A 115,343-nucleotide genomic window follows, 5' to 3' on the forward strand; every position below is an offset into this window, starting at 1 on the left:
CGGTAGTAAGAAGTGAAGACCTGATTTAATCGTTGGGCCTGGGTCTGGAACTTCAGTAAGTTCAGCATCGATTTCCATGCCGCCTTCAGCGGCGTATTTTGCTGATACGCGAACGAGAGCAACATAAGCGATCAATAGCGCTACTGTCACGATCGGTGTTGCAGCATCGCCAAAGACATCTTTCGTCCAACCGACACCGTAGTAAACCGCGGCACTAATAACACATAGACCTAAAATGGTACCAGTGAAAGACAGTAGGCTTTGTACGATAGTTGGTGTGTGACGACGAGGTAGACCTGTCATGCCTGCTTTACATGCTTCTAGGTGAACAATGTAAATCAGAGCGATGTAAGAGATCAGAGCTGGCAGTAGCGCCGCCTTGATTACTTCTACGTACGAGATGCCCACATACTCAACCATCAAGAATGCAGCAGCGCCCATGATAGGTGGTGTTAATTGACCATTGGTTGAAGCTGCTACTTCTACTGCACCAGCTTTTGTACCTGGGAAACCAACACGCTTCATTAGCGGGATAGTAAAGGTACCCGTGGTTACCACGTTCGCAATAGATGAACCTGATACCAGACCAGATAAACCAGACGCTACAACGGCTGCTTTTGCTGGACCACCTTTCATATGACCAAGCAGAGAGAATGCAACCTTGATGAAGTAAGCACCAGCACCAGCACGTTCTAGCATTGCACCAAACAGTACAAACAAGAATACAAATGACGTTGATACACCAAGAGCTACACCGAATACACCTTCTGTTGTTAGCCACAGGTGCGACATTGCCTTGTTCAGGCTCGCACCTTTGTGGGCAATCACGTCTGGCATGTGAGGGCCGCCAAAGGTGTAAAGTAGGAATACTGCCGCCACAACCATAAGAGGTGGACCCAAAGCGCGTCGTGTTGCTTCAAGCAGTAAAACCATACCGAATACAGCCGCAACAATATCGAATGTTGTTGGTGCGCCCGAGCGTTCAGCGAGTTCAGTATAGAAAATATAGATATAAGAAGCTGAAAAGCTACCTACAAGCGCTAGTATCCAATCGACTGCGGGGATGCGATCCCTAGGCGAGTTCTTCATGGCTGGATAAGCGGTAAAGGCTAGGAAAATAGCAAACGTAAGATGAATTGCTCGAGCTTCAGTGTCGTTTAAAATTGCGAAGTTAAAAATGAACGGCAGCGGAGATGCATACCAAAGTTGGAACAGTGACCAACATAGAGGCACAAACCATAAAATACGGCCTTGGATACCACGAGGGCTACGCGCACCAGTATCTGATTGTGCCACCATTTCTTGCACATCTGGAGACGGTGTTGTTGTCTGCGTCATGTACTTTATCCTTATTATTGATGGTCTGCCTTTTCTTACGAACAACCAAACGTTATTTATTTCCTATCAATTGTAGTGAATGGAAAAGGAAATGCGTTCTTTGTTCGTCTTTGTCTTAGGCTTGATACGAAGGTAAGTCCTCCAAATTGGAGAAACTTAAAGGGTTGTTCTTTTCACTTAAGTTATTTTTATAAACGTGAAAAGCCAATAAGGAGGGCTAGCCTCCTTATTGGTGTAGTAGGCTTAAAGTAGAGTTACTTTAGAAGGCCCACTTCTTTGTAGTATTTTGCTGCGCCTGGGTGAAGAGGGATAGAAATACCCGCTTTAACCATGTCTTCTTTTTTCAGGTTAGCAAATGCTGGGTGTAGGCGTTTGAATGTAGCGAAGTTTTCAAATACTGCCTTAGCAACGTTGTATGCAACTTCTTCAGAAACGTCTGAAGTTGTTACCATAGTTGCTGCAACACCGAAGCTGTTTACGTCAGCGTCTGTACCACGGTACATGCCAGCAGGAACTGTGCTGTAAGCGTAGTATGGGTTTTCAGCTACAATCTTGTCGATCTGTGGACCTGTTGCTGAAACCAGTTTTGCATCACAAGACGTTGTTGCTTCTTTGATTGATCCGTTCGGGTGACCAACCATGTAGATGAATGCATCAATCTTGTTATCACAAAGTGCTTGTGAACGCTCAGAACCTTTAAGTTCAGAAGCAAGCTTGAAGCTGTCGTTAGTCCAGCCCATAGCGTCCATTACAACACCCATCGTTGCACGGTCACCAGAGCCTGGGTTCCCAATGTTTACACGCTTACCAGCTAGGTCAGACACATTGTTGATGCCAGCATCGGTACGAGCGATGATGTTGAACGGTTCTGTATGTAGAGAGAACATCGCGCGAAGTTTTTTGTATTCGCCCTGATCTTTGAATTTACTTGTACCGTTGTAGCCGTGGTATTGCCAGTCCGATTGAACAACACCGAAATCTAGTTCACCAGCACGGATGGTGTTAACGTTGTAGATTGAACCACCAGTAGACTCTACAGAACAACGAATGTTATGGTCTTTGCGGCCCTTGTTCACTAGCTTACAAATCGCACCACCAGTTGGGTAGTAAACACCCGTAACTGAACCAGTACCAATCGTGATGAACTCTTGAGCGTTAACAGCGCCAGCGCCCATTACAGCAGCTGCAATAGCACCAACTTTAATAAGTTTGGTAAATGCCATGAATTTCCCTTCCTTTATTCATTATTAACCCTGAAACAAGTGTAGTTGCTTCTGGAGTTTCCTATTTGGAAACGGCACCTTTTTCAATCCATGTGATGAAAAAGTGGCTGAATAATATCAAAAATTGGCAGAAAATTACTCAAATGTTAAAAGATATAGCTAAAAAATCTAACAAATGACGGTTAGATCTCGTGTTTAATTTGCTATTGAGTTTTTTAAAATCAATGGTTTAGTGGGTTTTAAGAGGGGAGGGGATAGATATCTTAGGATGTGATTTGGATCACGAAGCGAATAGATGTTCGTGATCCATTAGTAGCTGTGATAGTTATGAAACTATGACAATTATCCAGCGTATTCAAACAGTTCGCACACTGAATCAAACAGTTGCTTAGTGGTCACTGACAAGGTTGGAGTAATGAAGATAGTGTCATCACCTGCGACTACGCCCAGTATACCTTCCGACTTACCTAGTGAGTCTAATAAACGAGCAATCAGTTGCGCAGCACCAGGGCCTGTGTGTATCACCACCAATGCATTGTTGTGGTCAATATCTAGCACCAACTCTCGTAAAGAGCTAGAAACAGTCGGAACACCAAGCTCAGCAGGAAGACAGTAAACCATCTCCATTTTTGCGTTACGAGTTCGAACGGCACCAAACTTGGTTAACATACGCGAGACTTTAGACTGGTTGATGCTTTCAAAACCTTCGTGTTTTAGGGCATCCACAATTTCGCCTTGTGAGCCAAAACGTTCTTCTTTTAGTAAGGCTTTAAATGCACGAACTAAGTTGTCTTGCTTTTCTGTATTGCGCATATGTCATTCTTATTCATTAACAAAGATGTTTGCATATTCTCGCATACATATTCAATTTTAGCCAAAACATCCCTGTAATTTGTTAGTCATATCACTGTAAATGTTTAATAGAATAATGTGTTATTTGCGACGACTTATTTTGTTATTTCAGATGATTATCGCCATAATGCGAACTTGCTGTGTAGCACGGTTTTATTGACTTGCGCGAAGTCGCAAAGCTAGCGTTAATTGATTGTAATCACTTTGTGATTAATATAGTTTTTTAATCATAATTTAGCTTTTTAGCCTTAATTAGCTCAAGAACTACCCTACAAAGAATCTATAAGAGAAAGCTCTCAAGGAGAATAACAATGAAAGTAGCTGTTATTGGTGCCGCTGGTGGCATCGGTCAAGCCCTAGCCCTACTACTAAAGAACCGCCTACCTGCTGGTTCAGATCTTGCACTTTACGACATTGCACCGGTAACACCGGGTGTCGCTGCCGATCTTAGCCACATCCCAACGCCTGTTTCGATCAAAGGTTACGCGGGCGAAGATCCAACGCCAGCACTTGAAGGTGCGGATGTTGTACTTATTTCTGCGGGTGTTGCTCGTAAGCCTGGTATGGATCGTGCGGATCTTTTCAATGTGAACGCTGGCATTGTTAAGTCTCTTGCAGAGAAAATCGCAGTTACTTGTCCTACTGCTTGTGTTGGTATCATCACTAACCCAGTAAACACAACAGTGCCAATCGCTGCTGAAGTACTTAAGAAAGCTGGCGTTTACGACAAGCGTCGTCTATTCGGTATTACTACTCTTGATGTAATTCGTTCAGAAACGTTTGTTGCTGAGCTGAAAGATAAAGATCCAGGCGACATCCGTGTTCCTGTAATCGGTGGTCACTCTGGCGTAACTATCCTTCCTCTACTTTCTCAAGTTGAAGGCGTAGAGTTCACTGACGAAGAAATCGCAGCACTAACGACTCGTATCCAAAACGCGGGTACTGAAGTAGTAGAAGCTAAAGCTGGCGGCGGCAGTGCTACACTGTCTATGGGGCAAGCGGCTTGTCGTTTCGGTCTTGCACTAGTTAAAGCTCTTCAAGGCGAAGAGAACGTGATTGAGTGTGCATACGTTGAAGGTGAAGGCGAGCACGCACCATTCTTCGCTCAACCAGTTAAGCTAGGTAAAGAGGGCGCAGAAGCGATCCTTAGCTATGGTGAACTGAGCGACTTTGAGCGTAACGCTTTAGATAGCATGCTTGAAACGCTAAATGGCGATATTGAGATTGGTGTTGAATTCGCTAAATAAACGATAGATAACTGAACTCTGCTAAAAAGACAGTTAATGAAAGTCGATCATTGTGATCGGCTTTTTTGATCCTTGTATTCAACCCACTCGTATTCTTTTTGTTATTACGAAGAATTAGGGTATTGGATTATGACTAGAGTACAAAAGGGAATGAATGTTAACTATCTAGGTCGCTTGGGCAAGATATTGGTTATCGATGAGCAAGAGCAGTTCGCTTTGTTTGAGTCTTACAACAGTCATAAGCAATATGCGGTTCCGTTGGAAGAACTTGAAGAGATAGAAGTGCAATTACCTTTATCATTAGAATCGAGTCGATATTAAAACCCAGAGTAATATCTAGCAGGATCAAAAAAAGAGCCAACCGGCTCTTTTTTATTATATAGCTGTCTACTGACTACTTAGCTTCTATTTACTTGCTACGTTTTACTGCAAGGTGAGCTAGCGTAGTTAAAGCCTGCTTATATTCTGAATCAGGAAGAATAGAAAGCTCAGCTATCGCTTTATCAGCTTCTTCATAGGCTTTATTGGTCGTGTACTCTAACGAGCCTGTCTCTTTCATTACAGACATAATGTCGTCGAGACGTTCCATACCATTGGCTTTTTCGATCGCTTCACGAATCATGCTCGCTTGGTCTGGGGAGCCATTACGCATTGCGTAAAGCAACGGTAACGTCGGTTTACCTTCTGCTAGGTCATCACCAACATTTTTACCCATCTCTTTACCATCAGCGGTGTAATCCATCACATCATCAATAAGCTGGAATGCCGTTCCTAGGTATTTACCGTAGTTTTGCATCGCCGTTTCGATTTCAGGTGAAGACTCTGTAAGAATCGCGCCGATTTGGGTTGCGGCTTCAAACAAACGAGCGGTCTTTGAATAGATCACCTGCATGTAGCTTTCTTCTGTAGTGTCTGGGTTATTGCAGTTCATCAATTGTTGAACTTCACCCTCGGCAATCACGTTTACGGCTTCACTCATTAATTCAAGGATCCTTAAAGATCCTAGCGTCGTCATCATCTGGAATGAGCGAGTGTAAATAAAGTCCCCGACCAAAACGCTAGCGGCATTACCAAAAGCTGCATTGGCAGTCGCTTTACCACGTCTCATGTCCGATTCGTCGACGACATCATCATGAAGTAAAGTTGCTGTGTGAATAAACTCAATAAAGGCAGCAGAGGTGATATGAGCTTCACCTTGATAACCAAGAGCACGAGCAGATAAAAGAGCAAGCAAAGGGCGTAGGCGTTTGCCTCCACCGCTAACGATATAAAAACCAAGCTGGTTGATTAAACTTACGTCAGAATTAAGTTGGGCTTGAATTGTTTCATTCACTTTTGCCATATCATTGGCAGTAAGCGTTTGGATAGCTTTAAAATCCATTGTTCATCCGGCTGAAGTTAGACCCTGAAAGGCTTATACGTTGTATTTAATTGTTGAATAATACACGTAAAAAACGTTGATTAATACATCACTTAAGGGCATCATTGCCGCACTTTTCTTTGGCGAACATGTTTTCGCCAATATTTTAAAAATATGGCTTGTCATAGCGCCATGATTCCCGTAGAATCTGCGCCCTATTGATTAGTTTAGCGCACACCCGAGTTGTACAATTAACAACCATAGGCTGTGCGGAAAAAGCGGAGTAAAATATGTACGCTGTTTTCCAATCTGGTGGCAAACAACACCGAGTAAGCGAAGGTCAAACACTTCGTTTAGAGAAATTAGACGTTGAAACTGGTGCAACTGTTGAATTTGATAAAGTTCTTCTTGTTGCTAACGGCGAAGAAATCGCTGTTGGTGCACCTCTTGTAGAAGGTGGTAAGGTTACTGCGGAAGTAGTACAACACGGTCGTGGCGATAAAGTAAAAATCGTTAAGTTCCGTCGTCGTAAGCACTCACGTAAGCAAGCTGGTCACCGTCAGTGGTTCACAGAAGTGAAAATCACTGGCATTAACGCTTAAGTATTAGGAGAGTTTAACAATGGCACATAAAAAAGCTGGCGGTTCTACTAATAACGGCCGCGATTCAGAAAGCAAACGTCTTGGTGTTAAGCGTTTTGGTGGTGAATCTGTTCTTGCAGGTAACATCATCGTTCGTCAACGTGGTACTAAGTTCCACGCTGGCACAAACGTTGGCATCGGTAAAGACCATACTCTTTTCGCTCTTACTGAAGGTAAAGTGAAATTTGCAGTAAAAGGTCCTAAAAACCGCAAGTTTGTAAGCATCGAAGCTGAGTAATTTAATCTTTAACTAGATTATTTATATTAGCTTTCAAGCTGAATTCAAAAGCCCTGCCGATTCGGCAGGGTTTTTTATTTATAGCGAGAATAAAAAAGTAGACGCTCTGGCTTTAGTTTGAGAATCAGTTTGGTTTTTGATAAACAGTTTTGTTTTAAGAAGCCGTTTGTTTTTTAAGAAACAGAAAGCAAAGAACCTCTCCTTATTTGTTCCTTGGTTGCAGATCGATCTAGATCTTAGGTGATCGATCTAAACACGGATCTGCTAGAATTTATATCACTCCTTGATGAGTGGTAACGCAACGTAAGTGCGGAGTTAAAAAATGAAATTCGTTGATGAAGCATCAGTAAAAATAGAAGCCGGTGATGGCGGTAATGGTACAGTAAGCTTTTGGCGCGAAAAATTCGTCGCTAAAGGTGGTCCTGACGGCGGTGATGGCGGTGACGGCGGCGATGTTTACATCCAAGCGGATGAAAACTTAAATACGCTGATCGATTATCGTTTCCAACGTTTTTACAGCGCTGAACGTGGCGAGAATGGCCGCGGTGGTAACTGTACTGGTAAACGTGGTAAAGATATTACACTGAAAGTACCTGTAGGTACTCGTGCTGTGGATATCCACACCAACGAAATCGTTGCTGAAGTTGCTGAACACGGCAAGAAAATCATGGTTGGTAAAGGCGGTTGGCATGGTCTTGGTAACACGCGTTTTAAGTCGTCTGTTAACCGTGCTCCTCGTCAAAAGACAATGGGTACTAAAGGCGAAGTTCGCGAACTACGTTTAGAGCTTCTTCTATTGGCTGATGTTGGTATGCTTGGCTTACCAAATGCAGGTAAATCTACCTTTATTCGCTCAGTATCTGCTGCGAAACCAAAAGTCGCGGATTACCCATTTACTACATTGATCCCAAGCTTGGGTGTAGTGAGCGTGGTTCCTGAGAAGAGCTTCGTTGTTGCTGACATTCCTGGTCTAATCGAAGGCGCAGCTGATGGCGCAGGCCTCGGTATTCGTTTCTTGAAGCACCTTGAGCGTTGTCGTGTTCTTCTTCACATGATCGATATTTTGCCGATTGATGGTTCTGATCCTATTCAGAACGCATTGACGATCATTGACGAGCTAGAGCAATACAGCGAAAAAGTGGCGGAGAAACCTCGCTGGTTAGTATTCAACAAAGTTGATCTAATGCCTGAAGAAGAAGCGGACGAAAAGATTCAAGAAATTGTCGAAGCTTTAGGTTGGGAAGGCGAGTACTTCAAGATCTCTGCTGTAAACAAGATCGGTACGAAAGATCTTTGCTTCAAACTAGGCGAGTTCATGGAGAACCTACCTCGTGAAGTTGAAGCTATTGAAGAAGAAGAAAAAGTTAACTTTATGTGGGATGACTACCATAAAGATGCGATGGCCGGTAAGAATGTCGTTACTGAAGATGACGACGATTGGGATGACTGGGATGACGAAGAAGATGACGGTCATGTTATCTATGTTCGTGACTAATCCTCATCGTTTCTTATAAATACTTTGGTCGCTTCTTCTAAAGCACACTGATAGTTTTACTAAACCGCAATGAAAATTGCGGTTTTTTTGTATCTAAATCATTATGTCTTATCGAATTTTAATGCAGAATTTATTTCTGGATAATTAATACCAATCGTAGTAATTAACTGGTCACCCTAGCTTGTTAAAACGCTCGATAACTGCGTTAGAGATTTTGATTGTAGAATAACTACTTATCGAAAATCTCTGCCTTGTTCTCAAGCTTTTTTCCTGCGCTATTTCTGATCACTTACTTACTGTGATTGGTATAACGCCTATGGGAAGGAAATCATGGCATCAGAACAAAGAGCGATCTCAAGGTTAGTCGCTCAATCAGGACAAATGTTATTGGCACACGGCGCTGAGAGCACATTAGTCGGCGATATTATGCGCCGCATCGGTATTGCTTGTGGGGTGAATGAGGTTGAAGTTGCACTGTCAGCCAATGCGTTGGTCGTGACAACAGTAATGGATGATCACTGTATAACGACTACTCGAAGCTGTGCTGATCGTGGCATTAATATGCAGGTTATCACCGATATTCAACGTATTTGCATCATGATGGAGAAGGGAATTCTTGATTATGATTTGGCGAATAAAAAGATTCAAAACATCAGCCCCGAGCGCTACAACCGTTGGTTAGTGGTTGTGATGATAGGGTTATCGTGCGCCTCTTTTAGTCATCTAGCCGGTGGGGATTGGCAAGTCTTCATGATGACCTTTATCGCTTCAGCTTGCGGTATGATCGTCAGACAAGAGATTGGTCATCGCCATTTCAATCCGCTATTAAACTTTGCTATCACAGCATTCGTTACTACGACCATTTCAGCGCAAGCGGTTCTTTATAATATCGGTGGTCAACCCACTATCGTTATGGCTTCTTCTGTGCTGATGCTTGTACCCGGTTTCCCTCTGATTAACTCCGTCGCTGATATGCTCAAAGGTCACATCAATATGGGTTTGGCGCGCTTTACCATGGCCAGTTTATTAACTTTAGCGACGAGCTTGGGCATTGTCGCGGCGATGAGTCTATCGGATGTTTGGGGGTGGGCGAGCTAATGAGTATTTTTGAACTGTTTTTAGGTCTACTCAACGATATGTTTTTCGCAGCGATTCCTGCGGTTGGGTTTGCATTGGTATTTAACGTTCCGCAACGCGCTTTAATTTATTGTGCACTAGGTGGTTCTATCGGTCATGGTAGCCGTTATCTGATGATGCACTTTGGTATTCCAATCGAATGGGCAACATTCTTCGCCGCGACTGTTGTTGGCATGATAGGGGTTCATTGGTCGCATAAACTGTTAGCGCATCCAAAGGTGTTTACGGTTGCAGCCTTAATTCCTATGATTCCTGGTGTATTTGCCTTTAAGGCGATGATTGCCATGGTGGAGATTAACAGGGCCGGCTACACGCCAGAATTGCTGGCAATGTTGATGGAGAACTTTTTAAAATCGATGTTCATTATCGCAGGTCTTGCGGTTGGCTTAGCTGTGCCTGGGCTGTTATTCTATCGCCGTAGACCTATCGTCTAGCTTCAATTTTACTCTCAAGTAAGGACAGGACCTTCGATTTATGATCATCAGTATGATAGCGGCAATGGCAGACAATCGTGTAATCGGTAAAGACAATCAGATGCCTTGGCATTTACCTGCGGATTTTGCATGGTTTAAACGCTCGACGATGGGTAAACCTGTCGTGATGGGGCGTAAAACCTATGATTCGATTGGGCGTCCTCTACCAGGTCGATTGAACGTTGTGATTAGCCGTGATGAGAGCTTAGAGATCGAAGGGGTGACGACGGTTACTTCTATTGAAAATGCTCTGGAGCTCGTTAGTGATGTTGAAGAGGTGATGATTATCGGTGGCGGTTCAATCTATGAAAGCTGCCTCCCTAAAGCAGATAAGCTGTACCTGACTTATATCGATTTTGACGTTGATGGTGATACTCAATTCCCAGATTGGGGAGAAGGTTGGAAGCAGAGCTTTAGCGATACGTATCAAGCGGATGAGAAAAACAAACACAATATGGAGTTTGTGATTCTCGAGCGTTAAGCTCTGAAATTAAAAACGTTTGCGTTACTATGACAGTAACGCAAACTTCTCGTATCTCTAAAGCGCATCTTGAGTGAAAAACTTTTTATCTTCCCAGCGAAGAATCGTCAACTCTCCTCCCCAAACACATCCAGTATCTAAGCCAATCACATCTTTTCCGGAATAGCCTTCTAAGGCTGCCCAGTGTCCAAATAGCACGGTTTTATCAAGCGTAATACGTTGTAAAAGGTCAAACCAGGGTATCAAAGGTTCATCCGTAATTTCATTGGGCGGAAGTTTGCACGCCATGTCGAGTCGGCTATCTGGAGAGCAGAAGCGCATTCGAGTGAAGCTATTGATCGCATAGCGATAACGTTCTATACCTTGTAATTCGTTGCTCCAGAGGTCTGGTGTGTTGCTGTACATGTTCTCGATAAGCCATTGCCAACGGTCCGATTTAAGTAACGACGTTATCTCTCGATTCTCTGTGCGTGCTTGTTCCAAGTCCCATTGAGGTGAGATGCCCGCATGTGTCATAACAAACTCTGGGTGCTCTTGCATCAAGGGTTGTTGTCTTAACCATTCCAGCAATTGGTCACGGTCTTCAGCATCAAGAATAGGTTGAGTTTTATCTTTTGGTTTGGCTGAAAAGAGGCCTAAGGATACAGCAAGTAGATGCAAGTCATGGTTGCCTAATACAACCTTAGCTGCGTCACCAAGGTTGCGAATAAAGCGTAGTGTCTCCAATGACTTAGGACCTCGAGCGACTAAATCACCAGCGACCCATAAAGTATCTTTGTGTTTATCAAAACTGATAGTTTCAAGCAGCAACTGAAGTTCGTCGAAGCACCCTTGAATGTCTCCGACAATGTAATTCGACAAAATAATTTCCTGTAAGTAGTAGAGATGTGTACTAATTAAGAATGTTAGGGATGGCGAGCCTGAACGGGTCGACTTCAGTTATGAAATCGATGCCTTTGTGATCGGTCATCACATAGTGACCCTGCATGACACCCACAGGGGTCTCGATGACAGTACCGCTTGTGTAGGTGTATTCGTCGTTGGCTTCAATTACAGGTTGCTGCCCAACCACACCATCACCTTCAATAGTGAGCTGTTTGCCGTTGGAGTCAGTAATTAGCCAGCGACGTGACATAAGTTGTACCGTTGTTTTACTGAGGTTTTTGATGGTAATGATGTAAGCGAAGACGTAACGATTCTTCGTTGGCTCAGATTGTTCTTCTATGTACTTAGAGTGAACCTGGCATTTGATACAGGGCGTAGATATATCCATATTCGCACCTTTTATTGTTGATATACTTTAAAGTATTACATAAAAAAGGCTCCTAACCGAAGTGTAGGAGCCTTTTTTATTTATTTGTCAGCGTTGTGACTGTCGTACAACCAGTTTGCCATGTCGACAAACTGCTCGAGCGTTAAGTTCTCAGGGCGCATGCCAGGGTTGATACCTAGCTCTTCAAGCACTTCCTTATCGATCAAGCTCTTGTAGCAGTTACGAACTGTTTTACGACGCTGGTTAAAGCCTTCTCGACATACGCGATCAAGCCATTTCAGATCTTTTGCCGGGTAAGGTAGCACTTCGTATGGCTGTAGGCGTACAACTGCTGAATCTACTTTCGGTGGCGGAACGAAGGCCGTTGGTGGCACTTCTAGCACTGGCGTTACTTTACAGTAGTATTGAGCCATTACCGTAAGACGACCATAAGCTTTAGTACCTGGGCCGGCCGCTAATCGGTTAACCACTTCTTTTTGAAGCATGAAGTGCATGTCTTGCACGTCTTTATGGAACTCAAAAAGGTGGAACATCAATGGTGTCGAGATGTTGTATGGCAAGTTACCGAAAATACGTAGCTTGTTGTTTGGCTTAACAAGTTGTTCGAAATCGAACTTCATTGCATCGCCTTCATAGATCGTTAGCTTATCAGCCAGATCGGGATGGTTGCGCAGACGTTCTGCAAGGTCTCTATCTAATTCGATAACGGTAAATTTATCGACAAGTTTGCCAACAGGCTCTGTAATAGCACCAAGACCAGGGCCAATTTCTACCAAGTTTTGGCCTGGTAGTGGGTTAATACTCGATACGATGCCATCAATAATGTATGGATCGTTAAGGAAGTTTTGACCAAAACGTTTACGCGCTTTGTGCCCTAAGTGGACATCATTTCTCATTGCTTTTTCTCTACTAATTCAATGGCGTGCGTGAGCGCTGTTCTAAAGCTCCCTGTATCGGCTTGGCCTTTCCCTGCCAAGTCTAAGGCGGTACCGTGGTCGACTGATGTGCGAATAAACGGCAAGCCAAGCGTGATGTTCACTGAGCGACCAAACCCTTTGTATTTCAATACCGGGAGTACTTGGTCGTGATACATACCTAAAACAGCATCTGCATCTTGCAAATATTTTTCATTAAAGATGGTATCTGCTGGCAATGGGCCAACTAAATTGATGCCATCTTTTTGGCGAATTTTTTCTAGCGTCGGGGTGATGGTTTCAATTTCTTCACGCCCTAAGCAACCATCTTCACCAGCATGTGGATTCAAGCCACACACGTAGATAGTTGGTTTCTCAATAGCAAATTTTTCGACCAAATCTTTATTCAGAATAGCAATAATTTGTTCTAACCTGTCTTCGGTCACTGCTTGAGATACATAAGCTAGTGGGATGTGAGTTGTTACTAGCGCAACACGCAACCCTTCAGTTGCCAACATCATCACTACCAGTGGTGTATTGGACTTCTCTGCAAAAAACTCGGTATGGCCGCTAAAAGCAACACCAGCTCGGTTAATTACACCCTTATGAACAGGGCCGGTGACAATAGCATCAAATTCATTATTCATACAGCCAATTGCTGCGGTTTCTAAAGTATTTAATACGTAATGACCGTTAGCCTCGTTGAGTTGACCTGCAACTGCTGTTTCAGCGAGTGGGACGTGTTTCACTACCAACGTACCTGCGCGTTGAGGTTGCTTAGCTGCGTTTGCGTCATAATCTAGCAGATCGACGTCGATACCAAGGAGCTTAGCTCGCTCAGATAGCAGTGTTTTATCTGCACAAACCACGAGTTGATGAGGCCAGCTTTCTTGAGATAGAGCCAGAGTCAAATCTGGACCTATCCCTGCGGGTTCACCTGCGGTTATGACAATACGTTTAGTTGTTGTCATCTTGGTCGTCCTCAACCATTTCAACAAAGGCACTTGCTCTTACTTCTTGTAGCCAAGCGCCAGCTTCTTCGTTGAATTTACGGTTAAATAGAATTTGGTAAGCTTTGTTTTTCAAAGCTGAATCGGTACGGTCTACTTCGCGACGGTCTAGTACTTCAACAATGTGCCAACCGTGCACGGTTTTGAATGGCGCACTAATCTTACCTTCAGGTAACGTTTCTACTTGGTGTTTGAACTCTGGTACATACAAATCTGGTGTTTGGTAACCTAACTCACCATCCTGTACCGCAGAACCTGGATCTTGGCTGTATTGCTGTGCAAGGTCACCAAAGCTCGCTTCACCTGCGTTGACACGACGCGTGATCTCTTCAAGTTGTTCTTTTGCGCCATCATCACTCAAGATTACGGTTGGCTTAATCAGGATGTGACGAGCATTAACTTCTGTTACCGCTACGGTTTCCAGGCCTTTCACATCTTCAATTTTCAGAATGTGGAAGCCCACACCGCTGCGGAAGGGACCGATGATACTGCCTTTGTTTTGCATTTTGATTTGGTCTGCAAAAATGGTTGGCATCTCTTCTTTTCGCATCCAACCCCAATCACCACCTTGCAGTGCTTTAGGGCCTTTCGAGTAAGTATAAGCCATGGTGCTGAAATCTTTGCCTGAGTTCAGTTCTTCAACCAGTTCAGTAGCTTGAGCTTCTAGCTCTTCTTTCGTTTGGTTATCATTAAAGCGCAGTTGAATATGGCCAATTTTGTATTGAACGGTCGCGTTAGTCTCTTGCGCTAAGATATCCGCTAGGTTGTCGACTTCTGCAGGAAGAATATTGATACGACGACGAACTAAGGCGTTACGCGCTTCACTTGCTGCAATCTCTTTTCTTACTTGCTCACGAAATGCATTGTAGCTAAGGCCTTCTTCTGCAACCGATGTGGTAAGTTGTTCAACCGTTTGGTTGTTGTCTTTCGCGATACCTTCAATTGCTTGATCAAGTCTCGCGTCATCAATACGAACCCCAATACGTTCTGCCTCTTGAGTTTGAATCGTATCAATGATCAGTTTTTCGAGTACTTGCTCATTGAGTATGTCTTGCGATGGTAATGTTTGACCACTTTTCTTAGCGTTTGCACGCAGTGTCTTCATAGAAGCATCGATGTCGCTTTGCAAGATAACGCCTTCGTTAACGATAACTTTTACGCTGTCTAGTTCTACCGGTGCTGAGTAGCTTGTTGATAAAGTACAAGCCGCTGCGATGGCAATTAATGTGCGTTTCCACAATGTCATGTGTAATCCTTTAAATTTACTGATGTTTTATCAGTAAAGAAAATTAGTTGTTTAAGAAGAATGGGCGACCGTATTCTAAAGAGTTTTCAGAACTATCGAAGCCCGAAACGTTTGATCCAGATCCAGCAGATGTCCCGAAGCCTACAATACCAAAGTTGACACTAAAGTTGTTTTCGTAAACAGGATCAGCATTTATGTCTGAGTAGCCATTGCCAGTCCAGCTTCGGAGTTCGTTGCTATAGGTAACTCCTACATACCAGCAATCATCTTTATAGCGCAGGTTTGCTAACCACTCGATCGCGATGTTTTCATTTACATCATGATAGTACTGAGCGCTCGCGTACCATTTTGGAGTGAACTGGTAGCCAGTGACTAAACCTGCTTGTGAGATACCTTCACGTGTTATCTCATCTATATTAGTAATGGTCTCACCGACATTGTCTTCAATGTATTCTTTGGTGACGTAGCGATAGTTTGCTTGAATAAAACCGTTACTGTCTATTTTATATTCGATAGTACTATTCGCTAGTTGCATTTCTGCAGAGTCGATATCGTATTGAACGCCGCCATGGTAAAAAAGGTAGTCATCATAGTTGAAATCCATTTCAATAGCCCAAGATGAATAGTTGGTTTTTTTATCGGAGTCTTCGCTGCTCAGAGTTTGCTTGGTGTCTTTATCAAAATAGAAGATTTGACCAAAGGATATATTTAATCGCTCTTTATATTCATCATCAAAGAAACGAGAAGACGCACCATAGCTGAGTTGATTTGCAGCTGCTATAAAATCGACGCCGCTGTATTTTCTGCTTCTAAATAAGCCGTAATAATCTGTTTGTAAAAGAGTTGTATCGTAGCGACCAATATTAGTTTGATCTTTTTCAGGAACATAAAGATACTGCATTTGTGGCTCAAGAGTTTGTGTATACCCATTCATTAAAGTAGTGTCACGTTCAAGTACAAGCCCAGCATGACTTCTAAATTCTGGTATTACTCGGCTAACGCTTGCTTCTAAATCCTCATACTCTGATGTAGATGTATCCACATCACTGAGATCTTGGTTATAGTATGTTCCAAGCAGGCGAGCCTCAGTTGTCCATGTTCCCCAAGTTGTACTTAATGGTACTTTTAACCCTGGTTCTATGTGCAAGCGTGTTGCTGTCGGTTTTCCCTTTGCATCTGTATCAAATTGAGAGATATGACTAATCATATCAACTTCTACAGAGTCCCATATAATAGGAGCGTAATAGTTAAATGTTAGCTGTGGCATTAAGCGATAGGGTTGGTTACTTCCATCAGTGAGTACTTGGAAATCACGGACAAGTACCGAAGCATTCCAGTTTAGAGTTCGATACGTTACTTGTCCTGATTGTAGAAGCTGGCCATCTTCTCTATTACCTATATTTGAATCTACATCTGAGAAATAATCAACATCACTTACTTTTGAGTAGTCAATATCAAACTTCCATGCTTCTTGATAGATGCCTTCAAAGTTGAACTGCCCACCCCAACGACTGCCTTGTTCTGGATATTTATCATCACTTTCTAGGAACTCGAATTTTAAATTGCTTTCACCAAAATCACTTAAATGGCGGAACTCATTGTTTAGTTGTGTTCCACGCTCTGCCATATATTTAGTTGTGAAAAGTAGATCGTAGTTTGGTGCTATATTCCAATAGAAAGGCACTTCGGTTTCGAAACCGTCACTTGAACCATATGAAATCGTTGGGTACAAAAAGCCAGTTTTACGTTTATCTCCGACTGGAACGGTGAGATATGGCATGTAGAAAACAGGAACATCTAGAATCTCAAAACGTGGATTGTAGAATGTGGCTTGTTCTTCATCTTGGTCTAGCTCGATACTAGAAGCTTTTAGCCTCCATGACTTATCACCCAGAGGGCAAGAAGTGATAGATCCATCCTCCATGGTATAAACGGCTTTGCCAGTGCGAGATATATATTGGGCATCCCCTCTGCCGGGTTCACAAAGGAACTGGTATTGGGTGTTCTCTAATTCGATTTGATCTGTATTTAGATTGTTTATCGCTTTATCTGATACAGATTTAATTTGCCCATCACTAAAGTTTACGTTGCCTTCAGCTACAACGATGTTTTCTTGTTGGTGTAAGGTTACATTATCTGCAAGGATGGTCTTGTTCCCTTGAGTAACTCTTACGTCACCTGAATATATTGCTTTGTCACCATTGATGGCCTCTAAGCGATCTGATTCCACATGAGCGGGCAGTTGTGTCTCGTTTTCGGCAGCGGGCTCGATCAAGCATTGATCTATAGAGGGCATTTCCTGCACACTACTATCGGTGATTGTTTCAGCTTGAGTTGTCGACACGTATAATGCCGTACTTATAGACGCGGCTAACAAGGTGCGGGAAAAAGATTGCATGAAGTTGAACTATCCTGTGTCACTAGATGAAGGGTTGATCTAGTATCAATCCAATTAATAAAGCATTTTCCTTATGATAAAGGAAATATTAGCATTCAGCATCATCAGACAGCGTTACTCAGACAAAATTCATAGATAGAGAACACATAATGCAAATATTTGGCAAAATTTTGGGCGCTTTTTTTGGCTTTTTATTTGGAGGTCCGCTTGGTTTAGTTTTTGGCCTATTTTTGGGGCATCAATTTGATAAGGCTCGACGTTTAAACCAATCGGGGTTCAATAGTTCTGGTTTTGGTCGTGGACCAAGCCAAGCAGAAAGGCAGAACGAGTTCTTTAAAGCGGCTTTTGCGGTTATGGGACATGTTGCTAAAGCAAAAGGGCAGGTAACACCTGAAGAGATTCAGCTTGCTTCTACAATGATGGAGCGTATGAACCTGCATGGCGAGCAACGTAAAGCAGCGCAAGATGCGTTCCGTGATGGTAAAGAGAGTGACTTCCCGTTAAGTGATGTACTTGAGCGTGTGAAGATCTCATCGGGTGGCCGTTTTGATCTCCTTCAGTTCTTTTTAGAGCTACAAGTATCCGCAGCGTTTGCTGATGGAAGCTTGCACCCTAGTGAGCGCCAAGTTCTGCATAAGATAGCGCAAGGCCTTGGGTTTTCGGCAGAGCAACTAGAACGCCGCTTACAGATGCAAGAAGCAGCGTTCCGTTTTCAACAGCAAGGTGGAAGCTTTGGTGGTCATCAAGGTCACGGGCAATCATCAGGTTGGCAACAGGCTTCACAACAGAACCAACTTGGCGACGCATATAAGGTTCTTGGTGTGAGTGAAAGTGCTGATGGTAAAGAGGTGAAGAAAGCCTACCGTAAACTGATGAATGAACATCACCCAGATAAATTGATGGCGAAGGGTTTACCGCCAGAGATGATGAATGTCGCGAAAGAAAAATCGCAAGAAATTCAGAATGCGTATGACCTGATAAAGAAGGTCAAAGGTTTTAAGTAATCGAACACTAAACCGAATCATGACATTTACTGACTCGGTTTTTTATTAAAGGGAATTATATGACGGTAACGTATCAGGATGTTCTAGAGTTTTGGTTTGATGAATTGACGCCTAAAGATTGGTTTACTGGCGGCGCCGAGATTGATGCTTTGATAGCGTCTCGTTTTTCTGAACTGCACAAAGCCGCCATTCAAGGTGAGTTATTTGAATGGCGTCAGATAGCAGAGGGTCGCTTGGCTGAGATTATCGTGCTTGACCAGTTTTCTCGGAATCTTGGTAGAAATAGTCCAGATGCGTTTACTGCAGATCCTATGGCGTTGGTTCTAGCTCAAGAAGCGGTAGCGGGTGGCTTTGATCACCAACTCAATCAACAGCAAAAAAGCTTTCTCTACATGCCTTACATGCACAGTGAGTCTTTGATGATGCATGAGCAGGCTGTGATGCTTTTTTCCCAGACAGGGTTAGAAAATAACCTGGATTTTGAGTTTAAGCATAAGGTGATCATTGAGCGTTTTGGTCGTTACCCACACCGTAATGAAGTACTAGGTCGAACTTCGACTCCTGAGGAAATTGAGTTCTTACAACAACCAGACTCAAGCTTTTAATTGTGGATATACGGTCAAAGAATTGAGAAGAGGCTAGTGGTTAATAAAACTTCTAGCCTCTTTTTTTGTTTAGCTTTAGTGATTAACTCTCGCATTAGAACTAGTTTGCTTGGTTAAGTGACCAATCATAGTCATAGCTGATTTTTTTTGTATTCGTTACAGGTTGAGTTCGATATTGGTCTAAGTGTTGAATGAGTTGTTTTTCTGTACCAAAATCCACAGCAAACCATTCGTAAATCGATGACAGTTGAAGCTGGTTGTTGTTACCCAATACACCTTTATCACTATTGATATACTCAGCAGCAGCGAGTTCTAGCAGCGTTTCTGTATTATCAGAAGTAAATGCTTGAGGTTGTAAGTTAGGACAACCTAGACTTGCACAATTCACCGCGTAATGCGTGCGAGGGTCTTGCCAAATCGGTCTTAAAATTCGATGTTCGATATCATTGAGTGTCAGTGTCTTTCCATTAATTGCAACTACATCATCTCCCCAAGGTCCAAAACTGAATAGTCCGCCGAGCTTAGTGATAGATTTAATTGGGTATGCATTAAGAATCAAATCGACAGTCACGGCGTTATATAAGTTAACCCAATAGGCATACTGCTCTGCTTTTGAGTAGTCGAGTGGGTTAACCTGTTCTAACTGCTTAATGTATTGCTTCAGTTTTGACTTGTCAGTCGCGGTCACTGCCTGATAACGAATTAACGTATTTTGTCCTCGTTTGACTAAGTAGTTGTCGAGGAATAGCTGCCAATCTTGATGAGATACCTGTTCTAGATTGGTTTCGTTGCTTTGATTCCAGTATGGCCAAAGATCGGATTTAGGTGCAGACCAAGCTAACGTTGAGAAAAGTAGGCTGACAATAAAAAGTAGTTGTTTCATGGCATTCTCCTGATGACTGACTACTAAGACCTTATGGCTTACCATTTTCTTTCACAGCTCTTCAGTTAAATAACGCGCTTAATCACATAAAGAAGTTAAGTCTAATAAATATATTCAGCTAAATAAAAAAGGTTGGCACTAGGCCAACCTTTGGATTCATTCAAAAACGTCTCATTATTTTAGGAAGCTAGGAATCTTAGCTTCAAACTCTGAGATCTTATCGGCGTGTTGAAGTGTAAGGCCGATATTATCTAAACCATTCAGTAAGCAGTGACGACGGAACTCATCAATTTCAAACGAGTACTCTTTACCGTTCGCGCTGACTTTCGTTGCTTCTAGATCAACAGTGATTTCTGCACCTTCATTCGCTTCAACGAATTGGAATAACTCATCCACTTCTTGCTCAGTCAATCGAACTGGCACCATTTGGTTGTTGATCGAGTTGCCGTAGAAAATGTCGGCAAAGCTTGGTGCGATCATTACTTGGATACCGTAATCGGCAAGCGCCCAAGGTGCGTGTTCACGAGATGAACCACAACCGAAGTTTTCACGAGCTAGAAGAATTGAAGCGCCTTGGTAGCGAGCTTCGTTCATTACAAACTCAGGGTTTGGTTGTTGGCCTGCATCGTCTAGGAAGCGCCAATCGTGGAACAAGTGCTTACCAAAACCGATGCGGTTTACTTTCTGTAGAAACTGCTTCGGAATGATCGCATCAGTATCGATGTTGGCCGTATCTAGAGGAACGACTAATCCGGTGTGTTGTTGAAAACCTGACATGTTAAATCCTCTAATTAAAGTTCACGAATATCGACAAAGTGACCAGCGATAGCGGCTGCGGCTGCCATTGCTGGGCTAACTAGGTGCGTACGACCATCACGGCCTTGGCGACCTTCAAAGTTACGGTTTGATGTAGAAGCACAGCGCTCTTGTGGACCAAGGCGGTCGTTGTTCATTGCAAGACACATAGAACAACCTGGCAAACGCCATTCGAAGCCGGCTTCTTTAAAGATTACATCTAAGCCTTCAGCTTCTGCTTGTGCTTTTACTTGCTCAGAACCCGGAACGATTAATGCTTGAACATGCTTCGCTACTTGGCGGCCTTTCGCTACCGCAGCAGCTGCACGCATGTCTTCGATACGCGAGTTAGTGCAAGAACCTACGAAGACTTTATCGACGTTGTAATCCGATAGAGATTTACCCGCTTCAAGACCCATGTAAGCCAACGCTTTTTCTGCAGATGCCTTTTCAACAGGGTCTGCAAAGCTTTCTGGTGCAGGGATTGGTGTGTCTACCGAAATAACCTGCCCAGGGTTGGTTCCCCAAGTGACTTGTGGTTTGATGTCTGCCGCTTCTAGTGTGACAACCGCATCGAATTCAGCGTCAGCATCGGTTTTCAATGTGTCCCAGTGTTCGATTGCCGCTTCTAGGTCTTCGCCTTGTGGAGAGAACTTGCGGCCTTTGATGTACTCGTATGTCGTTGCATCAGGGGCAATTAGACCCGCTTTCGCACCTAGCTCGATTGCCATGTTACATACTGTCATACGACCTTCCATCGTAAGGTCGGTAATTGCCTCACCACAGAATTCAACCACGTAGCCAGTACCGCCAGCAGCCGTTGTTTTACCGATGATCGCTAGCACGATGTCTTTTGCCGTGATGCCCGGAGCAACCTTGCCTTTTACTTCGATCTTCATGGTTTTTGCGCGAGCTTGTTTTAGCGTTTGAGTAGCTAGAACGTGCTCAACTTCTGAAGTACCGATACCGAATGCTAGTGAACCAAATGCACCGTGTGTTGCCGTGTGTGAGTCACCACATACGATGGTCATGCCCGGCAGAGTAATACCTAGCTCAGGGCCCATTACGTGCACAATACCTTGGTATTTGTGGTTTAGGTCGTAAAGCGTGACACCAAACTCTTCACAGTTTTTCGATAGCGTTTCCATTTGGATACGAGCCATCTCGCCAGAAGCGTTGATGTCTTTGGTTTGTGTCGATACGTTGTGATCCATGGTCGCAAAAGTTTTGCCGACTTGGCGAACTTTACGACCTTTTTCACGCAGGCCATCAAAGGCTTGTGGCGACGTTACTTCGTGGACTAAGTGGCGATCGATATAAAGAATTGGCGTTTCGCCCTTCGCTGCAACCGCAACGTGAGCATCATAAACTTTTTCGTATAAGGTTTTTGCTTGCTGGTTTGTCGACATAGCTTTTCTTCCTTGGGAGCATCAGTCCCAGTGTTTGTTTCGAGCCAAGTCATACGGTTTAAGCAGACTTGGCTTGATATTATTCTTATGTACTTGCTTCTAATCTAAGCATCTAGCTTATGAAGCTAAGATGTACTCAGCGATCTTGTCACCCATTTCTGAGGTAGTCAGCGCTTGGTTTTTGCCTGCAAGGTCTGCTGTTAACTCGCCTGCAGAAAGTGCTTTAGATACCGCTGTTTCGATGTCTTGCGCTGCAGCTTCTTCGCCTAAGCTGTAACGAAGCATTAGTGCTGAAGAAAGGATTTGCGCGACTGGGTTCGCAATGTTCTTGCCTGCGATATCCGGAGCACTACCACCTGCTGGTTCGTATAAGCCGAAGTTGCTTTCGTTCAAGCTTGCAGAAGGAAGCATTCCCATAGAGCCAGTGATCATTGCACACTCATCAGAGATGATGTCACCGAAGATGTTCGAACATAGCATCACGTCAAACTGAGAAGGATCTTTGATTAGCTGCATGGTCGCGTTGTCGATGTACATGTGGCTCAGTTTCACATCTGGGTAGTCTTTCGCGACTTCTTCAACTACTTCACGCCATAGGATAGAGCTTTGTAGAACGTTCGCTTTATCGATTGAGTAAACGTTTTTGTTACGTAGACGAGCAGATTCAAACGCAATCTTTGCAATACGTTCGATTTCGTAACGGTGGTAAACCTCAGTATCAAACGCTTTTTCAGTTGCGCCTTCGCCTTCACGACCTTTAGGTTGGCCGAAGTAGATACCGCCGGTTAGTTCACGAACAACAACGATGTCGAATCCATTACCTGAAATATCAGCACGTAAAGGAGAGAAAGACTCTAAACCCTTGTGAATTTGTGCAGGACGTAGATTACAGAACAGTTGGAAGTGTTTACGAAGAGGAAGTAGGGCACCACGTTCAGGTTGGTCGTTTGGTGGAAGGTGTTCCCATTTAGGGCCGCCGACAGAACCAAAAAGTACCGCGTCAGATTCTTCACAGCCTGCAACTGTTGCTTCTGGAAGTGGACAGCCGTGGTTATCAATTGCGATACCACCAACATCATACTCTTCGCGAGAAAAGCTAATTGCGTGTTTCTTTTCAATCGCGTCTAGCACTTTGTGTGCTTGTTGCATTACTTCTGGGCCAATGCCATCACCAGGTAGTACGGCAATTTTGTATGATTTATCTGTCATGTTAATCCTTTAATTCTTGTTACTGAGCTGTTTGGCTCGTTTTAAATTTTGTCCCTAAAGCCAACAACATCGGCTCTAGGGCTCTGTTATTGGAGTATTAAACTGTCGCGAATTTTTGCTGCTTCATTTCAGCAATAGTGTCTGCGCGTTGAATGCTATTGATAACGTGTAGCAACGCTTGACCAGAAGCTTCAACGATATCGGTTGAAACGCCAGTACCGTGGTACTTACGGCCTTTATAGTTAGCAATGATGTCCGCTTGACCTAAGCCATCTTCGCCTTCACCTTTTGCAGTCAGGTCGAACTTGTCCAACGCGATTTCGTAGCCTGTTAAGCGGTAGATACATTGGTATAACGCATCAACAGGGCCGTTACCGACAGCGGCTTCGCACTTCTCTTCATCACCACATTGCAGTTTGATGCTGGTCGTAGACATAACACTACCAGATTGTACGCTTAGGTAGTTAAGTTTATAGAAGTCATCTTCATCACGTAGATTCGCGAAGTGCATTAATGCTTCTAAGTCGTAATCGAATACTTGACCTTTACGGTCAGCAAGCTTCAAGAAGTCTTCGTACAATGAATCTAGGTTGTACTCATTGTCTTTATAACCCATTGCGTCCATGTGGCTCTTAACAGCAGCACGGCCACTACGGCTTGTTAGGTTCAATGCCTTGTTTTTCAAGCCAATAGACTCAGGAGTCATGATCTCGTAAGTGTTCTTATTCTTTAGCATGCCATCTTGGTGAATACCTGAAGAGTGGCTAAATGCGTTCGCACCGACGATAGCTTTGTTGTCTTGGATTGGCATGTGGCAAAGTTGGCTCACCAACTTACTGGTACGATGAATCTCTTGATGATTCAAACCAGTATGAACACCTAGTAACTCTTGGCGAGTTTTGATGATCATTGCGATTTCTTCTAAAGAACAGTTACCAGCGCGCTCACCGATACCGTTAATAGTACCTTCAACTTGACGAGCACCGGCTTGTACTGCAGCAATTGAGTTTGCAACCGACATGCCCAAGTCATCGTGACAGTGAACAGAGATGATGGCTTGGTCGATGTTTGGTACGCGATCGAATAGCGTTTTGATAATGCCACCAAACTCATTCGGTACTGTATAGCCCACCGTGTCTGGAATATTGATGGTTTTAGCGCCTGCGTTAATCGCGGCTTCAACCATACGACATAGGTTGTCGATAGGGGTACGACCGGCATCTTCACAAGAAAACTCAACATCATCGGTGTAGTTACGCGCGTGTTTGACGGCTTTTACTGCCATCTCTACTACATCGTCGTAGCTGCGGCGTAATTTGTCTTGTACGTGAACTGTTGATGTTGAGATGAAGGTATGAATACGGAACTGGTCAGCAACTTTAAGCGCTTCTGCTGCGGCGTCGATATCTTTCGCTACGGCACGAGAAAGTGCACAAATACGACTGTCTTTGATGTGCTTAGCGATGGTTTGTACTGATTCAAAATCACCCGGAGAAGAGATAGGGAAGCCAGCTTCGATAACATCTACACCCAGTCTCTCAAGAGCATAAGCGATCTGTAACTTCTCTTTTACCGTAAGGCTTGCAGCTAATGCTTGCTCGCCGTCACGTAAGGTAGTATCAAAAATTATTACTTGATCGTTCATGGGTGCTTCCTTATATCGATAATGAATCGATTGCTATCCAAATTATTATTAAGAATGATGTTCTTTTAAAAGTGCCAGTTACAAAAAAACCCGCTCAGTGCGGGTTTTAATATTTGTGTAGTTCTTGACCCACAACTTACCCGCGCGATTGGTTCACGATAAGGAGAAGCTTCAGCAGTCGAGAAGAAGAAAAAATCATTACACAAATATCCGTAAATAAACTGTTAACACCATATTTACCGCAATTTATTCTGAGCGTCAAACAAGAAAATCCAATATCAGCGTGCATTGACGACGTTTTGTTTTGGTTTGTGCTGTTTATTGTATTTTTATTGGCAAAATCATCTGATTGGTGGTTTTGTGTTGGGAGGTTAGTTTATCGTTTGGCTTATGTGTAGGTTAAAACTTTGTAGTAAATCTTTTTGATGGAACGATTCACCAAAAAAATCACAAGCGTGACCAAATTAATTAATCGCTTGATTAAATAGTGAGTAATTAATCTTCTACTGTTACGCCTGTTTATCTCTATAATTAATCAGATGATTAATTATAGAGATGGATTTTTGCCATGACGGCACGAAAAGCGGGGCGACCTCAAAAGAACTTAGATGTTCGACAGTTATTGATTGAGCATGCTCGTGATCTGTTTGTCGTTCAGCCATACGACAAGGTCTCGACACGCCTGATTGCTGAGCGTGCGGGTGTGAATATTGCGATGATCCGTTATTACTTTGGCAGTAAGGCAGGTCTGTTTGAAGCGATGCTGCGTGAAACGCTACGACCGATGCAATTGCAAATGCAAAGGTTGGTTGAAGAAAGCAGTCATGAGAACTTTCTTGATTTAATGCGGACTTACTACAAAGAGATGGTCAAGGTGCCGAAGTTTCCTCGCTTGATAGCTCAAGTGATGAATATGCCTCCCTCTGAAGTGCAAAGAGAGTTGCTCGAAAAGGTTTTCCTCGATGTGGCCAAGCCAGCCCAAGATGTCATTTTTGAAAAGTTGGTGGCACAAGGTGTCTTAAGAAAAGAGATGGATCCCAAGCTCTGTCGCGTGTCGTATATAAGCTTGATGGTATTTCCATTCATTGCACCGCCCCCTCTATTAGTAATCCATGGTATTGAGATTAATGAAGAATTTCTTAACCGTTTAATCGAACACAACATTCAATTGATGACAGAAGGCTTTATAAACACGCCTAGCCCTTCTTCAGTGCAGGACCAAAGATAATGAAAATAAATAAAAAACTACTCTTCTTTCCGGCACTTGCGGTTGGTGTCATTGGCCTTGTGGTTGCGATTAACTTGAAGCCGGATCTTCCAACCAAGCCCGCGGGTGATAGAGCTCGCTTAGTTGATACAGTAAGCCTAGAGCAACAACTGATAGCACCGTTAGCGGTTGGTTTTGGCAAAGTGGTGCCGAAAGTCGAATGGAAAGCGATTGCCGAGGTGACTGGACAGATCGTTTATCGTCACCCGGATCTTGAGAAAGGTCAGGTGATCCCTGCGGGAACGGTCGTGCTCAAGGTTGATCCATTGGATTACGAATTGAAACTGATACAAGCAGAGGCGGATCTAAAATCAAGCCAAACCTCATTAGCGAAATTGAATCAAGAAGAAGACAACCTGAATCAGACTCTTAAGATCGAAAAGAATCGCTTAGTGATCAGCAACAAAGAGCTACAACGTAAACAAGATCTGCGTAAGAAAGGGCTGACTTCTCAATCGGATGTCGACCTGCAACAGCAAAGTGCACTGTCTCAACAGAAGCTAGTGTTGGATATCGCGAACCAAATCGCTTTAATGCCTGATGAAAAACGTGTTGCGGAAGCGGTGATAAAGGTCAATGTGTCTAAAGTAAAAGAGGCGCAGCGCTCTCTCGATAAGACCACTATCATTTTGCCAAGAGCGATGCGAATTGCTCAGGTTGATATCGAACAAAACCAAGTGGTTAACCTTCAGCAAGAGATGTTTGTTGCTCACGGAATTAATGTCATGGAAGTGGAGGCGCAACTTTCTATTCACGATATGCAAACTTTAGCCTCGAGCTTTAATCAATTCCCTCGCGATGCTGCAGGGATCCCTAATCCTTATGAAGCGCCAATCAAAGCGACGATTCAACTTAACAGCGGCAACCTGAACCTGAGTTGGCCTGCGAAGGTGGCAAGAATCAGTGAGACGGTTGATGAAAACCAAGCGACAGCAGGGATTATTCTCGAGATCGCTCAAGACTATTCACAACTGCAGCCAAGCAATGCGACCCCGTTGGTCAACGGCATGTTTGTAAAAGCTGAGATTGAAGGTGTCGCGAATCTAAGTTGGGTGGTTCCAGAGCGAGCATTGCACGGTGACAAGGTTTACCTGATGGATGACAATCAGCGCTTGCAAGTGGTGAATGTTGAAGTGCTTTATCGCAGAGATAACCAAGTGGTTGTGAGTGGCGAGCTACAAACGGGAGATAAATTGGTTCTTAATGACGTCCTACCAGCTATCGAAGGCATGTTACTGAAAGAATCGAACTCTGAAGAGGTTAAGCTTGAATCTGATACTCAGGAGAGCGCGTCATGATCAAGTTCTTTTCTAGGCACCCAACAGCGGCAAACTTGTTGATGCTTGGGTTATTGATCATGGGTATCAGCTCATTATCAACCATCAAGCGTGAAACCTTCCCCGCTTATGATCCGCCTTATATTATGGCTGCCATCGTTTATCCCGGTGCATCACCACAAGAAGTGGAAGAAAGCTTGTGTGTACGAATGGAAGATGCCGTCGATGGCCTAGCTAACATTGAAGAGACTCAGTGTGAAGCTATCGAAGGTAGCGCACGTCTAATCCTGAAGTTGAATGAGAAAGCGGATATTGGCCGAATGCTGGTGGACGTACAAACTCAGATCAACTCGATCAATGATTTTCCGAGCGAGATTGAATCGCCAGTTGTTCAAGAACTGGATTGGAATGAACCGGTTGTTGATATCGCCATCACAGCAGAAACGTCGTGGCCGGAGCTTAAGGCCTACGCTGAAGACCTCAAACGTATCATGAAGCTTGATTATGATGTTTCACTGGTCGATGTTAGCGGCTTCTCTGATCACCAATATCGTGTGGAACTGGATACCCAAGCGATTCGCCAGCTGGGTTTGAGTGTCGGTGATATCGCAGACCAGATTGGTCGTCAGAATGTAAAGCTACCGAGTGGCAATGTTGAAACGCCAGACAAAAACTTCCTGATTCGTTTTGATGAGAGACGGGTCACGCCTGTTGAGCTTGAGAGTATTGTTGTTGGATCGGCACCAAACGGTTCTGTGATCCGTTTAAGAGATATCGCGAAGATCACCGATCGTTTTGAACTTGATGAACAGAAAGTCCTGTTCGATGGCAAGCCTTCTGCTTTGTTAAAGATCAGCAAAAACAAAGAAGACGATGCGCTTCGAATCAAAGACAACGTGACACGATTTGTTGAAGATCAGAGCGCGATTGCCCCTGATGGTGTGACGCTACAAATGACCAACGATCTCTCTTCTGTGCTGTGGGATCGCCTCACCATGATGGTACGTAACGGCTGGCAAGGTATTGTGCTGGTATTTGCCACCATGTGGCTGTTCTTCAGCTTACGCTATTCATTCTGGGTTGCGGCTGGTTTGCCTGTTGCCTTTCTTGGAGGCTTGTTCTTAATGGCGAACTTAGGTTTGTCGATTAACATTATGTCGCTGGTCGGACTGTTGATGGCGATTGGTATCATGATGGATGATGCCATCGTGATTGCCGAATCGATAGCGTCCCATTTAGATCGGGGGCAAAACGTTGATGATGCGGTGTACAACGGCGTTAAGAAAGTGCTTCCCGGGGTGTTATCTTCTTTTTTAACTACGGTGTGTATTTTCGGTAGCTTGTTGTTCCTCGATGGAGAGATGGGCGCGGTGCTTAAGGCTGTTCCTCAAGTATTGATATTAGTGCTCTCGTTGAGCTTGATTGAAGCCTTCCTGATTCTACCTAATCACTTGTCTCATTCATTACACAAAGAAAAGAATGACAAGCCAGCGCTGCGCTTCAAAGTGGTGTTGCTTGAAAAATTTGAGAACTTCCGCAATACAACTTTGATGAACATGGTCGAGAAGGTCGTGACGTTCCGCTATGCCTTTATGGGCGGAGTGCTGACACTGTTGTTACTTTCTATTGCCTTGATTGCGGGTGGCGCTGTTAAGTTCCAACCCTTCCCCGAATTGGATGGAGACATCGCTGAAGCGCGTATCATTCTTCCGCCGGGTGCGTCATTGTCTCAAACCGAGAGAGTCGTCGACAAAATTGTCGCTTCTGCTGAGCGTTTGAATGAGCAATGGAGCGAAGAGGCTGAGGACGGTAATAAATTGGTTGAGCATATCACCAGCCAATTCAATGCCAACGCAGACGCCAATGAATCAGGCCCACATTTAGCCACTGTGCGTTTAGACTTACGCGGAGCAGAGAGCCGTAATACGGTTATCGATGACTTCATTGATGCGTGGCGTGAAGATATTGGCGATTTGGCTGATCCTATCTCGCTGGTTTTTAAACAACCGACGATGGGGCCGGGTGGCCGTGCTATCGAGATCCGTGCCAAACATGATGATCTGGCTGAATTGAAGTCTGCTTCTCTGGAGATTCAGGAATACCTCAATCAGTTTGACGGGGTGCATGGTGTACTTGATGACATGCGCATGGGTAAAGAAGAGATCTTAGTCAAGCTGCGCCCTGGAGCCGAAACCTACAATGTGAATGGGCAGATGATTGCGTCTCAGTTACGTGCAGCCTTTTTTGGACAAACAGCAGACGAGATTCAAATCGGTGTTGAGAACATCTCGATTGAGGTGCGTCTTAATAAGGAACAAGCGGGCGACATACAGCAGCTGGCTAACTTCCCTATCATTACCGCAGATGGCAGTCAGATCCCGCTAGCAACATTGGCGACATTAGATTTCCAACGTAACTACGTGCGAATCCAGCGCATCGATGGCTTAAGAACCATCAGTATCTTTGGTGATATTGATAATAAGAAGGCGAGCTCGTCAGCAATTTTGGCTCAGTTCCAAAAAGATGAAGCAGCCAAACTTATTCAGAAGTACCCGGGCTTGCGCTTTGATTTCGAAGGGGAAGCCAAAGATGCAGCTAAGACTGGAGCCTCGATGGGCAAAGGCTTCTTGCTCGGCCTATTCGGCGTGTTTGCGATTCTTAGTTATCAATTCCGAAGCTACTTAGAGCCTGTGGTCGTGATGTTGGCGATTCCACTCGCCTTTATTGGGGTGGTTGTTGGTCACTGGATACTTGGGCACGCTTTGAGTATGCCAAGCATGATGGGCTTTGTGTCGCTGGCCGGAATCGTGGTCAATGATTCTATTTTGTTAGTGCAATACATTCGCCATCACGTCGATGAAGGCGATAGCGTACATGACTCAGTGGTGAAAGCGAGTCGCGAGCGTTTCCGAGCAGTATTTTTGACTTCAATGACCACAGCCGCAGGTTTGCTACCACTGCTAACAGAAACCAGCTTGCAGGCTCAGGTTATCCAACCGCTGGTGATATCAATTGTGTTTGGTATTTTTGCTTCGACCTTACTGGTGCTGTTTATGATTCCGGCGGCTTACGCAATACTGGCGGACTTTGGTTTGGTGAAAAAGCACGAGCCACTCGAATTATAGACGTTGTATTGACTCCTTTATAAAGGAGCGAAATCGATTTAAACCAAAGCGACCTAGTGTCGCTTTTTTATTGGTTGAGTCGTTGTCTATCTGGGTTAACTTGCTGGGTGCGATTCTTCGTGTACATCCTTGGCCTTTCGGATGGGACAGTGGCAACACAGTCTCTAGAACAAATTTCATTTTACTTCATTCAAAACGTCACTTAACTGTCATTTGTGAGGCATAACTTGAGCCTCAACTGAATAAGGATTGTTAAGGAGATCGTATGCGTACTATCGAACCTATTGTCCGCTGGGATGTGGCATTTTCTGTTTTCTGTTTGAAGAGTCGTTATAGCGGACAACATGCAACGCTGAGTAAAGCGATATCTCATACTGGAGATGGACACCTTTACATTTTGATTGCTCTGGTCGCGCTGTTGGTGGATAGCAATGCTGGCCGAGATTTTCTCTTGGTCGGATTAACGGCTTTTGCCATTGAGCTACCGATTTATTGGTTAGCCAAAAACACCCTAAAGCGCCGCAGACCCGCTGAATTCTCTTCACTACTTCACTCTCATATTGTGCCATCCGATAAATACAGCCTGCCTTCTGGGCATTCCGCTGCGGCTTTTGTTATGGCGACTCTAATCGGACATTTCTATCCGAGCTTGTACCTCTTTAGCCTGATTTGGGCAACTGCGATTGCAGGCTCTCGAATCCTGCTCGGTGTGCACTTTTTAACGGACGTACTGATTGGCGCAGCCTTGGGCATCGCTTGTACTAGCCTTGCTATCAGCTTCATCCCGTAATTATTTTGTTGGCAACCACTGCCGAGCTTAAGTGGAAAATTTAAAGGAACATGCATGAAAATTTTATATGGCGTACAAGGCACAGGAAATGGGCACATCGCTCGAGCGAGAGCAATGGCCGTCGCTTTTCGTCAGCAAAATATTGATGTCGACTTTCTGTTCTCAGGGCGAGACGAGAGCAAGTACTTCTCGATGGAAGCGTTTGGCAACTATCAGACCCGCAGCGGCTTAACTTTTTACAGCGAGCAGGGGCAGGTTAAATACGGCAAAACATTCATGAAGAACAACATCTGGCGATTTCTCCGTGAGATTAACCAGATCGATCTTATGCCTTATGACTTAGTGATTAATGATTTTGAGCCTGTCACTGCATGGGCGGCTAAGAGACAAGGTGTGCCATGCATTGGGATAAGCCATCAGAATGCGTTTCGTTATGATGTACCCAAAGAAGGGGGCAACTGGATAGAACATTCAGTGATTCAACATTTCGCCCCAACCGAGCACTCAATTGGCTTGCACTGGTATCACTTTGAACAGCCGATTTTGCCGCCTATCGTTCACACGCTGGTTGGTGAGCAACAAACCAAAACAGCACAAGACTTTACGTTGGTCTATTTGCCATTTGAGGATCTTGAGTCGATCTCAGAGCTGCTGATGAAGTTCATTTCTCACAACTTTGTCTGTTACCACCCGGATGTTATTGAGCACAGCCGAGTCGAAAATATTGAGTTCAAACCACTCAGTCATGCTGGCTTCCAATTCGACCTCAATCAGTGCTCTGGTGTGGTAGCGAATGGTGGCTTTGAATTGCCATCTGAAGCCCTAACTTTGGGGAAGAAATTGCTTCTCAAACCACTCGAAGGGCAGTTCGAACAACAGAGCAATGTGGCGACGCTAGAGGCTCTTGGGTTAGCTCAAACCATGACCTTTTTAGATGCGGCTATCTTGCGTGCTTGGCTCAGTGAAAAACAGGCTGAAGTGGTCACCTATCCAGACGTAGCAAGTGCACTCGTTGAGTGGGTATTAGCGGGGAATTGGTCTAATCAAGATGACTTAAGAAAGCAACTTTGGGACAAGGTAGACTTTCCAAGTTATGCATCGCTCACCTAACTCATAAGTGTTATTTCTGAATCGGCTGGTCAACTAATTCATCGGTTCAATAAATTGTAACAATTGTAACCAAAAGATAGAACAGCTAAATAAGTCGAAATCAAACTCATAAGTTAAGCTTTTTATATTTTTTTATAACTCTATAAATTACTGATTTTTAGATGTTATTTAATCATTAAGATAAAATAAAATTATTCTTTATCAATCTTGTTGGTAGCTCGAGATGTATTGGTTAATAGTAATGTCAATCCGAAAAACATCGGTCTGATAAATATAAGAATTAGTGGTTATCTATTCTCATACCATTACCAATTTAACGCTGTCGAACCGACAAGAGGCAACTTGAATGTTAGATAAAAAAGACGCAATGAGTGCTATTGCAAGCTACAGAATGGAAAGCACACTTCGTGGAGTCGACTTAAATCTTTTGACTGTATTTGATGCAGTTATGCAAGAGCAAAACATTACACGTGCAGCTCATAATCTGGGTATGTCTCAGCCTGCTGTAAGTAACGCTGTTGCTCGTCTAAAAGTGATGTTTAACGACGAACTATTCATGCGTCAAGGTCGTGGCATTCAACCGACTCAACGTGCTCGTCAGTTGTTTGGTCCAATCCGCCAAGCGCTACAATTAGTACGCAACGAACTACCAAGTTCTGTGTTCTCTCCAGAGTCGTCTTCTCGCCTGTTCAAACTTGCGATTTGCAGCCCTTGTGACATGCGTTTTGCTCCTAAGATTATGTCGACAATCAACGACCAAGCACCTAGCGTGAAACTGCACATGGATGCTGAATTCGATCGTCAACTTTCTGAGCGTATGCGCTACCAAGAAATCGACTTCGTTATTGATTACGCTCGTTTTGATGAGCAAGGCTTCTCAAGCACTGAAATCTTCCAAGACGAATTAGTTGTGGTTGCTTCTGCTTCTCACCCACGCATCAACGGTGAAGTTTCTGCGGCAGAGCTGCTTAACGAAAAGCACGCAAAACTGTCTCGCATCCATGGTCAACGTAGCTTCTCTGAGCAAGCTTACCGTGACCTAGATTGCACGCCTTTCTACGAAGGTACGAGTTTAAGCAACGTTCTTTACGTTGTAGGACAATCTGAACTAGTAACAATTGCTCCTCGTTGGATGGTTGAACATGCAGCAAACAAAGAGCAACTTCAGATTCTAGATTTCCCATTCGATAATGCGGCGATTTCTGGCTTCCTAAGCTGGCATGAATCAAGTGAAAAGGACAAAGGACACATTTGGTTACGAGATCAGTTAATGATGATCTGTGGCGAAGTAGTGGCACTTAACTAGACACTAATTCCTATGATTTATAAGCCCTAAGCTAGGAGACTGGCTTGGGGCTTTTTTATGCGCGCTATTTTAATGGGTAGAAAACTTAGCGTGAGACGTACTATTACTGATAACTTTGAGCTTCATCAGTTGCCTTTTCCATGATCAGAGGTACACTTGTGCGCTCAAAAAAGCTTACAGGTGTAAGCCAAAGGTAAAGAGATGGCCAATTTAGATTTTCATATCGTAAAAAGACTTCGTGACCAAATTGCCCAAGGTGGCAACCGTACAGCTTTGAAGCACAAAGTAGACAATGTATGGCAAGGCATTAGCTGGGAACAGTTTGGACAACAAATCGATACGCTTTCATTAGCACTGTTGGCTCAAGGACTGAGAGTTCAAGATAAGATCGGTATCTATTCGAACAATATGCCTCAATGGACTGTGGCAGATTTTGCATCTTTACAAGCTCGCCTTGTGACTGTGCCGATTTATCCAACGAACACAGCAGCACAGTCTTCTTACATCATCCAAAATGCAGATGTGAAGATCTTATTCGTTGGTGAGCAAGTTCAATTCGATGCGGCGGTTAGCCTGTTTGAAGAGTGCGAGCAGCTAGAAGTTGTTGTGGCTATGTCTGATGACATCGACCTGCAAGGACACAGCTTTGCCGTATCTTGGAATGACTTCATGGCACGTGGCGTTGAAGCACAACAAGCTGAGCTTGACGTGCGCCTTGCTGATGCAAGCATGGACGACTTACTGACTCTTATCTATACCTCTGGTACCACGGGACAACCAAAAGGTGTAATGCTTGATTACACCAATATTGGCTACCAGTTAGAAGGCCATGATGAGCGTCTTAGCCTAACCAAAGACGATGTCTCATTGTGCTTCCTACCGTTATCACACGTATTTGAGCGTGCTTGGACGTTCTACGTTCTCTATAAAGGCGCAACCAACTGCTACCTGCAAGACACGATGCAAGTGCGTGATGCGTTAAGCGATGTGAAACCTACCGTAATGTGTGCGGTTCCACGCTTCTATGAGAAGATCTTCTCTGCGATTCACGAGAAGGTATCGAAAGCGCCATTTATTCGTAAGGTGCTATTTACGTGGGCGGTGAACATGGGAGCAAAGCTTTCAGTTTGTCACCAAGAAGGTCGTACTCCATCGTTGATCCTGAAGAAGAGCCATGCGCTAGCCGATAAGCTTGTGCTATCTAAACTGCGAGCTCTGCTAGGCGGTAACATCAACTTCATGCCATGTGGTGGTGCGAAGCTTGATGAAACCATTGGTCGTTTCTTCCATGCTATCGGCATCAACGTAAAACTTGGCTACGGCATGACAGAAACCACAGCAACAGTATCTTGTTGGGATGACCGCTGCTTCAACCCTGATTCGATTGGTATGTCGATGCCGGGCGCAGAAGTGAAAATTGGTGCTAAGAACGAGATTCTTGTTCGAGGCCCAATGGTGATGCGTGGCTACTACAAGATGCCCGAAGAGACCGCTAAGACATTTGACGAGCACGGTTTCCTAAAGACTGGTGATGCGGGACATTTTGATGAAAATGGTAACCTGTTCATTACTGATCGTATTAAAGAATTGATGAAGACTTCTGGCGGTAAGTACATTGCACCGCAAGTGGTTGAAGGCGCGATTGGTAAAGATCACTTTATCGAACAGATTGCCGTTATCGCTGATACGCGCAAATTCGTTTCTGCTCTGATTGTTCCTTGTTATGACTCGCTTGAAGAGTATGCCAAAGAGCTTAATATTAAGTATCACGATCGTGTTGAGCTTGTTAAGCATCACCAAATCGTCGAGATGCTAGAAAAGCGTGTGAATAGCCTACAGCAAGAACTGGCTAAGTTTGAGCAAGTGAAGAAATTCAAACTGTTACCAAAAGCATTTTCGATGGATGATGGTGAACTGACACCAACTCAGAAATTGCGTCGTAAAGTTATCAACGATAAGTATCAAGACGAAATCGAAGAAATGTACAATGAAAAGCCTAAAGATAAGTAGTTTTCTGCTTAGATAAATTTTCAGTTGCTTAAAAATCCCCCTACGAATGTGATTGCATTTTTAGGGGGATTTTTTGTATCTAGCGATCCAGCACAATGTGCGAAAGCGCACACTGATTAAGCTGTTATTTATAGATAAATAGCGATTCATTTAAATATTAAGTGCTTTTTTTTGTTTGTTACCTAGTGTTAAAGGCTAAATTTGAGGGGTGGTTTGGGTTTTATTTAATGCTTTGAGCTAATAGTTGGTTTTTTACCACGATTGTCGGATAACAGGTGTTAGACCAGATGATAATAAAGCGTTAAAGTTGTTTCGTATTACTGTTTGTTGTTATCACGACAGACAGCCATAGCCGAAAAAGTGGAAGTATTTCGAATTAGGCTACGAATAAGCCCTAGACTATGAAAAACCAGCCCAACATGTTCACCAAATATGATTGGAAACTGGTGAGGAGAGCAATATGACAACAAAACCTGAAACAGCCATGTCATCCGGCGCTGAAATGTTATCCGGCGCTGAGATGGTGGTGCAGTCTCTAATTGAAGAGGGTGTAGAACAAATCTTTGGTTATCCAGGTGGTTCTGTACTTGATATCTACGATGCGCTGCATGCTAAAACTGCTGAAATTAAACACGTATTAGTACGACACGAACAAGCCGCTACCCACATGGCAGATGGCTATACTCGTTCTACCGGCAAACCGGGTGTAGTACTTGTGTGTTCTGGTCCAGGTGCGACCAATACCGTTACTGGTATTGCAACAGCTTACATGGACTCAATCCCAATGATTGTTATTTCTGGTAACGTACCAAATAACCTTATTGGTAATGACGCCTTCCAAGAGTGTGACATCGTTGGTGTATCACGCCCGATCGTTAAACACAGCTTCTTAGTTAAGAAAGCAGAAGATATCCCAGAAGTCGTTAAAAAAGCATTCTATATTTCAACGACAGGACGTCCCGGTCCTGTGGTTATTGATCTGCCGAAAGACATCTTAAACCCACAAATCAAGCTTCCTTATGAATACCCAGAAACGATCAAAATGCGTTCGTATAACCCAACGGTTACGGGTCATAAAGGTCAGATCAAAAAGGCGCTAAAAGCCCTTCTTGAAGCGAAGAAGCCGGTACTTTATGTCGGTGGTGGTGCGGTTATTTCTGAGGCAGATAAGCCGCTGTTAAAATTAGCAGAGGCACTGAATTTACCTGTGGTAAGCACCCTAATGGGGCTTGGCGCTTTCCCTGGCACTCATAAGAACTCTTTGGGTATGTTGGGCATGCATGGTTTGTATGAAGCCAATATGGCGATGCACAATGCGGATTTGATCTTTGGTATTGGTGTACGTTTCGATGATCGAACGACCAATAACCTAGATAAGTACTGCCCTGATGCGAAGATCATGCACATTGATATCGACCCATCTTCGATCTCTAAGAACGTAAAAGTGGATCTACCGATTGTAGGTTCTGCTGAAAAAGTTCTAGAGAGCATGGTGAACTTGCTCGTTGAGCAAGGCGGCACTAACGATGCAGAAGCGATTGAAAGCTGGTGGAGTGAAATCAAGCAGTGGCAAGAGCGTGACTGCCTCGCTTATGAGAAGTCGTCTGAGCGCATCAAACCACAACAAGTTATTGAAACACTTCATAAAGTAACTAATGGTGATGCTTACGTTGCTTCGGATGTCGGTCAACACCAAATGTTTGCAGCATTGTACTACCCGTTTAACAAGCCACGTCGTTGGATTAACTCTGGTGGTTTAGGCACAATGGGCTTTGGTCTGCCTGCTGGTATGGGCGTTAAGTTTGCTAAGCCAGATGAAGAGGTGGTTGTAGTAACTGGTGACGGCAGTATTCAAATGAATATCCAAGAGCTGTCGACTGCGCTGCAATACAATATCCCGGTTAAGATTATTAACCTTAACAACCGTTTCCTAGGCATGGTAAAACAGTGGCAAGACATTGTTTATCAAGGTCGTTACTCTAACTCATATATGGACTCTGTTCCTGATTTTGCTGCTATCGCAGAGGCTTATGGCCACGTTGGTATGCGTATTTCATCTCCGGATGAATTGGAATCAGGTTTGGAAAAAGCACTAGCGATGAAAGACCGTTTGGTATTTGTCGACATTAGTGTGGATGACACCGAGCACGTATACCCAATGCAGATCAAAGGCGAGGGTATGGATAACATGTGGCTAAGCAAAACGGAGAGAACATAATATGAGACACATTATTTCACTACTAATGGAAAACCAACCGGGTGCGCTTTCTCGTGTGGTTGGCTTGTTTTCTCAGCGTGGCTACAACATCGAGTCTTTGAACGTATCTCCAACCGACGATCCGACGCTGTCTCGTTTGAACGTAACGACTAACTCGAGCGAAATGCAGCTTGAGCAGATTCAGAAACAGCTGCATAAGCTAATCGACGTGCTTAAAGTACAAGAAGTGTCTGAACTTGAGCACATTGAACGTGAGCTGTTGATGGTAAAAGTACGTGCTAGCGGCTTTGCTCGTGCAGAAGTGAAGCGCACAGCAGATATCTTCCGTGGTCAGATTGTTGATGTAACGGCTTCTCAATATACGGTTCAAATGGCGGGAACTAGCGAGAAACTGGATGCCTTCATTCAGGCGTTGTCTGAAGTGACGGAAGTACTTGAAGTAGCTCGAAGTGGTGTTGTTGGCATCGCACGAGGTGAACGAGCGTTGAAAGCCTAGACGGTAAGTCTTTAAAAAATAACTTTAAAGCCGCTTTTTTAAGCGGCTTTTATTTTGTTAATTTTCTAGAGTGCTATAATCCTGCGCTGCACTTTCATTCATCTGAGTTAGCAATGCGAAATAAAAGATCAATAATTACATTGCTGATTATCTCTATCATATTGTCTTCTGCAGTATGTCTGTATTATTTGCAGCGTTACAAAGAAGTAAAACAGCAGAGCTTTGACTACTCGGCTAAACAAGCCGTACATCAGTTAGTATATGCCAAGCGGGATTATGATCTTCTCAAGACTCAGTTAGTCTCGGTAATGGAGCTACTCAGTCATAGCCAGAGCTTGGTTAACTTTGCTTCTTCTCCCTCTGACCAAACCAAACATCTACTTGAAGAGGTCTGGCAATCTGTTCTTGTAAACCAGAAGTGGTATACACAAATTCATCTGTTAGATATCACAGGCAAAGAACTGGTGCGGGTTAACTATTCCTCTGATACCGGTAGGGTGACGTTACCTCAACAACTGCAAGATAGATCAGATTCTAACTACTTCCAATACGCTCAAAAACTAGAAGCTGAACAGATTGGCGGTTGGGGCATTGAACTTGAAGCGGAACATGGTGAAGTCACCTTTCCTTATATGCCTGTAATCCGTGTCTTTACCCCTGTAGAAACTCCTGACAAAAGAGTGGGTTACCTTGTCATTAATCTCGATGTATGGGGTTTATCGTCACGTCTTAGCTTTTCACCTGATAACGATCTTAGAGCAGAAGTTCTTAATGAAGCGGGTTACTTCATCGCGAGTAACAACAGCGGCAAGTTGTTCGGAGACTCTATTCCAGAAAGAAAAGGCTATAACCTGCAAAATATCGCGCCTAAGACGTGGGATGCGATCTCCAATGATCAAGTGGGTTACGTTTTTGAAGATGGCAATTTGTTTGCGTTTAACACGGTTATGCTCGCGAACAGTCAAAAGGTTCATTTGCTGATTCAACTTAATCAGAAACAATTGATGGCTCGGGCAGAACCGAGCTTAAGTGACCTCTCTCAAGAAGAAGTGTTTGTGTTGCTAACGGTGCTGATATTCGCCTTTCCGTTTGCTTACCTTGTGACGCACTACCGACGCCGAAGTCTGGAGAGTAAATTGGCGCGCGCCGCATTGAATGGCATGTCGGCAGTGATGATCTCTGACAAGCAGCACCGCACAATGATGATCAACAACGAATTTGAGAACATGACTGGGTACTGTAAAAAACAAGTTATCGGTCAGAATGCATTGCAACTGTTGCTTGAGAATACTGACCAAGTGCTCTCAAGTTCGGCTATCTGGAGTCATTTAGAGCAAGAAGAAGTATGGGAAGGAGAGGTTCAGTGTAAGAACAAACTGCGTATTCCTTTTACTGCGATCATGCGAGTGCATGCGGTCAAAAACAACTCGGGCAAAGTCAGTTACTACATCACTTCGCTGGTTGATATTTCCGTAAGGAAGGAGCTTGAGGTGCGTTTGAGGATTTTAAGTGAACGTGACTCTTTGAGTAACCTTTGGAACCGACGAAAGTTCGAAGAGCAGTTGGCTTACTACTCTCGCTTAGTTGAGCGTTACCCGAACGAATCAACCACTTGCTTAGCCTTAGTCGACATCGATAACTTCAAGCGAATCAATGACGAGCTTGGCCACGACGAAGGTGACCGTGTGATTGCTGGTGTGGCTAAGCTACTACAAGATAGCCTTCGTAGTACCGACTTTGTTGCTCGTGTCGGAGGAGAAGAGTTTGCACTCTTGATGCCACACACCTCATTGCCAGAAGCAAAGCGCGTATTGGATCGCTTGCGAATTGAGATTGAGCTAGCAGCCGGAACTAAGGTAACGGTGAGTGTTGGCTTTACAGATTTAACCAGTAACAGCACTCGCTCATACAAATGTGCCGATGTCGGGCTTTATGAATCGAAATCCTCTGGTCGCAATACGGTCTCCATGTGTCCTAGCCATGCTGATGTTGCTTAGCGTTTTGTCTATTTAGCTTCTTTCTTCTGTCTGCTTCATCTCTTTAAACTGCTTTCCGATTGATTTTCCCTTCCCTTCTTTTTATTAGGAATCTCACTTTTGAGCGACCTATGTCACAAAATCTATACAGTTAGACTAAAGTCTAAAGCTGGTGAAAATTTGAGCTAAAATGAACAGTAAGTAAACTACTTTGCTTCAGATTACATCGTGTTAAACGATGTAATAAATAGAGTGTTTACCAGATGTAAAAGGATGACACCGTTAACTTAATTCAGCTGGTTAGCTAGCCTTATCAATAACTTGAAAGGCAGCAGTAGAATTAGGTTAGCTGGAGCAAGAGTTTGGGGATCATACGGTCTGGTTAAAAGAGGCGTGGTATGTTTGTCGATTTTTTAGTGAGGTTAACCATAGGCACATTAGCCATTCTTGGCTTTCAGCTTAGTGCATTGTATTTTTTACCTATGGTTGTGCTGCTCAATACTCACCACAAAGAGTTTTTTGGGTGGTAGTTCAGTCGTGGTACTGGAGACAAAAAAACGGAGCCGTTGGGCTCCGTTTTTATTTGGTTAGAATCTATCTTGGCATCATGCCGCTTCGATAACTTCTTCAATTCGTTTCATTGAACCTAGTAAGTGTTGATCAAGCAGTTCTGTTGCTTGTTCTACATTCTTAGAGAGTACTAGTTTCATGATCATTTCGTGTTCATCAATATTGAACAGATCATCAGATGCGCTTTCTGCAGACATAGCGAGGAAGCGGTAACGTTTCACTTGGTTAATTAGGTCATCAAAGAACTTAAACATGTTCTCTGAATCTGCACCTTCAAGTAATGCTACATGGAATTGCTGGTGGCGCTCTTCCCATTCAACACAATCAAACTCTTCAGATATGTACTGCACTCGCGACAGTTTGTGGTAAGACGTTAGTACATCCAGTTCCCAACTCTCATCACCCGCTGAAATCGCTTTTTTAAGCAGAACAGATGATACAACTCGAAGGCTTTCGTATAGGTCATTCAGTTCTTTCTTTGATACAGGAGATACCCAGCAGCCTTTTTGTGGCTCTAGCTTTACGTATTTGCTCCAAGATAACTGTACCAAGGCTTCGCGAATTGGAGATGCGCCTACGTTGTAGCGTGCTTTTAGATCAGCAACAACGAGCTTTTGACCTGGGGTTAACTCACCATTAAGAATATCTTGGCGAATCATCTTTGATACTTTGTCAGTGAGCGTAGGACTAGACATTACAAACCTCATGTATATTGATTTCTAGTCTGCTAATCCGTCTCTTAGAAAGAGCCAATTGGAAGTTAACAGTACGTAGTTCTATTGTGATTGATAATACAGCGTACTGAAAAGTTAGGCAAGATTTAGTTTCATAAAAAAAAGAGGGCCGAAGCCCTCTTTTATATTTTATGCGAATCGGTTCATTCTTATAGAACGTGAACAGATGCCGTGTTTGTAGTACCAGAAGCTACTAGAGCACCAGAAACCATAACTACGATGTCGCCTTTGTTACCTAGGCCAGATTGTAGAGCGATTTCTTTACCGTTGATGTAGAACGCGTCTGTGTTCTCGATAGAGTCAACAAGAACTGGCTTAACACCTTTAGTAAGAACTAGCTGTGCAGCTGTCTTTTCGTTAGTTGTTAGAGCAAGGATGTTTGCAGTTGGGAAGTACTTACGTACTGAACGTGCAGACTTACCGCCTTCAGTTGCAACAACGATTAGAGGAGCAGCTAGCTTCTCTGCTGTGTCTACAGCGCCTTTACATACTGCTTCTGTGATGCGTAGACGTGGGCTGTCTAGACGAGAACCTAGCTCAGCTTTAAGAGCTGAATCAGTGCGGTTCGCGATTTGAGCCATGATAGTTACAGCTTCAACTGGGTACTTACCTTTAGCAGTTTCGCCAGAAAGCATTACTGCATCAGTACCATCCATGATTGCGTTCGCAACGTCACCCGCTTCAGCACGAGTTGGACGTGGGTTGCTGATCATAGAGTCAAGCATTTGAGTTGCAGTGATAACCATCTTACGTGCACGGTTACACTTCTCGATCATCATTTTTTGAGCGAAGATTACTTCTTCTGCTGGGATTTCAACACCTAGGTCACCACGAGCAACCATGATGCCATCAGAAGCTTCAAGGATTGAATCGAAGTTATCTACACCTTCTTGGTTTTCAATCTTAGAAATGATGTGGATGTTTTCGCCACCGTTAGCGTTTAGAAGCTCACGGATTTCTTTAACGTCGTCTTCTTTACGGATGAAAGAAGCAGCTACGAAATCAACGCCTTGCTCACAACCAAACTTAAGGTCAGCTTTGTCTTTCTCAGAAAGAGCTGGAAGTTGAACAGAAACGCCAGGAAGGTTAACACCTTTGTTTTCACCTAGAGCACCGTTGTTAAGAACTTTACACTTAACTTCAGTTTCTGTTGTTGCGATAACTTCCATTTCGATTAGGCCGTCATCAACAAGAATAGTGTTACCTGCTGATAGGTCTTTAGCGAAGCCTAGGTAAGTTACTGCTACTACGTCTTTGTTACCAACAACTGTTGCGTCAGTTGTGAACGTGAACTCTTGACCAGCTACTAGATCTACGTCGTTACCATCTTCAAGTTTGATAGTACGGATTTCAGGACCTTTAGTATCTAGAAGGATAGCAAGTTGCTCACCTTTGTTTTCCATTACTTTACGGAAGTTCGCGATACGAGTGCCGTGTTCTGCGAAATCACCGTGAGAGAAGTTAAGACGCATAACGTTCATGCCAGCATCTACTAGTTCAGTTAGCTTCTCTACAGATTCAGTTTTAGGGCCAATCGTACATACGATTTTGGTCTTTTTCATGGAAGGTACTCTCCGGTAAGTATTGTTACAATTTGAAATTTATTTAAGTTCTGAAGATTGGTCCGCTACATCAACATTTTGTGCCTGTTGTGTAAAAGCGCGGGACTTCCAATATGTCCTTCAGAGTTGTAAGTCTTTCATCAATTTTAGTCATTTTATGACTAAAAGATTTTGATTCAACGCTGTATTTCTGTGACTTATACCAACATATCAGGTGAAGGTTGCAGAAAAATAACGGTCAGTTCTGTAATTTTTTTTCTTTTCGGGTGCGGATTCTACCACCTAATGACTTCAATATCACTGCTTAACAATTGTCTTAGGACAAGGTTTCATCGCTATTTATTAATTTTTTGGATCAAAATAAATGGACTAAATAGTTTCGTTGTAACTATAATATGTTTCATATCGAAACTTACTGGCCTTTTTTAAATGTCGAAACGAAACACTCAGCTCAGAAGACATGCAATTTCTAACCTAGTGAATGAAAAGGGGGAGGTTAGTGTTGATGAATTATCCGCTAAGTTTGAAACCTCAGAAGTCACTATTAGAAAGGACTTGGCGTCTTTGGAGAAAAACGGTCAGCTTTTGCGCCGTTATGGTGGTGCGATTTCATTACCGAAAGAGGTTGTGAGCGAAGAACTGGGTCAACAAGTTTCGACTCGAAAGATTTCACTAGCAAAAGCCGCTGCAGATTTGATTCGTGACCATAATCGTATTGTGATTGATAGTGGTAGCACGACTGGTGCCCTAATCCAGCAACTTAATACTAAGCGTGGTTTGGTTGTTATGACCAACTCATTGCATGTGGCTAATGCGCTTAATGAGCTTGAAAGTGAACCGACATTATTAATGACGGGTGGTACTTGGGATACACATTCGGATTCTTTCCAAGGCAAAGTTGCAGAGTCAGTACTGCGTGCTTACGATTTTGACCAACTGTTTATCGGGGCTGATGGTATCGACCTCGACAGAGGCACAACCACATTCAATGAGTTGGTTGGCCTGAGTAAAGTTATGGCTGAAGTGTCACGAGAAGTGATTGTGATGGTTGAGTCGGAAAAAGTGGGACGAAAGATCCCGAACTTAGAGCTGGCATGGGAACACATTGACATCTTAATTACCGATACAGACTTAGGCGAAGAATCCAAAGCAAGTATCGAATCACATGATGTACGCGTGATCCTGACTGATCCAGCGTAAAAACAAATTTAAATATTATGCATTTACCTTCCTATAATTGATCTTAATAAAGATATGGCCTTTGCTTGCTGCCAATAGGAATAAAACAAAATTGATGGAGTGAAACTATGTGTGGAATTGTTGGTGCAGTAGCACAACGTGATGTAGCTGAAATCTTAGTAGAAGGCCTTCGCCGTTTAGAATACCGAGGTTATGATTCAGCCGGTGTTGCTGTGGTTGATACTGAATCTAATCTAACTCGTGTACGCCGCCTTGGTAAAGTACAAGAGCTAGCAGACGCAGTAGAAGAACAACAAGTGATTGGCGGTACAGGTATCGCTCATACACGTTGGGCGACACACGGTGAGCCATCTGAAGCGAACGCACACCCACACATGTCTGGTGATATTGCGGTTGTACACAATGGTATCATCGAAAACCACGAAGCATTGCGTGCTCTTCTTCAAGAGCGTGGTTACGTATTTACTTCACAAACAGATACAGAAGTTATTGCTCACTTAGTTGAGTGGGAACTTCGCACCTCAGCTTCTTTGGTTGAAGCGCTACAGAAAACAGCAAAACAATTAGACGGTGCATACGGTACGGTAGCGGTTGATCGCAAAGATCCTAGCCGTATTGTTGTAGCTCGTTCTGGTAGCCCGATTGTTATCGGTTTTGGTGTCGGTGAGAACTTCCTTGCTTCTGACCAACTGGCGCTACTGAGCGTAACTCGTCGCTTCATGTACCTAGAAGAAGGTGATGTTGCTGAGGTAACTCGTCGTGATGTTACGGTATTTGACGTTGCGGGTGAGCGTGTTGAGCGTGAAATCGTTGAATCAAACGCTGAACACGACGCTGGTGACAAAGGTCAATACCGTCACTTCATGCAGAAAGAGATCTTTGAGCAACCAACAGCGCTAATCAACACAATGGAAGGCCGTATCTCTGAGACTTCGGTCATCACTAACGCGATTGGTGTTAAAGCGGAAGAGATCCTAAGCAAAGTTGAACATGTGCAGATCATCGCATGTGGTACATCTTACAACTCAGGTATGGCAGCGCGTTACTGGTTTGAATCTCTAGCTGGTGTAAGCTGTGATGTAGAGATCGCTTCTGAGTTCCGTTACCGTGACTTCGTTGTGCGCCCGAACAGCCTATTGGTAACTTTATCTCAATCTGGCGAAACGGCTGATACGCTTGCTGCACTTCGTCTTGCAAAAGAGAAGGGTTACATGTCAGCAATGACCATCTGTAACGTTGCAGGTTCTTCGCTAGTTCGTGAATCTGATTTTGCCTTCATGACTCGCGCAGGAACGGAGATCGGTGTTGCTTCGACTAAAGCCTTCACAACTCAACTAGCAGCGATGCTGATGATGGTAACTTCAATTGGTCGCCTGCAAGGTCGTATCAATGAAGAGAAAGAAGCGGAAATCGTTCAAGCACTTCACCAACTGCCTGCTGATATCGAGAAAGCATTAGCGTTTGATAAAGAGATCGAAGCGCTAGCACCTGATTTTGCTGATAAGCATCACACACTGTTCTTGGGTCGTGGTGAGTTCTACCCAATCGCGATGGAAGCGTCTCTTAAGTTGAAAGAGATCTCTTACATTCACGCAGAAGCATACGCTGCTGGTGAGCTTAAGCACGGTCCTTTGGCTCTTATCGATGCAGATATGCCTGTAGTCGTTATTGCACCAAGCAACGACTTGCTAGAGAAGCTGAAATCGAACGTTGAAGAAGTACGTGCTCGTGGCGGTCTACTTTACGTATTCGCTGACCAAGACGCTGGCTTTGAAAGTGATGAGAACATGAAGATCATCAAGATGCCTCACGTAAGTGAAGTAACAGCGCCTATCTACTACACAGTACCGATGCAGCTGCTGTCTTACCATGTCGCGCTAATCAAAGGTACCGACGTTGACCAACCTCGTAACCTTGCGAAAGCGGTAACGGTTGAGTAATCGGCAGCTTACCTAAATAGATAATAAGAAGCCCATCTTGTGATGGGCTTTTTTATGTCTGTTAGCTAACGAGCAACGTTACATCTAGCTATTAAGTATTAAGGGCTTGCTCTAGGTCAGCAAAGATATCGTCAATGTGTTCAATACCTACCGAGAGGCGAATCATCTCTGGTGATACACCGGCTTGTTTTTGTTCCGCTTCGCTCAATTGACGGTGTGTTGTAGAGGCAGGGTGACAAGCAAGAGATTTCGCATCGCCGATATTCACCAGGCGCTTGAAGATTTGTAGCGCATCATAGAAACGAACACCGGCTTCATAACCATCTTTCAAGCCAAAGGATAAAATGGCAGACGGCTTACCTTGCATGTATTTCTCAGCCAGGGGATAGAACTCAGACGTTGGTAAACCAGCGTAGCTTACCCAACTTACTTTCTCGTGTTGCTTGAGGTATTCCGCTACTTTCAAGGCATTCTCTGTGTGTCGCTCCATGCGTAGCGATAAAGTTTCTAGACCTTGCATTAGCATGAAGGCATTCATTGGTGACAACGCTGCACCCGTATTACGCAGTGGAACCGTTCGAGCACGACCAATAAACGCGGCTTCGCCAAAAGCCTCGGTATAAACCACACCGTGGTAAGAAGGTTCTGGCTGATTAAATACTGGGAAGCGATCTTTGTGCTCTGCCCATGGGAATTTGCCAGAGTCGACAATCACGCCACCCAGCGTTGTTCCGTGACCACCCACGTATTTGGTGAGTGAGTGCACCACGATATCTGCGCCAAAGTCGATAGGCTTACACAGCACCGGAGTTGCTACGGTGTTATCAACAATCACAGGTACACCTTTTGCGTGAGCAAGTTCTGCGACACGCTCTAAGTCGATAATATTACCCGCTGGGTTACCAATACTTTCACAGTAAACCGCCTTGGTTTTTTCATCAATCAGCGCCGCTAAGCTTTCTGGTTTGTCGTCTTTAGCAAAGCGAACTTCAATCCCTTGGTTTGGCAGCATGTGAGCAAATAGGGTGTACGTGCCGCCGTAAAGTTGAGGTGTCGAGACGATGTTGTCACCGATCTGTGCCAAGGTTTGAATCGCGTAGTTAATCGCGGCACTGCCCGCACTTACCACTAAACCTGCAATACCACCCTCTAAGGCTGCCATGCGCTTTTCTAACACGTCATTGGTCGGGTTCATTATGCGAGTGTAGATATTGCCTGGCACCGCAAGGTTAAAGAGGTCGGCACCGTGCTGTGCATCATCGAATTCATACGCGACGGTTTGATAGATAGGTGTTGCTACCGATTTGGTGGTTGGATCGGTTTCGTAGCCGAAGTGAATCGAGAGCGTTTCGTCTTTCATGTGTCTTCCCTGAACAATTGAGTGATTTGTGTACATTCATATTGCCGACTTTTCTATAAAAGAAAAGTAAGCTTAGTCACAGAGAAGCAATTGGAATTGTGTGCGGGACGATTCGTTATCGTTAGGAAGTGCAGAACATGATCTGTACTGTTTTAGAAAAGCAAAAAGCCAGAGCAGCATGAACTGTTCTGGCTTTTCTAATTTGGTGGCCCCTCCCAGATTTGAACTGGGGACCGAACGATTATGAGTCGTGCGCTCTAACCACTGAGCTAAGGGGCCGTAGGGCATAGATTATAGGGGAAGCATTCAGTGGTGTCTAGACACTATAAGGGGCAATTCCGCTTACATCTTAGCCACTTAAATCATACGGATAAAAAAAAGGTGAGCCAACGCTCACCTTTTCTTATTTATGCTTAAAAGCTAACCACACTTGAGTGTGTGATTACTCGTCTAGGAAGCTACGCAGAGTTTCTGAGCGGCTTGGGTGACGAAGTTTACGCAGTGCTTTTGCTTCGATCTGACGGATACGTTCACGAGTTACGTCGAACTGCTTACCAACTTCTTCAAGAGTGTGGTCAGTGTTCATGTCGATACCGAAACGCATACGCAGTACTTTAGCTTCACGAGGTGTTAGGCCAGCAAGAACGTCTTTCGTTGCACCGCGTAGGCTTGTAGCCGTTGCAGAGTCTAGAGGTAGTTCTAGCGTGGTATCCTCGATGAAATCACCTAGGTGCGAATCTTCGTCGTCACCGATTGGTGTTTCCATTGAGATTGGCTCTTTAGCGATTTTCAGTACTTTACGGATCTTGTCTTCAGGCATTTGCATGCGCTCAGCCAACTCTTCCGGAAGTGGTTCACGACCCATCTCTTGTAGCATTTGACGAGAGATACGGTTTAGTTTGTTGATCGTTTCGATCATGTGAACCGGAATACGGATAGTACGAGCTTGGTCGGCAATCGAACGAGTGATTGCTTGACGGATCCACCACGTAGCGTAAGTAGAGAATTTGTAACCACGACGGTATTCAAACTTATCTACGGCTTTCATCAGACCGATGTTACCTTCTTGGATTAGATCCAGGAATTGTAGACCACGGTTTGTGTACTTCTTAGCAATCGAGATTACTAGACGTAAGTTTGCTTCAACCATCTCTTTCTTCGCACGACGAGCTTTCGCTTCACCGATAGACATACGACGGCTGATATCTTTGATGCTTTGAACTGTAAGAGACGTTTCACGTTCGATTATATCCAGCTTTTGGATAGAGCGACGGATGTCGTGTTCGTTGCGTTTGATCTTTTCAGCGTATGGCTTGTCTGAAGCAAGAACTTCGTCCAACCATGCTTCGCTAGATTCATTGCCAGTAAATAGAGCAATGAACGATTTCTTCGGCATTTTGCCGTACTCAACGGTTTGACGCATGATTAGGCGTTCTTGAGTACGTACGCGATCCATTGAAGTGCGAAGTTCATTTACTAGGTAATCAAACTGTTTTGGCGTCAGACGGAACTCTTTGAATACGTCCTGCATCATTGTTGTTGCAAGCATTGCTTTCGGGCTTTCATGGCCGTATTCGTTGATCGCTAGCTGACGGTTCTGGTAGCTAGTACGAAGCGCTGTGAATTTTTCAAGAGCAAACTCAGGATCGATACCTGTATCTTCTTCTTCCTCTTCCTCGTCGTCTTCAGCGTCTTCTTTGTCTTCGTCTTCCAGATCAGTTTCAGCAAGTTCTGAACCGATGTGAGTCGCCGTTGGCGCAGCAGTGCCATCGTCGTCAGGGTCAACAAAACCATTGATTAGGTCTGTTAAGCGAATCTCTTCTGCTTGTACGCGGTCAAACTGTTCCAAGATGTATGGAATAGTGCCAGGGTACTCTGCAACCGATAGTTGAACAGTATTGATACCATCTTCAATGCGCTTCGCAATGTCGATTTCGCCTTCACGAGTCAGTAGTTCAACCGTACCCATTTCACGCATGTACATACGAACTGGGTCAGTAGTACGGCCAATCTCGCTTTCTACGCTTGAAAGCGCAGCAGCTGCAGCTTCGGCTGCATCTTCATCTATATTGGCATCGTCATCATTAAGCGCTAGATCATCAGCATCAGGTGCAGTTTCAACTACCTTGATACCCATGTCGTTAATCATTTGAATGATGTCTTCTACCTGTTCAGAATCCACGATTTCTGCAGGTAGGTGGTCGTTTACTTCGGCGTAGGTCAGATAGCCTTGTTCCTTGCCTTTAATAACAAGTAATTTAAGCTGTGACTGCGGATTTTGATCCATAGATGATATCCAACTTCAGGTCTGGTGAAGGACGTTGCATTCTCAAATGCAAACCAATTATGTTAACAAATTTATTAAATGCTGACTAATCAAACAGGGTTACGCTTTTAGATCTAGCATTAAAGCTAGTAGCTCCCTTTTTTCTTCGGCTGATAAACCGACGCTTCTTGCTTTGGCCTGCAGGTTTTCAATTTGTTTTTCAACGCACTGGGCAAGTATATTGTCCAATGAGTCTAAAAATATGTCTTCTTGATTGTCTTCGTCGAGGGGGATTTCCCAGCTCGCGAGACGAGACAGAAGTGCCTCATGTTTGTTCTCTCGCCAATGTTCTAATAATTGGCCTGTGCTGATATGGGGACTCACGCGGCAGATATCAAGTACTTCGACGAATAAACTTAGTCCAGGCAACTGTAAGCCTTTGACACTTGATAAATCCGGTACCATATCAGCATAGCTCGGATTTTGGATAAGCAAAGCGATAACTTCTCGCATTGGAGTGCGTTTCAGCTCTTTATGCGGCTGAGGTGTCGGGTTCTTAGTATGAACACGAGCTCGTCTCAGTTGGTTATCAAATCCAGTACGCTCATCCAATAATTTTTCGAGCAGTTCTTGGAAATAACTGTCTGGGATTTTATTAATCAAGGCGCTGGCGTGTGCTCGCAGTGCCGACTTCCCTTCGGTTGTTCCCAAGTTCAACTTGTGTATCTCAATAAGATTGTCGAACAAGTAAGTAGAAAGCGGTGTCGCATTCTGTACCAGTTGTTCGAAGGCTTCTTGGCCATTCTCTCTTATATAGCTGTCTGGGTCTTCGCCATCGGGTAAAAACAGAAACTTGAGCGTGTTACCTGTTTTCAGGTACTCAAGCGCATTTTCGAGTGCGCGCCACGCCGCTTCTTTACCTGCTCGGTCACCGTCATAACAACAAACCACTGTGCTGGTTTGGCGGAACAACATTTGAACGTGGTCACCGGTTGTCGAGGTGCCCAGTGATGCCACTGAGTAATCAACACCATATTGCGCGAGTGCTACGACATCCATGTAACCTTCAACCACAAGAATTTGCGGTGGTTCACGGTAGGCTTGTAACACCTCATAAAGGCCGTAAAGCTCTTTACCTTTATGGAAGATAGGCGTTTCTGGTGAGTTGAGATATTTTGGTGTGCCGTCTTCTAAAACACGACCACCAAAACCAATCACACGGCCACGACGATCGCGAATCGGGAACATGACACGTCCACGGAATCGGTCGTATCGGTTACCTTTATCGTTCTCGATTAACATGCCGCCAGTCACGAGCATGTCTTGGGCTTCTTTTTGTTGGCCAAAGTTCTTACGGACTAAGTCCCACTCATCGGCTACATAACCAATACCAAACTTCTGGACAATCTCGCCAGAAAGTCCACGATTCTTTAGGTAATCAATCGCAGGTTTGTTGGCTGATATTTTCAGTTGAGAGCGGTAAAAATTACTGATGCCGCCCATCAAATCGTAGAGGTTACGTTTTTGTTCGCTGTTGGCTCTTGGTGCCGTGGATATTTCACCACTGCGTTGCTCTCTAGGAACATCGAGGCCTAAGAAAGAGGCAAGCTCTTCAATAGCTTCAACAAAATCGAGGCGTTCGAACTCCATAATGAAGTCGATAGCATTACCGTGTACGCCACAACCAAAGCAGTGATAAAACTGTTTTTCTTGGCTTACGCTAAAAGAAGGGGTCTTTTCGTTGTGGAATGGGCAACAAGCACCATAGTTTTTGCCTTTTTTCTTAAGTTTCACGCGTGCGTCCACAATGTCGACAATGTCGAGACGCGCTAGGAGATCATCGATGAAACTACGCGGGATGTGTCCTGCCATAAAACCTTAGAAAAATGCACTAACTGAGAGTGTGGATAATAATAGTTTGAATAGGTTACAGATACAAACAAGCCGTGCGTTCCGAAGGATTGCACGGCTTGTTGCAATTTGATTTGGGATTAAGCGAGTTTAGAACGAACTAAACCACTAACTTTACCCATATCTGCACGCCCTTGAATTTGTGGTTTCAAGATAGCCATTACTTTACCCATGTCTTGCATGCCCGCTGGTTGAGTTTCGGCGATTGCGCTATCAAGTAGTGCAATAACTTCTTCATCAGTTAGCGGTTGAGGCATAAAGCCTTCAAGTACCGTAATTTCTGCTTTTTCCACGTCAGCAAGATCTTGACGATTTGCTGATTCATATTGAGCAACAGAATCGCGACGTTGCTTAACCATTTTAACTAATATAGCAATTATGTCGTCGTCGCTCAGAGTGATCCGTTCGTCAACTTCACGTTGCTTAATTGCTGAAAGAGCTAAGCGGATAGTGCCAAGGCGCGGTTTGTCCTTGGCTTTCATCGCTAATTTTTGCTCTTCTTTGAGTTGTTCAATAAGAGCCATAACTCAGTCCTTATGGATTAAGTTATTAGTACAGGCGAACGCGACGTGCGTTTTCGCGAGCTAGCTTCTTAGCGTGACGCTTTTGAGCTGCTGCTTTAGCGCGTTTGCGAACTGTAGTTGGCTTTTCGTAATGCTCGCGACGGCGAACTTCAGAAAGGATACCTGCTTTTTCACAAGAGCGCTTGAAACGACGTAGTGCAACGTCGAACGGTTCGTTTTCACGTACTTTAACTATTGGCATATGCCTTTCACCTCAGGGGTTATTCATTATCGCTGGCCACTCAGTACCAAATCAGAGAAGTTACCCATCGAGCTAACTCTCTATTCGCGTTTGGCCATTAACCAGCTTGATCAAAAATGGTGCGGAATTTTAATCCGATCACAGTGGCTTTGTAAAGCACTTTGTCGATTATAGTCTGTACAATATTTGTTTGAAGAGCTTAGGCAGGGTAATATTGCGCTAATTTCCCATTTTAGACGAAAGCGTGCCGAGAAAATTATGCGCATTATTGGTATTGAAACCTCTTGTGATGAAACAGGAATCGCGATTTATGATGATGAGCAAGGCCTGCTTTCTCATCAATTATATAGCCAAGTAAAGCTGCACGCCGATTACGGTGGCGTGGTGCCTGAGCTAGCTTCGCGTGACCACGTAAAAAAGACCATTCCATTGATTAAAGCGGCATTGGCTGAAGCTAATCTAACGTCAAAAGACATTGATGGTGTGGCTTACACGGCTGGTCCCGGTTTAGTCGGTGCTCTGTTGGTTGGTGCAACCATTGGTCGCAGTATCGCTTATGCGTGGGGTGTACCAGCTGTACCTGTTCACCACATGGAAGGTCACCTTCTTGCTCCTATGCTAGAAGATAACCCGCCTCCATTCCCATTTGTTGCTCTGCTGGTTTCTGGCGGACATACCATGATGGTAGAAGTGAAAGGCATCGGCGAGTATCGAATCCTTGGCGAATCGATTGATGATGCGGCCGGTGAAGCTTTTGATAAAACCGCGAAGTTGATGGGTTTAGATTACCCAGGTGGTCCATTGTTGTCTCGTTTAGCAGAAAAAGGCACTCCAGGTCGTTTTAAGTTCCCGCGTCCAATGACCGATCGTCCAGGGCTCGATATGAGCTTTTCTGGTCTAAAAACATTTGCTGCGAACACCATTCGTGCGAATGACAACGACGATCAGACACGTGCTGATATCGCTTACGCGTTCCAAGAAGCCGTTTGTGCGACCTTGGTAATAAAATGTAAGCGTGCCTTGGCGGAAACGGGCATGAAACGTATAGTGATTGCTGGTGGCGTAAGTGCCAACAAACAGCTACGTATTGAGCTTGAAGCGCTGGCGAAGAAAATCGGTGGTGAGGTGTACTACCCACGAACTGAGTTCTGTACTGATAACGGTGCGATGATTGCTTACGCGGGTATGCAACGCCTTAAAAATGGTGAAACGGCTGATTTGTCTGTTCATGCCACGCCGCGTTGGCCAATTGACCAGCTAGAGCCAATTGCTTAACTAGCCGCAATCGTTCAACGAGAAACCGTCGATCAACAAGAAACAGTCGATCAACAAAAGTTAAACGCAGAATAAACCAGTGTGTTTCGATAAACGGTCGCCTTGTGCGGCCGTTTTTATATCCTAGCTTACCGACTGTATGTCGATAAATAATTGCTGATAGAGATTAGGGAAGAAAATGAACAAGTTCACAGTAGACAATCAATCGATGGCGTACCTAGATGAAGGTCAAGGCCCTGTTGTTGTACTCGGCCACAGCTACCTTTGGGATAGTGCAATGTGGAAGCCGCAGATCGAAGCATTAAAAACTCAGTATCGCTGTATTGTTCCAGAGCTTTGGTCTCATGGTGAATCTCAAGCTGCACCAGCTTCGATGCGTAATTTGAAAGATTACGCTCAGCACGTTTTGGCTCTGCTTGATCATTTAGAAGTCGAAGAGTTTTCCGTTGTCGGCTTATCGGTTGGCGGTATGTGGGGTACTGAGTTAGCGGAACTTGCACCTGCACGTATTAAGTCTTTGGTTCTAATGGATACTTTTGTAGGCCTAGAGCCAGAAGTTGCCCACGCCAAATACTTCAGCATGTTAGATACCATCACTCAAACCAAGATGGTACCTCAACCGATTGTTGAAGCGGTGGTTCCACTGTTCTTCGCCAATGATGCTCAAACCAACACGCCAGCTTTAGTGGAAGGTTTTACCCAGCAGTTATCAGCTCTTGAGGGCGAGAACGCTGAAGAAGTGGCACGAATTGGCCGAATGGTGTTTGGACGTCGCGATATGATTGAATCGGTAGAGAACTTTGCTCTGCCTGTTTTGATTGCTGTAGGGCAAGAAGATAAGCCACGCCCAGTGCTTGAATCTTACCTAATGCACGACTGCATTACGGGCAGTGAGTTAGTGGTGATTCCAGGCGCTGGTCATATTAGCTCGCTTGAGCAACCAGAGTTTGTGAACACAATGCTGAAGACGTTTTTAGATAAACATCTGCTGTAAGTTTTTAAATACTAAATAGTATTGCTCGACTGAGATTTGTGTCGGTTTGAGTTTATCTCGGTTTAAAAATGGTTCGGCTTAGACATGACAGTTTAAGCCGATTTTTTTTGTCCGAGTTTTGGCTCGCTGCCATCGAGAAGGCGGCGAATATTCTGATGGTGACGCAACACAATCAAGCAACACAGCATGGCTACTGGCAGTGTGTATTGAGGTTTGACTAACCAAGCGTAGAAAGGCGCAAGTAAGACGGTGACCAGTGCCGCTAACGAAGAGTAGCGAAACAAGAATGCTACAACCAACCAAGTCGCCATGATCATGCCTGTTAAATCGAATCCAATTGGGGCGATGGCTCCAAGTGCGGTTGCGACGCCTTTACCACCTTTGAAGTGGAAGAATATTGGGTACATATGACCAAGACACGCGGCAATCGCCACAACCCCTAGCATGATGGGATCGATCTTGAGGTAGTAGCCAAACCAGACTGGGATAGTACCTTTCAGCATGTCACACAGGAGGACGGCAGCTGCTGCGCCTTTACCGCCAACGCGTAGCACATTGGTAGCACCAGGGTTATTGGAGCCCACCGTTCTTGGATCAGGAAGTCTTAAAACTCGGCATATCAAGACCGCACTAGAGATTGAACCTAGTAAATAGGCTGCAATGATCATGATAAGTGCCAATGGGGTCATGTCTTTCCTTAAACGGTTATAAGCCTAACGATGGGAAAATAATGCTCAATCCAAGAGTAATTGATATCATATCCGGAATTACGCAAATAATACGTTTTTTTCCCCCATATGGGTATCCGACCTCTAAAAGGACAAGTCATGGCACTGGATAAAGTTTTCATTGAACAGCTAGAAGTAATTACAACGATCGGTGTTTACGATTGGGAACAAGAGATTAAACAAAAACTTGTGCTTGATATTGAAATGGCTCATGACAATCGCCCTGCAGGTAAGAGTGATGATGTAGTTGACGCTTTGGACTACTCGACAGTGAGTACTGCCGTGCTTGACCACATTGCGAATGGCCGATTCCTATTGGTTGAACGTGTGGCAGAAGAAGTCGCTGAATTGATCATGACTCAATTCTCTGTGCCGTGGATTAAAATCCGCTTAGCGAAACCTGGCGCAGTGCCACAAGCAAAAGCCGTTGGCGTGATCATTGAACGAGGTCAAGCATGACAGTAGCCTATGTTGGTGTTGGCACGAACATAGATCGCGACAAGCATGCAAAGGTGGCATGGACAGAGCTTCAATCGTTAGGGACTAATCTTAAATGCTCTAAAATCTATCACTGTGAGCCCGTGGGTTTTAATAGCCATCCGTTTTATAACTTTGTGATAGAACTCGACACATCACTCTCATTGACTGAATTTTCACAGAAACTGCGTAAAATTGAGTTTAAATGGGGTCGTTCTCAAGACGCTCATAAGCTTCAAGATCGAAAGCTCGATCTTGATATTGTGCTGTTTGGAGAGGTGGTTTCTGAGAGCGATCCAGAATTACCACGCAGTGATATCTACAAATATCCTTTTGTAACACAACCGCTTTATGATCTTTGTCCTGCGAGAGTGATCCCGCAAGACGGAAGAACCGTCAGTGAAATATGGCAGAAGATGCAGCAATTAGACTCGCTCTCTGTCGTAGATATAAAACTATAATTTTTAAGGTAAGTAATGAGTTATTTTGAAGCATTTATATTGGCGTTGGTGCAAGGCTTTACTGAGTTTTTACCTATTTCCAGTTCTGCACACCTAATCCTTCCTTCTGCTGTTTTAGGTTGGGAAGATCAAGGCTTGGCCTTTGATGTTGCTGTCCACGTAGGTACTTTGGCTGCCGTCGTTATCTATTTCCGTAAAGAAGTGGTCTCTCTGTTGAGCGCATTCTTTGGATCTATCTTTAAGGGTGATCGCAGCAAAGAAGCGAAGCTAGCGTGGATGATTATTCTCGCAACGATTCCAGCGTGTATCTTTGGTTTGTTGATGAAAGATATTGTTGAGCTTTACTTGCGCAGTGCATGGGTGATCGCGACGACAACGATTATCTTTGGCCTATTGCTATGGTGGGTGGATAAGAACTCAAGCTTACGCGATGATGAATACCAAGCAGGTTGGAAAAAGGCGTTGTTTATCGGTCTTGCTCAAGCAATGGCGATAATCCCAGGCACATCTCGTTCTGGCGCAACCATTACCGCGGCACTTTATCTTGGTTTCACACGTGAAGCAGCGGCTCGATTCTCTTTCTTGATGTCTATCCCAATCATCACTCTGGCTGGTGGTTACTTAGGTCTTAAGTTGGTGACAAGCGGTGACCAAATCCATGTTGGCACTTTGCTAACGGGCGTTGCAGTGTCTTTCATCAGTGCTTACATCTGTATTCACTTCTTCTTGAAGCTTATTTCACGCATGGGCATGACACCGTTCGTTATCTATCGCCTGATTCTAGGTTGTGGTCTGTTTGCTTTCTTGATGATGCAATAAAAAGTGCTTATTTAGCACCCTACAGGTTGAAACGAAAAACCCGCTTAATCGCGGGTTTTTTAATGCGTGTTTACTAGCGCAGTGAAGATTAACTATTAGAGAGTTCTGATAACGCGCTCTCAATCGCGGCAGCTCTGCGTTTCTCTTGTTCTTCTCGAATATCTTTACCTTGAAAACCATCGTCAATAATCGACTTCACTTCGACTTGAAGTGCCGCTTGGTAAGCCACTTCAAAACGCGCTTTCTGAGGGTAAAGCTGATCTTCTAATCCTTTACGGCCAGCATGATCGGCTTGGCAACAAAGCAAGATGTCGTTGAGTCTGTCTGGTTTACGCCAAACATCAAACTTGTTCAGAACCTTGAGGAAAGTTGTAGGTTTGAGTTCTCCTGCGCGATGGATATTAGAGTGTTGCTCACACACTAACAGCGCGAGGTCTCTGAATTCATTAGGCACTCTTACTCTTTCACATAGCTTCTTAATGATCTTCAAGCCAGTATGACAATGCATTTTGTGGCTTGGCCATTGGACTTGTGGTGTGACGCCTTTGCCTAAGTCGTGCACTTGAGCTGCAAAGCGTACCGGTAGCGATGGGCTTAATAGTGCGGCTTGCTGAGCAACCATTAGAGTGTGTATACCCGTGTCGATCTCTGGGTGCCATTTTTCAGGTTGAGGCACACCAAACAGCGCGTCAATTTCAGGCAGCACAACAGCCAATGCACCACACTCTTTCAGTACAGAAAGGAACACTTCAGGATGCGGAGTGCTAAGGGATTTATGCCACTCTTGCCAAACTCGCTCTGCCGTAAGATGTGCCAGTTCACCGGATTGAACGATTTCACTCATCATCACCATGGTTTCTGGTGCAACCGTAAAGTTGAGATGATGGAGTTTGGCGGCGAAGCGAGCCACACGCAGCACACGCAGAGGATCTTCAACAAAAGCATCCGAGACGTGCCTTAGAACACGATCAGAGAGATCTTCCTGGCCATGGTAAGGATCGTAAAGCTGGCCTTTATCGTCTTGAGCAATGGCGTTGATGGTCAGATCTCGGCGCATCAGATCTTCTTCCAAACTTACGTCTGGAGCGAAGTAACACTCGAAGCCTGTGTAACCCGAGCCTGATTTTCTCTCAGTGCGAGCCAGTGCGTGCTCTTCTTTGGTTTTTGGGTGTAAGAATACGGGGAAATCTTTTCCCACAGCAGTAAAGCCAAGGTTTTCCATCTCTTGAGGAGTACTCCCTACCACGACCCAGTCTCTATCATAACTATCAATATTGAGTAGCTTATCGCGCACTGCTCCACCGACTAGATAGCGTTGTAGCCCGTTGCCTTTTGGTAGGCTATCGTAAATTTGCAACTTATCACCTCGAAATGTTTTATCACTGCTGGACTTTACTGCAAGCAATGGTACTTTCCATTAATCGTAATTATAGGGCAGCACATGTATAAGGAATATTTTGGCTTCGTTGAGATGCCATTTTCGATTGTACCAAATTCTCGCTACTTGTTTTTGAGTCAGCGCCATCAAGAAGCGATGCAGAACCTACAAGCCGGTTTAGGCGAGGGTGGGGGCTTTGCGATGCTTACTGGTGAGGTTGGTACAGGGAAAACAACGGTCGCTAAGGCGATGTTGTCTTCATTGGATAGTCATACTCAGGCTGGCCTTATACTTAACCCTACGTTTTCCAATACAGATTTACTTGAAGCTATCTGCGATGAGTTTGAGGTCGAGTACCCAGAACAGGCATCGTTGAAACAGCTCAGTCAGGCTATTCATTATTTTCTACTTGATAGCCATGCCGAAGGCATTCAAACCCTATTGGTGATCGATGAAGCCCAACATCTCGCTGCCGATGTGTTGGAGCAGCTACGCCTTCTAACAAACTTGGAAACCGACAGTCGTAAATTGTTAAAAGTACTGTTGGTCGGCCAGCCTGAATTACAACAGCACTTACAAACTACGCAGCTACGTCAGCTAGCGCAGCGCATTACTGGTCGTTATCACTTACTGCCTCTTAATACTGAAGAAACGGGCAAGTATATCGCGTTTCGTTTAGAGACGGCGGGTGGCGAGCAGATGTTGTTTTCGAACCGCTCTATCAAGCTGATTGCTCAATACACGCATGGTATTCCAAGGCTCATTAACTTGGTGTGTGATAAAGCACTGCAGTTGGCTTTTCATGATGGTGAGCAGCTACCGAGCAATGAAACGGTTAATCGAGCGTGTCAGCAGGTTATGGCTTTTCAGGCTGATGTGTATCATGTTGAGAAGCCACGTAGCATCGGTATTGCGCCAAAACTGTTCCAATACGCAGGCATTGCCACATTAAGTGTTGGCCTCGCGGTAGCAACTTTTAATTTCACGCCATCCTATATCGATTCATGGTTACCTGCAGAGACGGAAAGTGAAGCTAAAACCGAAGTGCTGGAACATGCACAGCGCTCATTGGTCGCAGATACGGCTAAGTTGGCGGCAGATCCGAAGCCTTCAAAGTTTGCATTACCACAAGATATCCAACAGCATTTAATGCAAGGGACTAACCGTTCTCTTGCGATTAAGGATTTGTATACGCTCTGGGGCTATCAATCTTCACTGCGTGATGGCTTGTGCTTAACTGAGCCACAAAGTGTCTTTGTGTGCGAGCAGCAGCAGGCCAATTTGGATACATTGTTAGAACTTGGTGTGCCTGTGGTACTTAATCTCGATATAGACCAAAAGCCAGTGTTTGCTGTGCTGTATGGCGTGTCTGAGGATTCTGTCGAGTTACTGGTGAATGAAAAGCTCTTAGTGATGCCGACGCAATCCTTAGAGCAAATCTGGCAAGGCGATTATGTCGCTATTTGGAAACAGCCGTTACGAGAGACACTCAAAGAGGGCTATCAAGGTGAAGCGGTTGCTTTGCTTGACCTACTGCTTTCTGAAGTCTTGGGTGAAGTGGTGTCTGGTAGTGATGTATTTGATTATGAGTTAAAAATGAAAATCGAAGCATTTCAAACGTGGCAGGGTATGTCTGTTGATGGCATTGCAGGTAAGCGCACCTTGGCAAGATTGCAGAGATTAGCTCAACTCGATTCGCCTAAGTTGATGTCACTAGAAGGAGGGGAAAGCTAATGTCACGTATTATGCACGAGCTCAAACAGTCGCCTCACAAACCGTCTTCTATTAATAAACCCGCCTTCAAAGGCTACCAGAATCATCATGTTCCTAGTTCTGTAAAAGGGATGAGTAATAAACGAGGTTCATCGTTAGCGATGGGGTTGCTCTTAATCTTGGTTCCTTCTTTGTTGGTGGGTGGTGTCCTAGCTTATCAATCGTATAGTCAACAACAAGAACCTGTGATCAAAACTGTCAACGTAGCTCTGCCAGAATCAAACGTTGAGCCTGTAATTGCTGATATAGCAAGCATGGATGCCGTGCTTGAGGAAGAAGATACCTTGTTTGCTGTTCGTCCTGCACCGGCGAGTCAATCGTTGAAAGCACTGCCACGCCAAGAGATGTATGCACAGATTGATTCAGGCGCTAATAGTTCAAATACTGCTAGTGGCTCAGCAGTGATCTTAGCGAATGCTGATAACAACAATCAAATGACAGCCAGTTCAGAGTCGTCACTTGCTCAGCCAAACACAAGCAATGAAATGAGCAATATGCAATCAAATAGTGACTTACAATCGGATAGTGATCTGCTGCAAGGGCTAGATCTCAGTGAGTTACCGCCTGATTTAGCATTGAAGCTTGAATCCATTATGGGTGAGCAACAAAGCGCTCCTGAGCCTATGGACTCTAGACCCGCAGGGCAAAGGGGTTCTCAGGTCATTGAGTTGGAAACGCACACCAATAGCTTATCAGGGGTATTACCTAAGTTAGACCTACAAACTCATATGTACTCGAGTAGCGAAACTAAGCGTTGGGTAAAAGTGAACGGTCAAGAAGTGGCGCAAGGAGATTGGATTGGACAAGACATTCAATTACTGGAGATTAAGCCACAATCGGTGATCATAGAGTTCAACCAGCAGAAGATAGAAATCCCAGCTCTGTACGAGTGGAAAGGTTAGCGAGTTCTATAAGTATTTAGATAGCAGACAAATAAAAAGGAGCACCTCGGTGCTCCTTTTTGATATTCGATACTGAATTTACTGTACCTGATACAAGCGTTAAGTCTACGCCCAACCGTTTGGTGATTTTCTGCGACGAGGCATGATGTGTGGCAGAACAAGGCCTAGAAGTAGACCAATACCCGCAACACCACCGCCGTACATGAAGTACTTCAATAGCAGGTCGTCTTTCTGAGTGTCTAGCTTAGCTCGCAGTTCACGGTTCTCGGTTTGAGAGCTCGTTAGCTGCTGGCTAATTTCACTGTAGTTCTGTTCAAGCTCAGCAATCTGTTTGTTACGAGAATCTAGAGAGCTCGCTAGGCCAGCTTTTTCACTGTCAGCACTTTGACGAGCGTTTGCGAGCTTGCCTTTAACTTCTGTCAGCTCTTTCTCTAGCTTAGGCATACGCAGTGCCATGCTCTCTTGAGTATTTACAAACTTGCTTTCAACCCAACCTTTACGGCCACGGTTGTCTTGAATTTGGGTGTAACCCGTACTCTTGTTAGTTTGTAGGTATGTAATCTTTTCACCAGCATCAACACTACCGATGATACGGAATGTGTTGTTTGGGCCAGAATGCATATAAGTAAATAGTTTGTCAGCAATATAACGGTCTTGTGCAAAGGCAGCTGGAGCCGCAAGCATTGCGAACAAAACTAAGCTAATCAGTTTTTTCACAGTAAATCCCTTAACGATTCAAATTGGGTAGGCGTATGAGTCAGCCTCAATGAGCAAATAATATTTAGTTTCTTTATGCGGTGCAACAAAGAAGGGAGGCAAAGCCTCCCTTTCTGTGCGTTTGAGTCAATAATGACATGGCATTTACATATCGTTACTGAAGCTCACATTATTCTGACGCTAGTATTCACTAGCGCAGTCGCGATTACATAGTAAATGCAGCTTGAATTGCGTAGAAGAACACAACAGCAAGTAGAGCACCTGCTGGTAGTGTCACAATCCAAGAAGCCACGATATTACGTACAACGCCTAAGTTTAGTGCTGCGATACCACGAGCAAAGCCAACGCCTAATACTGCACCAACGAGTGTTTGTGTAGTAGAGATTGGAAGACCAGTGCCTGAAGCTAGTACAACCGTACATGCAGTTGCAAGTTGTGCTGCAAAGCCACGGCTTGGTGTTAATTCTGTAATACCAGTACCAACGGTTGCCATTACTTTATGACCCATTGTTGCAAGGCCAACAACGATACCGAAGCCACCTAGAGGAAGAATCCACCATGCGATAGTGCTCTTACCTGTGATTTCACCCATGTGCTCAACGGTTGATACAACAGCCGACAGTGGACCAATCGCGTTAGCAACGTCGTTTGAACCGTGTGCAAATGCCATCGCACAAGCTGTGATAACCATTAGTACAGAGAAGATGCCTTCAACACCTGCAAAGCCGTGGTCTTCTTCGCGGTTAGCAAATTTCTTCTGGATGTATAGGTAACCACCGATCATAACAAGCGCAGAAACGGCAGCAGCCCAAACCCATGCTTCAGTGTTGCTTAGGTGAAGACCAACGTGCTTAAGACCTTTCTTGATGGTTACAAGTGCAATTACCATTGTTGTAATGAACATGTATACCGGTACAAAGCGCTTCGCGTTGAATAGCGGGTTCTCAGTATCAAAAATCAGTCGTTGAGCACTTACAAATATGACGTAAGCGAAGAAGCCGGAAATAACGGGTGTGATAATCCAACTGCCCACAATACCTTGAACACTGTTCCAGTCTACAGCTTCAGTACCTACAGAAATACAAGCAAAACCGATGATTGCACCGATGATTGAGTGAGTCGTTGATACCGGCCAGCCCATGTAAGAAGCGAGAAGCAGCCATGTACCTGCAGCAAGAAGTGCTGACATCATGCCGTACACAAGTACATCTGGTTGATGAGCGAATAGAGATGTTTCGATAACACCTTTACGGATCGTGTCTGTTACTTCGCCACCCGCAAGGTAAGCACCTGCGAATTCAAAGATCATTGCGATAATGATCGCTTGTTTAACGGTTAGAGCTTTAGAGCCTACTGAGGTGCCCATTGCGTTCGCAACGTCATTTGCACCAATACCAATAGCCATCAAGAAACCGAAAGCTGCTGCAACAATAATCAGGACAGTGCCGTAGTTAGCAAGGATATCCATCGTAATACCTAGTTGTTTGATAACAAGCGGAACAAATTTAGACGCAAAAAACCGCTCAGCGAGAGAAATACTCAGCGCATAAGTGGTTTGTTCAAAAAATGCTCTTCGTTATATGGTTAACGTATGATTTAAGATCGAGAAAGCATCACTTCAAGACGAGCGCCTACACGCTGTGCTTGATCTGCAATACCACCAACCCATTCAAGAATTTTGTATAAGAACATGATATCAACTGGATTCAGACCTTCTTCTATCGCCATAAGTTGTTGGCGTAGTTCGATCTGCATCGCGTCCGTGTCATCTTCAATTACATCTAATTGATGAATCATTTCAGCAACGAGTGTTACTTCACGGCCTTTAAAGCCCGTTTCAAGTAATTCGTCTAATTCATTGATTACGTTTTGTGCTTGGTTCGCTGCATCTAGACAACGTTTAACGTAAGCGATGAAGTTTTCTTGCATAGGAGCAGGAATGACAAGTTGACGACCATATACACGGCCAGCAATGTCTTTCGCTAGGTTTGCTAGTTTGTCTTGTTGAGTTAAAAGCTCCAACATGTCGGTGCGATCAACTGGCATAAACAAACCACGAGGAAGTTTAAGGCGAATTTCACGTTTTAGTACGTCAGCTTCTTTCTCGAGGTGAGAAATCTGAGCTCGAATTTCAGATGCTTTCTCCCAGTCACCTTTTGAAGAAACTTCAAAAAAATTAACTAGGTGAGAACAACATTCGTTCACGCATACTACGTGACGCTGCAAAGGTTTAATTGGGGACTTTGCAAATAACCCCATAATTGTATTTACTGGCATGGTCATCCAACCTAATAAATAATAACCTTAAAACAACATACACCATATTCATGGTGAAATGTTAAGCGATGGCTACAAAGTCGCGCATGTTAACCTAATCAATCTCTCATTAAAACTGTTTTAGATCATCATAAGGGCGATATTTCTGACTTGCCGACTTTTCAAATTGGCAATATCCTGTCCCTATCTTCACAGAAAGGTATAACTATGGAAACCGAGATAGAACTGAAGTTTTTTGTTTCTCCTGAATTTTCAGAGACTTTACGCAATAAAATTGCTGAAACTAAAGTACTTCAGCACAGTTGTCGTGAGCTAGGTAACATCTACTTTGACACCGCTGACAACTGGTTACGTAAGCACGATACAGGCTTACGCATTCGACGCTTTGATGACGTATTTGTACAAACCGTAAAGACTGCTGGTCGTGTGGTTGCTGGCTTGCATCAAAGGCCTGAATACAATGCAGAACACGATAGCAACGAACCTAAGTTAGCCCTGCACCCAGAGGATATTTGGCCAGCGGGTAAAGACATCGAAACGTTGCAAGCTGAACTGACTCCTCTGTTCTCTACCAACTTCACGCGTGAGCAGTGGTTGATTGGTATGCCTGATGGCAGTCAAGTTGAGGTCGCATTTGATCAAGGCTTTGTTGAATCAGGCGACCTGCAAGAGCCGATTTGCGAAGTCGAATTGGAACTTAAATCTGGTCAAACGGATGCGTTATTTACATTGTCTCGCCAATTCTGCGAACAAGGTGGCATGCGTTTGGGTAATCTAAGCAAAGCTGCTAAGGGTTACCGCCTTGCTCAAGGTTATCAAGGAGATGAAGTCACTCCTTTGACCTTAGTTGATACTGAAAAAAGTGATACCGTTGAATCGTGTTTCATTCAATCTTTAGAGCATGCTCTCGCTCATTGGCACTATCACGAGCAGATATTCACCGAGCGTCAATCGATTGAAGCGCTGCATGAGATCAGTCACTCGCTGAGTTTTATTCGTCAAACCTTCACTATCTACGGTGGCATTGTCCCAAGACGCGCGAGTGCTATTTTACGTCAAGAGTTGAAGTGGCTTGAGCAAGAGCTCGACTGGCTGAAAAGCTATGATCACTTCGAAGACTTACTGGAAGATAAAGGACACGTACTACGTAAACTCGACGCACGTAAGTTCTTAGTCGCTGAGCTTAAAGAGATGCAAGAGCAACTGCCAGATCGTGAAGATCTTCTCACCTTGCTAAGCTCTGCTCGTTATACCGGTTTATTGTTGGATCTGAGCCGTTGGATCTTGTCTCGTGGTTGGCAGCCTTTTTTAGATGAGAAAGCACGTGAGCAAATGGGTCGTGGTATCGAATGGTTTTCTGTGCAGCAACTCGATCGTACATGGGCAGACTTGATGGAGGCTTTCCCGCCAGAGCGAGTGATGACCAGCCAAGCGTATATTGAGCAGCAATACCGTTTGATGCGAAACCTATATTCTGGCGTTGGTTTCGCGAGTTTGTATGATGACGCTGAACGAAACAGCTTCCGCTTGCCATGGGCTGATATGGTGCAAGGCATTGATGATTTGTTGGCACTTAAAACATTAGAGCCCTTGACTGATAAGTTGGAAGGTGATGAGAGAGTTCAGCTAGAGCGTTGGTTGGCTCGTCAAGAAGTGTCCATTCTGCATGCGATGGAACAGACACGCCAAATCAGTGTTGAGGTTGAGCCATACTGGCAAGACTAGATTTAATATCAGTATCAATATAAGTATGAATTTGAAAATAGGGCTCCGGCCCTATTTTTTTGTTTGTTGCTCAAGCTTTTCGAGTCGTTCTAAGATCTTCTGTTGCTGCTCGATGATCTTCTCAAGGTGTTTCTCTTTGTTTTCCGCTCGTTGATTCTCATGATGAGTCGGGGAGGTGATCAAAGAAGTAATCAAGCCTGAAATCATACCAAACACACCCACACCGCAAATAATCACCAGAGAGGCGATTAATTTTCCTGAGCTCGTGACTGGATAATGATCGCCATATCCCACGGTACTGATGGTCACAAATGCCCACCATAAAGCATCTTGCCCAGTGGTGATGTTGGCACCGGGATCTTTGTGTTCTAACAGTAATATTGTTCCCGCCCCGATGGTCAGGAGAATGACCAGCAGCAATATAATTGAGGCGAGGGTGGTTTCTTTGCGATTACGAAAGAGCTCTCTGAAAACACGTTTACCCGAGCGAAGCACAAGAATGACACGCAGGATCTGAAAAATGCGAGCGAAACGAAGTGGCTCGATCATTGGGATGCTTGCTAAGAAATCGATCCAGTGTACTTTTAAATATTCTTTTTTGTTTTGTGATCTGAATAGATCAATTGTGAGCTGAAAAAGAAAAACACTACAGATTATAAAATCGAGGCCGATAAGGACTTGTTTCGATTCTTTATCGATCGGTACGAACAATAAGCCTGAGATCACAAATAGCGCTAAGAAAGAGAGAATCAGTGACAATAAGCTCATTGGCTTGGTGGTGTCTTTGGTATTATTCAACATTCATACGAGGCTCAAAATAAATCGCGAACTTTGACTGACATAGCCACCTCGCGGATATAGAAGCCATCAATATATAAGAATTAATGGAGAACTGACAATGACTAAACTGTCATTCAAGCCGTGGGAAAGGGTAATCTCTGACGTTCGTCTCGTTCCAAAAATGGTCATGTTGATGATATTCAGCACTATCTTGATCATTTCGAAGCAGCTATGGGACGCAAGTACGTTTTACGATTCATTGCTTGCTGTAACCAACAATGCGCAAGTCGCACAACAGCATTACGAGACTTACCTAGTTCAAGTGGCTTGGCAAACAGCCTTGATGATCATTGTGTTTGTGGTTCTTCTGTTAGCAGCGGCTCGCGTTATGTTGCGCCAGACTCAATACCTTAATGACGCCATTAAAACCATGGCCGACAAGAACTTATCAGTGCCGATTCAAATGGACTGTAAAGATGAATACGGTGATGTGGCACGCGAACTTGAAAAAACTCGCGTCCAACTGAACGATATGATCAAAACTCAGGTGGCCTCTTCTGATGAGCTGTTTGCTCTGACGGAAGTGATGACTATCAGCATGTCTGAAACCAAAGAGTCGGCTCAAGAAGAATTCAACGAGATCGATCAGTTAGCGACAGCGATGAGCGAAATGACTTCTACCGTACAAACTGTAGCTGAGCATGCACAAAGTGCTTCTTCATTGACTGAGCAGGCATCAGGCCAAGCGTTGACGGGGCAGAAGTTCGTTCAGGGTTCTGTCTCTAAGATGAGTGAACTGTCTTCCGACATCGCAGCCTCTGCTGCAGCGGTAAACCAAGTAGAAGAGCGCGTTGACTCAATTGGCAGTGTGGTTGGTACTATCCAAGGCATTTCAGAACAAACCAACTTACTGGCACTAAACGCAGCGATTGAAGCGGCGCGTGCTGGTGAAGCGGGTCGTGGTTTTGCGGTTGTTGCCGATGAGGTTCGTAACCTTGCGCAGCGTACTCAACAAGCGACGGTAGAGATTCAAGACATGATCAGTCACCTACAAAGCAGTGCTAACTCTGCGGTAGAGCTGATGGAGAAAAGTGTTGTTGAAGCGGCGGAAGGTGTGGACCTTGTGACCAATGCCGGTACAGAGCTTGATGGTATCGTAAGCCAAGTAAACCAAATTAATGATATGAACTTCCAGATCGCGACCGCTGCAGGCCAACAGAGCAGTGTTGCTGAAGAGATGAGTGTTAACCTAACCAATGTTCGCGAGCTTGTTGAAGCTTCTGTGGTTGTTGTTAGTGAGCTGCTAGAGACCTCTCAGCTTATGGAAAGCAACGCGCAAGAACTCGACGGTAAGATTAAGCAGTTTAAGGTTTAGTCCTTAGCACCTAATCTTCATCCGTAAAGGCTTATTCCCAGACACTTTTTCTCGGTTGTAAGCTCAACCAGATAAGTTAATCGATAAAACGCCCACATTGCTAATGTGGGCGTTTTTTATTGGCGTAACTTTGGTATAACTTATCTTTAGTTATGAAAACTCGTTATTGAAGAACTGAATCGATAAACCGATTGTTCAGCGCGCAGCTTACACAAGGAAGAAACATGCCATTGCCTTCTCAACTCATCACTCACTCTCAGTCTGCTTTTGAGCAATTGTTAGAGCATCAAAGTGAAGCCATCAATACTTGGTCTGAGCCACTGACTGAAGATCTTAAACGTGTACTCGGTTTAAGCTGTTTTATTGGTGATTGCCTGCAGCGTGATGCGGTTTTATGTGGTGACTTACCTGATATGTTGGCATTCGAAGAACGTGCTGAAGGGTACCGAGAGCGACTGGCTGAATTACTTTCTGGTTACGCTGATGAAATGAGCGGCCAGCGCGTGCTGCGTCAATTCCGCAATCGTGAAATGACCTATATTGCTTGGCGTGATTTCATGAGTTCGTGGGAGCTAGAGCAGAGCCTAAACCATCTATCGATGTTGGCTGAGGCGATGATCTTCGAGACCTATCAATGGCAGTATGATATTTGTTGTAAAGAGTGGGGCACACCTTGTAATGAGCAAGGTGAAGCACAGCCGATGCTGATCATTGGTATGGGCAAGCTAGGGGGCGGTGAGCTCAATTTCTCTTCTGATATCGACCTGATTTTTACCTATCCTGAAAATGGAGAAACCCAAGGTGCAAGACGCAGCATTGCTAATGCGCAGTTCTTTACCCGTCTAGGGCAACGTATTATCAAGGCGCTTGATCAGCAAACTTTCGATGGATTCTGTTATCGAGTCGACATGCGTCTGCGCCCGTTTGGTGAGAGCGGTCCACTTGTGATGAGCTATGCCGCACTTGAAGACTATTACCAAGAGCAGGGTCGAGATTGGGAACGCTACGCCATGGTAAAAGCGCGTGTGATGGGCAGCGAGATGTACCCGGAGTATCAAGAGCTTCGCCAAATGCTACGCCCGTTTGTGTTCCGCCGTTATATTGATTTTAGTGCGATTCAATCTCTGCGCCGAATGAAGTCTATGATCAGCAGCGAAGTACGTCGTCGCGGTTTATCAAACAACATTAAGCTGGGCTCTGGTGGTATTCGCGAAGTGGAATTTATCGCACAAGTATTCCAATTGATTCGTGGTGGCCGTGAACCGAGTCTTCGTGGGCGAGGATTACTGGAAACCTTAAGCGCTATTGAATCATTGCATCTACTAGAGGCTGAAGAGGTAGGGCACTTACGTGAGGCTTATCTGTTTCTACGCCGCCTTGAGAATCTGTTACAAGCAATGGCTGATAAGCAGACTCAAACCTTGCCTGACGGTGAGTTTGAACAGTTGCAGCTTGCCGTTGCCATGCAATTTTCCGATTGGGATAGCTTGATTGTGGCAACTCGTGCTCATATGGCGAATGTACATACCGTGTTCGAAGACCTAATTGGCGTTGATGAAGATGACGCGAATCCGATCGCGAGTCACTTTAGTGAACTGTGGGATATGGCCCATAAGCCGGACGTGATTGAACATGTACTGGAGCATGATATTGCGGTTGCTAGCCCACCAGAAGCGGCGAAAACGATTATTCAGTTTAAAGCTGATCTAGCGAAGAAAACCCTTGGTCCGCGAGGGCGTGAAGTACTCAATCGACTAATGCCAAAAGTCTTTCAAGCACTGTATACCGCTAAGGATGCAGAGTTTGGTTTGTCGAGAGTGCTTCATCTGTTGCATAAAATCGTTACGCGTACCACTTACCTCGAACTACTGGATGAGCACCCTGCCGCGTTGACTCAGTTGGTTCGCTTATGTACCGCTAGTCCGATGATTTCGGAGCAGTTGGGTCGTTACCCCATTCTGTTAGATGAACTTATCGACCCTCAACAACTCTACAATCCAGTGCCTTTAGAGTCTTACAAGACCGAGCTGCGTGATTACCTAGCTCGTATCCCTGAAGATGATATGGAGCAACAGATGGAAGGCCTGCGCCAGTTTAAGCAGACCTGTATCTTAAGAATTGCCGCCGCGGATATTGCGGGGGCTCTACCTGTCATGAAGGTGAGTGATCACTTGACCTACTTAGCCGAAGCGATTGTTGAGGCGGGGGTCAATCAAGCTTGGTTGCAAGTATCGGCCAAGTTTGGTGAACCGACCCATGTCAAAGATCGCGAAGGTCGCGGTTTTGCTGTTGTTGGTTATGGCAAAGTCGGCGGTTGGGAGCTTGGCTATAACTCCGATCTTGATATCGTGTTCATGCACGACTGCCCGGTACACATCTATACTGACGGTAAGAAAGAGATCGATGGACGCCAATTCTACTTAAGACTGGCGCAGCGTATAATTCATATTTTCTCGACCAGAACGGCTTCTGGCATTCTGTACGAAGTCGACACTCGCCTACGCCCTTCTGGTGCATCTGGCCTGTTGGTGAGTCCAACCGATGCCTTTGACGAGTATCAGCACAATGACGCGTGGACTTGGGAACACCAAGCTCTAACTCGCGCTCGCATGATTTACGGTGATGACTTATTGGCTTCGGCATTTGACAAAACTCGCCATGATGTTCTGTGTTTGGCGCGTGATGAGGCAACACTCAAAAAGTCTGTTGTGGATATGCGTGAAAAAATGCGCGGTCATTTAGGCGGTAAAAAAGCCGATCGATTCATGCTCAAGCAAGATGAGGGTGGAATTACCGATATTGAGTTTTTAGCGCAATATTTAGTACTTCGATATAGCAATGAGAAGCCAAAGCTTACTCGTTGGTGTGACAATGTACGAATCTTTGAAAGCTTGTTGTCACAAGGGATTATGAATGAGCAGCAAGGCATGGCATTAACCCATGCTTATACAACATTAAGAGATGAAATCCACCACCGTAATCTACTTAATCTTGATGCGGATGTGGCGATTGAAAAGTTTGAAATGGAAAGAGAACATGTTGTTCAAGCATGGAAGCAGTGGATGGAAGTATAAACCAGTCACACAGTGGTGACGGATGTATCTATCTTGATAGGCTTTTACTCATTTATCTATAGTTTAGCCTCTGTAATCAGTGTGCTAGACTCTAGCCAGATTCGATTTTTGGAGATCCATAATGAAACCAATTCTACCTGACTACAGCCAATCAGGCGTTCTTGTTGTCGGTGACGTAATGCTTGACCGTTACTGGTATGGCCCAACTGGCCGTATTTCACCAGAAGCACCTGTGCCCGTTGTAAAAGTAGAAAATAACGAAGAGCGTCCTGGTGGTGCAGCCAACGTAGCAATGAATATTGCTTCTCTTGGTGGCCATGCTCATATCGTTGGTTTGACCGGTAAAGATGAGCCTGCTGAGGTGTTAAAAAATACCTTAGGCGCACTAAAGGTTAAATGTGATTTCGTTGAGTTAGAAGATTACCCAACCATTACTAAACTGCGAGTGATGAGCCGTGGTCAGCAGCTAATTCGCCTTGATTTTGAAGATAAATTTGAGAATACGGATCCTGAGCTTGTTTTGTCTCGTATGGAACAAGCGCTTCCAAGTGTGCGCTCGGTAATTCTATCTGATTATGCCAAAGGTGCTCTTGAGCACGTGCAGAGTTTTATCCAAAAAGCACGTGCAGCGAACGTACCAGTATTCATCGACCCGAAAGGCGCAGACTTTGAACGCTACCGTGGTGCAACCTTGCTTACGCCAAACATGGCTGAGTTCGAGTTGGTTGCTGGCAAAGTAAAATCTGAAGAAGAAATGATCGAAAAAGGACTCGCACTGATCGAAGAGTTTGATTTCGAAGCTTTGTTGGTAACTCGTAGTGAACATGGTATGACACTACTTCGCAAAGGTTTGGAACCATTCCATTTGCCGACTCAAGCGAAAGAAGTGTATGACGTGACGGGTGCTGGCGATACGGTTATCTCAGTACTGGCGGCTTCTGTTGCTGCTGGTAAGCCACTGGATGAAGCGTGTGCATTAGCGAATGCGGCTGCTGGTGTGGTAGTGGGTAAGCTTGGTACATCTACACTGTCTACTATTGAGTTAGCGGAAGCGATTCACGGTAGCCAAGATACAGACTACGGCGTGATCTCTGAAGCGGCATTGGTTGAAGCGGTGAAGCGTGCTCGTGCGAAAGGCGAGAAAGTGGTTATGACCAATGGCTGCTTTGATATTCTTCATGCTGGTCATGTTTCTTACATGAATCACGCGGCTGAGTTGGGCGATCGTTTGATCGTTGCGGTTAATACTGACGAGTCAGTGAAGCGCTTGAAGGGGCCTGGTCGTCCTGTGAACCCAACTGATCGTCGTATGGCAGTATTGGCTGGCTTAGGGGCGGTTGATTGGGTTGTTCCTTTCTCTGAAGATACTCCCCAACGTTTAATCTCTGAGGTATTGCCAAGTATTTTGGTGAAAGGTGGTGATTACAAACCTGAAGAGATTGCTGGCGGTGAGGAAGTGATTGCTGCTGGTGGTGAAGTGAAAGTACTTAACTTTGAAGATGGTTGCTCTACCACTGAAATTATTAAAGCGATTAAAGGTGGCCGAGGCTAAATTTTAGCTGTCTGTTACCGAGATTCGATAGATAATAAAAATGCCGCTCAAAATGAGCGGCATTTTTGTAACGGTAACTTGAGTGATTAAGAGTTACTTACTTGCTACTTTTAGACCTGCGTTTACATCAACAATGTCTTGTTCGCTTAGCGTGCCAACTGCTTGACGAAGCTGAAGTACACTTAGGATGTAGTTGTAACGAGCATCTGAAAGGTTTTTGTTCGCATCGTATAGACGACGAGTCGAATCAAGTACGTCAACAATAGTACGAGTACCAACATCAAAACCTGCTTCTGTTGCTTCTAGAGCAGACTGAGCAGACACTACAGATTGTTCGTAAGCGCGTAGAGCACCAATCGAAGCACTGATGTTGTTGTTGAATGCACGTACGTCTTTCACAACACTACGGTAAGTCGCTTCTAAATCTTCACTTGCTGCAACGTAGTTGTATTCAGCCTGTTTAGTCAAAGAAGTTGTGTTACCACCCGTATATAGAGGCACAACTAAGTTCAAACCGATGTTTAGGTTGTCAGAGTCGTAATCATTTGTGCTGTTAGAGCTGTCGGTCTGTTCTGCAAGACCGTAGCTACCATCTAAAGTTAAGCTTGGTAGGTGACCAGAGCTAGCTAGAGAGATGTTATCTTTTGCTACGTCTTGAGAGATACGTGCAGCAAGTAAGCTAAGGTTCTTTTGTTCTGCTTGTTCAACAAGTGCAACAGCAGACTCAGAAGATTTGCTTGCTGAGAAACGATCAGTATCTAGGATGCTTAGGTTAGAGTGTTCCTGACCTGTAATCTCACGTAGACCTTCGTAGCTATTCGTTAGGTCGTTCTCTGCAAGAACTTCATCAGCCAAAACGCCATCGTACTGAGCTTGTGCATCGTGTACATCGGTGATCGCTGAAAGACCAACTTCAAAACGCTGTTTAGTTTGCTCTAGTTGACGAGCAACCGCTGCTTTTTCTGCACGAACAAACTCTAGGTTATCTTGAGCGCGAAGTACGTCAAAGTAAGCTGTTGCTGTACGCAGAATCAAAGCTTGTTGCTCTGCCGCGTAAGCTGAATCAGATTGACGAGCAGTCTTCTCTGCCGTGTCTAGAGTGATCCAAGAAGAGCGTTGGTAAAGCTCTTGACTAAAACCAATGCCAACACCCCATTGGTTGTTGTCATTACTTGCGTCTTTATAGTCACCACGATTAATGTCGTAGTTCGCAGTCAAATTGATTTGCGGTAACAAAGAGCTACGGCTTGACGTTACTGCTTCAAAAGCGGCATCGCGCTGCGCTGCTGAACGAAGAAGTTGTGGATCGTTCTGTTTTGCTTGGTCGTAAACTTCAGCTAGCGTATCAGCAAAAGCTGATGAACTCAGGCTGCCAATTGCTGCACTGATAAATAGTGGAAGCAGTTTTTTCATTTTCCTATTCCTGCCTTTTATGGAATTTTCTTTAAAAGAGTTTAACCCAGTTTGGTGGTAATTTACTCGAAACTTTGCACTTTTTTACAGTTAACTGTCCACTTGTGCAATATTTGTTTTTTAAAACTTAACTTTAATTATAAATTTTATATAAAAAGTTGAACCTTATCCTTGGTAGTTAACTCGGACAATGAGTAAACTATAAAGATCACTTAGTGAGGTACCAAATGCAACAGTATGACAATCAACGACATGAGTTTACTCCGCAAGATGTGGAAATAGTCTCAAAAGAGACGCTGTTTCGTGGTTTTTTCAAAATGGTTAAGTACACATTTAAACATAGATTGTTTGAGGGCGGCTGGAGCCAACCAATACAGCGTGAGATGTTTGAGCGTGGACATGCTGCCGCTTTGCTACCCTATGATCCTGTGCGTGACGAAGTTGTGATCGTCGAACAGATCCGTGTCGGTGCTCTAGAGCATGAGAACCCATGGCAATATGAAATTGTTGCTGGGATCATTGATACCGATGAATCACCACAAGATGTCGCTCGTCGTGAGGCGATGGAAGAAGCTGGGGTCGAAGTCGGATCTGTATTGCCTATTACTTCGTATTACCCTTCATCTGGTGGTTGCTCAGAAAAGCTCGGCGTCTTTGTTGGCTGTGTTGATGCAACGACCGCTAAAGGGGTACACGGATTGGACTACGAAGGCGAAGACATTCGTGTACAAGTGATGAGTCGCGAAGCCGCTTATCAGTTGGTAAAAGAGGGTGTGTTTGAAAATGGTGCCACGATCATTGCGCTACAGTGGCTACAATTGAACTACCAAGAATTACAGTCAGAGTGGATAGATTAACGTCATGCCAAATATCGCGGTCAAAAAACCGTATCATGTTGATCTTGCTGAATTGATGCGAGTTTACGAGACTAACTATGCCAAACTGAATGCTTTGTTACCGGTTGGGCACGAGGTTGGTGATGTTCGCTGTTACCAAGCCGTTAATATGGTGTATCAATTGACAGTGAATGAGGTCACAAAATACACCACATTAATAGATATATGTCAGAGTGATGCGATGCCAGTGTTTCCTTTGCCAAAAATGTCTGTCAGGCTATATCACGACGCTCGAGTTGCAGAAGTGTGCGCTAGCGGGGATTTTTCGCGAGTCAAAGCGAAATATGACTATCCCAACACTAAGCTTCTGCAAAAGGACGAGAAATTTCAATTGAATAAATTTCTTGGGGAATGGTTAACGTTTTGTTTAAAAACGGGTATCAGTCGAACTCCGATTGCCTTTTAATTGAACCTATTTATCAACACTTTTAAAGTCTAAACAGTAACGTATCTGGATTTGTTATTTTGGAATTATCACACACTTCAAAATTTGATGAGAGCACTATTAAGCTTGTGCAGCTAACGGACACGCATTTATTTGCGCCGAGCAATGGCAGCTTATTAAGCATCAACACTCAAGATAGCTTTCGTGCTGTAGTCGATGGCATAGTTAGTCAGGGCTTTGACTATCAAGCGATTTTAGCAACGGGTGATATCTCTCAAGATCACAGTCCTGAGTCGTACCATAAATTTGAGTCAGGGATTCAACCTTTGGAAAAGCCATGCTATTGGCTGCCAGGGAACCATGACTTTAAGCCTAATATGGGCAGTGTTTTACCATCACCACAAATACAGTGTGTTGAGCATGTCTTGCTAGGCGATAACTGGCAGATGGTGATGCTAGACTCGCAGGTGGTTGGTGTGCCTCATGGTCGCCTTAGCGATCAACAGCTTGATCTGTTAGAACAAAAGCTGACGGAGTTCCCTGAACGTAATACCTTGGTTCTATTGCACCACCATCCATTGTTGGTTGGCAGCGCATGGTTGGATCAACATAACCTAAAAGACGCCGATCAATTTTGGGATGTGGTTCAACAGCACACCAATGTTAAAGCCGTACTGTGTGGTCACGTTCATCAAGACATGAACCGAGATCATCATGGTGTACAAGTCATGGCAACACCGTCGACTTGTGTGCAATTCAAACCTAACTCAGATGACTTTGCGGTTGATACTTTGTCTCCGGGCTGGAGAGAGATTGAATTACATCAAGACGGTACCGTTAGCACGCAAGTTCGTCGTCTGCCTCATGGGCAGTTCTTGCCTGATTTTAAGGCTGCTGGTTACTAATGAAGGTGGTTATTGATGTCAGGCTCTAATCAGCAAGCGACTAAGCCATCACTGCTTCTCTATATTCATGGGTTTAACAGTTCATCACGTTCTCACAAAGCGAATGTGATGGCGGATTACTGTGCGGAGCATCGTGCTGATATTAAAGTCGTTACCCCTCAACTGCCGAGTTTTCCTCAGCAAGCGGCACTTCACTTGCAGCAGCTGGTGGAGCAATATAAAGATCAATATCAGATCGCGTTAGTCGGTAGCTCGTTGGGTGGCTATCTTTCAACATGGCTGAATAGTCACTATGGTTTTAAAGCCGTGGTTGTAAACCCAGCAGTGAAGCCGTATGAGCTTCTTGCTGACTATTTAGGTGAACAAGTAAACCCATACACAGATGAGCGATATGTACTGGAAACAAAACATATTGATGAACTGAAGGCGTTAGAGGTTTCGGCTCTCGCTAAGCCGAGCGACTTCTGGTTACTTCAGCAAACGGAAGACGAAGTTCTGGATTACCGACAAGCGGTAGAGAAGTACCAAGGTGCAACACAGACAGTAGAAGAGGGCGGGGATCATAGTTTCATTGATTTTGAACGCTACCCACAACAAATCATCACCTTTCTAAACCTTTAACCTGTTTCACCAACAGAGTGATTTCTCTTGTTTGCCTGTTATTTCATCTATCAATGGTGAAATATCATAGTTTGATGTCTTAGTTTTTGAACTAGCTTGACATCATTACTCAGCTTCCAGACTATATTCCCCAATACTTCGCTCGTTCGCTCTACTATGACGGTTCATAGTAATGATTCTGCTTTAGTGAAACTAGAGCCAGCGAACTGACGCAAACTTTTTGAGTAAACTCCGTATTATGACTGAACAATATAATGCAAAAGACCTCGAGGTACTTGAAGGTCTCGATCCGGTGCGACACCGCCCGGGAATGTATACCGAGACAGAAAGACCCAACCACCTTGCCCAAGAAGTCATTGATAACTCGGTCGATGAAGCATTAGCGGGACACGCTAAGAAAATCAAAGTGGTACTTCATGCAGACCAATCGTTAGAAGTTACCGATGACGGCCGTGGTATGCCGGTTGATATCCACCCTGAAAAAGGGATCTCGGGTGTTGAGCTGATTTTAACTAAGCTCCACTCTGGCGGTAAATTCTCAAACAACAACTACAAATTTTCTGGTGGTTTGCACGGGGTAGGTATCTCGGTGGTAAACGCGCTGTCAAAACGTGTTGAAGTAACGGTTCGTCGTGATGGTCAAGTGCATGAGATCGCCCTTGAAGGTGGTCATGCTGTTACCGATCTGACAGTGACAGGGACTTGTGGTCACCGCAATACTGGTACTACGGTGCATTTCTGGCCTGACCCAAAATATTTCGATAGCTCTAAATTTTCGACACTTCGTCTTATCAACAACCTACGAGCAAAAGCGGTACTTTGCCCTGGTTTGGAAATTACCTTTGTCGATAAAGTGGGTGGTGAAGAACATAAATGGTTCTACGAAGACGGCCTAAAAGACTATCTAGCTGAGGGCGTAAAAGGTTACACCTTATTGCCTGAAGACCCGTATGTTGGTGAGTTCGTTGCTGAAACGGAAATGGCTAACTGGGCAATCATTTGGCAGCCAGAAGGCGGTGATATGATCACCGAGAGTTACGTGAACTTAGTACCAACTAAACAAGGTGGTACACACGTAAACGGTCTTCGCCAAGGTCTGCTTGATGCGATGCGTGAGTTTTGTGAATTCCGTAACTTGCTGCCTCGTGGCGTTAAATTAACGGGTGATGACATCTTTGACCGTTGTTCTTACGTACTATCGGTGAAGATGCAAGATCCGCAGTTTGCTGGTCAAACAAAAGAGCGTCTATCTTCTCGTCAAACCGCTGCTTTTGTATCTGGTGTCGTAAAAGATGCCTTCAGTCTATGGTTGAATGAAAAACCTCAACTGGCAGAGCAATTGGCTGAAGCTTGTATTGCCAATGCTCACCGCCGTATGCGCGCGAGTAAGAAAGTTGTTCGTAAAAAGATCGCATCTGGCCCAGCACTGCCGGGTAAACTGACGGATTGTTCGGTTCAAGATTTAAGCCGCACCGAAATCTTCTTCGTGGAAGGGGACTCGGCGGGTGGTTCTGCTAAACAAGCGCGTGATCGTGAGTTCCAAGCGGTTATGCCACTGCGTGGTAAGATCCTAAATACATGGGAAGTGTCAGCAGACCAAGTATTAGCTTCGCAAGAAGTGCACGACATCTCGGTAGCTCTGGGTATCGACCCGGACAACGATGACTTATCAGGCCTGCGTTACGGTAAGATCTGTATCCTTGCCGATGCGGACTCGGATGGTCTTCATATCGCGACGCTGTTATGTGCACTGTTTACTCGCCACTTCCATGCATTGGTTGAAGCGGGTCATATCTATGTGGCAATGCCTCCTCTGTATCGTATCGATTGCGGTAAAGAAGTGTTCTACGCACTCGATGACGCAGAGAAAGATGGTGTGCTTGAGCGACTGTCGCAGAAAAAAGCCAAGATCAACGTGCAACGATTCAAAGGTCTGGGTGAAATGAACCCACTTCAGTTGCGTGAAACCACTATGGATCCAAACACTCGTCGTCTTGTTCAATTAACGATTGATGACAACGAAGCAACCAACGAGATGATGGACATGCTGCTTGGTAAGAAACGTGCAGATGATCGCCGTACATGGCTACAGACTAACGGTGATATGGCCGAGGTATAATGGATGTCTAACGAAATTACATATGATGGCGTTGAACAGCTGCCAATGCGCAAGTTCACCGAAGATGCCTACTTAAATTACTCAATGTACGTGATTATGGATCGTGCATTGCCGTATATCGGTGATGGCTTGAAGCCAGTACAGCGTCGTATTATCTACGCGATGTCTGAGCTAGGCTTATCGGCTGCATCGAAATACAAAAAATCAGCACGTACCGTTGGTGATGTATTAGGTAAGTATCACCCACACGGTGACTCTGCTTGTTACGAAGCGATGGTATTGATGGCGCAGCCTTTCTCTTACCGCTACCCATTGGTCGATGGTCAAGGTAACTGGGGTGCTCCAGATGACCCGAAATCGTTCGCTGCGATGCGTTATACCGAAGCGAAATTATCTAAGTTTGCTGAGGTTCTTCTAGGTGAACTAGGTCAAGGCACTGTTGACTGGCAACCAAACTTTGATGGCACGATGAAAGAACCTCAAATGTTGCCTGCTCGCCTGCCTCATATCCTGCTTAACGGTATCACTGGTATCGCGGTAGGTATGGCGACCGACATCCCGCCTCACAATGTACGTGAAGTGGCGAACGCAGCGATTCATTTGATTGACACGCCGAAAGCTGAACTTCCTGATGTGATGGGTTTCATTCAAGGCCCTGATTACCCGACGGAAGCTGAGATTATCTCTCCAAAATCGGATATCGAAAAGATCTATCGTACTGGACGTGGCAGCATCAAGATGCGCGCAGTTTGGCATAAGGAAGGCTCTGATATTGTTATCACAGCTTTACCTCATCAAGTGTCAGGTGCGAAGCTACTTGAGCAAATCGCTAACCAAATGCGTGCTAAAAAGCTACCAATGGTTGACGACTTGCGTGATGAATCTGATCACGAGAACCCAACACGTATCGTCGTGGTTCCTCGTTCAAATCGTATCGACTGTGATCAATTGATGAGTCATCTGTTTGCTTCGACGGATCTAGAGAAGAACTTCCGCGTTAACTTGAACATGATTGGTTTAGACAATCGTCCTCAAGTGAAAGGCTTAGTTCAAATCCTGAAAGAGTGGATTGAGTTCCGTCGCACAACGGTTCGCCGTCGCTTGCAGTACCGTTTAGATAAAGTACTGGCACGCTTGCACATCCTAGAAGGTTTGCTTGCAGCTTATCTTAATATCGATGAAGTGATTGAGATCATTCGTACAGAAGACGAACCATGTCCTGTCCTAATGAGCCGTTTCAACATTTCTGAAATTCAAGCCAATGCGATTCTTGATATTAAACTTCGTAACTTAGCTAAGTTAGAAGAATTTAAAATCCGAGCAGAGCAAGAAGAACTTGAAGCTGAACGTGAAAAGCTTGAAAAGCTACTCGGTTCAGAGCGTCGCTTGAATACGCTGATCAAAAAAGAAATCCAAGCCGATGCGGATAAATACGGCGATGATCGTCGTTCACCTTTGATTGAACGTGCTGAAGCGAAAGCGCTAACAGAGCGCGACCTAGTACCAAGCGAGCCAATCACGGTTGTGTTGTCTGAGAAAGGTTGGATTCGTCATGCCAAAGGGCATGAGGTTGATGCTGAAGGCTTGAACTACAAATCAGGTGATAAATTCTTAGCGAGTGCTAAGGGTAAGAGTAATCAGCAAGCGGTGTTCCTCGGCAGTGATGGTCGAAGCTACTCCCTTGAATCTCATTCATTACCATCGGCGCGAAGCCAAGGTGAGCCAATTACAGGCCGCTTGAACGTCAGCCCTGGAACTTCTATTCGCCAAGTGGTGATGGGAGAGAATGAACAATTATGGTTAGTCGGTTCTGACGCGGGCTATGGCTTTGTTTGTAAGGGTAGCGATCTACTGTCTAAGAACAAGAGTGGTAAAGCGTTGGTTAACTTGCCACAAGCTTCTGAAGTGATGATGCCAAGCCCTATTGCTGACTTGGACACTAACCAGATTTTGGCGATTACTAACCAAGGTCGTATGTTGTTGTTCCCGATTAAAGACCTACCTCAGTTGAGCAAAGGTAAGGGTAACAAGATTATTAATATCCCTTCTGCGAAAGCAAAAGAGCGTGAAGAGTTTGTTTCGCATCTAATGGCTATCCCTGAAAATGCAACACTGACGATCTATGCAGGTAAACGCAAACTTGGCTTGAAACCATCGGATCTTGAAAACTTCCGTGGTGAACGTGGTCGTCGTGGCGGGTTACTGCCGAGAGGACTACAGCGAGTGACGCGCATCGATATCGATGAACCAAGCGAATCGTAGAGATACTTGATACAATCTTTAGATAAAAGAAAACCCAGCCTATGAGCTGGGTTTTTTGTACTTGTGTATTAGCAGCTTGAATCACTGCTTACAGAGTTTGCTCTACAGGCGAGTATCTTCGGCGATGGTCACCTTTAAGGTTTTGCTTTCACCTTGGCGCAATATACCTACATCGATAACAGTACCCGGTCGCAGGTCAGTAACGATGTCCATTACGCTTTGTCGACCGTTAATTTGGGTGTTGTTGATGCTGACAATGATGTCTTGTGCTTCAAAGCCTGCATCCGCAGCAGGGCCGTTCGGATCTATTCCTAGTACAACAATACCACCGATGTTTTTATTGCCAAGCAAGCGTGACGTCACCGAGTTGATGTCTTGTCCGTCGATACCAATATAGCCACGAATTACACGACCATCGGCGATGATCTTCTCCATGATTTTATTTGCAAGCGGATAGGGGATAGCAAATGAGATCCCATAGGTTTCCATGTCGGTAGCTTGTTGGAAAGAAGCTGTATTAATGCCGACTAGTTCGCCTTGTGAGTTGACGAGTGCACCACCAGAGTTACCTTCATTGATTGCCGCATCTGTTTGGATAAAGGCTTGATGACCATCGGCACTGATTGAAGACCGACCGGTTGCCGAAATAATACCAAAGGTCGTCGTTTGGCCTAGATTGTATGGGTTACCGATAGCCAGTACTACATCACCTACGTTTGCTTTGTAATCTTGGTTCAGTGGAATTACAGGTAAGTTGTCACCACTGACTCTGAGTATTGCTATATCGGTACGCTTGTCTGAACCGACAAGCTGCGCTGCAGCTACTCGTCCGTCTTGAAGTGCCACTACGATTTGGTCAGCCTGGGCTACAACGTGGAAGTTGGTAATGATGTAGCCTTTTTCGCTGACAATGACTCCTGACCCCAAGCCTTGAGTCAGCAGCTTGTTGCGATCGCTTTCTGCGTATTTACGGCTATAGATATTCACCACAGCAGGTGCTGCTCGCCGTACCGCTGGGTTAAATGAAATTTGAAGAGAGCCAATATTATCGACTTTAGGGCTAGTGACGTCTGAAACAATGCCTGATCTTAGGCTCGGAAATGCGAGAAGAATAAGCGCCGCTGAAACAAGTCCAAGGGAAATAGAACGAAGTAGAAAGGACAGCATGTTTCCCTCTTCAGCAAGTAAGGTGAGGGGTCATCTGTGAATGACCAGTTAATTACTAGTGAAGCATAGCATTTTGATTCATCTAAAGAAAAGGGAGACTGAGTAAGTTTAAAGCAAACTTACTCAGTCTCCCTGTTATTACGCTGACGTATGACTATCGAATAACGAGGTAGATAGTCCTGTCGCCGCGTTGGATATTTAGCGCCAATACGCCCGGTTGTTTCTCAAGAATCTCTCTAAATTCAGCAAGGTTCTTAACGGTTTGGCGATTTACGCCAATAATGATGTCATCTTGCATAAGTTGATAGGCTTCGGCTGGTGAGCCTTGAGCAACACTCGATACCTTGACGCCCGTTGCAGAATCACTTTCAGTTGTGTTGGTTAATTCAGCTCCGGCTAGCCCTTCATGGAGCTTCTCAGCCTGTGTTTTGTTATTTGTGGATTCACCAAGCGTTACATCAAAGGTTTTGCTATTGCCGTCACGAACCACGCCCAGTTCAATTTGTTTACCTGCGCCGAGTGTCGCGACCTTAGCTCTTAATTCACTAAAGGTATCAATACGTTTGCCATTAATTGAGACAATAATATCGCCCGCTTTCAGTCCTGCTTTATCTGCTGCACTGTCAGGGACTATTTGGCTAACAAAGGCACCCTTACTTGATTCATAACCGAGTGCTTCTGCCAATTCAGAGGTCACTTCTCCCCCTTGAACGCCAAGCATGCCACGTTTTACTTCACCGAAATCGAGAATTTGTTCTGTCAGGTTTGTCATCATATTAGAAGGGATTGCAAAGCCGATACCGACATTACCTCCGTTGGGGCCAAGGATGGCAGTGTTGATACCAATCAGTTCACCATTGAGGTTAACTAGCGCGCCGCCAGAGTTGCCGCTGTTGATAGCTGCATCGGTTTGAATAAAGTTTTCAAAGTTCTCTTGGTTTAGTCCACTACGGCCGAGCGCAGAAACGATACCTGAAGTGACGGTTTGGCCAAGCCCAAACGGGTTACCGATCGCAACGCTAAAATCACCAACTCTTAGTTTGTCTGAGTCTGCGACTTTTATCTGGGTAAGGTTCTTGGCTTTTTCTAATTTAAGCAGTGCGATATCAGACATCTGGTCACCGCCGATAAGCTCAGCATCGTACTCTCGACCATCATGCAGTTTTACTTTGATATCGTCCGCGCCATTGATTACATGGTAATTGGTCACGATATGGCCTTTCTTAGCGTCAATGATGACACCTGAGCCTAGCCCGCGGAATGGACGCTCTCGTGTTTGTTCTGGACCAAAAAAGAATTGAAATTGTTCAGGGATTTGCTGACGTTGTACCTGTTTGCCTTCTACGGCAATACTAACCACAGCGGGGGTCACTTGTTCAAGCATAGGAGCAAGGCTTGGTAATTGTTCATTACCCACACTTAATGGCAGTGCGGCAGTTGCTTGAATGGGGGTGATGATTGAACTTAAGCTTAAAGTCAGTACTGATAAAGCAAGCAAAGGTTTTTTCATCATAAACTCCTCTCTAGTTAAGGTCTTAATCCTCTTATACGTTTAATAAGTATGAGAAGTTTCAAATGACCTGAGTGAAAGTTATGACTCAAAAACCTTTGTAAAGTTCACAGAAGTGTTAAATGTTTACGATGCTTTTGCTGTTACAACATCGGGAGCATCCATGATTTCTTTCTTCTGCTCTGTAAATAAACCAGTTGCGCCATTAGCGTAATCTTTCGGTTGTTCCTCAAGTGTAGCCTCTTTTACTGAAGGCTTCTCTTGTGGCTTGTCCGAATGGGCAGCGGCTGTTTTCACAAATGGGTTATCTTGCTCTGGCAGGTTAGGAATCAGCTCTGAGCTTGTTTTTTCCATGTGTTGGTACAGTTTTGTGTAGTCTTTACCTAAGGTGTCCAACATTTCTGCTGATTTCGCAAAGTGATCAGCCAGCTCTTGTCGCTGCTGCTCAAGGGCAAACTTTGCGCTATCTAATTCTTTCTGTACGTTCTTTTGTTTTTTGTATTCAGGTGTCATGAGACGAGAAATAGCGACCCCTAAAATAACTCCGACTAGTAAACCGGCAACGGCATACATCCAAGGCATAACAGCTCCTTATTATTGTTTTTTAACATGTTTGTTACTGCTTAGTTACACGTGATACGGCTCCATGGTACTATGAGAAAGCCGCAGTATAAAGAGAAATGCGTGTGCGCTAGTTAGCAGTTTGATGCTGTATTATTCACCACATCACGTTATTCCTCGTACTGTTTGGGCTCATTTTTAGTTGTTGTCTGATATTGCTTTCATTGTGGAAATGTCGTCATGAATCCCATTAAAAAATACGAACAAGATATAAAAGAACATGGATTTCAAAGAGATCCAGCACAAGAGCAAGCCGTTAAATCTTTAGATGAACTCTTTTATCAATTCCAAGATTACATGAATACGCCCATTCCTCAACTGACTCGCTTCCAGAAATTATTGGGCAAAAAGCCAGAATTGCCACAGCCACCAAAAGGTCTCTATTTCTGGGGTGGCGTAGGGCGAGGAAAAACGTACCTAATGGATACGTTCTATGATGCCTTACCGACCACTAAAAAAATGCGTGTTCACTTTCACCGTTTTATGTATCGAGTTCATGATGAGCTAAAGGCGCTAGGTAATGTGAGTGATCCATTGCCTTTAGTCGCAGACAAGTTGAAGGAAGAAGCGGATATTATCTGTTTCGATGAATTCTTTGTTTCAGACATCACCGATGCGATGATCCTAGGAACCTTGTTCCAAGAGTTATTCGCTCGAAACGTTATCTTGGTTGCGACCTCTAATATTCCACCTGCGGATCTGTATCGCAACGGGTTACAGCGAGCGCGTTTCTTACCGGCTATTAAGCTCATTCAAGACAACTGTCATATCCTTAATGTCGATAGTGGCATTGATTATCGTCTACGTACCTTAGAACAGGCTGAGATTTACCATTACCCGCTAGATAGCCAAGCGAATATCAATCTCGAAAAGTATTACGCTCAGCTGGTTGGCGAAGATAAAGAGAAGCTTAAGCAGATAGAGGTTAATCACCGTCAATTAGATGTAGTCGAAGCGAGTGATGGCGTACTGCATGGTACCTTTGCTCAGCTCTGTCAGTCGGCTCGTAGCCAGAACGACTATATTGAGCTGTCTCGGGTTTATCACACAGTTCTATTGGCGGATGTGTTGCAAATGGGCGCGACTTCAGATGACGCTGCGAGGCGCTTCATTGCGTTAGTTGATGAGTTCTACGAGCGTAATGTGAAGCTGATTATTTCAGCGGAAGTGGAGCTAGAAAAGCTATACACCCATGGTCAGCTAGAGTTTGAATTTAAACGTTGTCAGTCGCGTTTAATTGAAATGCAGAGCCATGAATATTTGGCAAAAGAACACTTAAGTTAGCTTTGATTATCTCGAATAAGAAATAGAATTAAAAAAATCGTGATTTTGTTCAAAAAGAGGTGATTTTTTCTTCGCTCTTCTCTATAATCCTGCGACCTACCGTTACTGCGGGCCTCTAGCGATGAGTAAAATCACGTTATGCCAAGAGTTTTCCAACACTCGAAGGGGTGATGAATGGTAACTCTTAGACAGTGGGAATACGCGAGTATTCCTTAAGTGTAAATTTTTTAAATAGGTAATTATTAGCATGAAAACTTTCGTTGCTAAACCAGAAACTGTAAAACGCGACTGGTATGTTGTAGACGCTGAAGGCAAAACTCTTGGCCGTCTAGCAAGTGAAATCGCTTCTCGCCTACGCGGCAAGCACAAAGCAGAATACACTCCTCACGTAGACACTGGTGATTACATCATCGTTGTTAACGCTGAGAAAGTTGCTGTAACTGGTAACAAAGCTAAGGGTAAGGTTTACTACCGTCACTCTGAGTTCCCAGGTGGTCTTAAAACTATCACTTTTGAAAAGCTAATTGCTAAGAAACCAGAAATGGTTCTAGAACTAGCAGTTAAAGGTATGCTTCCACGTGGTCCTCTAGGCCGCGCGATGTACCGTAAGCTTAAAGTGTACGCTGGTACTGAGCACAACCATGTTGCTCAACAGCCACAAGTACTAGACATCTAAGGGGATTATGAAAATGGCAGAGAATCAATACTACGGCACTGGTCGTCGCAAAAGCTCAGCAGCTCGTGTTTTCATCAAACCAGGCTCTGGTGAGATCGTAATCAACAAGCGTAGCCTTGATGTTTACTTCGGTCGTCCAACTTCTCGTATGGTTGTTAAGCAACCTCTTGAGCTAGTTGAACTAACTGAGAAACTTGACCTTTACATCACTGTTTCTGGTGGTGGTATTTCTGGTCAAGCTGGCGCAATCCGCCACGGTATCACTCGCGCTCTTATGGAGTACGATGAAACTCTACGTCCTGCTCTACGTGCAGCTGGCTACGTTACTCGTGACGCTCGTTGCGTTGAACGTAAGAAAGTTGGTCTACGTAAAGCACGTCGTAAACCTCAATTCTCTAAGCGTTAATTTTTCTTTACGAAAAAGTACACGCTCCCAGTTTTACGACTGGAATTGTGGTTCAAAGCTCGGCTATATGCCGGGCTTTTTGTTTTTATACCCCCTCTAAACGCTTTCCCTTCCTCGTTTTATTTCCAAATTCTTATATTTTGAAAGCTTTTGTAACCCAATGTGCGCTTTGCCTCATGATTGTTACAAAAAGGTAGCTTTATCTTGTCAAAAAGTAGGGTTTTATTTATCATTTGCCGTCAATAAATAGAACTAAATACATATTTTGTTAGCCATGCTCTTTAATCGGAATTATTTCAATCCACAAGGAGCAAATGGGAGAATGTTTGGATGAGCAACGCGCCTTTAAATAACGGTCGCAGGCGTTTCTTAACCGCAACAACAGCCGTTGTTGGTGGTTTAGGAGCAGCTGCTGTAGCCGTGCCTTTTATTAAATCATGGAATCCGAGTGCCAAGGCGAAAGCTGCGGGCGCGCCGGTGGAAGTGGAAGTCAGTAAGTTAGAACCGGGACAAATGGTTCGTGTCGAGTGGCAAGGTAAACCTGTATGGGTTGTACGCCGTGCTGAGTCGGTACTAGAAAACCTAAAATCGATCGGTGGTCAACTTCGTGACCCTCAATCTGAAGCTGAACAACAACCAGAATACGCACAGAACGAGTTCCGTTCAATTAAGCCGGAATTCTTCGTTGCTGTTGGTTTCTGTACGCACTTAGGTTGTTCTCCAACTTACCTGCCGGATTCTTTTGCAGAACAAGTTCAGGGTGTTAAGTCTGGTTTCTTCTGTCCTTGTCATGGTTCAAAGTTTGATATGGCAGGTCGAGTATTCCAAGGCGTACCAGCTCCATTGAATCTTGTTGTACCAAAGCATATGTATTTGAGTGACACTAAGATCATGATCGGTGTGGACGAGGGAGACGCGTAATGCAAGGATTGCTTGATTGGGTAGAGAAACGTCTACCCGCGATGAATGCCTATAAAAAGCATTTATCTGAATACCCAATGCCTAAGAACTTTAACTTTTGGTACCTTTTCGGTTCTTTGGCAATGTTGGTCCTGGTTAACCAAATCCTTACGGGTATTTGGCTAACAATGAACTACGTACCATCAGGTGAGGGTGCATTTGCTTCTGTTGAATACATCATGCGTGATGTGGAATACGGTTGGCTACTACGTTACATGCACTCAACAGGTGCTTCGGCATTCTTCGTTGTTATCTACCTGCATATGTTCCGTGGCTTAATCTACGGTTCTTACCAAAAACCTCGTGAGCTACTTTGGATCTTCGGTATGTTGATCTTCTTAGTGCTTATGGCTGAGGCTTTCATGGGTTACCTACTACCATGGGGTCAAATGTCTTACTGGGGTGCTCAGGTAATCATTTCTCTGTTTGGTGCGATCCCTGTTATCGGTGATGACCTAACGCTTTGGATCCGTGGTGACTACATCATCTCTGGTGCAACGCTGAACCGTTTCTTCGCACTGCACGTTATCGCTCTACCAATCGTACTTCTGCTGCTTATCGTACTTCACGTACTAGCTCTGCACGAAGTGGGTTCGAACAACCCAGACGGTATCGAGACGAAACTTCCTAAAGGCACAATGGGCGACGATTATAAAACTCAGTTCCCGTTCCACAAGGATTACACTAAGAAATACGACATCATTGACTCTATTCCTTTCCACCCATACGGGACCGTGAAAGATATGGTTGGTGTGGCTGGTTTCCTATTCTTCTTCTGTTATGTGCTGTTCTTTAACCCAGAGATGGGTGGATTCTTCCTTGAGCCGCCAAACTTTGAAGCTGCTAACCCACTGAAAACACCAGAGCACATCGCTCCGGTATGGTACTTCACGCCGTTTTACGCAATTCTGCGTGCTGTTCCTGATAAGTTGCTAGGTGTTGTAGCAATGGGCGCATCTATTGTTGTGCTATTCCTACTACCATGGTTCGATCGTTGTAAAGTTCGTTCTTACCGTTACCGTAGCAAACTGCATTTGATTAACATCATCCAATTCACAATAAGCTTTATTGCGCTAGGTGTACTTGGTGCGCTTCCAGCAACGCCAACATACACGCTACTGGCTCAAATCTTTAGCTTAGGTTACTTCATGTTCTTCGTTCTACTGTGGTTCTACAGTAAAAATGAAGCGACGAAACCATTACCAGAAAGGGTGACATTCAAATGAAAAAGTGGATTGTAATTTTATTTGCTATGTTGCCGTCACTGGTGATGGCAGCGGGTGCAAACGTACCATTAGACAAAGCGAACAATGATTTAACAGACAAAGCTTCATTGCAAAATGGCGCTAAGATGTTCATGAACTACTGTTTCGCTTGTCACTCAACGCAGTACCAGCGCTATGAACGTGTTGCTAATGATTTAGAGATCCCAGTTGATCTTATGAAGGAAAATCTGATTTTCGACCCTGAAGCGAAAATTGGTGATTTGATGGTTAATGCTATGCCTTCTGATCAAGCGGCAAGTTGGTTTGGTGCTCCGCCTCCAGACCTAACATTGGTTGCTCGTGTTCGTGGCGCAGACTGGCTGTACACTTACCTTCGTACTTTCTATGAAGATCCGTCTCGTCCATTCGGCGTGAACAACATTGTTTTCCCAAGCGTAGGTATGCCGCACGTTCTTGAAGAACTGCAAGGTATCCCAACACCAATCTACGATACTCATATGGTAGATGGCGAGGAAGTGACGGTTATTGTTGGCACTGAGACTGATGGCTCTGGCGAATTAAGTGCTGGTGAATACGACGAAGCGGTTCGTGACCTTGTTAACTTTTTGGTTTACTCGGGCGACCCAGTTCAACTTGAGCGCCACGCTATGGGTTGGTGGGTAATGGCCTTCTTAGTAATCTTCACTATCATCGTGATTTTGCTGAAGAAAGAGTATTGGCGTGATGTGCACTAATTGTGCTATAATACCGTGCTAATTCCCAAATTATGTTAATGTTCAATGGAGGCTTTAGGCCTCCATTGTTTTTATTTAAAGTGTACTGGAGGGCTCCATGGCTGTAGCTGCCAATAAACGTTCTGTAATGACTCTTTTCTCAAGTGCTTCTGATATGTATAGCCATCAGGTGCGCATCGTTCTTGCTGAAAAAGGCGTAAGTGTTGAAGTTGAGTTGGTTGATGAAAAAAATCTACCAGCAGAGCTTGTTGAACTGAACCCGTACAAATCAGTACCTACTCTTGTTGATCGTGAGCTTGCTCTATATGACTCAAAGATCATCATGGAATACCTAGATGAGCGTTTCCCTCATCCACCGTTGATGCCTGTATACCCGGTTGCTCGTGGTAACAGTCGTCTAATGATGTACCGCATTGAGCGTAACTGGTATTCAGTTGCAGAGAAGATCGTTAAAGGCAATGCTGAAGAATCTGAAGCAGCTCGCGTTAAACTGCGCAACGACCTACTGACTCTTGCTCCTATCTTCGCTGAGTATGAATACTTCATGAGCGAAGAGTTTAGCCTAATTGATTGTTACCTAGCTCCGCTACTATGGCGTTTACCTGAGCTTGGTATCGAACTGATTGGTCCTGGTTCTAAAGAGCTTAAGATTTACATGAACCGCGTATTCGAACGTGATTCATTCCTAGCTTCTCTAACGGAAGCAGAGCGTGAGATGCGACTCGTTCGCTAAGCGTTTATGGATATTTCTAATATGACTCCACGCCGACCATACATGCTTCGTGCATTTTATGAATGGCTGGTTGATAACGAACTAACTCCTCACCTTGTTGTTGAAGCAACATTGCCGGGTGTGCGAGTTCCAGAAGAGTTTGTTCAAGATGGTCAGATTATTCTGAACATCGCGCCTCGTGCGGTTGGACAACTTGAACTGGGTAACGAAGCTGTGACGTTTAGTGCTCGCTTTAGTGGTCGTCCACACTCTGTGATCGTTCCGCTTTACGCAGTACAAGCGATTTATGCTCGTGAAAATGGTGCTGGTACCATGTTTGAACCTGAAGAGGCCTACATGGAAGCGTTTGAAGAAGGGATTGAAGAAAGTCCTTTTGAAGAACCAGAAAAAGGCCCATCTTTAAGCGTAGCAACGGCAGATGTAGATGTTGAAGAGCCTGACTCAGATCCTGAGCCACCTCGTCCAGCGAAAGGTCGCCCAAGCCTTCGTGTTATCAAATAACGAATCAAATAAAAAAGCAGCGACTCGTCGCTGCTTTTTCTTTTCTGCTAAATGGCACTAATTGACTGGCCTAAGTCTAGTTAACAGCCGTCTCTTCTTCACCATATTCAAACGCTCGAATCACCTGCTTCACACCAGAGATATTACGTGCAACTTCTGTTGCTATATCAGCGTGTTCTCGAGAAACCAATCCAAGCAAAAACACTTCTGAATCTTCAGTAATTACTTTTACTTTAATGCCGTTAAGCTCAGCATTCGCAAGCAGAGCTGATTTCACTTTAGTGGTAATCCAGCTGTCTTTACTGATAGCGCTAACAGACAGGGGTTCTTTCACTCGAACTTGATTGTGGATGCTTTCAACGCCAGCCACTTCCTTGGCTTGGCTTTCAAAAGCGCGACGTTCTGAATCTGTGGTTGCTTGGCCCATCAGTACCACCGAACCTCGGTAAGAGCTTGCAGTGACACGCACGTTGCCACGGAATGGTTGTTTATTGGTAATCGCTGCAACTTCAAATTCGATGTTGTTGTCGTTCCAAATTTCTTTGGTGGTTCGCGTATCCGTGACTAGGTTTGCTGTGGTTGCCGCACCAGCAATGAAAATGCCAGCACAACCAGATAGGGACAGTGTAAGTAGCGAAACACTAATCAGCTTAAACAGCCTCATAGAGGTTAATGATTTCATTGTGATGCTCCGTATATCACTCTTCGTGAGCAGGGAAGAGTACTTGATCGATTAGGTCACATAGGCAGTGTAGTGTCACCATGTGTACTTCATGAATGCGCGCTGTGCGGTGTGAAGGGATACGAATTTCAACATCGTGCTCTCCAAGTAAGCCTGCCATTTCACCACCATCTTTACCAGTAAAGGCGATGATTGTCATGTCGCGAGTTACCGCCGCTTCCATTGCCTTGATGATGTTCTTGCTGTTACCGCTGGTAGAGATAGCTAACAGAATATCGCCAGTTTGACCAAACGCACGCACCTGCTTAGAGAAGATCTCCTCGTAGTGGTAGTCGTTAGCCACTGCCGTTAGCGTGGTGTTGTCTGCTGTGAGTGCCATCGCTGGAAGGCTAGGGCGCTCTGTTTCAAATCGGTTGAGCAGGCACGATACAAATTGCTGAGCATTCGACGCCGAACCACCATTACCACAACAAAGAATTTTGTTTCCGTTAAGCAAGGTCGCAACCATTGCTTGAGCGGCATGCGTGATTGCATCAGGCAGAGCTTCTGCAGCCGCAATTTGGATTTGAATACTTTCTGTGAAACTTTCTTTAATGCTGTCTAGCATGTTTATCCTTGGGTAATCGCGTTTTGAATCCAATTGATATTATCATTCGGCCCTTCAATGGCAACGATATCAAATCTGAAATCTGTAGTGTGCACCGACAGGCCTTGCTGCATCAGCCAAATATTAGCCGTTTTTAGTAGCTTCTGTGACTTCTTGGCTGTCACCATTTCAGCGGCATGTCCGTAGCGGGTTTGCTTGCGGTATTTTACCTCAGCAAACACAATCGTGTTGTTATGGCGCATTATAAGATCAATCTCGCCACATTTTGCTATGAAGTTTTGTTGAATTAACGATAAACCGTGGTTAATCAGATAAGATTTTGCCACGGCCTCGTATTCATCACCCACCTGTTTGTGGGTGATAGTCGGTTTTGCTAAGAACGTTCGGCTAAAAAGCCCCATGCTCTGCCCAGCTGATTTCACGTTGAACCACACAGTTGTTGTCGATGGTCAGTACACCGGTTTCACCTGGAATGCTGTAACCTTGGACGGCCTTCATCTGTGGAAGAGCATCCATTAGGTAGTAAGCATCCATCCCTAACGCTTGCAGACGTTTTTGGCCATTTGAGTATGAAGGCCATAGGTCGTTTAGCTCTTTGTTAAGCTCGTTCTTATTCTCAACCAATAGTGGGATATCACTATAGAACACACCGGTTAGGTCTTCATACTGCTTATCACCGCTGTTGCTGCGTGAGTTTGAGAAAAGAGCGGGTTGGCTAGCATCAGGGTTAATTGCCACTTCAATGAAGGGTTTGATTAGCGTTAGTTCTGAGTTCTTAGCCACAATGTAGACAGAATCGATATCACGACGGCTGCGTGGCTCTGTTTCTAGGTCTAGGTTCAGTAACCCGTCCATTTGAGCGATACGTTGTTGGCTCTCTTGCAAGCCGAATACCTGATTCACATTACGTTGCAGTTGGCGTTTGTCAGAAAATAAGCTGATAGCTACATCGTTGCTGCTGTATTTTTTCCACTCTTCTTTAAACGCTTGCTCAACACGCTCACCTAAACGTCCTCTTGGAGCAAGGATAAGCGGGTACTTATAACCTTGAGCAAATAGGTGTTTCGCTGCCTGAGCGACTTCTTGTTCTGGCGATAGAGCGAGATAACAAATATCGGTATCTGGTTCTAGTTGCGTTGGAATGTTCAAAGCTAAAGCTGGAATCGAGTTCTCGTGGTTTTTCTGCGCTTGTTGGAGCTTAGTGATGTTGCTCTTAATCAGCGGGCCAACGATGAAATCAACGTTGTTCTCTTCTAGTGTCGCTTTAATCTCAGCGGCACTTTGCACGTTGGTATCCATTACCGTCAGCGTTGCATCTTCTTCGCGCTCTTTGTCATTCATCATCGCAAAGATGAAACCGTCACGCACAAGTTGTGCCTGCTTGCCGTACTTACCGGTTAGAGGCAGTAATAGTGCAGTGCTGGTTGGCTTGCTGATCTCTAGCGCCAAGATGTCGGTGATCGCTTGAGGTGTGTAAGTAGCAGCAGGGTGCTGAGGATTCTCGGCTAACCAATCAGACAGGGTTTCCTGTAGGTTTGGAAGGTTCGAGTTCAGCGTCTTCATGTAGATAGCCAGTTGTAACCAACCTGAAAGCACATCTTCTGTCGGCGATGTTTTCAGTTCTAGAATCTCGTATTGAGAGTAACTATTCAGGTTTTGCCAAATACGGTCGGCAGCTTGCTGTTGAAGCTCTTCGTTAGCCTCTAGGTACTCTGAATAGAGTACTAACTCACGGCTTGCCTCGAAATACTCGTTCTTCATTTCAGAAATGTTAGCGCGCAGCTCGTGATAGTCTTTCCACTGTTCGTTAGGCAATTTCCACCAAAGCTGGAAGTTCAGTTGGCTATAAGCCTGCTCCGGCTGTGAGTTATTGACTAACAGTTGAGCGCGAGCTAATTGCCATTCTGCCTGTTGAACTTCACTCAGCTCTTGTTTAGCTAAGCGTTTGATAAGCAATGTTGCTTGATCGGTTTTTCCAGCTTGCACAGAAGATTTAAGCGCCATGATTAACCAGTCGTTTTGTAGACTTCCTTTGCTACTATCCGCCTGCATCATGTAACTTTCAGTTGATTGCGCTGGATCTAGTGTAATATCAACGCTCGTTGGTGCTTGAGGGCCTGAAGAACAAGCCGCCAATGTAATTGCTAATGCAATTGGAGTTAGTAAGCGTGGTACACTGAGTCTCTTATGGTTCATCGTTGCCATGAGTTCTTTAAATTCCGTATAAATTTGTATCTATATTAATCGTTGAAGTGATGGTAAACAAATGACAGATAACAAAACCTTGCTCACAGAGAGCCCAACTCTCTACATTGTGCCAACCCCAATCGGAAATTTGGGAGATATCACTCAAAGAGCAATTGAAATTTTATCAAGTGTCGATGTTATTGCAGCCGAAGACACACGCCACACGGGTAAGCTGCTTGCTCACTTCAATATATCAACCAGAACGTTCGCTTTACATGATCATAATGAACAAACTAAAGCGCAAGTTCTAGTCGAAAGGTTATTAGAAGGTCAGTCTATCGCATTAGTCTCTGATGCGGGTACTCCTTTAATTAGTGACCCAGGTTACCATCTTGTCTCACAATGTCGTCAAGCGGGTGTGAGAGTTGTGCCACTTCCTGGTGCTTGTGCTGTGATTACGGCGTTAAGTGCTTCTGGTTTACCGTCAGATCGTTTCAGCTTTGAAGGCTTCTTACCGCCAAAGAGCAAAGGTCGCAAAGACAAGTTCTTAGAGATCGCAAAAGCAGAGCGCACGTGTATCTTCTACGAATCTCCGCACCGTATTACTGATTCTCTGCAGGATATGCTAGAGATTCTAGGACCTGACCGTGAAGTTGTATTGGCGCGTGAGCTAACCAAAACCTTCGAAACCATCCAAGGGCTGCCACTCGGTGTGCTTATTGAGTGGATTGAAGAAGATTCGAACCGTAAGCGCGGTGAGATGGTGCTGCTGATTCATGGTCACCGTGAAGAAGCGAGCACAGAGCTGCCAGACGAAGCAACCCGCACTCTGGGTATTCTAACCAAAGAGCTGCCGCTTAAAAAAGCAGCGGCAATGACGGCAGAGATCTACAACCTTAAGAAGAATGCACTCTATAAGTGGGGTCTAGAACACCTAGACAACTAATGTTTCTTTAGTGATTTAGTTCAGATACAGATAAATGAGTAACTAAGCTGTTCTCCTTTATCTGTATTGCTAACCTGCCACTCGCTCTTAAATGTTTTCGCAACTCTCATCTCGCCACTCGTATCCGCTTTTAATTCTTTTCGAATCTCTCATCTCGCCACTCATATCTACTTTTAATTCTTCTCGAATCCCTCATCTCATTACTCGCATCCGCTTTTAATTCTTTTCGAATCCCTCATCGAGTTACTCACATCCGCTTTTAATTCTTTTCGAATCCCTCATCTCGTTACTCGCATCCGCTTTTAACTATTTTCGTATCTCTCATCTCGCTACGCGTATCTGCTCTTCAGCTGCTTTTGCTTAATTTCTCATCAGTTAACAATCGGTTTGCAGCATATTTGTGATCTCGCTAGACACTGCACATTAATGTCTATACAATCCGCCCTCGGAGTTGAACGGGTAATCGCTGCTTTGCTGATGTCCTTCGGGAGACTGACGTTGAGGTCCTTCGGGAAACTGACGTTGAAGTCCTTCGGGAGACTGGTAGAGGGGAGGAACGTCCGGGCTCCATAGAGCAGGGTGCCAGATAACGTCTGGGGGGCGCGAGCCCACGACAAGTGCAGCAGAGAGAAGACCGCCGATGGCCTCATTTCTTCGGAAGAGGCACAGGTAAGGCTGAAAGGGTGCGGTAAGAGCGCACCGTGCGACTGGCAACAGTTCGTAGCAAGGTAAACTCCACCCGGAGCAAGATCAAATAGGCCCTCACATTGCGTTGCTCGCGTATGGGGGCGGGTAGATTGCTTGAGCCTGTGAGCGATTGCAGGCCTAGACGAATGGTTACCGCCGCGCAAGCGGAACAGAACCCGGCGTATGTGTCAACTCCACCTATATAAAGAACCCATCATTACTTAACGGTAGTGATGGGTTTTTTGCTTTATATTGACGTAAATTATTTAGATTTCCTTAGAATCCTTCACCCTGATATGAGCTTGGGTCAAAAATTCCCAAAGCCTATACACAATATGGTGGAGATACGGCGTGAAATCAGTACACTAAAACGTTAATAGAACAAATTATTGCCGAACTAATGGCTCAATCCACTCACTGAGAAGACTATGACAGAAGCATTCAAACATATTTCAGTATTGCTTAACGAATCTATTGACGGACTTGCGATCAAACCTGACGGTACCTACATTGATGGTACTTTTGGCCGTGGTGGTCACAGCCGTACAATCCTGTCTAAACTGGGCGAGAATGGACGACTCTTTAGTATCGACCGCGATCCACAAGCGATTGCAGAAGCGCAAAAGATTGATGACCCTCGTTTTACAATTATTCATGGCCCATTCTCGGGTATGGCTGAATATGCAGAGCGTTATGACTTAGTCGGTCAAGTGGATGGTGTTTTACTGGATTTAGGTGTTTCTTCGCCGCAACTGGATGATGCTGAGCGTGGCTTTAGCTTCATGAAAGACGGCCCGTTGGACATGCGTATGGATCCAACAACGGGTATTCCTGTTTCTCAGTGGTTAGTTGAAGCGGATCTTGATGATATCACTTGGGTTATTCGTGAGTTCGGTGAAGACAAACACGCTCGTCGTATCGCGAAAGGCATCATCGCTTATCAAGAGAACGAAGAGAACGAACCACTAACGCGTACTGGTCAGTTGGCTAAGCTTATCTCTGATGTTGCTCCAAAGAGCTTTAAAGAGAAAAAGCACCCAGCGACACGTGCATTCCAAGCGTTTCGTATCTACATTAACAGTGAACTTGAAGAGATCGATACCGCACTGAAAGGTGCAGCAAGCATTCTTGCTCCTCAAGGTCGTATCTCTGTTATCAGCTTCCACTCTCTTGAAGACCGTATGGTGAAGCGCTTTATCCGTAAAGAGAGCCAAGGGCCACAAGTTCCTCACGGTTTACCGCTAACAGAAGATCAAATTAAAGCTTTAGGCAGTGCCGATCTAAAACCAATTGGTAAAGCGATCAAGCCTTCTAAAGATGAAGTGGATGAGAATACTCGTTCACGCAGCTCAGTACTACGAATCGCAGAAAAGCTATAGTCAATGAAGACCTCCAAGCCTAACTTAGCCAAGATAATATTTTTTGATTTGATCTCCGTGGGCAAGGTTCCATTGGTACTTCTTATCTGTATCTTTGCGAGTGCGATGGGGGTCGTTCTTACGACACATAATTCACGTCAGGCGATCACGAAGAAAGACATGGCATTAGTGGAACGAGAACAGCTTGATGATGAGTGGCGAAATTTAATGCTTGAAGAGACGGCTTTGGCTGAACATAGCCGCGTTCAAGCATCGGCAAAACGAGAGCTAGACATGAAACGTCCAGACTCTGACAAAGAAGTTGTGATCACACTGAAATGACCGGTAAAAAGGAAAAAGCACCCGCCAAACCCGTTAAGAAATCAACGAAAGAGCGAGTGAAGAGCGAAAAGGATTCGGATCCAATTCTTATTAAATGGCGTTTCAACGTCGTTATTGCTTTCGTGTTTCTTGCCTTTGCTGCACTCGTTGGTCGTGTGGCTTACATCCAAATTATTGAACCAGATAACTTAATCCGTCAGGGCGATCTTCGCTCTGTACGTGTTAAGGCTATTCCTTCCGCCCGCGGCATTATCTCAGACCGCAATGGCGAACCGCTTGCTGTGAGTGTTCCAGTTGAGGCGGTATGGGCCGACCCGAAAACGATTTTCGATAAAAATGGCATGGCCCAGATTGATCGTTGGTATGCGTTAGCTGATGTACTTGGCTTAGAACGACAATCGATGATCGACAAGATCTCTAGCAACAAATCCCGCCGATTTGTTTACCTGCAAAGACAAGTTAGCCCAGCGATGGCTAAGTATATTCGTGAACTAAAGCTGGTGGGTGTTGGCCTGAAAGCGGAATCTCGACGTTACTACCCCGCAGGCGAAGTCAGTGCACACCTTATCGGTGTTACCGGAATTGATGGGCACGGTTTGGAAGGCGTTGAACGCAGCTATGACAAATGGCTCACGGGCGAGGCGGGTAAGCGAACGATTCGTAAAGATCGCTATGGACGCGTTGTTGAAAACATTGCTTTAGAAGAGCGTGAAGAAGGCAAACCACTCGAATTAACGATCGATCAACGATTACAAGCCATTGCTTATCGAGCGATTAAGCAGGCCGTGGCCGATCACAAGGCGACTTCAGGCTCTGCTGTACTGCTCGATGTAAAAACGGGTGCTGTGTTAGCCATGGTTAATGCCCCTTCTTATAATCCGAACAATCGTGCTGATTTACAAAGCTTTAAGATGCGTAACCGCGTGCTCACCGATGCAATGGAACCAGGTTCGACCGTGAAACCTTTTGTAGTTTTGGCGGCGCTGGAGAACGGCACTGCAGACCCAGATATCATTATTGATACTGGTAATGGCATTATGCAGATCGGTGGTAGTCGCGTACGAGATTCTTCTAAAGTCGGTAAGGCTGACTTAGCGCTGATACTCAAGAAGTCGAGTAACATCGGCGTTGCGAAACTGGCGCTTAACATGCCACTTGAAGCCTTGCTTGGGATGTACAGTTCGGTTGGTCTAGGCGAGATGTCTGGGCTGAATTTGGTTGGTGAAACGAGCGGTATTTTCCCGAATCGCCGTCGTTGGTCAAAGTTTGAAATTGCCACCTTAGCGTTCGGTTATGGCTTGTCTGTTACGCCGATGCAGTTGGCACATGCCTATGCGACGTTAGCTAACAAAGGTTTGTATGAGCCGATTCATATTATTAAGAGTAACGACCAAGATTTTTCTAAGCAAATCATCAAGCGCGAGAACGCTGAACTGGTTTTGAATATGCTAGAAGGGGTGACTCAAAAAGGCGGTACGGCGACAAGAGCTGCCGTTCCGGGTTACCGCGTTGCAGCCAAAACGGGTACCTCTCGTAAGGCTGAAGCTGGCGGTTACAGTGATGAATACATCGCGGTTACCGCAGGCTTTGCTCCAGTTAGTGATCCAAGAGTGGCATTGGTTGTTGTGGTCAATGAGCCTCAAGGCGACCTTTACTATGGTGGTTCAGTCGCAGCCCCCGTCTTTTCTGAAATCATGAAGGGCGCACTGCAAATAATGAACGTCCCTGCTGATGAAAATAAGTTTCAAGAATAGAGTTAATCAGGATTCAATATGAGCAATAGCCTCACGCTGTCATCTTTACTTTCTCCCTGGGGAGACTTTAGTTCGCCTGAACTGGAGTCGATTGCTGTTGGGCAATTGGAGCTAGATAGTCGAGCCATCAAGGAAGGTGATATTTTTGTTGCCGTAGTCGGACATGCTGTTGATGGCCGTCGTTTTATCGACAAAGCGGTCGCACTGGGAACTCATGCTGTTATTGCACAGGCCGATGCTGAAAAGCCTCATGGTCTGATTGAATGGTTGGATACTGTCCCTGTTATTTACATTAACAACCTTAACTTGGTGCTATCTGAGTTAGCTGGTCGTGTTTACTCGTCTCAAGCGACTAAGTTGATTAGTGTTACCGGCACCAATGGCAAAACCACCATCACCCAGCTGATTGCTCAATGGCTTGATCTCGTCGGCCAACGCTCAGCGGTTATGGGCACGACAGGTAATGGTTTCTTAGACAATCTAAAAACCGCAGCGAACACCACAGGTAGTGCCATCGAAATACAGCGCACGCTGAGTGAGTTAGCTGCAGAAAAAGCGGTTTATACCGCAATGGAAATATCTTCTCATGGTTTGGTGCAAGGTCGAGTAAAGGCTTTGGACTTTGAGGTTGGTGTATTTACTAACTTGAGTCGTGATCATCTTGATTACCATGGCACGATGGAAGAGTACGCTCTGGCTAAGAAGAGCTTGTTTACTCAACACAAATGCAAGCACGCAGTGATCAATGTGGATGACGAAGTGGGTAAAGCTTGGATGCCGGACTTATCCAATGCCATTGCAGTCTCACTGTTACCGCTAACGGGCTATCAACAGTCGGTGTGGGCATCTGATGTCGCTTATGCAGAAACCGGTATCAAGCTCTCTTTCGATGGTAGTTGGGGACAAGGGAAGCTTTCTGTTCCACTGATTGGTCAGTTCAACGCGTCAAACGTACTGGTTGCTTTTGCTACTTTGCTTTCTTTGGGTATCGAAAAGCAAATCTTGGTCGACACTGCGCCTCAGCTTCAACCTGTGATTGGCCGTATGGAGCTTTTCCAAACTCCGAACAAGGCAAAAGTGGTTGTCGATTATGCTCATACGCCCGATGCGTTAGAGAAAGCATTGGCAGCACTGCGCGTGCATTGCTCCGGTAAACTTTGGGCAATCTTTGGTTGTGGTGGAGATCGCGACACTGGTAAGCGCCCAATGATGTCTGCGACCGCAGAGCAGTTCGCCGATAAAATCATTATTTCAGATGATAACCCTCGTAGCGAAGAACCGGCACTGATTGTCAAAGACATGCTGGCTGGCTTAAGTAAACCTGAAGCTGCGTTTGTCGAACACGATCGCTATCAAGCCGTTAAGTTTGCGCTTGAGCAGGCAGGCAGCGATGACATTATTCTTCTGGCTGGTAAAGGCCATGAGGATTACCAAGTATTGAAAGATAAAACGGTACATTACTCAGACCGAGAGTCTGCGCTTCAACTTTTAGGTATTTCATAATGATTGATGTATCACTTGAGCAAATCTGCTCCGTGGTCAGTGGTGAGCTGATCAAAGCGGGCAACTCGAACAATAACGTAATCAATGCAGTTTCAACGGATACTCGTACCGTTGAAGAAGCCGCCTTGTTTGTCGCTATCGTTGGAGAGCGTTTCGACGCGCATGACTTTTGCCATCAAGCCGTTGAGGCAAACGCGAGCGCGTTGTTAGTCGAACGAAAACTTGACCTAAATATTACTCAAGTTGTTGTTGAAGACACTAAACTTGCTTTAGGTCAGCTAAGTGCTTGGATCCACAAACAATGTGACGTGCCAACCATGGCGATAACAGGAAGCTGTGGCAAAACAACCGTCAAAGAGATGGTGGCGAGCATTCTGCAACAACGTGGCAAGGTGCTGTTTACGGCGGGTAACTTCAATAATGATATTGGAGTACCACTAACCTTGCTGCGCAGTGAATCCAATGACGACTATGCTGTGATAGAACTGGGCGCGAACCACATTGGTGAAATCGCCTATACAACCCAGCTTGTGAAACCACAGGTGGCCTTAGTGAATAACGTAGCTGCCGCGCATCTAGAGGGCTTTGGCTCAATTGATGGTGTTAAACAAGCGAAAGGTGAAATCTTTCAGGGGCTTGCTGCTGGTGATACTGCTATTGTTAATCTAGAAAGCAACGGTGGTGACTTCTGGAATGAAGTACTCGCAGATAAAACGGTACTGACATTTTCAGAAAGCGACAGCACGGCAGATTACTTTGCTAAGTATATTCGCATTAATGAGCAGGGCGAAGCTTGCTTTGAGATGCAAACACCGCAAGGCGCTATGCCGGTTGAGCTTGGCATTATCGGTCAGCATAACGTAGCGAATGCGTTGGCCGCAGCAGCGTTGAGTATTCAGTTTGGTGCCACGCTTGAAGAAGTAAAAAATGGTTTAGCGAATCTTATCTCGGTTAAAGGACGAGTTGAGGTTCAACAATTAAGTCAGAATATCAAGCTGATAGATGACAGTTATAACGCCAGCGTACCTGCAATGAAGGCGGCAGCCAAACTGCTGTCGAGCTTCAAAGGTCAGCGTTGGTTGATTTTAGGCAATATGGCTGAATTAGGCGACGAAAGCCTTGCACTTCACCGTCAAGTCGGTGAATATGCTGCCCCATTCGCTTTTGAGCATGTACTCACTTACGGTGATGATACCAAGGTGATTAGTGAGGTCTGTAATGGTACCCACTTCGCAACGCATCAAGCGATGATCGCGCACATAGAGCAGCACTTATGCTTGCCAGAAAACGCGTCACATACCTTGTTGGTAAAAGGCGCGAACAGTGCAGGAATGAGTAAAATAGCCGCTGCTTTAAAGGAGAACTTTTCATGATAATTTGGCTTGCAGAGCTACTACAGCCACACCTTTCTTTTTTCCGTTTGTTCGAATACCTATCGTTTCGTGCAATCGCGAGTATTTTGACGGCTTTATGTCTGTCGCTGTGGATGGGACCTCGTTTAATTGAGCGTCTGCAAATGCTACAAATTGGCCAAGTTGTTCGTAATGACGGCCCTGAATCTCACTTTAGCAAACGTGGTACACCAACCATGGGCGGCGTGATGATCCTAGCTGCCATTATTATTACGGTATTAATGTGGGCTGATCTTTCTAATCCTTACGTTTGGGCGGTATTGGTTGTCCTTGGTGGTTACGGTGCGGTTGGCTTTGTTGATGACTACCGTAAAGTGGTTCGTAAAAACACTGATGGCTTGATCGCGCGCTGGAAGTACTTCTGGCAATCGGCTATTGCATTGGTTGTGGCGTTTGCTCTGTATGCTCACGGACACGATACTGCGGCAACCCAACTAGTGGTTCCTTTCTTTAAAGATGTGATGCCACAATTAGGTTTATTGTACATCGTACTGACTTATTTTGTTATTGTGGGTACCAGTAACGCGGTGAACCTCACAGACGGTCTAGATGGTTTGGCGATTATGCCAACGGTTATGGTTGCTGCTGGTTTTGCTGTGATTGCTTGGGCGACAGGTAACGTTAACTTCGCAGCATATCTACACATTCCATACATCCCGTACACTTCTGAGCTTGTGGTTGTATGTACTGCTATCGTCGGTGCAGGCCTAGGTTTCCTATGGTTCAACACCTACCCAGCACAAGTATTCATGGGCGATGTTGGCTCACTAGCACTGGGCGGTGCATTGGGTGTGATTGCTGTGTTAGTTCGCCAAGAGCTGGTACTGGTTATCATGGGCGGTGTGTTTGTAATGGAGACTCTGTCAGTGATTCTGCAGGTGGGCTCTTATAAATTGCGTGGTCAGCGTATTTTCCGCATGGCACCGATTCATCACCACTACGAACTGAAAGGTTGGCCGGAGCCACGTGTCATCGTGCGCTTTTGGATCATCTCAATGGTATTAGTGTTGGTTGGCCTAGCGACACTGAAAGTTCGTTAATCCTATATGAGCCTCTTGATGAGAGGCTCTTTAAAACTATTAAGAGCATCTTGTTTAAATGGAACGTTGGCAAAATATTCAAAATGTAGTGGTTGTGGGGCTCGGTATTACCGGGCTCTCTGTCGTTAAACATCTCGTAAAATATCAACCTCAGACTCATGTGAAGGTGATTGATACTCGCGAGTTACCACCGGGCAGAGAATCTTTGCCTGAATCGGTGGAACTGCATTCAGGAAGTTGGAATAGCCAATGGTTGGCGGAAGCTGATTTAGTGGTTGCTAACCCAGGTATCGCCTTAGCGACCCCTGAAATACAAGATGTTATTCAAGCGGGAACTCCGGTTGTTGGTGATATTGAACTGTTTGGCTGGGTGGTAAATAAACCCGTTGTGGCAATAACAGGTTCAAACGGCAAGAGTACTGTGACCGATCTAACGGGTGTGCTTGCTAAAGCGGCCGGTCTTAACGTTGGCGTTGGTGGCAACATCGGTATTCCTGCCTTAGACCTGCTTGAGCTTGATGCCGACTTGTATGTCCTTGAGCTTTCAAGCTTTCAGCTAGAGACAACATCCAGCCTAAATCTTGCAGCGGCGGCCTTTTTGAACTTGTCAGAAGATCATATGGATCGCTATAAGGGCATGGCCGATTACCGTGACGCTAAATTAAGAATTTTTAATAATGCTCAGTACGCGATTGTAAACCGCGAAGACAAAGAGACTTATCCTGACCACAGTATGCCATTAGTGACATTCGGACTCGACGACCAAGAGTTTGGTGTGGCGACGATTGATGGTACTGAATGGTTGGTGGATAGCAGCAAGCCAGTACTTGCTACCCAAGATTTAACATTGGTTGGACGTCATAACGTGGCGAATGCGTTAGTCTCGTTAGCATTGTTAAAGCAAGTCGGTATTGATTACAACAAAAGCCTCGAAGCTCTGAAAGCCTACAACGGTTTGACACATCGTTGCCAAGTAGTAGCTGATAAGCGTTCTATTAAGTGGGTTAACGACTCGAAAGCAACCAACGTAGCCAGTACATTAGCGGCTCTGTCGGGGTTAGAGTACCAAGGTACTTTGTATCTTTTGGTTGGTGGTGTGGGTAAAGGTGCCGACTTTAGCGAGCTTAAACCTGTGTTGGCGCAACTAGACCGTGTTCAACTGTGTTGCTTTGGTGAAGATGCTGCGCAATTTATGCCATTACATCCATCGGCTAAGACGTTTGATACCATGAGTGACATCATCGAGAGTATCTCTGCACAGTTGGTGTCGGGTGACATGGTGATGCTGTCTCCTGCGTGTGCAAGCTTTGATCAATTTAATAACTTCATGGCGAGAGGTGATGCTTTCACTGAACTTGCTCATGAGTACGCCTAACGTGTTGAAGGACTAACATTCAGTGCAAAGAGTGAAAGAGATCAATCAATCTATTTGGCAATGGCTTAACCGTGCCACACCAGAGGCGCTTTACGATCGTCAATTGGTATGGATTGCTCTTGGATTGATGCTAACGGGTTTGGTAATGGTAACGTCGGCTTCGTTCCCAATCAGTGCTCGTTTAACTGATCAGCCGTTTCACTTTATGTTCCGTCATGCCATTTTCTTGGTGTTAGCGTTAATCGTATCCAGCGTCATATTGCAAATTCCAATGAAGCGTTGGTTTCAATACAGCATGTATCTACTGGGTTTATCCTTCTTTTTGCTGGTTGTGGTATTAGCTGTCGGTAAGTCGGTGAACGGTGCATCGCGTTGGATCCCATTAGGGCTATTTAACTTACAACCTGCCGAAGTCGCTAAATTATCGCTGTTTATCTTTATGGCGGGCTACTTGGTTCGAAAACAAGACGAAGTGAGGAAAACCTTCTTCGGTGGTTTTGGTAAGCCAATTATGGTGTTTGGTGCCTTTGCAGTATTACTCCTTGGCCAACCCGATTTAGGTACCGTTGTTGTAATGCTGGTTACTTTGTTTGGCATGCTATTTATCGCAGGTGCCAAGCTTTCACAGTTTATTGCCTTGATGGTGGCGGGTATTGCCGCGGTCGTCGGCTTGATTGTTATAGAGCCCTATCGTGTTCGACGTGTGACCTCATTCTGGGAACCTTGGAATGACCCGTTTGGCAGTGGTTACCAGTTAACTCAATCACTGATGGCATTTGGCCGCGGTGATTGGATGGGGCAAGGTCTTGGCAACTCGGTTCAGAAGTTAGAATATTTACCAGAAGCACATACCGATTTTGTGTTTGCTGTATTGGCTGAAGAGTTGGGCTTTGTTGGTGTGACCTTAGTGCTGATCCTTATTTTTAGTTTGGTGCTTAAAGCGATTCTAATTGGTAAGAAAGCCTTCGAAAACGACCAGTTATTCAGTGGCTACCTTGCCTTTGGTATTGGTATTTGGTTTGCTTTTCAAACGCTTGTTAACGTAGGTGCCGCTTCAGGTATCGTTCCAACCAAGGGTCTGACATTGCCATTGATTAGTTACGGCGGGTCAAGTTTGATTGTGATGTCGGTGGCGGTTTCTATGCTACTACGTATCGATCACGAATGCCGAATACAACAAAAAGAACAAGCCGACAATCAAAACGAATTAGTAGAATAAGAATCTAACGTGATGAAAAAAAACAAAAAACTTTTAGTGATGGCTGGTGGTACTGGCGGTCACGTTTTCCCTGGCTTAGCTGTGGCTAAAAAGCTTCAACAACAAGGTTGGGAAATTCGCTGGTTAGGAACTGCGGACCGAATGGAAGCTGATCTGGTACCAAAGCATGGTATTGAGATCGACTTCATTAAGGTGAAAGGCCTGCGTGGTCAAGGTATTAGCAAGCTAATTAAAGCGCCATTCCAGATTATTAATGCCATACTTCAAGCAAAACAGCACATCAAAGCATGGCAGCCTGATGTAGTGCTTGGTATGGGTGGCTACGTGAGTGGTCCCGGTGGCATCGCGGCATGGTTATCCGGTATTCCTGTGGTTCTGCATGAACAAAATGCAGTGGCGGGTTTAACTAATCAATGGCTATCTAAAATTGCCAAAAAAGTATTCCAAGCTTTCCCTGGTGCTTTCCCTACCGCAGAAGTGGTGGGTAATCCTGTACGCGAAGATGTGGTTGCCTTAGCTGAACCCGAGCAACGCATGGCTGAACGTGATGGGGACATCCGCATCTTGGTCATGGGCGGTAGTCAGGGCGCCAAAATCCTGAACGATACCTTGCCAGTAACAATGGCGCAGCTTGGTGAGGGTTTCACTGTGATGCACCAAGCGGGTAAGAACAATCAACAGCAAGTCATTGAGCAATACAAATCACATTCTGTTGATAATGTTCAAGTGACTGAATTTATTGATGATGTGGCGCAAGCTTATGAGTGGGCAGATCTATTAGTGTGTCGCTCAGGTGCATTAACCGTATCTGAAGTCTCGGCGGCGGGTGTGGGTTCTATCTTCGTTCCGTTTATGCACAAAGACAGACAACAAGCGTTGAACGCCGATCACTTAGTTGAGTGTGGCGCAGCGTTAATGATTGAACAGCCTCAACTGACGGCTGATAAGCTAGCGAACACTATCGCGCAGCTTGATAGAAATGAATTAAAAATGATGGCAACAAAAGCTCGTCAAGCCGCCAAGCTTGATGCTGATGTGACCGTCGCTGAAGCGATTAAAGCTTTAGCAAAATAATGAGATTGAATTGATGACGATTGAACATACCCAAGACTTAGCGCAAATCCGTGCAATGGTGCCAGAGATGCGCCGTGTTAAATCTATCCACTTCATTGGTATTGGTGGTGCCGGAATGAGCGGGATTGCTGAAGTCTTGCTAAATGAAGGCTACCAGATCACGGGTTCTGACATTGCTCAAAACCCAGTGACTGAGCGTTTAGTTAGCAAGGGGGCGACAGTTTACATTGGCCACCAAGCAAGTAACGTTGCTGATGCAAGTGTGGTGGTGGTTTCAACCGCTATCAACGAAGAAAATCCAGAGATTGTTGCCGCTCGTGAAGCGCGTACACCGATTGTTCGTCGTGCGGAAATGCTGGCTGAGCTGATGCGTTTTCGTCACGGTATTGCCGTGGCCGGTACGCACGGTAAAACAACCACAACTGCGCTAGTCACACAGATCTACTCGGAAGCTGGCCTCGATCCCACTTTCGTAAACGGTGGTTTGGTGAAAAGTGCAGGCACTAATGCTCGCTTAGGTTCAAGTCGTATCCTTATCGCTGAAGCCGATGAAAGTGATGCGTCATTTCTGCATCTGCAACCAATGGTTAGTATTGTGACTAACATTGAAGCGGATCATATGGATACCTATGGCGGTGATTTTGAAACGTTAAAGCAGACGTTTATTGATTTCTTACACAACCTGCCATTCTATGGTCAGGCTGTGATGTGTGTTGACGATCCTGTTGTACGTGAGCTTATCCCTCAGGTGAGTCGCCAAGTGATTACTTACGGTTTCTCAGAAGATGCGGATATCCGTATTGAGAACTACGTACAAGAAGGGCAACAAGGTAAATTCACAGTTGTACGTGAAGGCAAAGCTAACCTTGATATCACATTGAACATTCCGGGCCGTCATAATGCGCTAAATGCATCAGCTGCAATTGCGGTTGCGACTGAAGATGACATCAGTGATGAAGCGATTCTCAAAGCGATGGCAGGAACGGAAGGTACAGGCCGTCGTTTCGATCATTTAGGTGAGTACGAAACCGGTAAAGGCGTTGCAATGTTGGTTGATGATTATGGTCATCACCCTACTGAAGTGGATGTCACTATTCAAGCTGCACGCAGTGGCTGGACTGACAAACGTCTTGTGATGATTTTCCAACCTCACCGTTATAGTCGTACTCGCGATCTGTATGATGACTTTGCTAACGTTCTTGAGCAGGTTGATGTTCTAATCTTATTAGATGTGTACTCGGCAGGTGAGAAACCTATTGCAGGTGCGGACGGGCGTTCGTTAAGTCGAACTATTCGTGGGCGTGGTAAGATAGATCCAATCTTTGTTGCTGATATCAACGCGCTGCCGTCGGCTCTTGCTAACGTAATTCAAGGTGGTGATCTTGTCTTAACGCAGGGTGCAGGTGATGTTGGCCGTGTAGCGAAGCAGCTTGAATCGTTACAATTAGACATTAATAAAATGCAGAACGCTTAACAGAATACTGTCTACAGACTGTGGTCAATCACTCACTTCTTGCGATTGACCTAAAATTGACCAAAAATCTTATTATCAACGTTTGATAGTTTGATTTTGCTCAGTATAATTCATAGGTTAAAGTAAGTGCTTTTACCTCTATTACGAAGATAGGGAATAGAATTGCGAACCAACGACAGGGAATGCGGGCTTTGGTAGAAAGTACTTTTAGCGAAAACCGCCACCTATTCAGTTTACCGTCGCTCAAGAAACACGCCTTAGGCGGGTCTTTTTTTGTCATGGTATTGCTATTCATTGGGTTTCTCTTCTATACCACACTGACTTGGATGTGGGACGATCAGCGATTGCCTCTTTCCAAAATAGTACTTCAAGGCGACTTAACTTATGTAACGGCTGGTGATGTTCAACATGCCTTTGGCGAGCTTGAGCATATTGGAACATTCATGTCGCAAGACATCGGTGTGTTGCAAGACAGTTTAGAAGCGTTACCTTGGGTTTCAGTGGTCTCCATTCGTAAACAGTGGCCAGACACAATAAAAGTATTTTTGACTGAATATCATGCGGCAGCAATCTGGAACGGCAACATGCTGCTGAATGACGATGGTCAGGTGTTTAATGGTGATATCGGCTTGTTGAAGGGCGATAGAGTTAAGCTTTACGGCCCAGACGGCACCAGCCAAGAAGTGATAGAAAAATGGCGACAGATAACCCCGTTGATTAACAGTCTAGGGTTAACAGTTACCTCGCTCGTTCTCAATGAGCGTCGCGCTTGGCAAATAATCCTAGATAACGGTATCCGTTTAGAACTAGGTAAAGATTCTTTAGATGAGCGTGTTGAACGCTTCATTTCGCTTTACCACGAGTTAGGTAGTAAGGCGAATCAAGTGAGCTACATCGACCTCAGGTATGATACGGGAGCCGCTGTAGGCTGGTTTCCAGAGCAAGAGTTAGAAGAGAGCACAGATGACTAAGACCGCAGATGACAACATAATCGTTGGTCTTGATATAGGCACTGCGACCATATCAGCTCTGGTTGGTGAAATATTGCCTGATGGTCAAATCAATATCATTGGTTCTGGGCAAAGCCCATCCAGAGGTATGGATAAAGGTGGTGTAAACGACCTAGAGTCGGTAGTTAAGTCGGTTCAGCGAGCTATTGATCAAGCAGAGTTGATGGCGGAATGCCAAATCAGCAATGTGTTTATCTCGCTATCGGGCAAACATATCGCAAGCCGAATTGAAAAAGGCATGGGCACTATTTCAGATGAAGAAGTGTCTCAAGACGATATGGATCGAGCGATCCATACCGCGAAATCAATTAAAATAGGTGATGAGCAGAGAATTCTGCACGTGATCCCACAAGAATTTACCATTGATTATCAAGAAGGGATTAAGAATCCACTTGGCTTATCTGGTGTTCGAATGGAAGTCAGCGTTCACCTAATTTCTTGCCATAGCGACATGGCGAGAAACATTATTAAAGCTGTTGAACGATGTGGTCTCACAGTAGAACAAATCGTGTTTTCAGGACTTGCCTCAAGTAACGCGGTAATTACTGAAGACGAGAGAGAGCTTGGAGTGTGTGTGGTAGATATCGGTGCGGGTACGATGGATATTTCCATTTGGACTGGCGGCGCACTTCGACACACAGAAGTATTTTCTTACGCAGGAAATGCAGTAACCAGTGATATTGCCTTCGCTTTCGGCACGCCAGTGAGCGATGCTGAAGAGATAAAAGTAAACCATGGTTGCGCTCTGAGTGAACTCGTAAGCAAGGATGACTCTGTTAACGTCCCAAGTGTTGGTGGTCGCCCATCGAGAAGTTTGCAACGACAAACTTTGTCGGAAGTGATTGAACCACGTTACACTGAACTTATGGGCCTCGTTAACCAAACTATTGATACGGTTCAATTACAGCTACGAGATGAAGGTATTAAACACCACCTTGCAGCTGGCGTCGTTCTCACTGGTGGAGCGGCACAAATTGACGGATTGGTAGAGTGTGCGGAACGTGTTTTCCGCAATCAAGTTCGAGTTGGTAAGCCATTAGAAGTTAGTGGCTTAACTGACTATGTTAAAGAGCCGTATCATTCTACGGCGGTTGGTTTACTTCATTACGCAAGAGATTGTCAGATAAGTGATGAAGGTGATTACAGCGAACCTAAGCGTTCAGCACCTTCTATGTCAGGCTTGTTTGGCAAATTGCGTAATTGGATACAAAAAGAGTTTTAACCTGAGTTGCAGGAAAAAACGGAGATAACACATGTTTGAACCGATGATGGAAATGTCTGACGATGCAGTAATTAAAGTCGTTGGAGTTGGTGGCGGTGGCGGTAACGCTGTTGAGCACATGGTACGTGAATCAATCGAAGGCGTAGAATTCATCAGTGTTAACACTGATGCACAAGCACTTCGTAAAACAAGCGTGAGCAGCGTGATCCAAATTGGTGGTGATATCACTAAAGGTTTGGGCGCTGGTGCAAACCCACAAGTAGGCCGTGATGCAGCTCTCGAAGATCGAGAAAGAATTAAAGAAGTTCTAACTGGCGCCGATATGGTATTTATCGCAGCTGGTATGGGCGGTGGTACGGGTACAGGTGCTGCTCCAGTTATTGCTGAAGTTGCGAAAGAGCTAGGTGTGCTAACAGTTGCTGTTGTAACTAAGCCATTTAGCTTTGAAGGCAAAAAACGTTTAGCGTTTGCAGAGCAAGGTATTGAAGAGCTTTCTAAGCATGTGGATTCTTTAATTACGATTCCAAATGAAAAGCTACTTAAAGTACTTGGCCGTGGCGTAACACTGCTAGAAGCTTTCGCAAGTGCAAATGATGTGCTTAAAAATGCTGTACAAGGTATCGCAGAGCTGATTACTCGCCCTGGTATGATTAACGTCGATTTCGCGGATGTTCGCACCGTAATGTCTGAGATGGGTCATGCAATGATGGGTAGCGGTATCGCAAAAGGTGAAGACCGTGCTGAAGAAGCTGCTGAAACGGCAATTTCTAGCCCACTACTAGAAGACATCGACCTAGCTGGTGCACGTGGCGTTCTTGTGAACATCACAGCAGGCCTAGATATGCGTCTAGATGAATTCGAAACAGTAGGTAACACAGTTAAGGCATTCGCATCTGATAACGCAACAGTCGTGATTGGTACTTCTCTAGACCCTGATATGACGGATGAAATCCGCGTAACTGTTGTTGCAACAGGTATCGGTACAGAGAAAAAACCAGACATTACTTTAGTTGCTGGTGGTAAAGCTAAGGTTGCACCAACTCCTCAACCACAGGTAGCGGCTCAAACTGCACCAAGAGTGGAAGAGAAAGTGGCACAACCATTGCAGGAAAAAACTGAGGTTAAACCTCAAGTTAAACCACAGCCAACAACGTCACCTGTTTCTTCAGGTACAGGCGCTAGCCAAAGTGCTGCACCTAAAGCTGAGAAAGAGAGTGGATACTTAGATATTCCAGCATTCTTACGACGTCAGGCTGATTAACAAATACCCAAAATTTGACTATCGTCGAATTAATGGTAAAATTCGCGGTCAGTAAATACTGACCGTGATTTGTAGCACTGATAACGAGGCAAGCAGATGATCAGACAACGTACTCTGAAAGAAATTGTGAAAACAACTGGTGTGGGTCTCCACTCTGGTCGTAAAGTCACACTTACTCTTCGCCCGGCAGCTGCAAATACAGGTATTGTTTATCGTCGTACAGATGTAAATCCACCTGTAGATTTCCCAGCTGATCCAGCGTCAGTTCGTGACACTATGTTATGTACCGCTCTTGTTAATGATGAAGGCGTACGTATCTCTACAGTGGAGCACCTTAACGCAGCTTTAGCGGGTATGGGCATCGACAACATTATTGTTGAAGTAGATGCTCCTGAGATCCCAATTATGGATGGTAGCGCAAGCCCATTCGTATACTTGCTACAGCAAGCGGGTGTAGAAACACTGAATGCAGCGAAGCGTTTTATTCGTATCAAAAAGCCTATCCGTTTTGAAGATGGCGATAAGTGGGCAGAATTTGTTCCATTTAACGGCTTCCGTATGGACTTTGAGATCGACTTTAACCACCCAGCAATTGAATCTGATGAGCAACGTTTGTTGTTTGATTTCTCTTCACAAGGTTTTGTGAAAGAAATTTCTCGCGCTCGTACTTTCGGCTTCATGCGCGACATTGAGTATCTACAATCTCAAAACCTAGTACTTGGTGGTAGCTTTGATAATGCTATCGTACTTGACGAGTATCGAATTCTTAATGAAGAAGGTCTACGTTTTGACAATGAGTTCGTAACTCATAAAGTACTAGATGCGATTGGTGACTTGTACATGTGTGGACACGCTATTATTGGTGAGTTCCGTGCATACAAATCAGGTCACGGCCTAAACAACCAACTACTACGTGCAGTACTTGCTGACGCAGAAGCTTGGGAATGGGCAACATTCGAAGAAGAAGTAGGCTCTCCTGTTGCATTTGCTGAACCAGGAATGGTTCTAGCGTAATTGTTGTTTACAACAATATAAGATTTCGAAAACCAGGTCATTGACCTGGTTTTTTTGTATCTATTTTCCAGATACAGTGTCGTCAACATCCGAAAGTTGTCTCCCAATGAGCTGCAGTCTGGCTAATCCATCAGCAATTAGAAAGAAAAGTTCCAAGCACATCAAACAAATGGGGTTATAAATGGTCGTTGGTGTGAAAATTACTTACACTAAAGGGCATTAATTTTAACTCAAGCCTTGAAAACTCTACTCTCAAGTACAATATCAAAGATACTAGATTTATCTCAGTATCCTTGGTTAGTAACTGAAGACTAGTTCATAACTAGTAGAGACACTGACGGCATTTAAAATAGATCGCGGACGATCTGAGAACGAAGAGATTCCAAGCACATGATTACTAAGCTGCTGACAAAGGTAATTGGCAGTCGCAATGACAGAACACTGCGCCGCCTTAGAAAAATTGTAAAAGAAATTAATAACTACGAACCAACGTTTGAAGCACTTTCAGACGAAGAGCTAAAAGCAAAAACGGTTGAGTTTCGTGAGCGCTTAGATAAAGGTGAATCGCTAGATCAACTTCTACCTGAAGCATTTGCTACGGTACGTGAAGCGTCTAAGCGTGTTTACGGCATGCGTCACTTTGACGTGCAAATGATTGGTGGCATGGTTCTAAATGCTGGCCAAATTGCAGAAATGCGTACTGGTGAAGGTAAGACTCTTACAGCAACCCTACCAGCTTATCTTAACGCCCTACCTAGCAAAGGTGTTCACGTAGTAACGGTGAACGACTACCTAGCGAAGCGTGATGCGGAAACAAACCGCCCATTATTTGAATTCCTTGGTATGACTGTTGGCGTGAACGTGCCAAATATGGCTCCACCAGAGAAGAAAGAAGCGTACCAAGCGGATATCCTATACGGAACAAACAACGAGTTTGGTTTTGATTACCTTCGTGACAACATGGCTTTCCGTGCTGAAGACCGAGTTCAACGTGAGCGCTTCTTTGCTGTAGTCGATGAGGTTGACTCAATCTTAATCGATGAAGCTCGTACTCCATTAATTATCTCTGGTCCTGCTGAAGATAGTTCAGATCTTTACACGCGCATTAACACTCTGATTCCTTCTCTAGAGCGCCAAGATAAAGAAGATTCAGAAGAGTACCGTGGTGAAGGTCACTACACCATGGACGAGAAATCGAAACAGGTTCACCTGACTGAAAACGGTCAAGAATTTGTAGAAGAACTAATGGTCAAAAACGGCCTGATGGAAGAGGGTGACACACTTTACTCTCCAACCAATATCAGTCTGTTGCACCATGTTAATGCAGCGCTGCGTGCACACGTATTGTTTGAGAAAGACGTTGACTACATCGTTACTGAAGAAGGCGAAGTGGTTATCGTTGATGAACATACTGGTCGTACTATGCCTGGTCGTCGTTGGTCTGAAGGTTTACACCAAGCTGTTGAAGCTAAAGAAGGTGTGAAGATTCAGAATGAAAACCAGACGCTAGCATCGATTACATTCCAGAACTTCTTCCGTCTGTATGAGAAACTGTCTGGTATGACAGGTACAGCCGATACAGAAGCTTTCGAATTCCAGTCTATCTACGGCCTAGAAACGGTGGTTATCCCAACCAACAAGCCTATGGTTCGTAACGATATGCCTGACGTGGTTTATCGTACTGAAGAAGA

General features: G+C 44.7%; 99 protein-coding genes, 1 tRNA gene and 1 other RNA gene (2 of these 101 cut by a window edge). 64 read left to right on the plus strand and 37 right to left on the minus strand.

Going from position 1 to position 115,343, the window contains the following annotated elements:
• The 3 genes from OQJ75_RS03420 to argR all read right to left on the minus strand — a co-directional run.
• On the minus strand, window positions 1-1,338 hold the 5' portion of the coding sequence (locus OQJ75_RS03420) for a TRAP transporter permease (protein WP_265971001.1). Its footprint begins 1,242 nt before the window's first position; the window shows 1,338 of its 2,580 coding nt (coding positions 1-1,338); the start codon lies at window positions 1,336-1,338; its stop codon lies off the left edge, out of view.
• A 254-nt stretch (window positions 1,339-1,592) separates the two neighbouring features.
• Window positions 1,593-2,561, minus strand: coding sequence for a TAXI family TRAP transporter solute-binding subunit (locus OQJ75_RS03425; RefSeq protein ID WP_065101312.1), 969 nt, complete (start codon window positions 2,559-2,561; stop codon window positions 1,593-1,595).
• A 342-nt stretch (window positions 2,562-2,903) separates the two neighbouring features.
• Complete coding sequence (argR, locus tag OQJ75_RS03430; protein WP_004740827.1) at window positions 2,904-3,374, minus strand: transcriptional regulator ArgR; 471 nt, start codon at window positions 3,372-3,374, stop codon at window positions 2,904-2,906.
• A gap of 350 nt (window positions 3,375-3,724) precedes the next feature.
• Between argR and mdh the strand changes: the two genes are divergently transcribed.
• Both mdh and OQJ75_RS03440 read left to right on the plus strand, forming a co-directional pair.
• Complete coding sequence (mdh, locus tag OQJ75_RS03435) at window positions 3,725-4,660, plus strand: malate dehydrogenase (RefSeq protein ID WP_009847834.1); 936 nt, start codon at window positions 3,725-3,727, stop codon at window positions 4,658-4,660.
• A gap of 129 nt (window positions 4,661-4,789) precedes the next feature.
• Window positions 4,790-4,981, plus strand: coding sequence for a hypothetical protein (locus OQJ75_RS03440; RefSeq protein WP_065101311.1), 192 nt, complete (start codon window positions 4,790-4,792; stop codon window positions 4,979-4,981).
• Between the two features lie 88 nt (window positions 4,982-5,069).
• Here OQJ75_RS03440 and ispB read toward each other — a convergent pair whose 3' ends face one another.
• Window positions 5,070-6,041 (minus strand): octaprenyl diphosphate synthase, encoded by a 972-nt coding sequence (ispB, locus tag OQJ75_RS03445; RefSeq protein ID WP_017109335.1) that lies wholly within the window; start codon window positions 6,039-6,041, stop codon window positions 5,070-5,072.
• 269 nt (window positions 6,042-6,310) lie between these two features.
• Between ispB and rplU the strand changes: the two genes are divergently transcribed.
• From rplU to folA, 6 genes are all read left to right on the plus strand, one after another.
• Window positions 6,311-6,622 carry a 50S ribosomal protein L21 gene (rplU, locus tag OQJ75_RS03450; protein ID WP_004740823.1) on the plus strand — a complete coding sequence of 104 codons (312 nt, stop codon included), beginning with the start codon at window positions 6,311-6,313 and terminating at the stop codon, window positions 6,620-6,622.
• A gap of 19 nt (window positions 6,623-6,641) precedes the next feature.
• Complete coding sequence (gene rpmA / locus OQJ75_RS03455) at window positions 6,642-6,899, plus strand: 50S ribosomal protein L27 (RefSeq protein WP_004735905.1); 258 nt, start codon at window positions 6,642-6,644, stop codon at window positions 6,897-6,899.
• A gap of 322 nt (window positions 6,900-7,221) precedes the next feature.
• Window positions 7,222-8,394, plus strand: a complete 1,173-nt coding sequence (gene cgtA, locus OQJ75_RS03460; RefSeq protein ID WP_248373875.1) for an Obg family GTPase CgtA — start codon at window positions 7,222-7,224, stop codon at window positions 8,392-8,394.
• Window positions 8,395-8,724: 330 nt separating this feature from the next.
• Window positions 8,725-9,492 (plus strand): threonine/serine exporter family protein, encoded by a 768-nt coding sequence (locus OQJ75_RS03465; RefSeq protein ID WP_248373877.1) that lies wholly within the window; start codon window positions 8,725-8,727, stop codon window positions 9,490-9,492.
• Window positions 9,492-9,965, plus strand: a complete 474-nt coding sequence (locus OQJ75_RS03470) for a threonine/serine exporter family protein (protein WP_248373879.1) — start codon at window positions 9,492-9,494, stop codon at window positions 9,963-9,965. Before OQJ75_RS03465 ends, OQJ75_RS03470 begins: the two co-directional genes overlap by 1 nt.
• A gap of 40 nt (window positions 9,966-10,005) precedes the next feature.
• A complete protein-coding gene (gene folA, locus OQJ75_RS03475; protein WP_265971002.1) occupies window positions 10,006-10,485 on the plus strand; it encodes a type 3 dihydrofolate reductase in 480 nt (159 codons plus the stop codon).
• Between the two features lie 57 nt (window positions 10,486-10,542).
• On the opposite strand, the gene apaH is transcribed toward folA, so the two are convergent.
• From apaH to lptD, 6 genes are all read right to left on the minus strand, one after another.
• On the minus strand, window positions 10,543-11,346 hold the full coding sequence (gene apaH / locus OQJ75_RS03480; protein ID WP_265971003.1) for a bis(5'-nucleosyl)-tetraphosphatase (symmetrical) ApaH: 804 nt from the start codon (window positions 11,344-11,346) through the stop codon (window positions 10,543-10,545).
• A 31-nt stretch (window positions 11,347-11,377) separates the two neighbouring features.
• On the minus strand, window positions 11,378-11,758 hold the full coding sequence (gene apaG / locus OQJ75_RS03485) for a Co2+/Mg2+ efflux protein ApaG (protein ID WP_016767783.1): 381 nt from the start codon (window positions 11,756-11,758) through the stop codon (window positions 11,378-11,380).
• Window positions 11,759-11,838: 80 nt separating this feature from the next.
• The gene (gene rsmA, locus OQJ75_RS03490) at window positions 11,839-12,654 is read right to left on the minus strand and encodes a 16S rRNA (adenine(1518)-N(6)/adenine(1519)-N(6))-dimethyltransferase RsmA (protein WP_265971004.1); all 816 of its coding nucleotides are present in this window, start codon (window positions 12,652-12,654) and stop codon (window positions 11,839-11,841) included.
• Window positions 12,651-13,643 carry a 4-hydroxythreonine-4-phosphate dehydrogenase PdxA gene (gene pdxA, locus OQJ75_RS03495; RefSeq protein ID WP_248373888.1) on the minus strand — a complete coding sequence of 331 codons (993 nt, stop codon included), beginning with the start codon at window positions 13,641-13,643 and terminating at the stop codon, window positions 12,651-12,653. The genes rsmA and pdxA overlap by 4 nt, the downstream gene beginning before the upstream one ends.
• Window positions 13,630-14,928, minus strand: coding sequence for a peptidylprolyl isomerase SurA (gene surA / locus OQJ75_RS03500; protein ID WP_265971005.1), 1,299 nt, complete (start codon window positions 14,926-14,928; stop codon window positions 13,630-13,632). The genes pdxA and surA overlap by 14 nt, the downstream gene beginning before the upstream one ends.
• 43 nt (window positions 14,929-14,971) lie before the next feature.
• Window positions 14,972-17,326 carry an LPS assembly protein LptD gene (lptD, locus tag OQJ75_RS03505; RefSeq protein ID WP_265971006.1) on the minus strand — a complete coding sequence of 785 codons (2,355 nt, stop codon included), beginning with the start codon at window positions 17,324-17,326 and terminating at the stop codon, window positions 14,972-14,974.
• A 149-nt stretch (window positions 17,327-17,475) separates the two neighbouring features.
• Between lptD and djlA the strand changes: the two genes are divergently transcribed.
• Entirely contained in the window at window positions 17,476-18,330 is an 855-nt protein-coding gene (djlA, locus tag OQJ75_RS03510) for a co-chaperone DjlA (protein WP_012603164.1), read from the plus strand.
• A gap of 59 nt (window positions 18,331-18,389) precedes the next feature.
• Entirely contained in the window at window positions 18,390-18,935 is a 546-nt protein-coding gene (locus OQJ75_RS03515; protein WP_265971007.1) for a DUF924 family protein, read from the plus strand.
• 100 nt (window positions 18,936-19,035) lie between these two features.
• On the opposite strand, the gene OQJ75_RS03520 is transcribed toward OQJ75_RS03515, so the two are convergent.
• The 5 genes from OQJ75_RS03520 to leuA all read right to left on the minus strand — a co-directional run bounded on the left by OQJ75_RS03520 (window position 19,036) and on the right by leuA (window position 24,876).
• Window positions 19,036-19,818 carry a DUF547 domain-containing protein gene (locus OQJ75_RS03520; RefSeq protein WP_265971008.1) on the minus strand — a complete coding sequence of 261 codons (783 nt, stop codon included), beginning with the start codon at window positions 19,816-19,818 and terminating at the stop codon, window positions 19,036-19,038.
• A gap of 174 nt (window positions 19,819-19,992) precedes the next feature.
• Window positions 19,993-20,595 carry a 3-isopropylmalate dehydratase small subunit gene (gene leuD, locus OQJ75_RS03525; RefSeq protein WP_265971009.1) on the minus strand — a complete coding sequence of 201 codons (603 nt, stop codon included), beginning with the start codon at window positions 20,593-20,595 and terminating at the stop codon, window positions 19,993-19,995.
• A gap of 14 nt (window positions 20,596-20,609) precedes the next feature.
• Window positions 20,610-22,022, minus strand: coding sequence for a 3-isopropylmalate dehydratase large subunit (leuC, locus tag OQJ75_RS03530; RefSeq protein WP_265971010.1), 1,413 nt, complete (start codon window positions 22,020-22,022; stop codon window positions 20,610-20,612).
• A 117-nt stretch (window positions 22,023-22,139) separates the two neighbouring features.
• Window positions 22,140-23,231 (minus strand): 3-isopropylmalate dehydrogenase, encoded by a 1,092-nt coding sequence (gene leuB / locus OQJ75_RS03535; RefSeq protein WP_265971011.1) that lies wholly within the window; start codon window positions 23,229-23,231, stop codon window positions 22,140-22,142.
• 97 nt (window positions 23,232-23,328) lie between these two features.
• On the minus strand, window positions 23,329-24,876 hold the full coding sequence (leuA, locus tag OQJ75_RS03540) for a 2-isopropylmalate synthase (RefSeq protein WP_265971012.1): 1,548 nt from the start codon (window positions 24,874-24,876) through the stop codon (window positions 23,329-23,331).
• Window positions 24,877-25,444: 568 nt separating this feature from the next.
• Between leuA and OQJ75_RS03545 the strand changes: the two genes are divergently transcribed.
• The 10 genes from OQJ75_RS03545 to OQJ75_RS03590 all read left to right on the plus strand — a co-directional run bounded on the left by OQJ75_RS03545 (window position 25,445) and on the right by OQJ75_RS03590 (window position 40,472).
• A complete protein-coding gene (locus OQJ75_RS03545) occupies window positions 25,445-26,104 on the plus strand; it encodes a TetR/AcrR family transcriptional regulator (RefSeq protein WP_265971013.1) in 660 nt (219 codons plus the stop codon).
• Window positions 26,104-27,441, plus strand: a complete 1,338-nt coding sequence (locus OQJ75_RS03550; RefSeq protein ID WP_171308577.1) for an efflux RND transporter periplasmic adaptor subunit — start codon at window positions 26,104-26,106, stop codon at window positions 27,439-27,441. The genes OQJ75_RS03545 and OQJ75_RS03550 overlap by 1 nt, the downstream gene beginning before the upstream one ends.
• Window positions 27,438-30,545, plus strand: coding sequence for an efflux RND transporter permease subunit (locus OQJ75_RS03555; protein ID WP_265971014.1), 3,108 nt, complete (start codon window positions 27,438-27,440; stop codon window positions 30,543-30,545). Before OQJ75_RS03550 ends, OQJ75_RS03555 begins: the two co-directional genes overlap by 4 nt.
• 265 nt (window positions 30,546-30,810) lie before the next feature.
• The gene (locus OQJ75_RS03560) at window positions 30,811-31,335 is read left to right on the plus strand and encodes a phosphatase PAP2 family protein (protein ID WP_265971015.1); all 525 of its coding nucleotides are present in this window, start codon (window positions 30,811-30,813) and stop codon (window positions 31,333-31,335) included.
• A 54-nt stretch (window positions 31,336-31,389) separates the two neighbouring features.
• On the plus strand, window positions 31,390-32,445 hold the full coding sequence (locus tag OQJ75_RS03565) for an MJ1255/VC2487 family glycosyltransferase (RefSeq protein ID WP_265971016.1): 1,056 nt from the start codon (window positions 31,390-31,392) through the stop codon (window positions 32,443-32,445).
• A 346-nt stretch (window positions 32,446-32,791) separates the two neighbouring features.
• Complete coding sequence (leuO, locus tag OQJ75_RS03570) at window positions 32,792-33,751, plus strand: transcriptional regulator LeuO (RefSeq protein ID WP_019826889.1); 960 nt, start codon at window positions 32,792-32,794, stop codon at window positions 33,749-33,751.
• Window positions 33,752-33,952: 201 nt separating this feature from the next.
• Window positions 33,953-35,761 carry an AMP-dependent synthetase/ligase gene (locus OQJ75_RS03575; RefSeq protein ID WP_265971017.1) on the plus strand — a complete coding sequence of 603 codons (1,809 nt, stop codon included), beginning with the start codon at window positions 33,953-33,955 and terminating at the stop codon, window positions 35,759-35,761.
• A gap of 460 nt (window positions 35,762-36,221) precedes the next feature.
• A complete protein-coding gene (locus tag OQJ75_RS03580; protein WP_019826887.1) occupies window positions 36,222-37,979 on the plus strand; it encodes an acetolactate synthase 3 large subunit in 1,758 nt (585 codons plus the stop codon).
• A gap of 1 nt (window position 37,980) precedes the next feature.
• Window positions 37,981-38,475, plus strand: a complete 495-nt coding sequence (gene ilvN, locus OQJ75_RS03585; RefSeq protein ID WP_008219984.1) for an acetolactate synthase small subunit — start codon at window positions 37,981-37,983, stop codon at window positions 38,473-38,475.
• A 113-nt stretch (window positions 38,476-38,588) separates the two neighbouring features.
• Window positions 38,589-40,472, plus strand: coding sequence for a diguanylate cyclase (locus OQJ75_RS03590; protein ID WP_265971018.1), 1,884 nt, complete (start codon window positions 38,589-38,591; stop codon window positions 40,470-40,472).
• Window positions 40,473-41,056: 584 nt separating this feature from the next.
• On the opposite strand, the gene OQJ75_RS03595 is transcribed toward OQJ75_RS03590, so the two are convergent.
• Entirely contained in the window at window positions 41,057-41,728 is a 672-nt protein-coding gene (locus OQJ75_RS03595) for a GntR family transcriptional regulator (protein ID WP_265971019.1), read from the minus strand.
• Between the two features lie 176 nt (window positions 41,729-41,904).
• A complete protein-coding gene (pykF, locus tag OQJ75_RS03600) occupies window positions 41,905-43,317 on the minus strand; it encodes a pyruvate kinase PykF (RefSeq protein ID WP_248373916.1) in 1,413 nt (470 codons plus the stop codon).
• Between the two features lie 429 nt (window positions 43,318-43,746).
• Between pykF and OQJ75_RS03605 the strand changes: the two genes are divergently transcribed.
• Window positions 43,747-44,517, plus strand: coding sequence for a DeoR/GlpR family DNA-binding transcription regulator (locus OQJ75_RS03605; protein ID WP_260809937.1), 771 nt, complete (start codon window positions 43,747-43,749; stop codon window positions 44,515-44,517).
• Window positions 44,518-44,624: 107 nt separating this feature from the next.
• A complete protein-coding gene (gene glmS, locus OQJ75_RS03610; RefSeq protein ID WP_260809938.1) occupies window positions 44,625-46,457 on the plus strand; it encodes a glutamine--fructose-6-phosphate transaminase (isomerizing) in 1,833 nt (610 codons plus the stop codon).
• 91 nt (window positions 46,458-46,548) lie between these two features.
• Here glmS and OQJ75_RS03615 read toward each other — a convergent pair whose 3' ends face one another.
• From OQJ75_RS03615 to rpsU, 6 genes are all read right to left on the minus strand, one after another.
• Window positions 46,549-47,817 (minus strand): O-acetylhomoserine aminocarboxypropyltransferase/cysteine synthase family protein, encoded by a 1,269-nt coding sequence (locus tag OQJ75_RS03615; RefSeq protein WP_265971020.1) that lies wholly within the window; start codon window positions 47,815-47,817, stop codon window positions 46,549-46,551.
• Window positions 47,818-48,020: 203 nt separating this feature from the next.
• Window positions 48,021-48,096: transfer RNA gene (locus OQJ75_RS03620), tRNA-Ile, on the minus strand.
• Window positions 48,097-48,259: 163 nt separating this feature from the next.
• Window positions 48,260-50,104, minus strand: a complete 1,845-nt coding sequence (gene rpoD, locus OQJ75_RS03625; RefSeq protein ID WP_248388299.1) for an RNA polymerase sigma factor RpoD — start codon at window positions 50,102-50,104, stop codon at window positions 48,260-48,262.
• A gap of 99 nt (window positions 50,105-50,203) precedes the next feature.
• The gene (gene dnaG, locus OQJ75_RS03630; protein ID WP_248395602.1) at window positions 50,204-51,955 is read right to left on the minus strand and encodes a DNA primase; all 1,752 of its coding nucleotides are present in this window, start codon (window positions 51,953-51,955) and stop codon (window positions 50,204-50,206) included.
• A gap of 119 nt (window positions 51,956-52,074) precedes the next feature.
• The gene (locus OQJ75_RS03635; protein ID WP_265971021.1) at window positions 52,075-52,518 is read right to left on the minus strand and encodes a GatB/YqeY domain-containing protein; all 444 of its coding nucleotides are present in this window, start codon (window positions 52,516-52,518) and stop codon (window positions 52,075-52,077) included.
• Window positions 52,519-52,543: 25 nt separating this feature from the next.
• Window positions 52,544-52,759, minus strand: coding sequence for a 30S ribosomal protein S21 (rpsU, locus tag OQJ75_RS03640; RefSeq protein ID WP_004396009.1), 216 nt, complete (start codon window positions 52,757-52,759; stop codon window positions 52,544-52,546).
• A gap of 258 nt (window positions 52,760-53,017) precedes the next feature.
• On the opposite strand from rpsU, the gene tsaD reads away from it, so the two are divergent.
• Complete coding sequence (gene tsaD / locus OQJ75_RS03645; RefSeq protein ID WP_010434613.1) at window positions 53,018-54,034, plus strand: tRNA (adenosine(37)-N6)-threonylcarbamoyltransferase complex transferase subunit TsaD; 1,017 nt, start codon at window positions 53,018-53,020, stop codon at window positions 54,032-54,034.
• 178 nt (window positions 54,035-54,212) lie between these two features.
• Window positions 54,213-55,028 (plus strand): alpha/beta fold hydrolase, encoded by an 816-nt coding sequence (locus tag OQJ75_RS03650; RefSeq protein WP_248395604.1) that lies wholly within the window; start codon window positions 54,213-54,215, stop codon window positions 55,026-55,028.
• 92 nt (window positions 55,029-55,120) lie between these two features.
• On the opposite strand, the gene plsY is transcribed toward OQJ75_RS03650, so the two are convergent.
• Window positions 55,121-55,717, minus strand: a complete 597-nt coding sequence (gene plsY / locus OQJ75_RS03655; protein ID WP_248373971.1) for a glycerol-3-phosphate 1-O-acyltransferase PlsY — start codon at window positions 55,715-55,717, stop codon at window positions 55,121-55,123.
• A gap of 138 nt (window positions 55,718-55,855) precedes the next feature.
• Here plsY and folB point away from each other — a divergent pair, with 138 nt between their 5' ends.
• From folB to OQJ75_RS03670, 3 genes are read left to right on the plus strand one after another with little or no spacing between them, the layout of a single operon-like run.
• Window positions 55,856-56,215, plus strand: a complete 360-nt coding sequence (gene folB, locus OQJ75_RS03660) for a dihydroneopterin aldolase (protein ID WP_004735969.1) — start codon at window positions 55,856-55,858, stop codon at window positions 56,213-56,215.
• Window positions 56,212-56,694 (plus strand): 2-amino-4-hydroxy-6-hydroxymethyldihydropteridine diphosphokinase, encoded by a 483-nt coding sequence (gene folK / locus OQJ75_RS03665; RefSeq protein ID WP_265971024.1) that lies wholly within the window; start codon window positions 56,212-56,214, stop codon window positions 56,692-56,694. The genes folB and folK overlap by 4 nt, the downstream gene beginning before the upstream one ends.
• 15 nt (window positions 56,695-56,709) lie before the next feature.
• Window positions 56,710-57,513: an undecaprenyl-diphosphate phosphatase gene (locus OQJ75_RS03670; protein ID WP_265971026.1), complete on the plus strand. Its 804-nt coding sequence runs from the start codon at window positions 56,710-56,712 to the stop codon at window positions 57,511-57,513.
• Window positions 57,514-57,601: 88 nt separating this feature from the next.
• Here the strand turns inward: OQJ75_RS03670 and OQJ75_RS03675 are convergent, their stop codons facing one another.
• Window positions 57,602-58,918, minus strand: coding sequence for a multifunctional CCA addition/repair protein (locus OQJ75_RS03675; protein WP_265971028.1), 1,317 nt, complete (start codon window positions 58,916-58,918; stop codon window positions 57,602-57,604).
• A gap of 36 nt (window positions 58,919-58,954) precedes the next feature.
• Here OQJ75_RS03675 and OQJ75_RS03680 point away from each other — a divergent pair, with 36 nt between their 5' ends.
• Together OQJ75_RS03680 and OQJ75_RS03685 are read left to right on the plus strand one after the other, a co-directional pair.
• Window positions 58,955-60,625, plus strand: a complete 1,671-nt coding sequence (locus OQJ75_RS03680) for an ExeA family protein (RefSeq protein ID WP_265971030.1) — start codon at window positions 58,955-58,957, stop codon at window positions 60,623-60,625.
• Window positions 60,625-61,566: a general secretion pathway protein GspB gene (locus OQJ75_RS03685; RefSeq protein ID WP_265971032.1), complete on the plus strand. Its 942-nt coding sequence runs from the start codon at window positions 60,625-60,627 to the stop codon at window positions 61,564-61,566. The genes OQJ75_RS03680 and OQJ75_RS03685 overlap by 1 nt, the downstream gene beginning before the upstream one ends.
• A 105-nt stretch (window positions 61,567-61,671) precedes the next feature.
• Here the strand turns inward: OQJ75_RS03685 and OQJ75_RS03690 are convergent, their stop codons facing one another.
• The 3 genes from OQJ75_RS03690 to OQJ75_RS03700 form a co-directional block, all read right to left on the minus strand.
• Window positions 61,672-62,283 (minus strand): TIGR04211 family SH3 domain-containing protein, encoded by a 612-nt coding sequence (locus tag OQJ75_RS03690; protein ID WP_248373978.1) that lies wholly within the window; start codon window positions 62,281-62,283, stop codon window positions 61,672-61,674.
• A 205-nt stretch (window positions 62,284-62,488) separates the two neighbouring features.
• Window positions 62,489-63,751, minus strand: coding sequence for an inorganic phosphate transporter (locus OQJ75_RS03695; RefSeq protein ID WP_248373979.1), 1,263 nt, complete (start codon window positions 63,749-63,751; stop codon window positions 62,489-62,491).
• A 128-nt stretch (window positions 63,752-63,879) separates the two neighbouring features.
• Entirely contained in the window at window positions 63,880-64,560 is a 681-nt protein-coding gene (locus OQJ75_RS03700) for a TIGR00153 family protein (RefSeq protein WP_170213692.1), read from the minus strand.
• A gap of 207 nt (window positions 64,561-64,767) precedes the next feature.
• Here OQJ75_RS03700 and OQJ75_RS03705 point away from each other — a divergent pair, with 207 nt between their 5' ends.
• The gene (locus OQJ75_RS03705; protein ID WP_265971034.1) at window positions 64,768-66,285 is read left to right on the plus strand and encodes an inorganic triphosphatase; all 1,518 of its coding nucleotides are present in this window, start codon (window positions 64,768-64,770) and stop codon (window positions 66,283-66,285) included.
• A gap of 51 nt (window positions 66,286-66,336) precedes the next feature.
• Here OQJ75_RS03705 and OQJ75_RS03710 read toward each other — a convergent pair whose 3' ends face one another.
• Window positions 66,337-67,086: a potassium channel family protein gene (locus OQJ75_RS03710; protein ID WP_265971036.1), complete on the minus strand. Its 750-nt coding sequence runs from the start codon at window positions 67,084-67,086 to the stop codon at window positions 66,337-66,339.
• A gap of 97 nt (window positions 67,087-67,183) precedes the next feature.
• Between OQJ75_RS03710 and OQJ75_RS03715 the strand changes: the two genes are divergently transcribed.
• From OQJ75_RS03715 to hldE, 3 genes are all read left to right on the plus strand, one after another.
• A complete protein-coding gene (locus OQJ75_RS03715) occupies window positions 67,184-68,440 on the plus strand; it encodes a methyl-accepting chemotaxis protein (protein WP_048618204.1) in 1,257 nt (418 codons plus the stop codon).
• Between the two features lie 224 nt (window positions 68,441-68,664).
• Window positions 68,665-71,514 (plus strand): bifunctional [glutamate--ammonia ligase]-adenylyl-L-tyrosine phosphorylase/[glutamate--ammonia-ligase] adenylyltransferase, encoded by a 2,850-nt coding sequence (glnE, locus tag OQJ75_RS03720; protein WP_265971037.1) that lies wholly within the window; start codon window positions 68,665-68,667, stop codon window positions 71,512-71,514.
• 121 nt (window positions 71,515-71,635) lie between these two features.
• Window positions 71,636-73,066: a bifunctional D-glycero-beta-D-manno-heptose-7-phosphate kinase/D-glycero-beta-D-manno-heptose 1-phosphate adenylyltransferase HldE gene (gene hldE / locus OQJ75_RS03725; protein ID WP_248388283.1), complete on the plus strand. Its 1,431-nt coding sequence runs from the start codon at window positions 71,636-71,638 to the stop codon at window positions 73,064-73,066.
• A gap of 93 nt (window positions 73,067-73,159) precedes the next feature.
• Here the strand turns inward: hldE and tolC are convergent, their stop codons facing one another.
• Window positions 73,160-74,479: an outer membrane channel protein TolC gene (gene tolC / locus OQJ75_RS03730; protein ID WP_265971039.1), complete on the minus strand. Its 1,320-nt coding sequence runs from the start codon at window positions 74,477-74,479 to the stop codon at window positions 73,160-73,162.
• A gap of 227 nt (window positions 74,480-74,706) precedes the next feature.
• On the opposite strand from tolC, the gene nudF reads away from it, so the two are divergent.
• From nudF to parC, 6 genes are all read left to right on the plus strand, one after another.
• On the plus strand, window positions 74,707-75,336 hold the full coding sequence (gene nudF, locus OQJ75_RS03735) for an ADP-ribose diphosphatase (protein WP_265971040.1): 630 nt from the start codon (window positions 74,707-74,709) through the stop codon (window positions 75,334-75,336).
• 4 nt (window positions 75,337-75,340) lie between these two features.
• Window positions 75,341-75,781, plus strand: coding sequence for a DUF1249 family protein (locus OQJ75_RS03740; protein WP_008222561.1), 441 nt, complete (start codon window positions 75,341-75,343; stop codon window positions 75,779-75,781).
• Between the two features lie 59 nt (window positions 75,782-75,840).
• On the plus strand, window positions 75,841-76,665 hold the full coding sequence (cpdA, locus tag OQJ75_RS03745; RefSeq protein WP_265971044.1) for a 3',5'-cyclic-AMP phosphodiesterase: 825 nt from the start codon (window positions 75,841-75,843) through the stop codon (window positions 76,663-76,665).
• Window positions 76,666-76,680: 15 nt separating this feature from the next.
• Window positions 76,681-77,286 (plus strand): esterase YqiA, encoded by a 606-nt coding sequence (gene yqiA, locus OQJ75_RS03750; RefSeq protein WP_265971046.1) that lies wholly within the window; start codon window positions 76,681-76,683, stop codon window positions 77,284-77,286.
• A 238-nt stretch (window positions 77,287-77,524) separates the two neighbouring features.
• Window positions 77,525-79,405: a DNA topoisomerase IV subunit B gene (gene parE, locus OQJ75_RS03755; protein WP_010434676.1), complete on the plus strand. Its 1,881-nt coding sequence runs from the start codon at window positions 77,525-77,527 to the stop codon at window positions 79,403-79,405.
• A gap of 3 nt (window positions 79,406-79,408) precedes the next feature.
• On the plus strand, window positions 79,409-81,667 hold the full coding sequence (gene parC, locus OQJ75_RS03760; RefSeq protein ID WP_265971051.1) for a DNA topoisomerase IV subunit A: 2,259 nt from the start codon (window positions 79,409-79,411) through the stop codon (window positions 81,665-81,667).
• Between the two features lie 102 nt (window positions 81,668-81,769).
• Here parC and degS read toward each other — a convergent pair whose 3' ends face one another.
• From degS to zapG, 3 genes are all read right to left on the minus strand, one after another.
• Entirely contained in the window at window positions 81,770-82,834 is a 1,065-nt protein-coding gene (degS, locus tag OQJ75_RS03765; RefSeq protein ID WP_265971053.1) for an outer membrane-stress sensor serine endopeptidase DegS, read from the minus strand.
• Window positions 82,835-82,988: 154 nt separating this feature from the next.
• Entirely contained in the window at window positions 82,989-84,344 is a 1,356-nt protein-coding gene (locus OQJ75_RS03770) for a Do family serine endopeptidase (protein ID WP_265971055.1), read from the minus strand.
• Between the two features lie 126 nt (window positions 84,345-84,470).
• Complete coding sequence (gene zapG / locus OQJ75_RS03775) at window positions 84,471-84,926, minus strand: Z-ring associated protein ZapG (RefSeq protein WP_248373992.1); 456 nt, start codon at window positions 84,924-84,926, stop codon at window positions 84,471-84,473.
• Window positions 84,927-85,145: 219 nt separating this feature from the next.
• On the opposite strand from zapG, the gene zapE reads away from it, so the two are divergent.
• The 8 genes from zapE (at window position 85,146) to sspB (ending at window position 91,485) form a co-directional block, all read left to right on the plus strand.
• Window positions 85,146-86,249, plus strand: a complete 1,104-nt coding sequence (zapE, locus tag OQJ75_RS03780) for a cell division protein ZapE (protein WP_265971057.1) — start codon at window positions 85,146-85,148, stop codon at window positions 86,247-86,249.
• Between the two features lie 247 nt (window positions 86,250-86,496).
• Window positions 86,497-86,925, plus strand: coding sequence for a 50S ribosomal protein L13 (gene rplM, locus OQJ75_RS03785; RefSeq protein WP_010434689.1), 429 nt, complete (start codon window positions 86,497-86,499; stop codon window positions 86,923-86,925).
• A gap of 13 nt (window positions 86,926-86,938) precedes the next feature.
• A complete protein-coding gene (rpsI, locus tag OQJ75_RS03790; protein WP_004740758.1) occupies window positions 86,939-87,331 on the plus strand; it encodes a 30S ribosomal protein S9 in 393 nt (130 codons plus the stop codon).
• A 330-nt stretch (window positions 87,332-87,661) separates the two neighbouring features.
• On the plus strand, window positions 87,662-88,252 hold the full coding sequence (gene petA / locus OQJ75_RS03795) for a ubiquinol-cytochrome c reductase iron-sulfur subunit (protein ID WP_017061434.1): 591 nt from the start codon (window positions 87,662-87,664) through the stop codon (window positions 88,250-88,252).
• Window positions 88,252-89,517 carry a cytochrome b gene (locus tag OQJ75_RS03800; protein ID WP_017061435.1) on the plus strand — a complete coding sequence of 422 codons (1,266 nt, stop codon included), beginning with the start codon at window positions 88,252-88,254 and terminating at the stop codon, window positions 89,515-89,517. Before petA ends, OQJ75_RS03800 begins: the two co-directional genes overlap by 1 nt.
• On the plus strand, window positions 89,514-90,251 hold the full coding sequence (locus OQJ75_RS03805; RefSeq protein ID WP_265971061.1) for a cytochrome c1: 738 nt from the start codon (window positions 89,514-89,516) through the stop codon (window positions 90,249-90,251). Before OQJ75_RS03800 ends, OQJ75_RS03805 begins: the two co-directional genes overlap by 4 nt.
• Window positions 90,252-90,348: 97 nt before the next feature.
• Window positions 90,349-90,984 carry a stringent starvation protein SspA gene (gene sspA / locus OQJ75_RS03810; RefSeq protein ID WP_009848943.1) on the plus strand — a complete coding sequence of 212 codons (636 nt, stop codon included), beginning with the start codon at window positions 90,349-90,351 and terminating at the stop codon, window positions 90,982-90,984.
• 6 nt (window positions 90,985-90,990) lie between these two features.
• Window positions 90,991-91,485 carry a ClpXP protease specificity-enhancing factor gene (sspB, locus tag OQJ75_RS03815; RefSeq protein ID WP_050643157.1) on the plus strand — a complete coding sequence of 165 codons (495 nt, stop codon included), beginning with the start codon at window positions 90,991-90,993 and terminating at the stop codon, window positions 91,483-91,485.
• A 76-nt stretch (window positions 91,486-91,561) separates the two neighbouring features.
• Here the strand turns inward: sspB and OQJ75_RS03820 are convergent, their stop codons facing one another.
• Genes OQJ75_RS03820 through OQJ75_RS03835 form a run of 4 tightly spaced genes read right to left on the minus strand, consistent with a single transcriptional unit; the run spans window position 91,562 to window position 94,979 of the window.
• Complete coding sequence (locus OQJ75_RS03820) at window positions 91,562-92,167, minus strand: BON domain-containing protein (RefSeq protein ID WP_248373996.1); 606 nt, start codon at window positions 92,165-92,167, stop codon at window positions 91,562-91,564.
• A 16-nt stretch (window positions 92,168-92,183) separates the two neighbouring features.
• Window positions 92,184-92,774 carry a phosphoheptose isomerase gene (locus OQJ75_RS03825; protein WP_004729817.1) on the minus strand — a complete coding sequence of 197 codons (591 nt, stop codon included), beginning with the start codon at window positions 92,772-92,774 and terminating at the stop codon, window positions 92,184-92,186.
• A 2-nt stretch (window positions 92,775-92,776) separates the two neighbouring features.
• Entirely contained in the window at window positions 92,777-93,175 is a 399-nt protein-coding gene (locus tag OQJ75_RS03830) for a YraN family protein (protein ID WP_265971192.1), read from the minus strand.
• Window positions 93,162-94,979 (minus strand): penicillin-binding protein activator, encoded by a 1,818-nt coding sequence (locus OQJ75_RS03835; RefSeq protein ID WP_265971065.1) that lies wholly within the window; start codon window positions 94,977-94,979, stop codon window positions 93,162-93,164. Before OQJ75_RS03835 ends, OQJ75_RS03830 begins: the two co-directional genes overlap by 14 nt.
• 61 nt (window positions 94,980-95,040) lie before the next feature.
• On the opposite strand from OQJ75_RS03835, the gene rsmI reads away from it, so the two are divergent.
• The 17 genes from rsmI to secA form a co-directional block, all read left to right on the plus strand.
• Complete coding sequence (gene rsmI / locus OQJ75_RS03840) at window positions 95,041-95,907, plus strand: 16S rRNA (cytidine(1402)-2'-O)-methyltransferase (protein ID WP_265971067.1); 867 nt, start codon at window positions 95,041-95,043, stop codon at window positions 95,905-95,907.
• Between the two features lie 447 nt (window positions 95,908-96,354).
• Window positions 96,355-96,794: RNase P RNA component class A (rnpB, locus tag OQJ75_RS03845), an RNA gene on the plus strand.
• Window positions 96,795-97,022: 228 nt separating this feature from the next.
• Complete coding sequence (gene rsmH / locus OQJ75_RS03850) at window positions 97,023-97,973, plus strand: 16S rRNA (cytosine(1402)-N(4))-methyltransferase RsmH (protein ID WP_017084764.1); 951 nt, start codon at window positions 97,023-97,025, stop codon at window positions 97,971-97,973.
• 3 nt (window positions 97,974-97,976) lie between these two features.
• Complete coding sequence (ftsL, locus tag OQJ75_RS03855; RefSeq protein WP_004735995.1) at window positions 97,977-98,294, plus strand: cell division protein FtsL; 318 nt, start codon at window positions 97,977-97,979, stop codon at window positions 98,292-98,294.
• Window positions 98,291-100,048 carry a penicillin-binding transpeptidase domain-containing protein gene (locus tag OQJ75_RS03860; RefSeq protein ID WP_265971069.1) on the plus strand — a complete coding sequence of 586 codons (1,758 nt, stop codon included), beginning with the start codon at window positions 98,291-98,293 and terminating at the stop codon, window positions 100,046-100,048. The genes ftsL and OQJ75_RS03860 overlap by 4 nt, the downstream gene beginning before the upstream one ends.
• A gap of 18 nt (window positions 100,049-100,066) precedes the next feature.
• Window positions 100,067-101,551 carry a UDP-N-acetylmuramoyl-L-alanyl-D-glutamate--2,6-diaminopimelate ligase gene (murE, locus tag OQJ75_RS03865; RefSeq protein ID WP_265971070.1) on the plus strand — a complete coding sequence of 495 codons (1,485 nt, stop codon included), beginning with the start codon at window positions 100,067-100,069 and terminating at the stop codon, window positions 101,549-101,551.
• Window positions 101,551-102,924 (plus strand): UDP-N-acetylmuramoyl-tripeptide--D-alanyl-D-alanine ligase, encoded by a 1,374-nt coding sequence (locus OQJ75_RS03870; RefSeq protein ID WP_265971072.1) that lies wholly within the window; start codon window positions 101,551-101,553, stop codon window positions 102,922-102,924. The genes murE and OQJ75_RS03870 overlap by 1 nt, the downstream gene beginning before the upstream one ends.
• Window positions 102,921-104,003, plus strand: coding sequence for a phospho-N-acetylmuramoyl-pentapeptide-transferase (mraY, locus tag OQJ75_RS03875; RefSeq protein WP_019824581.1), 1,083 nt, complete (start codon window positions 102,921-102,923; stop codon window positions 104,001-104,003). Before OQJ75_RS03870 ends, mraY begins: the two co-directional genes overlap by 4 nt.
• Before the next feature lie 58 nt (window positions 104,004-104,061).
• Window positions 104,062-105,378 carry a UDP-N-acetylmuramoyl-L-alanine--D-glutamate ligase gene (gene murD / locus OQJ75_RS03880; protein ID WP_265971075.1) on the plus strand — a complete coding sequence of 439 codons (1,317 nt, stop codon included), beginning with the start codon at window positions 104,062-104,064 and terminating at the stop codon, window positions 105,376-105,378.
• Window positions 105,379-105,400: 22 nt separating this feature from the next.
• Window positions 105,401-106,597, plus strand: coding sequence for a cell division protein FtsW (gene ftsW / locus OQJ75_RS03885; protein WP_004735989.1), 1,197 nt, complete (start codon window positions 105,401-105,403; stop codon window positions 106,595-106,597).
• A 12-nt stretch (window positions 106,598-106,609) separates the two neighbouring features.
• The gene (gene murG / locus OQJ75_RS03890; RefSeq protein ID WP_265971077.1) at window positions 106,610-107,671 is read left to right on the plus strand and encodes an undecaprenyldiphospho-muramoylpentapeptide beta-N-acetylglucosaminyltransferase; all 1,062 of its coding nucleotides are present in this window, start codon (window positions 106,610-106,612) and stop codon (window positions 107,669-107,671) included.
• 13 nt (window positions 107,672-107,684) lie between these two features.
• A complete protein-coding gene (murC, locus tag OQJ75_RS03895; protein WP_265971078.1) occupies window positions 107,685-109,145 on the plus strand; it encodes a UDP-N-acetylmuramate--L-alanine ligase in 1,461 nt (486 codons plus the stop codon).
• A 278-nt stretch (window positions 109,146-109,423) separates the two neighbouring features.
• On the plus strand, window positions 109,424-110,116 hold the full coding sequence (locus OQJ75_RS03900; protein WP_409574892.1) for a cell division protein FtsQ/DivIB: 693 nt from the start codon (window positions 109,424-109,426) through the stop codon (window positions 110,114-110,116).
• On the plus strand, window positions 110,109-111,377 hold the full coding sequence (ftsA, locus tag OQJ75_RS03905; RefSeq protein ID WP_010434747.1) for a cell division protein FtsA: 1,269 nt from the start codon (window positions 110,109-110,111) through the stop codon (window positions 111,375-111,377). Before OQJ75_RS03900 ends, ftsA begins: the two co-directional genes overlap by 8 nt.
• Window positions 111,378-111,408: 31 nt before the next feature.
• Window positions 111,409-112,638 (plus strand): cell division protein FtsZ, encoded by a 1,230-nt coding sequence (ftsZ, locus tag OQJ75_RS03910; protein ID WP_248374006.1) that lies wholly within the window; start codon window positions 111,409-111,411, stop codon window positions 112,636-112,638.
• A gap of 96 nt (window positions 112,639-112,734) precedes the next feature.
• Window positions 112,735-113,652 carry a UDP-3-O-acyl-N-acetylglucosamine deacetylase gene (lpxC, locus tag OQJ75_RS03915; RefSeq protein WP_010434751.1) on the plus strand — a complete coding sequence of 306 codons (918 nt, stop codon included), beginning with the start codon at window positions 112,735-112,737 and terminating at the stop codon, window positions 113,650-113,652.
• A 390-nt stretch (window positions 113,653-114,042) separates the two neighbouring features.
• Window positions 114,043-115,343: the 5' end (the start) of a preprotein translocase subunit SecA gene (secA, locus tag OQJ75_RS03920; protein WP_265971080.1), read on the plus strand. 1,426 nt of this gene lie beyond the right edge of the window; 1,301 of the gene's 2,727 nt are visible here — the first part of the coding sequence; its start codon is at window positions 114,043-114,045; the stop codon falls past the right edge of the window.

Source organism: Vibrio sp. 14G-20 (genome assembly GCF_026241515.1).
GTDB lineage: Bacteria > Pseudomonadota > Gammaproteobacteria > Enterobacterales > Vibrionaceae > Vibrio.

Coding starts and splice junctions, on each gene's coding strand:
- OQJ75_RS03425 (WP_065101312.1), bottom strand. CDS start 2,561: ATGGCATTTACCAAACTTATTAAAGTTGGTGCTATTGCAGCTGCTGTA.
- argR (WP_004740827.1), bottom strand. CDS start 3,374: ATGCGCAATACAGAAAAGCAAGACAACTTAGTTCGTGCATTTAAAGCC.
- mdh (WP_009847834.1), top strand. CDS start 3,725: ATGAAAGTAGCTGTTATTGGTGCCGCTGGTGGCATCGGTCAAGCCCTA.
- OQJ75_RS03440 (WP_065101311.1), top strand. CDS start 4,790: ATGACTAGAGTACAAAAGGGAATGAATGTTAACTATCTAGGTCGCTTG.
- ispB (WP_017109335.1), bottom strand. CDS start 6,041: ATGGATTTTAAAGCTATCCAAACGCTTACTGCCAATGATATGGCAAAA.
- rplU (WP_004740823.1), top strand. CDS start 6,311: ATGTACGCTGTTTTCCAATCTGGTGGCAAACAACACCGAGTAAGCGAA.
- rpmA (WP_004735905.1), top strand. CDS start 6,642: ATGGCACATAAAAAAGCTGGCGGTTCTACTAATAACGGCCGCGATTCA.
- cgtA (WP_248373875.1), top strand. CDS start 7,222: ATGAAATTCGTTGATGAAGCATCAGTAAAAATAGAAGCCGGTGATGGC.
- OQJ75_RS03465 (WP_248373877.1), top strand. CDS start 8,725: ATGGCATCAGAACAAAGAGCGATCTCAAGGTTAGTCGCTCAATCAGGA.
- OQJ75_RS03470 (WP_248373879.1), top strand. CDS start 9,492: ATGAGTATTTTTGAACTGTTTTTAGGTCTACTCAACGATATGTTTTTC.
- folA (WP_265971002.1), top strand. CDS start 10,006: ATGATCATCAGTATGATAGCGGCAATGGCAGACAATCGTGTAATCGGT.
- apaG (WP_016767783.1), bottom strand. CDS start 11,758: ATGGATATATCTACGCCCTGTATCAAATGCCAGGTTCACTCTAAGTAC.
- rsmA (WP_265971004.1), bottom strand. CDS start 12,654: ATGAGAAATGATGTCCACTTAGGGCACAAAGCGCGTAAACGTTTTGGT.
- pdxA (WP_248373888.1), bottom strand. CDS start 13,643: ATGACAACAACTAAACGTATTGTCATAACCGCAGGTGAACCCGCAGGG.
- surA (WP_265971005.1), bottom strand. CDS start 14,928: ATGACATTGTGGAAACGCACATTAATTGCCATCGCAGCGGCTTGTACT.
- lptD (WP_265971006.1), bottom strand. CDS start 17,326: ATGCAATCTTTTTCCCGCACCTTGTTAGCCGCGTCTATAAGTACGGCA.
- djlA (WP_012603164.1), top strand. CDS start 17,476: ATGCAAATATTTGGCAAAATTTTGGGCGCTTTTTTTGGCTTTTTATTT.
- OQJ75_RS03515 (WP_265971007.1), top strand. CDS start 18,390: ATGACGGTAACGTATCAGGATGTTCTAGAGTTTTGGTTTGATGAATTG.
- OQJ75_RS03520 (WP_265971008.1), bottom strand. CDS start 19,818: ATGAAACAACTACTTTTTATTGTCAGCCTACTTTTCTCAACGTTAGCT.
- leuD (WP_265971009.1), bottom strand. CDS start 20,595: ATGTCAGGTTTTCAACAACACACCGGATTAGTCGTTCCTCTAGATACG.
- leuC (WP_265971010.1), bottom strand. CDS start 22,022: ATGTCGACAAACCAGCAAGCAAAAACCTTATACGAAAAAGTTTATGAT.
- leuB (WP_265971011.1), bottom strand. CDS start 23,231: ATGACAGATAAATCATACAAAATTGCCGTACTACCTGGTGATGGCATT.
- leuA (WP_265971012.1), bottom strand. CDS start 24,876: ATGAACGATCAAGTAATAATTTTTGATACTACCTTACGTGACGGCGAG.
- OQJ75_RS03545 (WP_265971013.1), top strand. CDS start 25,445: ATGACGGCACGAAAAGCGGGGCGACCTCAAAAGAACTTAGATGTTCGA.
- OQJ75_RS03550 (WP_171308577.1), top strand. CDS start 26,104: ATGAAAATAAATAAAAAACTACTCTTCTTTCCGGCACTTGCGGTTGGT.
- OQJ75_RS03555 (WP_265971014.1), top strand. CDS start 27,438: ATGATCAAGTTCTTTTCTAGGCACCCAACAGCGGCAAACTTGTTGATG.
- OQJ75_RS03560 (WP_265971015.1), top strand. CDS start 30,811: ATGCGTACTATCGAACCTATTGTCCGCTGGGATGTGGCATTTTCTGTT.
- OQJ75_RS03565 (WP_265971016.1), top strand. CDS start 31,390: ATGAAAATTTTATATGGCGTACAAGGCACAGGAAATGGGCACATCGCT.
- leuO (WP_019826889.1), top strand. CDS start 32,792: ATGTTAGATAAAAAAGACGCAATGAGTGCTATTGCAAGCTACAGAATG.
- OQJ75_RS03575 (WP_265971017.1), top strand. CDS start 33,953: ATGGCCAATTTAGATTTTCATATCGTAAAAAGACTTCGTGACCAAATT.
- OQJ75_RS03580 (WP_019826887.1), top strand. CDS start 36,222: ATGACAACAAAACCTGAAACAGCCATGTCATCCGGCGCTGAAATGTTA.
- ilvN (WP_008219984.1), top strand. CDS start 37,981: ATGAGACACATTATTTCACTACTAATGGAAAACCAACCGGGTGCGCTT.
- OQJ75_RS03590 (WP_265971018.1), top strand. CDS start 38,589: ATGCGAAATAAAAGATCAATAATTACATTGCTGATTATCTCTATCATA.
- OQJ75_RS03595 (WP_265971019.1), bottom strand. CDS start 41,728: ATGAGGTTTGTAATGTCTAGTCCTACGCTCACTGACAAAGTATCAAAG.
- pykF (WP_248373916.1), bottom strand. CDS start 43,317: ATGAAAAAGACCAAAATCGTATGTACGATTGGCCCTAAAACTGAATCT.
- OQJ75_RS03605 (WP_260809937.1), top strand. CDS start 43,747: ATGTCGAAACGAAACACTCAGCTCAGAAGACATGCAATTTCTAACCTA.
- glmS (WP_260809938.1), top strand. CDS start 44,625: ATGTGTGGAATTGTTGGTGCAGTAGCACAACGTGATGTAGCTGAAATC.
- OQJ75_RS03615 (WP_265971020.1), bottom strand. CDS start 47,817: ATGAAAGACGAAACGCTCTCGATTCACTTCGGCTACGAAACCGATCCA.
- rpoD (WP_248388299.1), bottom strand. CDS start 50,104: ATGGATCAAAATCCGCAGTCACAGCTTAAATTACTTGTTATTAAAGGC.
- dnaG (WP_248395602.1), bottom strand. CDS start 51,955: ATGGCAGGACACATCCCGCGTAGTTTCATCGATGATCTCCTAGCGCGT.
- OQJ75_RS03635 (WP_265971021.1), bottom strand. CDS start 52,518: ATGGCTCTTATTGAACAACTCAAAGAAGAGCAAAAATTAGCGATGAAA.
- rpsU (WP_004396009.1), bottom strand. CDS start 52,759: ATGCCAATAGTTAAAGTACGTGAAAACGAACCGTTCGACGTTGCACTA.
- tsaD (WP_010434613.1), top strand. CDS start 53,018: ATGCGCATTATTGGTATTGAAACCTCTTGTGATGAAACAGGAATCGCG.
- OQJ75_RS03650 (WP_248395604.1), top strand. CDS start 54,213: ATGAACAAGTTCACAGTAGACAATCAATCGATGGCGTACCTAGATGAA.
- plsY (WP_248373971.1), bottom strand. CDS start 55,717: ATGACCCCATTGGCACTTATCATGATCATTGCAGCCTATTTACTAGGT.
- folB (WP_004735969.1), top strand. CDS start 55,856: ATGGCACTGGATAAAGTTTTCATTGAACAGCTAGAAGTAATTACAACG.
- folK (WP_265971024.1), top strand. CDS start 56,212: ATGACAGTAGCCTATGTTGGTGTTGGCACGAACATAGATCGCGACAAG.
- OQJ75_RS03670 (WP_265971026.1), top strand. CDS start 56,710: ATGAGTTATTTTGAAGCATTTATATTGGCGTTGGTGCAAGGCTTTACT.
- OQJ75_RS03680 (WP_265971030.1), top strand. CDS start 58,955: ATGTATAAGGAATATTTTGGCTTCGTTGAGATGCCATTTTCGATTGTA.
- OQJ75_RS03685 (WP_265971032.1), top strand. CDS start 60,625: ATGTCACGTATTATGCACGAGCTCAAACAGTCGCCTCACAAACCGTCT.
- OQJ75_RS03695 (WP_248373979.1), bottom strand. CDS start 63,751: ATGGATATCCTTGCTAACTACGGCACTGTCCTGATTATTGTTGCAGCA.
- OQJ75_RS03700 (WP_170213692.1), bottom strand. CDS start 64,560: ATGCCAGTAAATACAATTATGGGGTTATTTGCAAAGTCCCCAATTAAA.
- OQJ75_RS03705 (WP_265971034.1), top strand. CDS start 64,768: ATGGAAACCGAGATAGAACTGAAGTTTTTTGTTTCTCCTGAATTTTCA.
- OQJ75_RS03710 (WP_265971036.1), bottom strand. CDS start 67,086: ATGTTGAATAATACCAAAGACACCACCAAGCCAATGAGCTTATTGTCA.
- OQJ75_RS03715 (WP_048618204.1), top strand. CDS start 67,184: ATGACTAAACTGTCATTCAAGCCGTGGGAAAGGGTAATCTCTGACGTT.
- glnE (WP_265971037.1), top strand. CDS start 68,665: ATGCCATTGCCTTCTCAACTCATCACTCACTCTCAGTCTGCTTTTGAG.
- hldE (WP_248388283.1), top strand. CDS start 71,636: ATGAAACCAATTCTACCTGACTACAGCCAATCAGGCGTTCTTGTTGTC.
- tolC (WP_265971039.1), bottom strand. CDS start 74,479: ATGAAAAAACTGCTTCCACTATTTATCAGTGCAGCAATTGGCAGCCTG.
- nudF (WP_265971040.1), top strand. CDS start 74,707: ATGCAACAGTATGACAATCAACGACATGAGTTTACTCCGCAAGATGTG.
- OQJ75_RS03740 (WP_008222561.1), top strand. CDS start 75,341: ATGCCAAATATCGCGGTCAAAAAACCGTATCATGTTGATCTTGCTGAA.
- yqiA (WP_265971046.1), top strand. CDS start 76,681: ATGTCAGGCTCTAATCAGCAAGCGACTAAGCCATCACTGCTTCTCTAT.
- parE (WP_010434676.1), top strand. CDS start 77,525: ATGACTGAACAATATAATGCAAAAGACCTCGAGGTACTTGAAGGTCTC.
- parC (WP_265971051.1), top strand. CDS start 79,409: ATGTCTAACGAAATTACATATGATGGCGTTGAACAGCTGCCAATGCGC.
- degS (WP_265971053.1), bottom strand. CDS start 82,834: ATGCTGTCCTTTCTACTTCGTTCTATTTCCCTTGGACTTGTTTCAGCG.
- OQJ75_RS03770 (WP_265971055.1), bottom strand. CDS start 84,344: ATGAAAAAACCTTTGCTTGCTTTATCAGTACTGACTTTAAGCTTAAGT.
- zapG (WP_248373992.1), bottom strand. CDS start 84,926: ATGCCTTGGATGTATGCCGTTGCCGGTTTACTAGTCGGAGTTATTTTA.
- zapE (WP_265971057.1), top strand. CDS start 85,146: ATGAATCCCATTAAAAAATACGAACAAGATATAAAAGAACATGGATTT.
- rplM (WP_010434689.1), top strand. CDS start 86,497: ATGAAAACTTTCGTTGCTAAACCAGAAACTGTAAAACGCGACTGGTAT.
- rpsI (WP_004740758.1), top strand. CDS start 86,939: ATGGCAGAGAATCAATACTACGGCACTGGTCGTCGCAAAAGCTCAGCA.
- petA (WP_017061434.1), top strand. CDS start 87,662: ATGAGCAACGCGCCTTTAAATAACGGTCGCAGGCGTTTCTTAACCGCA.
- OQJ75_RS03800 (WP_017061435.1), top strand. CDS start 88,252: ATGCAAGGATTGCTTGATTGGGTAGAGAAACGTCTACCCGCGATGAAT.
- OQJ75_RS03805 (WP_265971061.1), top strand. CDS start 89,514: ATGAAAAAGTGGATTGTAATTTTATTTGCTATGTTGCCGTCACTGGTG.
- sspA (WP_009848943.1), top strand. CDS start 90,349: ATGGCTGTAGCTGCCAATAAACGTTCTGTAATGACTCTTTTCTCAAGT.
- sspB (WP_050643157.1), top strand. CDS start 90,991: ATGGATATTTCTAATATGACTCCACGCCGACCATACATGCTTCGTGCA.
- OQJ75_RS03820 (WP_248373996.1), bottom strand. CDS start 92,167: ATGAAATCATTAACCTCTATGAGGCTGTTTAAGCTGATTAGTGTTTCG.
- OQJ75_RS03825 (WP_004729817.1), bottom strand. CDS start 92,774: ATGCTAGACAGCATTAAAGAAAGTTTCACAGAAAGTATTCAAATCCAA.
- OQJ75_RS03830 (WP_265971192.1), bottom strand. CDS start 93,175: ATGGGGCTTTTTAGCCGAACGTTCTTAGCAAAACCGACTATCACCCAC.
- OQJ75_RS03835 (WP_265971065.1), bottom strand. CDS start 94,979: ATGGCAACGATGAACCATAAGAGACTCAGTGTACCACGCTTACTAACT.
- rsmI (WP_265971067.1), top strand. CDS start 95,041: ATGACAGATAACAAAACCTTGCTCACAGAGAGCCCAACTCTCTACATT.
- rsmH (WP_017084764.1), top strand. CDS start 97,023: ATGACAGAAGCATTCAAACATATTTCAGTATTGCTTAACGAATCTATT.
- ftsL (WP_004735995.1), top strand. CDS start 97,977: ATGAAGACCTCCAAGCCTAACTTAGCCAAGATAATATTTTTTGATTTG.
- OQJ75_RS03860 (WP_265971069.1), top strand. CDS start 98,291: ATGACCGGTAAAAAGGAAAAAGCACCCGCCAAACCCGTTAAGAAATCA.
- murE (WP_265971070.1), top strand. CDS start 100,067: ATGAGCAATAGCCTCACGCTGTCATCTTTACTTTCTCCCTGGGGAGAC.
- OQJ75_RS03870 (WP_265971072.1), top strand. CDS start 101,551: ATGATTGATGTATCACTTGAGCAAATCTGCTCCGTGGTCAGTGGTGAG.
- mraY (WP_019824581.1), top strand. CDS start 102,921: ATGATAATTTGGCTTGCAGAGCTACTACAGCCACACCTTTCTTTTTTC.
- murD (WP_265971075.1), top strand. CDS start 104,062: ATGGAACGTTGGCAAAATATTCAAAATGTAGTGGTTGTGGGGCTCGGT.
- murG (WP_265971077.1), top strand. CDS start 106,610: ATGAAAAAAAACAAAAAACTTTTAGTGATGGCTGGTGGTACTGGCGGT.
- murC (WP_265971078.1), top strand. CDS start 107,685: ATGACGATTGAACATACCCAAGACTTAGCGCAAATCCGTGCAATGGTG.
- OQJ75_RS03900 (WP_409574892.1), top strand. CDS start 109,424: ATGGTATTGCTATTCATTGGGTTTCTCTTCTATACCACACTGACTTGG.
- ftsA (WP_010434747.1), top strand. CDS start 110,109: ATGACTAAGACCGCAGATGACAACATAATCGTTGGTCTTGATATAGGC.
- ftsZ (WP_248374006.1), top strand. CDS start 111,409: ATGTTTGAACCGATGATGGAAATGTCTGACGATGCAGTAATTAAAGTC.
- lpxC (WP_010434751.1), top strand. CDS start 112,735: ATGATCAGACAACGTACTCTGAAAGAAATTGTGAAAACAACTGGTGTG.